Origin of the sequence: Glaesserella parasuis (assembly GCF_017352235.1) — a bacterium.
Lineage (GTDB): Bacteria > Pseudomonadota > Gammaproteobacteria > Enterobacterales > Pasteurellaceae > Glaesserella > Glaesserella parasuis.
The window spans coordinates 1,905,001-2,020,343 of record NZ_CP071487.1; the positions used below are offsets into that span (position 1 = coordinate 1,905,001).

98 protein-coding genes, 8 tRNA genes, 2 rRNA genes and 7 pseudogenes (2 of these 115 only partly in view) are annotated in these 115,343 nt (G+C 38.6%); 54 read left to right on the forward strand and 61 right to left on the reverse strand.

Translation table 11 applies throughout. The features are described 5' to 3' along the window. The 3 genes and pseudogenes from J1G47_RS09650 to J1G47_RS09660 all read left to right on the forward strand — a co-directional run. A 23S ribosomal RNA gene (locus tag J1G47_RS09650) occupies positions 1 to 1,879 on the forward strand; it begins 1,138 nt to the left of the window's first position. A gap of 302 nt (positions 1,880 to 2,181) precedes the next feature. Beyond that, a 5S ribosomal RNA gene (gene rrf, locus J1G47_RS09655) occupies positions 2,182 to 2,297 on the forward strand. Between the two features lie 105 nt (positions 2,298 to 2,402). Continuing rightward, positions 2,403 to 3,372: pseudogene (locus J1G47_RS09660) on the forward strand (transposase). A 78-nt stretch (positions 3,373 to 3,450) separates the two neighbouring features. Here J1G47_RS09660 and J1G47_RS09665 read toward each other — a convergent pair. Both J1G47_RS09665 and J1G47_RS09670 read right to left on the reverse strand, forming a co-directional pair. Then, positions 3,451 to 3,795 (reverse strand): RidA family protein, encoded by a 345-nt coding sequence (locus J1G47_RS09665; RefSeq protein ID WP_005710362.1) that lies wholly within the window; start codon positions 3,793 to 3,795, stop codon positions 3,451 to 3,453. A gap of 68 nt (positions 3,796 to 3,863) precedes the next feature. Continuing rightward, on the reverse strand, positions 3,864 to 4,883 hold the full coding sequence (locus J1G47_RS09670; RefSeq protein ID WP_035497241.1) for a branched-chain amino acid aminotransferase: 1,020 nt from the start codon (positions 4,881 to 4,883) through the stop codon (positions 3,864 to 3,866). Between the two features lie 440 nt (positions 4,884 to 5,323). Here J1G47_RS09670 and J1G47_RS09675 point away from each other — a divergent pair, with 440 nt between their 5' ends. The 5 genes and pseudogenes from J1G47_RS09675 (at position 5,324) to cpdA (ending at position 9,591) form a co-directional block, all read left to right on the forward strand. Next, positions 5,324 to 6,220 carry a transcriptional regulator GcvA gene (locus tag J1G47_RS09675; RefSeq protein WP_015940068.1) on the forward strand — a complete coding sequence of 299 codons (897 nt, stop codon included), beginning with the start codon at positions 5,324 to 5,326 and terminating at the stop codon, positions 6,218 to 6,220. Positions 6,221 to 6,241: 21 nt separating this feature from the next. Beyond that, on the forward strand, positions 6,242 to 6,916 hold the full coding sequence (yjjG, locus tag J1G47_RS09680) for a pyrimidine 5'-nucleotidase (RefSeq protein ID WP_010786074.1): 675 nt from the start codon (positions 6,242 to 6,244) through the stop codon (positions 6,914 to 6,916). Between the two features lie 17 nt (positions 6,917 to 6,933). Next, complete coding sequence (cysB, locus tag J1G47_RS09685; RefSeq protein WP_075592125.1) at positions 6,934 to 7,917, forward strand: HTH-type transcriptional regulator CysB; 984 nt, start codon at positions 6,934 to 6,936, stop codon at positions 7,915 to 7,917. A 7-nt stretch (positions 7,918 to 7,924) separates the two neighbouring features. Further along, a pseudogene (locus tag J1G47_RS09690) lies at positions 7,925 to 8,558 on the forward strand (hypothetical protein). A 202-nt stretch (positions 8,559 to 8,760) separates the two neighbouring features. Continuing rightward, positions 8,761 to 9,591: a 3',5'-cyclic-AMP phosphodiesterase gene (cpdA, locus tag J1G47_RS09695; protein ID WP_207326606.1), complete on the forward strand. Its 831-nt coding sequence runs from the start codon at positions 8,761 to 8,763 to the stop codon at positions 9,589 to 9,591. A 94-nt stretch (positions 9,592 to 9,685) separates the two neighbouring features. Here the strand turns inward: cpdA and J1G47_RS09700 are convergent, their stop codons facing one another. The 6 genes from J1G47_RS09700 to sppA form a co-directional block, all read right to left on the reverse strand. Next, complete coding sequence (locus J1G47_RS09700; protein ID WP_112063083.1) at positions 9,686 to 10,675, reverse strand: 2-hydroxyacid dehydrogenase; 990 nt, start codon at positions 10,673 to 10,675, stop codon at positions 9,686 to 9,688. A 9-nt stretch (positions 10,676 to 10,684) separates the two neighbouring features. Further along, the gene (locus tag J1G47_RS09705; protein WP_005710371.1) at positions 10,685 to 11,752 is read right to left on the reverse strand and encodes a hypothetical protein; all 1,068 of its coding nucleotides are present in this window, start codon (positions 11,750 to 11,752) and stop codon (positions 10,685 to 10,687) included. Continuing rightward, positions 11,749 to 12,711, reverse strand: coding sequence for a DNA cytosine methyltransferase (locus tag J1G47_RS09710; protein WP_005710372.1), 963 nt, complete (start codon positions 12,709 to 12,711; stop codon positions 11,749 to 11,751). The genes J1G47_RS09705 and J1G47_RS09710 overlap by 4 nt, the downstream gene beginning before the upstream one ends. Before the next feature lie 7 nt (positions 12,712 to 12,718). Beyond that, positions 12,719 to 13,828, reverse strand: a complete 1,110-nt coding sequence (ispG, locus tag J1G47_RS09715) for a flavodoxin-dependent (E)-4-hydroxy-3-methylbut-2-enyl-diphosphate synthase (RefSeq protein ID WP_005710374.1) — start codon at positions 13,826 to 13,828, stop codon at positions 12,719 to 12,721. Position 13,829: 1 nt separating this feature from the next. Continuing rightward, a complete protein-coding gene (locus tag J1G47_RS09720; protein ID WP_015940071.1) occupies positions 13,830 to 14,912 on the reverse strand; it encodes a RodZ domain-containing protein in 1,083 nt (360 codons plus the stop codon). Between the two features lie 134 nt (positions 14,913 to 15,046). Next, positions 15,047 to 16,912 (reverse strand): signal peptide peptidase SppA, encoded by a 1,866-nt coding sequence (sppA, locus tag J1G47_RS09725; RefSeq protein ID WP_207326607.1) that lies wholly within the window; start codon positions 16,910 to 16,912, stop codon positions 15,047 to 15,049. 218 nt (positions 16,913 to 17,130) lie between these two features. Between sppA and msbA the strand changes: the two genes are divergently transcribed. From msbA to J1G47_RS09790, 13 genes are all read left to right on the forward strand, one after another. After that, positions 17,131 to 18,912 carry a lipid A ABC transporter ATP-binding protein/permease MsbA gene (gene msbA, locus J1G47_RS09730; RefSeq protein ID WP_207326608.1) on the forward strand — a complete coding sequence of 594 codons (1,782 nt, stop codon included), beginning with the start codon at positions 17,131 to 17,133 and terminating at the stop codon, positions 18,910 to 18,912. Positions 18,913 to 19,051: 139 nt separating this feature from the next. Then, complete coding sequence (pnuC, locus tag J1G47_RS09735) at positions 19,052 to 19,735, forward strand: nicotinamide riboside transporter PnuC (protein ID WP_005710383.1); 684 nt, start codon at positions 19,052 to 19,054, stop codon at positions 19,733 to 19,735. Between the two features lie 92 nt (positions 19,736 to 19,827). Next, positions 19,828 to 20,538, forward strand: coding sequence for a DnaA regulatory inactivator Hda (gene hda / locus J1G47_RS09740; protein WP_005710385.1), 711 nt, complete (start codon positions 19,828 to 19,830; stop codon positions 20,536 to 20,538). Further along, the gene (gene ccmA / locus J1G47_RS09745) at positions 20,539 to 21,165 is read left to right on the forward strand and encodes a cytochrome c biogenesis heme-transporting ATPase CcmA (RefSeq protein ID WP_005710387.1); all 627 of its coding nucleotides are present in this window, start codon (positions 20,539 to 20,541) and stop codon (positions 21,163 to 21,165) included. It begins immediately after the preceding gene. 9 nt (positions 21,166 to 21,174) lie between these two features. Beyond that, entirely contained in the window at positions 21,175 to 21,837 is a 663-nt protein-coding gene (ccmB, locus tag J1G47_RS09750) for a heme exporter protein CcmB (protein ID WP_005710389.1), read from the forward strand. 46 nt (positions 21,838 to 21,883) lie between these two features. Further along, positions 21,884 to 22,624: a heme ABC transporter permease gene (locus tag J1G47_RS09755; protein ID WP_010786066.1), complete on the forward strand. Its 741-nt coding sequence runs from the start codon at positions 21,884 to 21,886 to the stop codon at positions 22,622 to 22,624. Between the two features lie 8 nt (positions 22,625 to 22,632). Next, positions 22,633 to 22,827: a heme exporter protein CcmD gene (ccmD, locus tag J1G47_RS09760; RefSeq protein ID WP_005710392.1), complete on the forward strand. Its 195-nt coding sequence runs from the start codon at positions 22,633 to 22,635 to the stop codon at positions 22,825 to 22,827. A 164-nt stretch (positions 22,828 to 22,991) separates the two neighbouring features. Then, positions 22,992 to 24,380, forward strand: a complete 1,389-nt coding sequence (locus tag J1G47_RS09765) for a DASS family sodium-coupled anion symporter (protein WP_015940076.1) — start codon at positions 22,992 to 22,994, stop codon at positions 24,378 to 24,380. 238 nt (positions 24,381 to 24,618) lie between these two features. Further along, positions 24,619 to 25,794 carry a phosphoglycerate kinase gene (locus tag J1G47_RS09770; protein WP_021115583.1) on the forward strand — a complete coding sequence of 392 codons (1,176 nt, stop codon included), beginning with the start codon at positions 24,619 to 24,621 and terminating at the stop codon, positions 25,792 to 25,794. Between the two features lie 135 nt (positions 25,795 to 25,929). Continuing rightward, positions 25,930 to 27,009: a class II fructose-bisphosphate aldolase gene (gene fbaA / locus J1G47_RS09775; protein ID WP_005710395.1), complete on the forward strand. Its 1,080-nt coding sequence runs from the start codon at positions 25,930 to 25,932 to the stop codon at positions 27,007 to 27,009. A gap of 172 nt (positions 27,010 to 27,181) precedes the next feature. Next, positions 27,182 to 27,982 (forward strand): peptide ABC transporter ATP-binding protein, encoded by an 801-nt coding sequence (locus J1G47_RS09780; RefSeq protein WP_005710396.1) that lies wholly within the window; start codon positions 27,182 to 27,184, stop codon positions 27,980 to 27,982. Between the two features lie 12 nt (positions 27,983 to 27,994). Then, the gene (locus J1G47_RS09785) at positions 27,995 to 28,633 is read left to right on the forward strand and encodes a nitroreductase family protein (protein WP_038514499.1); all 639 of its coding nucleotides are present in this window, start codon (positions 27,995 to 27,997) and stop codon (positions 28,631 to 28,633) included. 88 nt (positions 28,634 to 28,721) lie between these two features. Then, the gene (locus tag J1G47_RS09790; protein WP_015940082.1) at positions 28,722 to 29,255 is read left to right on the forward strand and encodes a TIGR00645 family protein; all 534 of its coding nucleotides are present in this window, start codon (positions 28,722 to 28,724) and stop codon (positions 29,253 to 29,255) included. Positions 29,256 to 29,339: 84 nt separating this feature from the next. On the opposite strand, the gene J1G47_RS09795 is transcribed toward J1G47_RS09790, so the two are convergent. The 15 genes from J1G47_RS09795 to J1G47_RS09865 all read right to left on the reverse strand — a co-directional run bounded on the left by J1G47_RS09795 (position 29,340) and on the right by J1G47_RS09865 (position 37,073). Beyond that, positions 29,340 to 30,638, reverse strand: coding sequence for an NAD(P)/FAD-dependent oxidoreductase (locus J1G47_RS09795; RefSeq protein ID WP_015940083.1), 1,299 nt, complete (start codon positions 30,636 to 30,638; stop codon positions 29,340 to 29,342). Between the two features lie 48 nt (positions 30,639 to 30,686). After that, positions 30,687 to 30,763, reverse strand: a tRNA-Arg gene (locus J1G47_RS09800). 68 nt (positions 30,764 to 30,831) lie between these two features. Further along, positions 30,832 to 30,908, reverse strand: a tRNA-Arg gene (locus tag J1G47_RS09805). A 13-nt stretch (positions 30,909 to 30,921) separates the two neighbouring features. Continuing rightward, positions 30,922 to 31,016, reverse strand: a tRNA-Ser gene (locus tag J1G47_RS09810). Positions 31,017 to 31,171: 155 nt separating this feature from the next. Then, on the reverse strand, positions 31,172 to 31,651 hold the full coding sequence (gene greB / locus J1G47_RS09815) for a transcription elongation factor GreB (protein ID WP_010786058.1): 480 nt from the start codon (positions 31,649 to 31,651) through the stop codon (positions 31,172 to 31,174). Further along, the gene (locus J1G47_RS09820) at positions 31,651 to 32,586 is read right to left on the reverse strand and encodes a KpsF/GutQ family sugar-phosphate isomerase (RefSeq protein ID WP_026916781.1); all 936 of its coding nucleotides are present in this window, start codon (positions 32,584 to 32,586) and stop codon (positions 31,651 to 31,653) included. Before J1G47_RS09820 ends, greB begins: the two co-directional genes overlap by 1 nt. A 60-nt stretch (positions 32,587 to 32,646) precedes the next feature. Next, positions 32,647 to 33,228, reverse strand: coding sequence for a type IV pilus biogenesis/stability protein PilW (pilW, locus tag J1G47_RS09825; protein WP_021110392.1), 582 nt, complete (start codon positions 33,226 to 33,228; stop codon positions 32,647 to 32,649). 47 nt (positions 33,229 to 33,275) lie between these two features. Next, positions 33,276 to 34,247: an IS110 family transposase gene (locus J1G47_RS09830; RefSeq protein WP_012621529.1), complete on the reverse strand. Its 972-nt coding sequence runs from the start codon at positions 34,245 to 34,247 to the stop codon at positions 33,276 to 33,278. 242 nt (positions 34,248 to 34,489) lie between these two features. Then, the gene (locus tag J1G47_RS09835; protein WP_035520425.1) at positions 34,490 to 35,650 is read right to left on the reverse strand and encodes a bifunctional tRNA (adenosine(37)-C2)-methyltransferase TrmG/ribosomal RNA large subunit methyltransferase RlmN; all 1,161 of its coding nucleotides are present in this window, start codon (positions 35,648 to 35,650) and stop codon (positions 34,490 to 34,492) included. A 200-nt stretch (positions 35,651 to 35,850) separates the two neighbouring features. Beyond that, positions 35,851 to 36,078 (reverse strand): helix-turn-helix domain-containing protein, encoded by a 228-nt coding sequence (locus J1G47_RS09840; RefSeq protein ID WP_016528332.1) that lies wholly within the window; start codon positions 36,076 to 36,078, stop codon positions 35,851 to 35,853. A gap of 105 nt (positions 36,079 to 36,183) precedes the next feature. Then, entirely contained in the window at positions 36,184 to 36,420 is a 237-nt protein-coding gene (locus J1G47_RS09845) for a hypothetical protein (RefSeq protein ID WP_015940086.1), read from the reverse strand. A gap of 204 nt (positions 36,421 to 36,624) precedes the next feature. Beyond that, positions 36,625 to 36,700: transfer RNA gene (locus J1G47_RS09850), tRNA-Val, on the reverse strand. Between the two features lie 42 nt (positions 36,701 to 36,742). Beyond that, positions 36,743 to 36,818 (reverse strand) — tRNA-Val (locus J1G47_RS09855). Positions 36,819 to 36,875: 57 nt separating this feature from the next. Continuing rightward, a tRNA-Val gene (locus J1G47_RS09860) sits at positions 36,876 to 36,951 on the reverse strand. A 46-nt stretch (positions 36,952 to 36,997) separates the two neighbouring features. Further along, positions 36,998 to 37,073: transfer RNA gene (locus tag J1G47_RS09865), tRNA-Val, on the reverse strand. Between the two features lie 180 nt (positions 37,074 to 37,253). Here J1G47_RS09865 and gltX point away from each other — a divergent pair. Both gltX and J1G47_RS09875 read left to right on the forward strand, forming a co-directional pair. Continuing rightward, a complete protein-coding gene (gltX, locus tag J1G47_RS09870; protein ID WP_021110394.1) occupies positions 37,254 to 38,693 on the forward strand; it encodes a glutamate--tRNA ligase in 1,440 nt (479 codons plus the stop codon). 82 nt (positions 38,694 to 38,775) lie between these two features. Then, positions 38,776 to 38,851, forward strand: a tRNA-Ala gene (locus J1G47_RS09875). Between the two features lie 324 nt (positions 38,852 to 39,175). Here the strand turns inward: J1G47_RS09875 and J1G47_RS09880 are convergent. The 10 genes from J1G47_RS09880 to hflK form a co-directional block, all read right to left on the reverse strand. Beyond that, positions 39,176 to 41,269 (reverse strand): heavy metal translocating P-type ATPase, encoded by a 2,094-nt coding sequence (locus tag J1G47_RS09880; protein WP_234924193.1) that lies wholly within the window; start codon positions 41,267 to 41,269, stop codon positions 39,176 to 39,178. Positions 41,270 to 41,379: 110 nt separating this feature from the next. Continuing rightward, positions 41,380 to 41,754 (reverse strand): cytochrome b562, encoded by a 375-nt coding sequence (locus J1G47_RS09885; RefSeq protein WP_010786049.1) that lies wholly within the window; start codon positions 41,752 to 41,754, stop codon positions 41,380 to 41,382. A gap of 76 nt (positions 41,755 to 41,830) precedes the next feature. Beyond that, the gene (gene fabB / locus J1G47_RS09890; protein WP_005710425.1) at positions 41,831 to 43,048 is read right to left on the reverse strand and encodes a beta-ketoacyl-ACP synthase I; all 1,218 of its coding nucleotides are present in this window, start codon (positions 43,046 to 43,048) and stop codon (positions 41,831 to 41,833) included. 157 nt (positions 43,049 to 43,205) lie between these two features. After that, a complete protein-coding gene (locus J1G47_RS09895; RefSeq protein ID WP_075592110.1) occupies positions 43,206 to 46,352 on the reverse strand; it encodes a type III restriction-modification system endonuclease in 3,147 nt (1,048 codons plus the stop codon). A gap of 12 nt (positions 46,353 to 46,364) precedes the next feature. Next, positions 46,365 to 46,676: a hypothetical protein gene (locus J1G47_RS12150; RefSeq protein WP_202113946.1), complete on the reverse strand. Its 312-nt coding sequence runs from the start codon at positions 46,674 to 46,676 to the stop codon at positions 46,365 to 46,367. Positions 46,677 to 46,755: 79 nt separating this feature from the next. Continuing rightward, on the reverse strand, positions 46,756 to 48,333 hold the full coding sequence (locus J1G47_RS11925) for a site-specific DNA-methyltransferase (RefSeq protein ID WP_328598926.1): 1,578 nt from the start codon (positions 48,331 to 48,333) through the stop codon (positions 46,756 to 46,758). A gap of 40 nt (positions 48,334 to 48,373) precedes the next feature. Then, a complete protein-coding gene (locus tag J1G47_RS09910; protein WP_160402849.1) occupies positions 48,374 to 48,676 on the reverse strand; it encodes a DUF4391 domain-containing protein in 303 nt (100 codons plus the stop codon). Positions 48,677 to 49,115: 439 nt separating this feature from the next. Next, positions 49,116 to 50,414 carry an adenylosuccinate synthase gene (gene purA / locus J1G47_RS09915; RefSeq protein WP_160402847.1) on the reverse strand — a complete coding sequence of 433 codons (1,299 nt, stop codon included), beginning with the start codon at positions 50,412 to 50,414 and terminating at the stop codon, positions 49,116 to 49,118. 283 nt (positions 50,415 to 50,697) lie between these two features. Then, positions 50,698 to 51,585: a protease modulator HflC gene (gene hflC / locus J1G47_RS09920; protein WP_010786045.1), complete on the reverse strand. Its 888-nt coding sequence runs from the start codon at positions 51,583 to 51,585 to the stop codon at positions 50,698 to 50,700. A 2-nt stretch (positions 51,586 to 51,587) separates the two neighbouring features. Further along, entirely contained in the window at positions 51,588 to 52,802 is a 1,215-nt protein-coding gene (gene hflK, locus J1G47_RS09925; protein ID WP_207326609.1) for an FtsH protease activity modulator HflK, read from the reverse strand. 245 nt (positions 52,803 to 53,047) lie between these two features. Here hflK and rffC point away from each other — a divergent pair, with 245 nt between their 5' ends. Both rffC and rffA read left to right on the forward strand, forming a co-directional pair. Further along, on the forward strand, positions 53,048 to 53,719 hold the full coding sequence (rffC, locus tag J1G47_RS09930) for a dTDP-4-amino-4,6-dideoxy-D-galactose acyltransferase (protein ID WP_005710432.1): 672 nt from the start codon (positions 53,048 to 53,050) through the stop codon (positions 53,717 to 53,719). Beyond that, positions 53,716 to 54,855 carry a dTDP-4-amino-4,6-dideoxygalactose transaminase gene (gene rffA / locus J1G47_RS09935; RefSeq protein ID WP_407926560.1) on the forward strand — a complete coding sequence of 380 codons (1,140 nt, stop codon included), beginning with the start codon at positions 53,716 to 53,718 and terminating at the stop codon, positions 54,853 to 54,855. The genes rffC and rffA overlap by 4 nt, the downstream gene beginning before the upstream one ends. A 121-nt stretch (positions 54,856 to 54,976) precedes the next feature. On the opposite strand, the pseudogene J1G47_RS09940 reads toward rffA, so the two are convergent. The 4 genes and pseudogenes from J1G47_RS09940 to J1G47_RS11935 form a co-directional block, all read right to left on the reverse strand. Then, positions 54,977 to 55,488: pseudogene (locus tag J1G47_RS09940) on the reverse strand (class I SAM-dependent methyltransferase). 1 nt (position 55,489) lies between these two features. After that, a complete protein-coding gene (locus tag J1G47_RS12060) occupies positions 55,490 to 55,624 on the reverse strand; it encodes a hypothetical protein (RefSeq protein WP_268895775.1) in 135 nt (44 codons plus the stop codon). Positions 55,625 to 55,628: 4 nt separating this feature from the next. Then, positions 55,629 to 55,928 (reverse strand): ATP-binding cassette domain-containing protein, encoded by a 300-nt coding sequence (locus J1G47_RS11930; RefSeq protein WP_234886087.1) that lies wholly within the window; start codon positions 55,926 to 55,928, stop codon positions 55,629 to 55,631. Further along, positions 55,923 to 56,330: pseudogene (locus J1G47_RS11935) on the reverse strand (FecCD family ABC transporter permease); the annotation flags it as partial. The pseudogene J1G47_RS11935 and the gene J1G47_RS11930, both read right to left, overlap by 6 nt. Before the next feature lie 336 nt (positions 56,331 to 56,666). On the opposite strand from J1G47_RS11935, the gene tdeA reads away from it, so the two are divergent. Next, positions 56,667 to 58,055 (forward strand): toxin/drug exporter TdeA, encoded by a 1,389-nt coding sequence (tdeA, locus tag J1G47_RS09955; protein WP_075605387.1) that lies wholly within the window; start codon positions 56,667 to 56,669, stop codon positions 58,053 to 58,055. A 59-nt stretch (positions 58,056 to 58,114) separates the two neighbouring features. Here tdeA and rnt read toward each other — a convergent pair whose 3' ends face one another. Then, a complete protein-coding gene (gene rnt / locus J1G47_RS09960; protein WP_005710445.1) occupies positions 58,115 to 58,765 on the reverse strand; it encodes a ribonuclease T in 651 nt (216 codons plus the stop codon). Then, on the reverse strand, positions 58,765 to 59,169 hold the full coding sequence (gloA, locus tag J1G47_RS09965) for a lactoylglutathione lyase (RefSeq protein ID WP_005710446.1): 405 nt from the start codon (positions 59,167 to 59,169) through the stop codon (positions 58,765 to 58,767). Before gloA ends, rnt begins: the two co-directional genes overlap by 1 nt. A gap of 80 nt (positions 59,170 to 59,249) precedes the next feature. Between gloA and J1G47_RS09970 the strand changes: the two genes are divergently transcribed. Both J1G47_RS09970 and J1G47_RS09975 read left to right on the forward strand, forming a co-directional pair. Next, positions 59,250 to 60,074: a hypothetical protein gene (locus J1G47_RS09970; RefSeq protein ID WP_160405040.1), complete on the forward strand. Its 825-nt coding sequence runs from the start codon at positions 59,250 to 59,252 to the stop codon at positions 60,072 to 60,074. Next, positions 60,075 to 62,792, forward strand: coding sequence for a YdbH family protein (locus J1G47_RS09975; protein WP_207326610.1), 2,718 nt, complete (start codon positions 60,075 to 60,077; stop codon positions 62,790 to 62,792). Positions 62,793 to 62,842: 50 nt separating this feature from the next. Here J1G47_RS09975 and J1G47_RS09980 read toward each other — a convergent pair whose 3' ends face one another. Further along, entirely contained in the window at positions 62,843 to 63,673 is an 831-nt protein-coding gene (locus J1G47_RS09980; RefSeq protein ID WP_234924159.1) for a surface lipoprotein assembly modifier, read from the reverse strand. A gap of 125 nt (positions 63,674 to 63,798) precedes the next feature. Between J1G47_RS09980 and J1G47_RS09985 the strand changes: the two genes are divergently transcribed. Both J1G47_RS09985 and J1G47_RS09990 read left to right on the forward strand, forming a co-directional pair. Continuing rightward, positions 63,799 to 64,113, forward strand: a complete 315-nt coding sequence (locus tag J1G47_RS09985; RefSeq protein ID WP_015940098.1) for a helix-turn-helix domain-containing protein — start codon at positions 63,799 to 63,801, stop codon at positions 64,111 to 64,113. A gap of 197 nt (positions 64,114 to 64,310) precedes the next feature. Beyond that, complete coding sequence (locus J1G47_RS09990; RefSeq protein ID WP_016528315.1) at positions 64,311 to 64,493, forward strand: YnbE family lipoprotein; 183 nt, start codon at positions 64,311 to 64,313, stop codon at positions 64,491 to 64,493. Positions 64,494 to 64,572: 79 nt separating this feature from the next. Here the strand turns inward: J1G47_RS09990 and J1G47_RS09995 are convergent, their stop codons facing one another. The 4 genes from J1G47_RS09995 to J1G47_RS10010 form a co-directional block, all read right to left on the reverse strand. Further along, positions 64,573 to 66,840, reverse strand: a complete 2,268-nt coding sequence (locus J1G47_RS09995; RefSeq protein WP_075620598.1) for an NADP-dependent malic enzyme — start codon at positions 66,838 to 66,840, stop codon at positions 64,573 to 64,575. 289 nt (positions 66,841 to 67,129) lie between these two features. After that, the gene (gene grxD, locus J1G47_RS10000; RefSeq protein WP_010786031.1) at positions 67,130 to 67,456 is read right to left on the reverse strand and encodes a Grx4 family monothiol glutaredoxin; all 327 of its coding nucleotides are present in this window, start codon (positions 67,454 to 67,456) and stop codon (positions 67,130 to 67,132) included. 120 nt (positions 67,457 to 67,576) lie between these two features. Continuing rightward, entirely contained in the window at positions 67,577 to 69,538 is a 1,962-nt protein-coding gene (recD, locus tag J1G47_RS10005) for an exodeoxyribonuclease V subunit alpha (RefSeq protein ID WP_207326612.1), read from the reverse strand. Positions 69,539 to 69,627: 89 nt separating this feature from the next. After that, complete coding sequence (locus J1G47_RS10010) at positions 69,628 to 71,754, reverse strand: TonB-dependent hemoglobin/transferrin/lactoferrin family receptor (protein WP_160405049.1); 2,127 nt, start codon at positions 71,752 to 71,754, stop codon at positions 69,628 to 69,630. A gap of 146 nt (positions 71,755 to 71,900) precedes the next feature. Here J1G47_RS10010 and J1G47_RS10015 point away from each other — a divergent pair, with 146 nt between their 5' ends. Both J1G47_RS10015 and J1G47_RS10020 read left to right on the forward strand, forming a co-directional pair. Continuing rightward, positions 71,901 to 73,595 (forward strand): ShlB/FhaC/HecB family hemolysin secretion/activation protein, encoded by a 1,695-nt coding sequence (locus J1G47_RS10015; RefSeq protein ID WP_207326613.1) that lies wholly within the window; start codon positions 71,901 to 71,903, stop codon positions 73,593 to 73,595. A 15-nt stretch (positions 73,596 to 73,610) separates the two neighbouring features. Then, a complete protein-coding gene (locus J1G47_RS10020) occupies positions 73,611 to 76,526 on the forward strand; it encodes a two-partner secretion domain-containing protein (RefSeq protein ID WP_207326614.1) in 2,916 nt (971 codons plus the stop codon). A gap of 85 nt (positions 76,527 to 76,611) precedes the next feature. Here J1G47_RS10020 and pyk read toward each other — a convergent pair whose 3' ends face one another. Further along, positions 76,612 to 78,051, reverse strand: a complete 1,440-nt coding sequence (gene pyk / locus J1G47_RS10025) for a pyruvate kinase (RefSeq protein ID WP_021110436.1) — start codon at positions 78,049 to 78,051, stop codon at positions 76,612 to 76,614. 127 nt (positions 78,052 to 78,178) lie between these two features. Here pyk and sixA point away from each other — a divergent pair, with 127 nt between their 5' ends. The 5 genes and pseudogenes from sixA to J1G47_RS12155 form a co-directional block, all read left to right on the forward strand. Continuing rightward, the gene (sixA, locus tag J1G47_RS10030) at positions 78,179 to 78,670 is read left to right on the forward strand and encodes a phosphohistidine phosphatase SixA (RefSeq protein ID WP_015940104.1); all 492 of its coding nucleotides are present in this window, start codon (positions 78,179 to 78,181) and stop codon (positions 78,668 to 78,670) included. 147 nt (positions 78,671 to 78,817) lie between these two features. Then, positions 78,818 to 80,182 (forward strand): hexose-6-phosphate:phosphate antiporter, encoded by a 1,365-nt coding sequence (gene uhpT / locus J1G47_RS10035; protein ID WP_015940105.1) that lies wholly within the window; start codon positions 78,818 to 78,820, stop codon positions 80,180 to 80,182. Positions 80,183 to 80,264: 82 nt separating this feature from the next. Then, a complete protein-coding gene (locus J1G47_RS10040; protein ID WP_010786023.1) occupies positions 80,265 to 80,639 on the forward strand; it encodes a response regulator in 375 nt (124 codons plus the stop codon). Between the two features lie 58 nt (positions 80,640 to 80,697). Next, the gene (gene uhpB, locus J1G47_RS10045) at positions 80,698 to 82,143 is read left to right on the forward strand and encodes a signal transduction histidine-protein kinase/phosphatase UhpB (RefSeq protein WP_159179825.1); all 1,446 of its coding nucleotides are present in this window, start codon (positions 80,698 to 80,700) and stop codon (positions 82,141 to 82,143) included. Then, positions 82,119 to 82,619 (forward strand): annotated as a pseudogene (locus tag J1G47_RS12155) (MFS transporter); the annotation flags it as partial. The gene uhpB and the pseudogene J1G47_RS12155, both read left to right, overlap by 25 nt. 122 nt (positions 82,620 to 82,741) lie before the next feature. Here the strand turns inward: J1G47_RS12155 and pfkA are convergent. From pfkA to J1G47_RS10065, 3 genes are all read right to left on the reverse strand, one after another. Next, entirely contained in the window at positions 82,742 to 83,707 is a 966-nt protein-coding gene (gene pfkA, locus J1G47_RS10055) for a 6-phosphofructokinase (RefSeq protein WP_010786020.1), read from the reverse strand. A gap of 121 nt (positions 83,708 to 83,828) precedes the next feature. After that, complete coding sequence (locus J1G47_RS10060; protein WP_207326615.1) at positions 83,829 to 85,025, reverse strand: aminotransferase class V-fold PLP-dependent enzyme; 1,197 nt, start codon at positions 85,023 to 85,025, stop codon at positions 83,829 to 83,831. Further along, on the reverse strand, positions 85,022 to 85,711 hold the full coding sequence (locus J1G47_RS10065; protein WP_207326616.1) for a thermonuclease family protein: 690 nt from the start codon (positions 85,709 to 85,711) through the stop codon (positions 85,022 to 85,024). The genes J1G47_RS10060 and J1G47_RS10065 overlap by 4 nt, the downstream gene beginning before the upstream one ends. A 188-nt stretch (positions 85,712 to 85,899) precedes the next feature. Here J1G47_RS10065 and J1G47_RS10070 point away from each other — a divergent pair, with 188 nt between their 5' ends. After that, complete coding sequence (locus J1G47_RS10070) at positions 85,900 to 86,826, forward strand: LysR family transcriptional regulator (RefSeq protein WP_160416529.1); 927 nt, start codon at positions 85,900 to 85,902, stop codon at positions 86,824 to 86,826. 70 nt (positions 86,827 to 86,896) lie between these two features. On the opposite strand, the gene pepQ is transcribed toward J1G47_RS10070, so the two are convergent. Continuing rightward, entirely contained in the window at positions 86,897 to 88,219 is a 1,323-nt protein-coding gene (gene pepQ, locus J1G47_RS10075) for a Xaa-Pro dipeptidase (protein WP_207326617.1), read from the reverse strand. Positions 88,220 to 88,254: 35 nt separating this feature from the next. On the opposite strand from pepQ, the gene tusA reads away from it, so the two are divergent. Continuing rightward, positions 88,255 to 88,503: a sulfurtransferase TusA gene (gene tusA / locus J1G47_RS10080; RefSeq protein WP_005710491.1), complete on the forward strand. Its 249-nt coding sequence runs from the start codon at positions 88,255 to 88,257 to the stop codon at positions 88,501 to 88,503. Here tusA and J1G47_RS10085 read toward each other — a convergent pair. From J1G47_RS10085 to J1G47_RS10110, 6 genes are all read right to left on the reverse strand, one after another. Beyond that, positions 88,489 to 90,021: a class I SAM-dependent methyltransferase gene (locus tag J1G47_RS10085; protein WP_005710493.1), complete on the reverse strand. Its 1,533-nt coding sequence runs from the start codon at positions 90,019 to 90,021 to the stop codon at positions 88,489 to 88,491. The two genes, tusA and J1G47_RS10085, sit on opposite strands and share 15 nt — an antisense overlap. An 80-nt stretch (positions 90,022 to 90,101) precedes the next feature. Further along, complete coding sequence (gene rraB / locus J1G47_RS10090) at positions 90,102 to 90,527, reverse strand: ribonuclease E inhibitor RraB (RefSeq protein WP_005710495.1); 426 nt, start codon at positions 90,525 to 90,527, stop codon at positions 90,102 to 90,104. Positions 90,528 to 90,531: 4 nt separating this feature from the next. Continuing rightward, a complete protein-coding gene (gene yihA / locus J1G47_RS10095) occupies positions 90,532 to 91,161 on the reverse strand; it encodes a ribosome biogenesis GTP-binding protein YihA/YsxC (RefSeq protein ID WP_021110443.1) in 630 nt (209 codons plus the stop codon). 153 nt (positions 91,162 to 91,314) lie between these two features. Further along, positions 91,315 to 91,731: a DUF805 domain-containing protein gene (locus J1G47_RS10100; RefSeq protein WP_010786013.1), complete on the reverse strand. Its 417-nt coding sequence runs from the start codon at positions 91,729 to 91,731 to the stop codon at positions 91,315 to 91,317. Continuing rightward, the gene (pepN, locus tag J1G47_RS10105; protein ID WP_160428496.1) at positions 91,731 to 94,340 is read right to left on the reverse strand and encodes an aminopeptidase N; all 2,610 of its coding nucleotides are present in this window, start codon (positions 94,338 to 94,340) and stop codon (positions 91,731 to 91,733) included. The genes J1G47_RS10100 and pepN overlap by 1 nt, the downstream gene beginning before the upstream one ends. Positions 94,341 to 94,406: 66 nt before the next feature. Beyond that, complete coding sequence (locus J1G47_RS10110; protein ID WP_026916808.1) at positions 94,407 to 95,090, reverse strand: YggS family pyridoxal phosphate-dependent enzyme; 684 nt, start codon at positions 95,088 to 95,090, stop codon at positions 94,407 to 94,409. 67 nt (positions 95,091 to 95,157) lie between these two features. Here J1G47_RS10110 and J1G47_RS10115 point away from each other — a divergent pair, with 67 nt between their 5' ends. The 5 genes from J1G47_RS10115 to J1G47_RS10135 all read left to right on the forward strand — a co-directional run bounded on the left by J1G47_RS10115 (position 95,158) and on the right by J1G47_RS10135 (position 98,684). After that, positions 95,158 to 95,697 (forward strand): KdsC family phosphatase, encoded by a 540-nt coding sequence (locus tag J1G47_RS10115; protein WP_005710504.1) that lies wholly within the window; start codon positions 95,158 to 95,160, stop codon positions 95,695 to 95,697. A 39-nt stretch (positions 95,698 to 95,736) separates the two neighbouring features. Beyond that, entirely contained in the window at positions 95,737 to 96,288 is a 552-nt protein-coding gene (gene orn, locus J1G47_RS10120; protein ID WP_010786010.1) for an oligoribonuclease, read from the forward strand. A 5-nt stretch (positions 96,289 to 96,293) separates the two neighbouring features. After that, positions 96,294 to 96,782, forward strand: coding sequence for a tRNA (adenosine(37)-N6)-threonylcarbamoyltransferase complex ATPase subunit type 1 TsaE (tsaE, locus tag J1G47_RS10125; RefSeq protein ID WP_005710509.1), 489 nt, complete (start codon positions 96,294 to 96,296; stop codon positions 96,780 to 96,782). A 9-nt stretch (positions 96,783 to 96,791) separates the two neighbouring features. Continuing rightward, on the forward strand, positions 96,792 to 97,904 hold the full coding sequence (locus tag J1G47_RS10130; protein WP_160404643.1) for an N-acetylmuramoyl-L-alanine amidase: 1,113 nt from the start codon (positions 96,792 to 96,794) through the stop codon (positions 97,902 to 97,904). Positions 97,905 to 97,976: 72 nt separating this feature from the next. Beyond that, the gene (locus J1G47_RS10135; protein WP_160404663.1) at positions 97,977 to 98,684 is read left to right on the forward strand and encodes a YwiC-like family protein; all 708 of its coding nucleotides are present in this window, start codon (positions 97,977 to 97,979) and stop codon (positions 98,682 to 98,684) included. 23 nt (positions 98,685 to 98,707) lie between these two features. Here the strand turns inward: J1G47_RS10135 and J1G47_RS10140 are convergent, their stop codons facing one another. Next, positions 98,708 to 99,451 (reverse strand): YdcF family protein, encoded by a 744-nt coding sequence (locus J1G47_RS10140; RefSeq protein WP_005710515.1) that lies wholly within the window; start codon positions 99,449 to 99,451, stop codon positions 98,708 to 98,710. 135 nt (positions 99,452 to 99,586) lie between these two features. On the opposite strand from J1G47_RS10140, the gene J1G47_RS10145 reads away from it, so the two are divergent. The 4 genes and pseudogenes from J1G47_RS10145 to J1G47_RS10160 all read left to right on the forward strand — a co-directional run bounded on the left by J1G47_RS10145 (position 99,587) and on the right by J1G47_RS10160 (position 102,580). After that, entirely contained in the window at positions 99,587 to 100,264 is a 678-nt protein-coding gene (locus tag J1G47_RS10145) for an acylneuraminate cytidylyltransferase family protein (RefSeq protein ID WP_207326618.1), read from the forward strand. 127 nt (positions 100,265 to 100,391) lie between these two features. After that, positions 100,392 to 100,901: pseudogene (locus J1G47_RS10150) on the forward strand (hypothetical protein); the annotation flags it as partial. Beyond that, a complete protein-coding gene (locus J1G47_RS10155; protein ID WP_207326619.1) occupies positions 100,894 to 101,778 on the forward strand; it encodes a glycosyltransferase family 2 protein in 885 nt (294 codons plus the stop codon). The pseudogene J1G47_RS10150 and the gene J1G47_RS10155, both read left to right, overlap by 8 nt. Further along, positions 101,778 to 102,580, forward strand: a pseudogene (locus J1G47_RS10160) (glycosyltransferase family 2 protein). The gene J1G47_RS10155 and the pseudogene J1G47_RS10160 overlap by 1 nt, the downstream one beginning before the upstream one ends. Before the next feature lie 128 nt (positions 102,581 to 102,708). On the opposite strand, the gene J1G47_RS10165 reads toward J1G47_RS10160, so the two are convergent. The 4 genes from J1G47_RS10165 to pntA all read right to left on the reverse strand — a co-directional run bounded on the left by J1G47_RS10165 (position 102,709) and on the right by pntA (position 108,443). Further along, a complete protein-coding gene (locus J1G47_RS10165) occupies positions 102,709 to 104,649 on the reverse strand; it encodes a heme lyase CcmF/NrfE family subunit (protein WP_026916814.1) in 1,941 nt (646 codons plus the stop codon). Continuing rightward, on the reverse strand, positions 104,646 to 105,179 hold the full coding sequence (gene ccmE, locus J1G47_RS10170) for a cytochrome c maturation protein CcmE (protein ID WP_160414774.1): 534 nt from the start codon (positions 105,177 to 105,179) through the stop codon (positions 104,646 to 104,648). The genes J1G47_RS10165 and ccmE overlap by 4 nt, the downstream gene beginning before the upstream one ends. 346 nt (positions 105,180 to 105,525) lie before the next feature. Beyond that, positions 105,526 to 106,899, reverse strand: coding sequence for a Re/Si-specific NAD(P)(+) transhydrogenase subunit beta (gene pntB, locus J1G47_RS10175; protein WP_015940120.1), 1,374 nt, complete (start codon positions 106,897 to 106,899; stop codon positions 105,526 to 105,528). Positions 106,900 to 106,910: 11 nt separating this feature from the next. Next, positions 106,911 to 108,443 carry a Re/Si-specific NAD(P)(+) transhydrogenase subunit alpha gene (gene pntA / locus J1G47_RS10180; protein ID WP_021114578.1) on the reverse strand — a complete coding sequence of 511 codons (1,533 nt, stop codon included), beginning with the start codon at positions 108,441 to 108,443 and terminating at the stop codon, positions 106,911 to 106,913. A gap of 276 nt (positions 108,444 to 108,719) precedes the next feature. Between pntA and J1G47_RS10185 the strand changes: the two genes are divergently transcribed. From J1G47_RS10185 to J1G47_RS10200, 4 genes are all read left to right on the forward strand, one after another. Continuing rightward, positions 108,720 to 109,772 (forward strand): rod shape-determining protein, encoded by a 1,053-nt coding sequence (locus tag J1G47_RS10185; RefSeq protein WP_005710531.1) that lies wholly within the window; start codon positions 108,720 to 108,722, stop codon positions 109,770 to 109,772. Between the two features lie 91 nt (positions 109,773 to 109,863). Further along, positions 109,864 to 110,913, forward strand: coding sequence for a rod shape-determining protein MreC (mreC, locus tag J1G47_RS10190; protein WP_005710533.1), 1,050 nt, complete (start codon positions 109,864 to 109,866; stop codon positions 110,911 to 110,913). Next, on the forward strand, positions 110,913 to 111,401 hold the full coding sequence (gene mreD / locus J1G47_RS10195) for a rod shape-determining protein MreD (protein ID WP_005710534.1): 489 nt from the start codon (positions 110,913 to 110,915) through the stop codon (positions 111,399 to 111,401). Before mreC ends, mreD begins: the two co-directional genes overlap by 1 nt. Continuing rightward, on the forward strand, positions 111,401 to 112,744 hold the full coding sequence (locus tag J1G47_RS10200; protein WP_207326620.1) for a replication-associated recombination protein A: 1,344 nt from the start codon (positions 111,401 to 111,403) through the stop codon (positions 112,742 to 112,744). Before mreD ends, J1G47_RS10200 begins: the two co-directional genes overlap by 1 nt. 2 nt (positions 112,745 to 112,746) lie before the next feature. Here J1G47_RS10200 and J1G47_RS10205 read toward each other — a convergent pair whose 3' ends face one another. Then, positions 112,747 to 114,207, reverse strand: coding sequence for a surface lipoprotein assembly modifier (locus J1G47_RS10205; RefSeq protein ID WP_038514427.1), 1,461 nt, complete (start codon positions 114,205 to 114,207; stop codon positions 112,747 to 112,749). A gap of 172 nt (positions 114,208 to 114,379) precedes the next feature. On the opposite strand from J1G47_RS10205, the gene J1G47_RS10210 reads away from it, so the two are divergent. Together J1G47_RS10210 and J1G47_RS10215 are read left to right on the forward strand one after the other, a co-directional pair. Continuing rightward, positions 114,380 to 115,147, forward strand: coding sequence for an energy transducer TonB (locus tag J1G47_RS10210; protein WP_160428058.1), 768 nt, complete (start codon positions 114,380 to 114,382; stop codon positions 115,145 to 115,147). 17 nt (positions 115,148 to 115,164) lie between these two features. Further along, positions 115,165 to 115,343: the 5' portion of a MotA/TolQ/ExbB proton channel family protein gene (locus J1G47_RS10215; RefSeq protein ID WP_010785999.1), read on the forward strand. It continues 490 nt past the right edge of the window; the window shows 179 of its 669 coding nt (coding positions 1–179); it begins with the start codon at positions 115,165 to 115,167; the stop codon falls past the right edge of the window.

Consider the following 115,343-nt stretch of genomic DNA (forward strand, 5'->3'; position numbering starts at 1 on the left):
AAAATATAGCACCGAAGCTGCGGCATCAGGCGTATCACAAATACGCCTTCGATTAACAACATCGAATGAAGTGAAACGGAATAAGATGTTGGTCAAGCACCCAACACGTTGAGTTGGCATAAAGTGCGGATAGAAATCAGAGGAATATTTGTGATACGCCTGTTGGGTAGGGGAGCGTTGTGTAAGTCGATGAAGGTGTATTGAGAAGTATGCTGGAGATATCACAAGTGCGAATGCTGACATAAGTAACGATAAAACGAGTGAAAAACTCGTTCGCCGGAAGACCAAGGGTTCCTGTCCAACGTTAATCGGGGCAGGGTGAGTCGGCCCCTAAGGCGAGGCTGAAAAGCGTAGTCGATGGGAAACGGGTTAATATTCCCGTACTTGGTAAAGCTGCGATGTGGGGACGGAGAAGGTTAGGTTAGCAGACTGTTGGATGTCTGTTTAAGTTGGTAGGTGGGAAGTTTAGGCAAATCCGGACTTCCATAACACTGAGAGATGATGACGAGTTTCTACGGAAATGAAGTAACTGATACCACGCTTCCAGGAAAAGCCACTAAGCGAAAGGCTTTACTAAACCGTACTGAAAACCGACACAGGTGGTCAGGTAGAGAATACTCAGGCGCTTGAGAGAACTCGGGTGAAGGAACTAGGCAAAATAGCACCGTAACTTCGGGAGAAGGTGCGCTGGCGTAGGTTGTAAGAGTATACCTCCGAAGGCTGAACCAGTCGAAGATACCAGCTGGCTGCAACTGTTTATTAAAAACACAGCACTCTGCAAACACGAAAGTGGACGTATAGGGTGTGATGCCTGCCCGGTGCTGGAAGGTTAATTGATGGTGTTATCGAAAGAGAAGCTCCTGATCGAAGCCCCAGTAAACGGCGGCCGTAACTATAACGGTCCTAAGGTAGCGAAATTCCTTGTCGGGTAAGTTCCGACCTGCACGAATGGCATAATGATGGCCAGGCTGTCTCCACCCGAGACTCAGTGAAATTGAAATCGCCGTGAAGATGCGGTGTACCCGCGGCTAGACGGAAAGACCCCGTGAACCTTTACTATAGCTTGACACTGAACATTGAATTTTGATGTGTAGGATAGGTGGGAGACTTAGAAGCAGGCACGCCAGTGCTTGTGGAGTCGTCCTTGAAATACCACCCTTTAACGTTTGATGTTCTAACGAAGATTACGAAACGTGGTCTCGGACAGTGTCTGGTGGGTAGTTTGACTGGGGCGGTCTCCTCCCAAAGCGTAACGGAGGAGCACGAAGGTTTGCTAATCACGGTCGGACATCGTGAGGTTAGTGCAATGGTATAAGCAAGCTTAACTGCGAGACAGACAAGTCGAGCAGGTGCGAAAGCAGGTCATAGTGATCCGGTGGTTCTGAATGGAAGGGCCATCGCTCAACGGATAAAAGGTACTCCGGGGATAACAGGCTGATACCGCCCAAGAGTTCATATCGACGGCGGTGTTTGGCACCTCGATGTCGGCTCATCACATCCTGGGGCTGAAGTAGGTCCCAAGGGTATGGCTGTTCGCCATTTAAAGTGGTACGCGAGCTGGGTTTAGAACGTCGTGAGACAGTTCGGTCCCTATCTGCCGTGGGCGTTGGAGAATTGAGAGGGGCTGCTCCTAGTACGAGAGGACCGGAGTGGACGCATCACTGGTGTACCAGTTGTCTCGCCAGAGGCATTGCTGGGTAGCTAAATGCGGAAGAGATAAGTGCTGAAAGCATCTAAGCACGAAACTCGCCTTAAGATGAGTTCTCCCTAGCTATAAGCTAGTAAGGGTTGTTGAAGACTACGACGTAGATAGGTCTGGTGTGTAAGCGGTGTGAGCCGTTGAGCTAACAGATACTAATTGCCCGAGAGGCTTAACTATACAACCTCAAGCGTTTTTGAAGTAGACGTGAGAGAGCTGAATAAAAGCAACAAACTAACTAAACAAAATAAAACAAAGAGACTCAGAACAGCTTGTTTCGAAATTAGAATAGTGTAGGGGCAAATTACATTTGCCCTTAAAGAACAGAAAGATGTAGGGGCAAATTACATTTGCCCTTAAAGAACAGAAAGATGTAGGGGCAAATTACATTTGCCCTTAAAGAACAGAAAGATGTAGGGGCAAATTATATTTGCCCTTAAAGAACAGAAAAAAGAAGATAGAGAGAATCATCAAAAGATTTTCCCGACGACAATAGTGCAGTTGTCCCACCTGATTCCATACCGAACTCAGAAGTGAAAAGCTGTAACGTCGATGGTAGTGTGGGGATTCCCCATGTGAGAGTAGAGCATCGTCGGGGGGTTATTAAAGAGAAGAACCGCAGGTTAGAGATAGTCGAGCCTCTCCCACAATTTGTGTAAATACCTGTTTCTGAGATAATACATTCAGACACAGGTATTTTATTATGAACGAAAAACAACTTCACGCCTTGGAAGCGGAATTTGCCAAAAATCTAAAAACACCGGAAGACCTCAATCAATTTTCACGGATGCTCAAGAAAATCACCGTCGAGGCTGCGTTAAATGGTGAACTGACCGACCATCTTGGTTATGAAAAACATCAGCCTAAAAAAGGTAAAAATGCACGTAACGGTTACACATCTAAGACCGTCATTTGTGATGAAGGTGAGATAGAAATTGAGACGCCTCGTGACCGTGACGGCACCTTTGAACCGCAACTTATCAAGAAAAATCAAACCCGCATCACAGGAATGGATGAGCAGATTATTGCCTTATATTCCAAAGGGTTAAGTAATCAGGAAATCGTTGAAATGTTCAAAGAACTCTATGATGCGGATGTGTCAAGCAGCCTGATTTCTCGCGTTACCGACGCCGTGAAAGAACGCGTAATGGAATGGCAAAATCGCCCACTTGATGCGGTTTATCCAATTGTTTACCTAGATTGTATCGTAGTTTCAGCTTTGCATTGTGCATTTAGTGCGTAACAGCTTGAAATTCGTTTCGTGGAAAGATTACAAAGCCGTCACCGCAGATTTAAAGCAGGTTTATCAGGCCCCGACGGAAGCACAGGCTCGCGAAAATCTGACCGCACTTTCGCAAAAATGGCAGGCAAAATACCCGCTTGTGGCGAAAGGCTGGGAAGATAACTGGGCAAATATTGCCACATTTTTTGATTATCCGGCTGATATTCGTAAAGCGATTTATACCACGAATGCCGTGGAATCGCTTAATAGCGTGATTCGTCGCGTGATTAAAAAACGAAATGTATTCCCGACGGATGATTCAGTTTTCAAAGTGATTTGGCTTGCGATTAAAGATGCATCAAAAAAATGGACAATGCCGATTCAGAACTGGAAACTGGCGATGAATCGATTTATGATTGATTTTGGTGATCGCCTAGACGATCACCGTTAAGTTGAAATGGGTGTTTACACAGAATTTGGGATAGGGTCGTTTAATACTGGTTTTATTATGTTGTACTTCCACGACTAATTAAATGGTAGCAGTTACCACAATTTCCACTTTCCAATTGGGGTTAGCCAATTTTGCTTCAACAGCAGCTCTTGGCGGTGCATTACCTTCAGCAACCCATTCGTCCCAAGCTCGGTTCATTTCATCAAATTCAATCATATTGCTTACAAAAACTTGAGCCATCAAAATTCGACTTTTATTTGTGCCTGCTTGGGCTAACCATTTATCAATTTCGGCTAACACTTGCTTTGTTTGACCGTACATATCTTGCGAATCATCTTCAGGGACTTGTCCTGCAAGATAGGCTACACCGTTATAAATTGCCATTTCAGATAGGCGTTTACCGACTTGAAATCGTTGGATCATTGTTTCTCCTAATGAAAGCGGTGAGTAGATAGCAAATTTTTGCTATTCTCTCACTGCTTGAAAATGAATTACTCGACTTTGACAATCCAGCCTTCAGGTGCCTCTACATCGCCAAATTGAATTCTGGTTAATTCAGCGTATAAACGTTTAGTGATAGGGCCAACTTCTGTTTCAGAATAGAATACGTGGAAGTTATCCCCATTTTGAATACCACCGATAGGGGTAATTACGGCTGCGGTACCACAAGCACCAGCCTCTGCAAACTGATCTAGTTGATCGATATAAACATCGCCTTCAATCGTTTCCATACCTAAACGCTCTTTAGCGAGATGAAGTAACGAGTATTTTGTGATACTTGGTAAAATAGACGATGAAGCAGGGGTAATAAATTTGTTATCTTTTGTAATACCAAAGAAATTTGCCGCACCGACTTCTTCAATTTTAGTATGTGTTTTTGGATCAAGGTAAATTGCATCTGCGAATTTACGCTCAACGGCTAATTCGTGAGGCAACAGGCTTGCTGCATAGTTTCCGCCCACTTTTACACCGCCGGTACCGTTTGGTGCAGCACGGTCATAATCAGACACAAGGAAATTCGCTGGAGCTAAGCCACCTTTGAAGTAAGCACCAACAGGCACACAAAAGACAGAGAAAATATATTCCGGTGCAGCACGAATGCCAATATTTTCACCCACACCAATCACAAATGGACGTAAGTAAAGCGTTGCTCCTGTTCCATAAGGTGCTAACCATTCTTGGTTTGCTTTGACAACCTCTTTACAAGAACGGATAAACATTTCCACTGGCACCTGTGGCATTAAAAGGCGATCACAGGTAGTTTGCATACGTTTGGCGTTTTGATCTGGACGGAAAAGATTAATCGAACCGTCTTTGCAACGATAGGCTTTCAAGCCCTCAAAACATTGCTGACCATAGTGCAATGCAGTAGAACCTTCGTGAATATGTAAAGTGCTGTCGGTAGTTAATTCCCCCTCATTCCATTTACCCTCTTTCCAATGTGCAATAAAACGATAATCTGTTTTGATATAAGAAAATCCGAGGTTTGCCCAGTCAATATTTTTAGTCATTGTTGTGTCCTTTATTTTTTTATATGAGATATGAGAAATTTACAACGTTTCTAAAGAAAAATGAATGTTTTCAATGAAAAAAATAGGATTTTTTATCGAAAGTGCGGCTTTGGGTGGCAATTTTTGTATATTCTGGTAGAATAGTAGGAAATTCTGCTATAAAAAAACCGCCCAACATGGGCGGTAGCTAAACCAAAAGGTTCAAAATATACAGGAAGTGAAACGAGTAACTTTTTTGTTACTCTAGTCTAGTTTCCTAGACCAATATGCAAACACAACATCATACTTAAAATTCAAAAATAGCTAAAAGACAGCTATCACTATCCATCTAAGCATGGTGCTGAATTTTAGAGATGTTTGACCAGTTATACAAACGAGATTTTTTAATTTTATTTATCAAAAAAAGTAATCTAAAAAACTCACTTTTTCTAGTAAAAATTATGAACAATAAAAAGTTACCGCCACTCAATGCTCTCAAGGCATTTGAATCTGCTGCTCGTCATCTTAATTTTACGAAAGCAGCAGATGAACTATTTGTTACCCAGGCCGCAGTTAGCCATCAGATTAAATTACTTGAAGATTTTTTAAATATTCAACTTTTTCATCGGAAAAATAGGGTGTTAGAATTAACGGAACTTGGTTTGCAATATTTTGATGAAATTCGTCCGCTATTAGAGCAAATTGCTAAAGCAACGGATAAAATTCGTTCTAAAAATAATAGACAAATTCTTACAATTAGTGTGCCTCAAACTTTTGGTATGCATTGGCTTGTTCCTCGGTTGAGTAAGTTTCATGAGCGGTTCCCCCATATTGAGGTCAGGATTAAAGGTGTAGATCAAGATGAGGCTCAGCTTGGAAAAGAAATTGATGTTGCTATTTATTATGGTTCAGGTAAATGGGAGAATGTGGAATCTATTCGCTTAACAGAAGCTCCATTAGTAATTTTAGCTTCTCCTAAGTTCTTAGAGGAAAATCCGTTAAAATCACCAAAAGATCTGATTGGAAAAACATTATTGCATGTATTTAGCCGTAATAAATGGAAGCGAACGATTGAATATTTTGGTTTAAGTGAACAAATTGATGTTGAGGAAATTGGTCCAATTTTTAGTCATACATTTATGGCATTACAAGCAGCTTTGTATCAGCAAGGTATTGCTATTGCCAACAAGACTATTGCTCAGCATGAATTAGAACAAGGAAATTTAATTGAGCCTTTTTCTACAGGATTAAATGATGAAAAATCATTTTATGTTGTTTATCCATCTCAAATATCAGACAATCCTAAAGTACAGCATTTTGTTGATTGGATTACGAAAGAAATTAATATATCTGAGTAGTATAATAACTCAAGAGGAAATATGAAGTATCAGTGGATTTTATTTGATGCGGATGAAACGTTATTTTCATTTAATTCATATTTAGGTTTACAAGCAGTTTTAGCTTGTTATGGTATAGAGTTTTCCCAAGATGATTATGAAGCTTTTCAAGCTGTGAATAAGCCCTTGTGGCTTGCATATCAAAATCAAGAAATCACAATTGAACAGCTTCAAATATGTCGATTCTCTAACATTGCAAAAAAAATTGGAAAAGACGAATTAGCTTTAAATAATGAATTAATGTTAAAAATGGCTGTAATAAGTAAACCATTATCTGGAACTATAGAGGTATTAGAAAAATTGTTTGGAATAATTAGAATGGGAATTATTACAAATGGTTTAGAAATCTTGCAAAAGAAGCGTCTGGAAAATACTAATACAGAAAAGTATTTTGATATTGTGATTAGTTCGGAGGTTGCAGGGGTGCCAAAGCCAGATGAAAGAATTTTTAAGTTTGCTTTTCAACAAATGGGAGATATAAATAAGTCTAGAATATTGATGGTAGGAGATACTCTTTCTTCTGATATTTTAGGTGCAAATCAAATAGGTATTGATTCTTGCTGGTTTAACCCTTGCAAGGAAGTTAATCATACAGAAATTAAGCCAACTTATGAAATTACTGATTTAAAGCAATTACTTAATATTGTACTAAGTTAGAAATAAAGGATATATACGTGAAATTACAGCAGTTACGCTATATTGTTGAAATCGTTAATCAAAATATGAATATTACAGAAGCTGCTGAGGTACTTTATACATCTCAGCCTGGAATTAGTAAGCAAGTCCGTTTGTTAGAAGATGAATTAGGTATACATATTTTTGAACGATGTGGAAAACATATTAAAGCGCTTACTCCGGCAGGGGAACGTATTATTACAATTGCTCGGGAGATGTTGGCACAAGCCCAAGGGATTAAATCTATTGCAGAAGAGCAAACAAGTCCGCATAAGGGAATACTCAGAATTGCAACTACAAATACCCAAGCTCGTTACGTATTACCAAAGATAATTGAAAAATTTAAGAATAAATACCCCTCCGTAAGTTTACATCTTCATCAAGGATCTCCAACACAAATATATGATGCATTAATGGCAGGAGAGGTTGATTTAGCTATTATTACAGAGGCTCAATATCTTTTTGAAAATGTTATTCTGTTACCTTGTTACATGTGGAATCGTTCAGTGATTGTAAAACCAGATCATCCTTTGGCCAAGCTAAATAAGCGAAATAATAAATTAACTATTGAAGAGTTGGGACAATATGATTTAATCACTTATACATTTGGTTTTACGGGGCGCTCAGATCTGGATAAGGCTTTTAATAAACATGGTATTCTACCTAGAATAGTATTTACAGCTACTGATGCTGATGTTATTAAGACCTATGTTCGTTCTGGCTTAGGTATTGGAATTATGGCAACTATGGCATATACGAAGGAAGACAAAGATTTAGTTGCTATTGATGCAAGCCATCTTTTTCAATCTAGTATGACACAAATAGCTTTTAAGCGAGGTGTTTTTTTACGTAATTATATGTATGATTTTATCAATTATTTTTCTGCTCATTTAACTAAAATAAAAGTTGAAGAAGCTGAGCAACTTCGTGATAATAATGCGATTGCTAGGCTTTTTGAGTACGTTAGTTTAGAGGAAATTTAATGAATGCATTAAAAAATTAGAAGTATTAATTATTTCTTTTATTTGTATTGTTCAATCTATAAGGGCAGAAGAGTTTCATATCAAGTATAAGTCTAATTATATAATGCCAACATATATCCATTTTAAAAAGAGTGATGAATATTATTCAATAATATCTAAAATTAACATTCCTTTATATAATATAGTATTTAATACAGGTGGTAAAATACAAGGTAAACAATTTAATATGTTGAATTACCAAGATATAAGAAATGGGAAAACTTATGCTAAGGCAGAGGTTAAGGGAACAGTAATTCAATACGGGAAAGTAGTAGAACCACTTAAACAGGAGATCTTAACTTTACCAACGTTTGATTTATTTTCTATTGCATTTCAACTCAGCTATTATGGAGTATTACCGTATAATTTTCAAACGACAAATGGTAAAAAACTTTATCCACATAAGGATACGATTGTAAATGAATCTAGAGCTATTCTTAGAATAGGAGAAATAGACGTTGAGGAAATAACTTACAGATTCAAAACGGGTGCTAAACAGATTATAGTGAAGAAATTTTCAGGTGAAAAAATTTCCTCGTTATATTTCTTATAATAGGGATGGGGATAATTATGAGTTAATTTTTGATAGTTTTTTGAACTAATTTTAACTAACACTAGTTCTGATTAATCATTATTGACATATATGTAATATATTAGAGTTGCAAAAAATTATTAAGCAATGTAAATTTTTGTGAAAAGTGTAGGAGATGTCACATTTTTCTATTTTTCTTGATGACAACGTTTGGGAAATCAGTAGAGTAGTTGCTTATCCATCTTATGGCTTTTCTTTGAACCTTTAGTATTATGGACGATAGTTATATATTTCCCTTAAGCTCTCCAATAATTCGGATTTTACAAATTACCGATTCACATTTATTTGCATCAGATACTTGTGAACTATTAGGGGTTAATACCACTCAAAGTTTTCAAGCTGTGCTTAATATGATCATGAAAGAATCATTTGAGTATGACTTGATTCTTGCAACAGGCGATCTTGTTCAAGACCATAATCGAGAGGCATATCATCGTTTTGCAAAAATGGTTAAACCGTTGGTTAAACCACTCTTCTGGGTAGCTGGAAATCATGATTTACAACCACAGATGCGTAATGCTTTGTCTATTTATTCTCAAATTAAACCTGAAAAGCATATTTTAGTTGGTGATCATTGGCAGATAATTCTTCTTGATAGCCATATTCAAGATAGCCCTAAAGGTAGATTAGAGTCTTCTGAGCTTGCTTTTTTAAAAAGAAAGTTGGAAGTCCATCCTGAACGATATTCTTTAATTGTTTTACACCATAATATTCTGCCAACAAATTCAGCATGGCTTGATCAGCATAGCCTTTCTAATGTAAATGATCTACTTGCTACATTAAAAGCTTTTCCGAAAGTGAAGGCTATTGTACATGGGCATATTCATCAAGAGGTTGATGCTCAATGGAATGGGTATCGTATATTATCAACGCCTTCAACGTGTATACAATTCAAACCACATTGTAATGATTTCACATTAGATGCGATTCCTCAAGGGTGGTGGCGTGAGCTTTGTTTAAATATTGATGGCTCTATTGATACTGTGGTAAAGCGTTTAGATAACAACAATTTTTTACCCAATTTTAAAGCATTGGGATACTAGAGAAATTTATCCTTTTTAAGCAGCCATTAAGATTAGGAGTAATAGACAAACAGTTGTTAGAAATATTTATTCTCAATTATTTTGTATTCTATTTCTATTCAATTTGATTTTCGCAGTGTCCCCCTTTTTGTAAACAGCAGATATTATACAGTGTCACATCTGAGATATTCATCAATGCTTCTTCTGTTAAAAATGCTTGATGCCCTGTTAAAAGCACGTTATGGCAAGAAGACAAACGGCGGAAAACATCATCTAAAATCACTTCATTTGATTTATCTTCAAAGAAAAGATCACGTTCGTTTTCATAAACGTCCATACCTAACGCACCGATTTTACGACGTTTTAATGCTTCAATCGCTTCAGGAGTATCAATTAATGAACCACGGCTGGTATTGATGATCATCACGCCGTCTTTCATTTTGTCAAAAGCCTCTTTATTCAACAGATGATAGTTCTCTGGCGTAGCTGGGCAATGTAGGGTTATCACATCGGACTTAGCATAAAGTTCATCAAGTGTGACATATTTTGCCCCAATTTCTTCCACAATAGGATTTTTAAATGGGTCAAAGGCAAGAATATTCATTCCAAAGCCTTTTAAAATTCGCGTTGTTGCAATACCAATTTTCCCTGTGCCAATCACTCCAACGGTACGTTTGTACATATTAAATCCGATTAGCCCTTCAAGAGAGAAGTTTGCTTCACGGGTACGTTGGTAAGCACGATGAATACGGCGGTTTAATGTCATCATTAAGCCAACGGTATGTTCAGCCACAGCTTCAGGGGAATACGCAGGTACGCAAACAACTTGAATACCAAGTTCTTTGGCTGCTTGTAAGTCTACATTATTAAAGCCTGCACAACGCAAAGCGATCATTTTCACGCCCACTTTTGCCAGTTTCTCAAGCACTGCTCGGCTACCATCGTCATTTACAAAAATACAAACAACATCGCAACCTTCCGCCATTTTAGCTGTACGCTCATTGAGCATAAAATCAAAAAATTCAAACTCAAAATGGTATTGTTGATTAGCTATTTCGAGGTATTTTCGATCATAATTTTTGGTACTAAAAACGGCGACTTTCATTGTGCTTTCCTAAATAAGTTTATCATTCACTAATTCAAATGCATTAGATAGTTTTATTGAGAATTCTTGAGGAGTATATTTATCTATTTTTTCTTTCCATATTCTAATCATCTCATATCTATTTGTTAAGCTAGTGTCCCAACATTCAGAAACTAAAGATAAATCAATACAATTCAATATATGTTTAATACGAGCCACATACTTAAACAAAAAATTATAGTGTAGTTTAGATAATTCATGAGTACCTAAAACTTTAAAAATAAATTTTAGATCTTCATCAATATCCTCTATTCTCTTTTTTCCTCCTGCAGAATATTGATCTCTCATATTTGGACAAATAATAGAATAGTAAGAAACCCAAAATGCACATAGTCTCGAATAATTTGAATTAAAAACTTCAGGGTAAAGGATAAATCCCTCAGCAATAAGATCTCGTTTTTGCTCTTTTTCTAAGTTTGTAAAATCAATAATTTCAAAATTTCTACTAAAAGTACTTTCCTCATCAATCCACCATAGTGAATTATCTTTTCCTAACTTAGATTTATAATATTTCTTAATAGATTTAACTGGTTGTTCCTGATTTCTTAATTCATCATATGATATATTCATTAAGTCAAAAATAGATTCACCTTTCGGTAAATTCATATCTATTTCATATCTAGGATAATGAGTAACAGAAATTCCAAATAAACAATCCTCATAAGTTCTGTACTTAATATCGGGTATTCCTCCACACTTACCAAAGAACATATAAATTTTCTTTACACACTCAATTCTAGACGATTCAAGTACACTATTGCCTATGGACTTCCATTTATCATCCTTAGTAAATTTAACCTCAACTCCCCAGTAATTATTTATAACAATATCAGGGAAATCTCTGTCTGCTGTACGATATAAATTCCCTTTAAATAAAGTACCATCAGCACAAACTTGCATACAGTTAAAAACCAAACTTTCAAATTTGTTCCCTGAATTTATTGATGGATCTAAATTTTTTAGTACCAGATCACGAGTTTTATCTAATAACTCTTCAAATTTCTGTTTTTCATTTATATCCGCTGTAGTATAAATCATTTCAGGGTTTCCTTTACAGATTGAGCAAGATGCCATGCAAATACAGGGGCTACTGCATTGCCTACCTGCCTATAAGCATCAGTCGTCGAATTTAAAAACTCAAAGTTATCTGGGAACGACTGAATACGAGCTGCCTCTCTAGCAGAGAGCCTCCTCGGCAAGCTATAGTGAAATTCAATATTTCCATGATGCTCAGCCCTCATTGTTGGACCTGGGCGATCCGCTTTTGTTTTGGTGTTTCCTTGAGTTCCTTGAAATAACTTAGCTTTAGAATAGCCACTATTTGGTAGAGAAAAATGTTTTTCATCATTTTCTAAATCACCGATTGCCCTTTTTAAATCAACCCATTTTTCTGTAGATTGAAATAAATCCTCGCTATCTGAATGAGTTTCTCGGGGAAAGAAAAATTCTGATGTCAAATCATTGCGAACACCGACAATTATTACCCTTTCTCGAGTTTGAGGAACACCATAATTAGCTGTATTCAATAGTTGGTATTTAATTTTATAGCCAATCTTTCCAAAATCTTCGACAATAGTATTTATAGCTAAACCATTTTGCCATGTAAGCAATCCTTTCACATTTTCAGCTAAAAATAGTTTAGGCTTTACCTTATCTACAACATCAACCATACTGAGATAAAGATTTCCACGTTCAACCGCTAATCCTTGTCGCTTTCCAGCTAAGCTAAAATCTTGACAAGGAAACCCACCTAGAACAACATCAGCTTCAGGCAATGTACTTTTATCAACTAGTGTAATATCTCCACATACTACGGGAGTTTCAGGGAAATTATGTTTTAAAGTCTTACAAGCTTTTTCATTAATATCGTTCGCCCAAACCACTTCGAAGGGATTTTCATCGTATCTTTTATTTAAAAAGTCAAACCCACCTTTAAATCCTAAATCCAACCCTCCAGCTCCAGAGAATAACGAAATAACTCGGAATTTCTTACTCATATATCCCTTACACTTGAACAATATCAATGCGATTATGCTGTTCTGCCACTCTTGCTCGAATTTTCGCTTCGAGTTGGTCGATCAATTTATCATTGTCAAAACGCTCTTTTTGACGAACGCCATCAAGATAAAAACCGCTCATTTTATTTGAGCCGGTCACGCCAAGATCAGACACTAACGCTTCACCCGGACCATTCACCACACAGCCGATAATGGATACGTCCATCGGTGTAATAATATCTTCCAAACGTTGTTCAAGGGCATTGACCGTGCCGATCACATCAAATTCTTGACGAGAGCAAGTTGGGCAAGCGATAAAGTTGATCCCACGAGAACGGATACGCAATGATTTTAGAATATCAAAGCCCACTTTGATCTCTTCAACAGGATCTGCGGCTAATGAAACACGAAGCGTATCACCGATCCCCTCTGAAAGTAATAAACCTAAACCGATTGCTGATTTCACAGCCCCTGCTCTTGCACCGCCTGCTTCCGTAATGCCTAAATGGATCGGTTGTTTGATCGCTTTAGCTAACAAGCGGTAAGATTCGACGGCTAAAAAGACATCGGACGCTTTCACACTCACTTTAAATTGATCGAAGTTAAGACGATCTAAGATCTCAACGTGGCGAAGTGCTGACTCTAACAGGGCTTCTGGCGTTGGCTCACCGAATTTCTCTTGAATATCTTTTTCAAGAGAGCCTGCATTTACCCCGATACGAATAGGAATATTTTTATCTCTCGCACAGTCCACCACCGCACGAATACGCTCTTCCTTGCCGATATTACCTGGATTGATACGCAAGCAATCCACACCATATTCCGCCACTTTCAACGCAATACGGTAGTCAAAGTGAATATCTGCGACAAGCGGTACTTTTACCTGCTGTTTTATCAATTTAAAGGCTTCTGCTGCGTCCATTGTTGGCACAGACACTCGCACAATATCCGCCCCGACACGCTCAAGAGCTTTGATTTGTGCTACAGTCGCTTCCACATCTGTGGTTCGTGTGTTCGTCATTGATTGAACAGCAATCGGTGCATCGCCCCCCACAGGCACATTACCGACATAAATTTTGGTCGATTGACGACGCTTAATAGGTGGTTCTTTTAACATATTATTCCGCTAAAGGTAATTTGAAACGTGCAACTCGTCCATCTACTTTCAGTGGAACAACTTGCCCTTTGTAATAAATTTTGACGTTAGCAGGCGCCCCCACAGTTAAACGATATTGTTCGTTATCGTTAAAACTTAATACTTCACCTGCCTTATAAAGTCTTTCTGCTAAGCGTTTGTTTTGTGCAGTACGCACAGTAATCCAACTTTCAGCCCCCGTAATCTCAATCCGCAGTTCTTCCTCTACTGCCGTTTGTGTAGGTTCTTCCGCTTGATTGCTTGCTTCTGTTTGCATTGCTTGTAAAACATTAACCGCCTGCTCAGTTTCTGTTAGAGCAGCTACCTCTGTCGGAACCTGTGCTGCAACACTTCCTGAATTAGGCGAAATAACCATTGAAATTCTTGAGCTACCTGTTTGAACGGGAGGTGTGACTTCTGTTTGTGTAAGCACAGGCTCAGTTTGCACAGATTGAACTAGCTCAGCTTGCTCTACAGCAACAGGCGTGCGGCTTTCTGCTACTGTTGCAGGTGTTGCAGGTTCTGCATTTTTAGCAGGCAATGTTACCGCTTGCGGAACTTCTGCTGGGGTTGGTTGCGGTTCAACCGGTGTCACTTGAGGCTCTTCGACAACTTTAGCCGTTGCTTCTGTGGTATTCACAATCAACTGCTCACGGTTAGCCTGATCTTTCTGATGCTCTTGCCACCACCAAGCCAACGTCATACCAACGGCACTTAACAACACAATCCACGTCAGCCCTTTTACCCAACGCATTTGCGACTTATGGTTTTTAACCGCAATCGGTGCAGCTTTTCGGACTTCTTTTGGAATTGTCACTTCACCGTAATTCACTGAATTTACAAGGGTTTCAGGCAAACGCAGAAAACGCACATAATTACGCACATAACCACGCACGAAAGCTGGTGGCACGCTTGGCAAAATAAAAATATCATTCTCTATCGCTTCGAGGTGGCTTTTTTTCAGATTTGTTTTTCGAGCCACGTCCTCAATCGTCAAATTTAATGCTTCACGAGCATTTTTTAGCTGTTGTCCTAAAGAAAGTGTCATTGTTTCCGTCATTGTCATTGCTTTTTCTATATAAAAATTAGGTGAGAAGTTTAAAGAGGTATAGCTTGTTTTGCAATCCTCAATTCATTAATCAAAGTGAATTTCCCTAAATTAGCTAGAGTATACGAACGCTATTTGTCTCGTTCATTCAACTACTTCACACTACCACAATTTAAACAGTAGAGATAACTCTGCTTAGGATCATTAAATTTTGCCAACATACCAAGCTGTTGCTGAGTTTGTTGAGGCAAAGGCAAATTCAACCATTCAACAGCTTTTAATTGTAATTGCAATTTGAAATCACGCATTACTTGGCTTATCAAATCATCACTTTCATCAATTAGCCACTGTGTGCTAAAGCGTTCGATTTCTGTTTCCCCTTTCGCTTTACGTTTTTCATTGATTAAGATTGTTAAAGCGTGATAGGCATCATCAAAATCGCCCAACTCATCAACCAACCCTTTTTCAAATGCACTTTCCCCAAGCCAAACTTGCCCTTGAGCCACTTTATCTACATCACCTTTCGACATTTTTCGCCCCTTGCTGACTAATTCAAGGAAACGGTCGTAGCCATTTTCAATGCTAATTTGAATTAACTCACTTTGCTCTTTTGATAGCGGTTTTAATGCTGTTTGTTGTGCAAAAGGCGATGTACTAACACCATCTTCATTCACACCTAGTTTTTTCGCCGTTTTCTCAAAACTGACAGCTAAACCAAAAATACCGATAGAGCCTGTCAAAGTAGTTGGGCTTGCAATGATTTTATCACTTGTTGCCGCAATCCAGTAACCACCTGAGGCAGCCATTCCGCCCATCGATGCCACAACAGGTTTGCCCGCTTGTTGCAAATCCTCAACCTCTTGGCGAATTAATTCCGATGCCATTGCACTCCCACCTGGGCTATTAATCCGCAATACTACGCCTCGCACGTCATCATCTTCACGAGCTTTTCTCAGCAATTTTACAATCGTATCACTGCCAGCAACTTCATCATCGCTTTCCCCTAACACAATCGCCCCTTCAACATTCACAATAGCTATTTTATCCTTGCCTACCACATTAAAGCGGTCAGATAACGACAAAGAATAGTCAAAAAAGTCGATATGGTTATAGTTTCCGTCTTGATCTTCACCAAATTGCTCAATCAAGTCGAGACGAATTTGACGATGTGTTGCCACGTTCGTTACCCATTTTTGCGTTAAGGCATATTGAGCATCATCACCTTTCACAGCTTTATATTGAGCGATTAAACGGTTTGCTTCTGGCACTATTGTGTTTGCATCAATCTGGCGGTTTTTAGCAATCGCATTGCTGAAATTTGCCCATAACTGAGATAGCCATAATTGAGCATTTTGACGAGCTTCTGCCGACATATCATCACGCAGAAACGGCTCAACGGCAGACTTATAGGTTCCAACACGGAAAATATGCGGCACGGCTTCAATCTTGTCTAATAACGATTTGAAATAGAGTGTGGAATAATTTAAACCGTGTAAATCCACAAACCCAGCTTTGTTCAGATAAATTTTATCCGCATAACTCGCAAGGTAATACTGTTGTTGGCTATATCCTTCACCGATTGCAATCACAGGTTTATTTGATTGTTTAAAACGTTCAATCTCTTTGCCTACATAGGTTAAAGAAGGAATATCGCCCCCTTCAAAATAACTTAAATCAAGCACTAATCCTGTAATTTTTTCATCATACTGTGCTTTCTTTATTGCACGCACTACATCAAAGGTTGATATTTTAATCGGTTCATTTCTACCGCCTAATTCAGAACGTAAAAAGCGGTTAAAATCACTAAATTCATCGTGATTATCCGCTAAATAACCATCTAAATTGAGCAATAAAGCCCCTTTACTAAATTCGACAGGTGTTTTGCTGTTAGCAGCATCACTTGACCATAACGCCATAAAAGCAAACCCTAACATCACAAATAAAATAAATACCAGACTTATCACAAATTCTCGAATACAACGAAATAGACGATAAGCCCCTTTGAGTAGATGTAGCATAAAAAATCCTTAGAAGTGAAGAGGGCTATTAAGCCATCATAAAATAGTAAGGAAATATAATCCTTTCAAAAACTAGATTTGATTGTGCTTTTGTAAGCATAGATAGAAATATGTCTCTTTAATAATTCTATCTGATTTTTTCTTTGAAATGAATATTTGGCAGAATGAACATTTAGTTTTAGAATGGGGAAACTATGATTGATCAGAAAGTATAAAAAATGGCAAATAAAAATCCTTTTTCTCTTGATGATATAACTCAAGACCACTCTACTTGGCAGACATTTAAACGCCTATGGCCTATGATTTCCCTTTTTAAAATAGGGATTATTGTGGCAATGGTGGCAATGATATTTAACGCTGCTGCCGATGCATACTTGATCACAATGCTTAAACCTTTGATTGATGAAGGCTTTGGCGTTGACTCTGATCGTAACTTTTTAAAAGTGATGGCATTTATTGTCGTAGGCTTAATTTTTGCTCGTGGTATCACCAGCTTTATTTCTGCCTACTGTTTGGCGTGGGTGTCTGGTAAAGTTGTGATGACAATGCGTCAAAAAGTATTTAAGCATTTAATGTTTATGCCTGTAACATTTTTTGACCAAAACTCTTCAGGAAGATTACTTTCCCGTATTACCTATGATTCTGAGCAAGTAGCAAGTTCTTCGGCAAATGCGTTGCAAAGCGTGGTCCGAGAAGGGATCTACATTGTCTTTCTCGTCATAACAATGTTTTATTATAGCTGGCGTTTATCCCTTGTTCTTTTCATCATTGGTCCTGTGATTGCGGTATTAATCCGAGTTGTGTCAAAACGCTTTCGTAAACTCAGCCGTAATATGCAAGAATCTATGGGAAGCATGACCGAAAGTGCCGAACAGATGTTGCGTGGACATAAAGTGGTGTTATCGTTTGGCGGACAGAAAGTCGAAGAAGAACGCTTCAACCATACCAGTAACGATATGCGTCGCAAAGGAATGAAAATGATGGCAGCAAGTACGATTGCCGATCCAATTATTCAAGTGATCGCTTCTCTAGCCTTAGCGGTGGTGCTTTTTGTCGCAGGTTCGCCTGAAATTATTGGTGATGATTTAACGGCAGGGGAATTTGCTGCGGTTATCGGGGCGTTGATGGGAATTCTACGTCCATTGAAAACCTTAACCAACGTTAATGCCCAGTTCCAACGAGGAATGGCGGCAAGCCAAACGCTCTTTACCTTATTTGATTTACCAACAGAAAAAAATGAAGGCACTTATCAAATTGAACGAGCCAAAGGCGACATTCGTTTTGAAAACGTTACCTTTACTTATTTTGGTAAAGAACAACCCGCTTTAAAAAATATCTCGTTTAATTTACCTGCAGGGAAAACCTTAGCGTTAGTTGGGCGTTCAGGCTCAGGGAAATCGACCATTGCGAATTTGATTACCCGTTTTTATGAAATTGATTCGGGCAATATTTATCTTGATGATCATAAAATTCAAGAGTACACCTTAAACAATTTGCGTGAACAGTGTGCAATTGTTTCTCAACAGGTTCATCTATTTAACGACACCATTGCGAATAACATTGCCTATGCAGCTAAAGACAAATACAGTCGTGAGCAGATCGAAGCTGCAGCTAAAGCCGCTTATGCGATGGAATTTATCGAAAAAATGCCACAAGGCTTGGATACAGTAATTGGTGAAAACGGGGTAAGTCTATCTGGTGGACAGCGTCAGCGTTTGGCGATTGCCCGTGCCTTATTAAGAAATTCGCCTGTTTTAGTCTTAGATGAAGCTACTTCAGCGTTAGATACCGAATCAGAGCGTGCAATTCAAGCAGCCCTTGATGAACTACAAAAAGATCGCACTGTTTTAGTGATTGCTCACCGTTTGTCTACCATTGAAAACGCCGATGAGATTTTAGTGGTGGATCAGGGAGATATTATCGAACGAGGATCACACAAAGTCTTGCTGGAAAAAGGTGGTGCTTATAAACAGCTATATCAAATGCAATTTAGTGAATAATATACATTCTAATAATTTAGAGAGATTAGGTTGAATAGTAAATTTTGTGAGCTAGTTCTCAGAAATATAATTTATGTTATACATTTCTTACAAAATTTAGGTAGAATACAAGAAATCAGACTATATTCTAGGAGTTATTATGAATTATCCAATACTTATAAACCAATTAAAAGAAGAATTTTTTAGTGGCTGGAAACCCTTTGAGGTAGCTTGGCTTTTCTTATTTATTGCAGCTCAAATTGGCGTATATATTTACTACCCCGATTCTATCATTGGAATGGTGGCAGGTATTTCAGGTATTATCTGTAATGTTTTTGTTGGTAAAGGAAAAATCAGTAATTATTTCTTTGGTTTAATTTTTGCATACAGCTATTTCTACGTTGCATGGGGGGCAAATTTCCTTGGTGAAATGAATACAACGCTCTATGTTTATATCCCTGCGCAATTTATAGGCTATTTCCTTTGGAAACAAAATATGCAAAAAGCCGAAGGAAGTGAGGCGGTGATCACAAAAGCATTAACTATTAAGGGATGGACTGGATTATTAACTTTTATGGTTATTGGAACATTATTATTGGTTCAAGCCTTGAAGGCCGCTGGTGGCAGTTCGACAGGTTTAGATGGTTTAACTACAATTATTGTGGTTGCGGCTCAAGCATTAATGTTACTACGTTATCGTGAACAGTGGCTATTATGGATTGCCTTAAATATTCTCTCTATCGTTCTTTGGGCTGAAAATCCATCAATGTACATAATGTATTCTGCATATTTATTAAATTCCCTTTATGGGTATTATAACTGGACAAAACTACAAAAAGCCTAATAAATAAAATCTCTTATAAATCAAAGGTTGAGACTTCTCAACCTTTCGTTTTTCCGCTATCCTTGGCAAAAATTTTTTTCTTAGATAACACATTGCAACTGACATTACCGATCCATCAAATTGATGATGATACTTTTGACAACTTTTACGCCGAAAACAGTTTATTGCTGTTGGGGTCGCTACGCCAAAATTTTGTGGATGTTCAGCAACCTTTTTTCTATATCTGGGGCGGTAAGAGCAGTGGCAAGAGCCATTTACTCAAGGCAGTAAGCAATCATTATTTGCTTAATCAACAATCAGCAACCTATATTCCGTTGGATAAATCCCATTACTTCGCCCCTACGGTATTGGATAATGGGGATCAACTTGATGTGGTTTGTCTTGATGATATACAAGCGGTGGCAGGTGATGAAGAGTGGGAATTGGCTATTTTCGATCTGTTTAATCAGATTCGTGAACAGCAAGGGTTGTTTAATCAAGGTAAGAAAACATTATTGTTAATCAGTGCCGATTGTCCGCCACATCAATTAGCTATTCACTTGCCTGACCTGCGTTCTCGCTTAACTTGGGGCGAGGTATATCGTTTGGCGGATCTTGATGATGAACAGAAACGCATTATTTTGCAACGTAATGCACGCAATAAGGGGCTAGAGCTTTCAGATGAAGTGGCGAACTTTTTACTCAAGCGGTTAGATCGTGATTTACAAGCCCTAATGCATAAATTAATGTTGTTAGATCACGCCTCGTTACAGGCTCAACGTAAGCTCACACTTCCTTTTGTCAAAGAAATTTTAGGACTATAAATGGATCAACTTTCGCTCATTAATATTGCTTGTGAACGTGGTGAAACTCGCTTGTTTGAAGGCTGTTCATTGACTATTTCAAGTGGTCAATGGTGGCAAATCGAAGGGCATAATGGCATTGGAAAAACCAGTCTATTGCGGATTTTAGCTGGGCTTGCAGTGGCGGTAGAAGGCGAGGTGCAGTGGAATGGTGTTAAAATTCAGCAACAACGAGATCAATACTACACTAATCTCTTTTATTTAGGGCATCACGCAGGGGTTAAGCCTGAACTGACCGCTTGGGAAAATCTGCGTTTTTTCCAAAAAATTCAAGGGTTGCCTTTAGATGATGAAGCCCTTTGGAATGCCTTAGGAAAAGTGTCGTTGATTGGGCGAGAAGATTTGCCTTGCTCGCATTTGTCGGCTGGGCAACAACGTCGAGTGGCTCTGGCAAAATTATGGCTGACCAAAGCGACGTTATGGATTTTAGATGAGCCTTTTACTGCGATTGATAAAAAAGGGGTTGCGGAACTGATCGCCCATATTGAACAGCATTGTGAGCAAGGGGGAATGGTGATTTTTACCAGCCATCAAACCGCAGAAAGTGACAAAGTTCAAGTGTTATCGTTAGATCCATTTAGAGTATAAAATAACCCTATGATTTTACTGACTATTATCCAACGAGAATTAACCATCGCCTTTCGTAAACCTGCGGAAATTTTAAACCCTTTATGGTTTTTCTTGATTATTATCACAATGTTTCCGCTTTTAATGGGGCCTAATCCTGAATTACTCGCTAAAATAGCGTCTGGAACTGCGTGGGTTGCGGCGGTGCTTTCAGCCTTGCTCTCTTTTGAGCGACTATTTCGTGATGATTATTTAGATGGTTCACTAGAGCAGTTGATGTTGCTACCCGTCGGTTTGCCACAAGTGGCGTTAGCAAAAGTGATCGCACATTGGCTATTAACTGGCTTGCCTTTAATTCTGCTTTCGCCGATTACGGCGATTTTACTTTCTCTTGAAACAGAAGTCTGGTGGGCATTGGTTTTAACCCTATTGTTAGGTACGCCGATTTTAAGTTGCCTTGGGGCAATCGGGGTTGGATTAACTGTCGGGTTGAGAAAAGGTGGTACGCTACTCAGTTTATTGATCTTACCGCTCTTTCTACCTGTGTTGATCTTCGCTGCCGCTGTGTTAGAAGCCTCAACCTTAAATATGGGATATACAGGGCAATTGGCTATTTTAGGGGCAATGTTAGCCCTCGCATTAACCTTTTCACCTTTTGCAATCGCAGGGGCGTTAAGGGTTAGCTTACAGTAACAAGCGGTAATTTGAACCCTATTTTTTGTAATAACTTGGAGTTTTTATGTGGAAATGGTTACACCCTTACGCAAAGTCTGAAACACAGTACCACTTGCTAGGGAAGGTGCAGCCTTGGCTTGCAGTCTTAAGTTTTTTATTGCTGTCAGCAGCATTTATTATTGGCTTGGCATTCGCCCCAAAAGATTATCAACAAGGCGATAGCTATCGCATTATTTTCATTCACGTTCCAGCCGCAATTTGGTCGATGGGTGTTTATGGCTCAATGGCAGTTGCTGCACTTATTGCAGCGGTATGGCAAATTCGCCAAGCACATCTAGCAATGATCTCAATGGCACCAATTGGAATGGTTTTTGCCTTTCTTTCTCTGGTAACTGGGGCAATCTGGGGCAAGCCTATGTGGGGAACTTGGTGGGTATGGGACGCACGTTTAACTTCAGCCTTAGTATTATTTTTCCTCTATCTTGGCGTAATGGCTCTTTATTCTGCTTTCCAAGATAAAAATACAGGGGCAAAAGCGGCTGGGGTACTTTCAATGGTTGGCGTAATTAACTTACCGATTATCCACTTCTCAGTAGAGTGGTGGAACACGCTACATCAAGGGGCAACTATCACTAAATTTGATAAGCCTTCAATGGCAACCGAAATGTTAATCCCATTATTATTAGCGATTTTTGGCTCAATGATCTTTATGATTTGGTTAAGCATTGTGCGTTATCGCAGTGCATTACTTCAAGATGAACGCAAACGCCCTTGGGTGCGTGAACTTGCAAAATTAAGTAACTAGGAGAGAATATGACCTTTCAATTTGCATCACTTAGTGATTTTTTCTCAATGGGCGGTTACGGCTTCTATGTATGGCTCTCTTATGGAATTACTTTTCTTTCTGTCGGTCTGTTAGTTTGGCAAAGTAAACGTGAAATTCGTCAGACGTTGCAGTTGGTGAAGAAAGAGCAGGCAAGAGAAACTCAACTTAGCAACAAGCGGTAGGATATTGGATAATATTTTCGAAGGTAGGCAAGAGCCTACCTTTCTTTTTGTTAAAAATTTGTGATATAACTCACAAATCCAACATTTGCTTATTTTAATAAATTACTGTTTTGCTAAACTAATTTGGTTTATTGATCTACATCATTTTATTTTGTGGGGGCTTTATGTCGGTATCACATCAATCATCAAACCCAATAACAAGGAATGGACTTATTCTGTTATTTGATATTGTTTTATTCTTTGTCTTATTAAATACATTACCTTTTGAACCCGCTGTAAGTAAAGGTTTAGCCTTATTAGTATTTGTTGCGGTTTTATGGCTTACGGAAGCTCTACACGTTACAGTAACGGCTCTACTTGTGCCTATTCTGGCGATTGGTCTAGGGTTAGTAAAATCTAAAGAAGCCTTAAGTGCTTTTGCCGATCCAACAATCTTCCTTTTCTTTGGTGGTTTTGCTTTAGCTACAGCATTACACATTCAACAGCTTGATCGCCTGATTGCAAATAAAATTATGGCAATGGCAAAAGGGAAATTATCCATTGCAGTGATTTACCTATTCTCTGTTACTGCATTTCTTTCAATGTGGATGAGTAATACAGCAACCGCAGCAATGATGTTACCGCTTGCAATGGGGATTTTAAGTAAATTAGATAAAGAAACTCACCACAACACCTATCTCTTTGTATTATTAGGGATTGCTTATAGTGCAAGTATTGGTGGAATGGGGACGCTGGTTGGTAGTCCACCAAATGCGATTGTGGCATCACAGCTGAATTTAACTTTTGCAGATTGGTTAAAATATGGCTTGCCGATTATGTTTATCTTGATGCCATTAATGATCGCAACGCTATATGTAGTATTTAAACCGAAATTTGATGTTACTTTTGAGCATAGTTTTGAAAAAATTGAGTTAAATCGCGAGCGTATTATTACCCTTTCTATCTTTGGCGTTATCGCAATTTGTTGGGTATTTGGCGATAAAATTAACCCACTAATTTCTGGCTTATTAGGGCTACAAGGTAAAATTGGTAGTTTCGACAGTATCGTTGCTCTTTTTGCTGCAGTCTTAATTTGTATCACTAGAGTTGCTTCGTGGGACGATATTCAGAAAAATACCGAATGGGGCGTATTAATGCTTTTCGGTGGCGGTTTAACCTTAAGCTCAGTGCTAGGTCAAACAGGGGCTAGTAAAGTAATGGCAGATGGTATCGTATTCTTAATTGAAGACGGATACTTCTACCTTATCGGATTACTGGTTGCAGCATTTATTATTTTCTTAACAGAATTTACCTCTAATACAGCAAGTGCTGCATTATTAGTACCAATCTTTATTTCTATTGCTCAAGCCTTAAATATGCCGCCAGTAGGGCTTGCATTAATTATCGGCTTAGGTGCGTCTTGTGCCTTTATGTTACCAGTTGCAACACCGCCAAATGCGATTGTATTTGGTACAGGGCAAATTAAACAGAGTGAGATGGTGAAAGCTGGTTTCTGGCTTAACATTATCTGTATTTTTGTCATTGCAACGGCAGGGTATTTGTTCTGGTTGTAATCCGTATCTTTATGCAAAAAGCGGTCACTTCGTGGCCGCTTTTTGCATCTTAAGGAAGATAGGATATTGGCTCGATTTGAATGTTTTTGAGAAGATTGTGTCAAAGAACATAATTACTTTATTTTATGAAGAAATTCATAAGATCAACGAATAATTTGATCTACATTACCCAAAATATAATTGAAACTGTTATAATCGCCCCGTTTTTTATTTTTGAAAATCAAAAGAGGAACTAACTATGTCCGTAAAAAAAATGGCAGATCTTGACCTAGCAGGCAAACGCCTTTTCATTCGTGCAGACCTTAACGTGCCTATTAAAGATGGCAAAGTTACATCAGACGCTCGTATCCGTGCAACAATCCCAACATTAAAATTAGCCTTACAAAAAGGGGCTAAAGTAATGGTGACGTCGCACTTAGGTCGTCCGACTGAAGGGGTATTTGAAGAAGCAAACTCTTTACAACCTGTGGTTGATTATTTAAATGCTTCAGATTTAGGTGTTCCTGTTCGTTTAGTGCGTGATTACTTAGATGGCGTTGATGTAAAAGAAAACGAAATCGTGGTGCTTGAAAACGTGCGTATTAACAAAGGTGAGAAGAAAAACGATCCTGAGTTAGCGAAAAAATATGCGGCACTTTGTGATGTATTTGTAATGGACGCATTCGGTACCGCGCATCGTGCAGAAGGTTCAACTTACGGCGTGGCAGAATACGCACCAGTTGCTTGTGCAGGTCCATTACTTGCAGCAGAATTAGATGCTTTAGGTAAAGCATTAAAAGAGCCACAACGCCCAATGCTTGCAATTGTAGGTGGTTCAAAAGTATCTACTAAATTAACTGTATTAGACAGTCTTTCAAAAATCGCTGACCAATTAATCGTAGGTGGCGGTATCGCAAATACATTCATTGCGGCAGAAGGTCACAATGTAGGTAAATCATTATACGAAGCGGATTTAATTCCTGAAGCACAACTCTTATCTAAAGCAACAAACATTCCTGTGCCAGTTGATGTGCGTGTTGGTTTAGAGTTCTCTGACGCTGCTGCGGCAACGCACAAAGCAGTAAACGAAGTAGCTGCAGAAGAATCAATCTTCGACATTGGCGATAAATCAGCGGAAGAGTTAGCAGAAATTATCCGTAATGCGAAAACAATCCTTTGGAATGGTCCAGTTGGTGTATTTGAGTTCCCTAACTTCCGTAAAGGTACTGAAGTGGTTGCTCAAGCTATCGTTGATGCGACAGCAAACGGTGCATTCTCAATCGCAGGTGGCGGTGACACATTAGCAGCAATTGATATGTTTGGTATCGCAGATAAAATCTCTTACATCTCAACAGGTGGCGGTGCGTTCTTAGAGTTCGTAGAAGGCAAAATCTTACCAGCGGTTGAAATTTTAGAGAAACGTGCGAATAGTTAATTTTATTCACTTTCCCCCTTTGAAAAAAGGGGGATTTAAAGATCTAAATGTTCGTGTAATCGAGTAAAAATCCCCCCTAGCCCCCCTTTTTCAAAGGGGGGAAGATAAAAATCCCAAACTAGAAGGAAACAAAAAATGGCAAAATTATTAGACATCGTAAAACCAGGTGTTGTAACAGGTGATGACGTACAAAAAATCTTTGCTTATGCAAAAGAACACAACTTCGCACTTCCTGCGGTAAACTGCGTAGGTTCAGACTCAGTAAACGCAGTATTAGAGACTGCAGCACGCGTTAAAGCACCAGTTATCGTGCAATTCTCAAATGGTGGTGCTCAATTCTACGCTGGTAAAGGTATCAAACCAGCAAGTGGTGCTCGTGCAGATGTATTAGGTGCAGTTGCAGGTGCAAAACACGTTCACGAATTAGCGAAAGAGTACGGTGTGCCCGTTATTCTTCACACAGACCACGCTGCGAAAAAATTACTTCCGTGGATTGACGGTATGTTAGACGCAGGTGAAAAACACTTCGCTGAAACAGGTCGTCCATTATTCTCTTCACATATGATTGACCTTTCAGAAGAGCCAATCGAAGAAAATATGGAAATTTGCAAAAAATACTTAGAGCGTATGAGCAAAATCGGTATGACCCTTGAAATCGAAATCGGTATCACTGGTGGTGAAGAAGATGGCGTAGATAACAGCGATGTTGATGAGTCACGTTTATATACACAACCAGAAGATGTGTTATTCGTTTACGATTCATTAAACCCAGTAAGTCCACGTTTCACTGTTGCAGCAGCGTTCGGTAACGTACACGGTGTTTACAAACCAGGTAACGTAAAATTAAAACCATCTATCTTAGGTGCATCACAAGAGTTCGTATCTAAAGAGCGTGGCTTACCTGCGAAATCAATCGACTTCGTATTCCACGGCGGTTCAGGTTCTTCACAAGAAGAGATCCGTGAAGCAATTGGCTACGGTGCAATCAAAATGAATATCGACACAGATACACAATGGGCATCTTGGGCGGGTATTTTAGATTACTACAATACAAACAAAGATTACTTGCAAGGTCAATTAGGTAACCCAGAAGGCCCTGATTCACCAAACAAAAAATACTACGATCCACGCGTTTGGTTACGCAAAATGGAAGAGTCTATGTCTAAACGCTTAGAGCAATCTTTCATTGACTTAAATTGTGTAGATGTATTGTAATTTTTAAATATCGCTTTTCGTTTCCCTTCCCCCGTTTACGGGGGAAGGTGCCGAAGGCGGAAGGGGGCAATTAATTTAAACGAAAATTTTGTAACATCGTTGTAATTCCCCCCACCCTAACCTTACCCCGTAAACGGGGGAAGGGATTATTTCTTAGCCTTTCAAAATAACTATGGCACTTCCACTTCTTGATATTCAGTCCGTCAGTAAACGCTTTACTGATCGCATTGGCATTTTCCGTAAGCAAGATTTTTATGCGGTAAAAAATGTTTCCTTTAGCTTATATCACCAAGAAACCCTTGCGATTATCGGGGCGAACGGAGCGGGGAAATCCACCTTAGCCAAAATGCTCGTAGGTATTACTGAACCAACGTCGGGCAAAATGTTTTTCAAAGATCACGAATTGACCTACGGTGACTACGCTTTTCGAGCGAAGAAGATCAGAATGATTTTCCAAGATCCAAATGATGCCTTTGATCCCAATTATAATATCGGGCAGATTTTGGATTCGCCACTGAAACTTGCTACCCATCTTTCTGAAGAAAAACGTAACGAACGGATATTTAAAACCTTAAAATTAGTTGGTTTGTATCCTGAACACGCCTTGATTCATATAAAAGAGGCATCAAGTAGCCAAAAACAGCGGATTGCATTAGCAAGAGCGTTGATTCTCAATCCTGAAATTATCATCATTGACGACACACTCAGTGCCTTAGACTTTTCGGTGAAAACACAATTAACTAACCTAATGTTAAATTTACAGGAACGTTTAGGATTATCCTATATCTATGTTGGACAGAATCTCGGTATGATTAAGCATATCGCAGATAAATTGATGGTAATGGATCAAGGTGAAGTGGTCGAATATGGCAGTACCAAAGAAGTGCTATTGAACCCTCAACACCCAATCACAATACGTTTAATCGAAAGCCATTTTGGCAAACGCCTCACCCCAGAGGCTTGGGCAAATTAAAAAGGAGATGTTATGCAACTTATTGATGTCATCAAACAACGCAAAACAATAAAAATGTTCAATAATCAAGTTCAGATTAGCCGTGAAGAACTCACCGAAATGATCAAACTTGCCCAGCTTGCTCCATCAAAAGCCAATCTTCAACCGTGGCGGTTTGTGATATTGGATCAGGCAGAACAAAAACAGAAACTGTTGGATAAAGTCGCCTTTAACGCACCGCCTTGCGAAAGTGCTTCAGCGGTAGTCGTCATTTTGGCGGATCTTCATTATGAAAAGTTACTTGGCGATGTGTTAGATCACTCCATTGCAAGCGGCTGTTTACACCAAAATTTTCGCGAAAATTCCTTTAATTTCTTAATGGGCGTACACAATACACTCAGCCCACAGGATATTCGAGATCAAGTGTTGATTGATACGAGTTTAGCGGCAATGCAGCTAATGTTAGTTGTCAAAGAGAAAGGTTACGATAGCCACGCTATTGGTATTTTTGATCGTAAGGCAGTGTTAGAAGTCCTAGAAATTGACAGCGAACGTTATGCCCCAGTGATGTTATTAGCGATTGGCAAAGCGGCTGTGCCAGCCTTACCAAGCGTCCGTTTACCGACAGAATATACGGTTTCGTGGAATGATGGAAAACAATTCCGTAAATAATTTACCCTGATTCAAGCAGTCAGATTTGTTAATTCTTTTACAAAAAATTGTTAAAATCTCACCGCTTTTATTTTATTGAGAAACAACTATGAATACATTAAAAAACATTCAGTTAAAACAAAGTATTTTTAGCAAAATTATCTTTGCAAGCCGTTGGTTACAACTTCCTATTTATTTAGGTTTAATTGTGGTACAAGGGATTTATGCCTATAAATTCTTAAAATCCTTATGGAATTTAGTGGTTAATCTCGGTGTGATGGACGAAAACACTATTATGCTAGCAGTGTTAAATCTTATTGACGTGGTAATGATTGCAAACCTATTAATTATGGTGATTGTCGGGGGATATGAAACCTTTGTATCACGCTTAAATGTTGATAACCACCCAGACCAGCCGGAATGGCTCGATCACGTGAATGCTTCTGTGCTAAAAGTGAAGCTCTCAATGGCGATTATCAGTATTTCATCTATTCACTTACTGCAAACATTTATCAACGCTGCAAAGTTAAGCCCTGAAACAATGATGTGGCAATTATTAATCCATATCGGCTTTATTTTATCGGCGATTGGCGTGGCTTATACGGATAAATTATTAAATAGTGTCGCACACGCGAAACATTAGTTAGATGTTTTTAAGTATACTTGATATAACTTGGCTAGGCATAGTATTGACAGTATTCCTGAAGTTTGTCTACTATGCTCTATCCTATCTATACCGATCTAAAAAACGATAATAATTCACCCCAATTTTAAGTGCCATTTGTTTGACAAGTTTTCCGCCAAATAAACTTGGCACTTTCAGGGCTTCAAAAATACGCAAACGCTCGTCATTGCCCTCAATGGCTTCGGCGATAATACGACCTGCAAGCCCTGTTAGTGCAACGCCGTGACCTGAAAAGCCGTGAGCAAAATAAACATTAGATTTCACTCGACCAAAGTGAGGAGAGGCATTTAATGTCATATCAATCGGACCACCCCAACCATAATCAATTTTGACATCTTCAAGCTGAGGGAACACATCAAGCATATTGCGACGCATTTTTGCCATCATATCAACATTAGAACTGGAGTCACTACCAAAGAGTAAGCGATTATCCGCACTCAAGCGGTAATAATCGAGCAAAATATTGTTATCGCAGACAGACATACCATTATTGATAACACTATCCGCCATTGCTTGAGTTAATGGCTCAGTCGCAATGATAAAACTTTCCACAGGAAGAATTTTTCGAGCAAGTTTGAAACCAATTTTTTTATTAGATTTAGCGTCAATGTAGGCATTTGTTGCTAATACAACATTATCTGCGGTAATAGTGCCTTGTGGAGTAATAACTTTAACTTGTTTACCTGAAAATTGCAGATCAAGGGCTGGGGTGTGTTCGTAAATTGTGCCCCCTTGCTCTAAACAGGCTGCGGCTAAACCGAGACAATAATTTAGTGGATGTAAATGTCCTGATTGACTATCGTACAATGCACCACAATAAATTTTACTGCCTAAATGTTGCTCTAACTTTGCCTTATCCCATAGTTGCATATGTTGATAGCCAAATCGTTCACGGCTCTCTTTTTCAATTGCAACTAAATCGTCCATTCGACGATGATTTAACGCAAGCGTTGCATATCCTTTCTTCCAGTCACATTGAATGTTGTAGGTTTTGACACGCTCGTCAATAATGTTGATCGCCTCAAGGGACATATTCCAAAGTTTACGAGCATTTTCTTCGCCAACTTGTTCAATATACTCATCAATCCCTTCTTCAAAACCGTTGATTGCTTGTCCACCATTACGTCCCGATGCACCATACCCAACCCTTGCACCCTCAACAACAATCACATTCTTACCTTTTTCTGCTAGCTCCAATGCGGTTGAAAGCCCTAAAAAGCCTGCACCAATTACGCAAACGTCCGTAGATTGATTGCTTGAAAGATGAGGTAATTGAAAATGAATATTACGAGTATCGGAATAGTATGTGCGAATATGTTCTTGATGTGCAAAAGTCAGCATAAAAACCGTTTTAATGACACTAAATGAAATTAGGAAGTTAATTTGAAATGGCGCACCCGAGAGGATTCGAACCTCTGACCGCTCGGTTCGTAGCCGAGTACTCTATCCAGCTGAGCTACGGGTGCGTATTTGAAAAGAAACGGTGTTATTTATTTTATCAGCGACCATTTTATCCTGATAGATAAAAATAAAATGGCGCACCCGAGAGGATTCGAACCTCTGACCGCTCGGTTCGTAGCCGAGTACTCTATCCAGCTGAGCTACGGGTGCGTGATAAAGTAAATGGCGGTGAGAGAGGGATTCGAACCCTCGATGGAGCTTTTTAACCCCATACTCCCTTAGCAGGGGAGCGCCTTCAGCCTGCTCGGCCATCTCACCACTCACTGTGTCTGTGGGCGTGCATATTACTAGGTTCTGGAAATATGTCAAATTATTTTTGCAAAAAAATTAAAATTACAGACCGCTTGCCTAGTTACTAATCAAAACGGTGAATTTATAACATTTCTTACATAAAGGCTAAACTTTTCATAGGGTTAGTTTTTTTCATACCAAATTTTATTGATATAGAGCGTCACTTTTCCAACAGGAGTTTCAACTTGAATTTCATCATCAATTTGTTTGCCAATTAATGCTCTTGCAACGGGGGAATCAATCGAAATCCATTGTTTTGCAGGATCAAATTCATCACAGCCCACAATCCGATACTGCTTGATTTCACCCTCTTCATTTTCTAGTTCAACCCAAGCACCGAAAAAGACTTTGCCTTCTTGAGTAGGGTGGTAATCGACAATTTGTAGCACTTCTAAACGTTTTGATAAAAAACGTACACGGCGATCAATTTCACGCAAACGGCGTTTACCATAAATATATTCCGCATTTTCACTACGATCACCTAATGCCGCAGCCTCAGATACCGCTTGTGTGACCTTTGGTCGTTCATCTTTCCAAAGATATTTCAACTCTTGGTCTAATACTTGCCAACCAGAACGAGTTATGTAATTTGATTTTGCCATTAGCTTGCAAACTCCACAATGCCCGTAACTTTTCCTGCTTCATTTACCGCTATTAACGAGTGAATGTGTTTCTCTTTCATATACTCTTCTGCGTGAGCAAGGAAAGTGCTATCTAAAATCGTTTTTGGATTACGGCTCATAATCTCTTGAGCAGTTTTATTTAGGCTTTCTGCACCAAATTTAGCAAGTGTACGACGAATATCACCATCGGTAATAATACCCTGCAATTGCTCATTTTCCATAACAATAGCTACCCCCATTCGTCCTTCATTCATTACATTCAAGCAATCGCTAAAACTGCAAAGCGGACAGATAATAGGCAATTTTTTCTGCATAACATCACGCACACGACAAAGCAACTTTCTACCAAGGCTGCCACCAGGGTGGAAACGAGCAAAGTCTTCCGCTTTAAAATCTCGAGCTTTAATCAGAGCAATCGCTAAGACATCGCCCAATGCCATAGTCACTAAACTTGAGGTCGTCGGGGCAAGATTATTTGGACAGGCCTCACGCTCAATACTAATATCAAGGGTTATATCTGCGTGACGAGCCAATGTTGATTGCAGATTTCCCGTCATTGCAATAATCTTATTCCCAAAATTTTTCAAACTTGGAATCAGTTTATTTACATCATCAGTTTCACCGCTGTAAGAGATTAAAATCACTACATCAATCGGTTTCAACATACCTAAATCGCCGTGAAAGGCTTCCGTTGGGTGTAAAAAGAAACTTGGTGTGCCTGTTGAAGCAAAGGTTGCAACCATTTTCTTACCAACTAATCCTGACTTACCAATACCTGCAACTACAACTCGTCCTTCGCAGTTTAATATCATATCAACGGCTTGATTAAAGGCTTCAGATAAGTGTTGATTGAGGCGAGAAATAGCTTGTGTATAAAGATGTAGAGCTTCATTTGCAATTGGAAGATGGTTCATAACATATCCTAGCTAAAATAAAATATTGAGCGAATTATACGCTAGTTTAAGAAAATAAGCCTATCTAATCTCCATGAAATTATATAGTCGTTCTGCTCTTGATTTATCTATTTTCTCAAGTTGAGATAGTGCTGTTTTTTGCTTCTCAATATCCTTCTTCATATTGGCACATAAGGCGATATTTTCTAGTGTATCTGCTTGATTGTAATAGGCTTCTTGACTGGTTAATGCCGTTTCAAATTGCTGATAGGCTTTGTCGAACTGTTTTTGTTTGCACAGAAAGGTACCGTAGTTATTCAATACATCAGGGCGAACTTGATTGTTTTTGCTCTGTGTTTTACTTAACTTCAAGGCTTGCTGGTAGGCTTCTTCTGCTTTTTGGTTATCGCCAGTTTGTTGGTAATAATAGGCAAGCACAGAGTGCGGTAGGTAGTCTTTTACATCGTGTTCAAGCGCTTTGTCAATGTTCTCTTTCGCTTTTGGAAAATCAGATTGTTCAAGGTAAGCAAGGGCCAAATTAATGCGAGCTTTGACGGCTTCCGAGCGGTTAAAATCCACCTGAGTAGTTTGGTTCGCACAAGCAACAAGCCATAATGCCACGCTACAAGCGGTCAAATTACGGAAAAATTTTGCAAAGGTCATTTGACTTCCCTCTATGTAGCAACTGTGTTTACACACAAAAAAGTTATTCAATTTTGACCCACAGATTCTGTGGATAAGTAGCGTGTAGCATCCCATTTTTCATTGCGTCTAACCAACGCATTCATAATGGTTAGCAGTTTACGCATACACGCCATAATAGCGACTTTCTTCGCTTTGCCTTTTGCAACCAATCGGGTGTAAAAGGCTTTAAAAACAGGTTCAAAGCGAATTGCCGATAGTGCTGCCATATATAAGGCATTACGAACAATCGCTCGACCACCATAGCAAAAGGATTTTCCTTTCCATTGACCGCTTTCCTGTGGATGCGGAATAACGCCAACGAGTGAGGCAATTCTTTTGCTGCTTAGCTTGCCTAATTCCGGCAGGCTTGACATCATCACGGCGACGCAATTTTTGCCAACGCCTTTGATGTCTGAGATAAGGTCAGCTTTATCACTAAAATGCTTACTTTGGTCGTCGATATCTTTATCAAGTTCGGCGATTAATTTATCAAGCATTTCAATGTGTTGTTGGATATTGTCCAACTGGGTTTCGTGGCTTTGTTGCAAACGATTTAGCTCTGCTACTCGCATATCGACAAGCTGACGACGGCGAACCACAAGGGCTTCCAGCTGTTCTTCTTGCTCAGAAAGCGGAACATACAACTGATGCTCTACTTCGCCTTTAAGCTCACAAGTGAGCCCATAGAAAGCGAGATTAACCGCATCTTTTGCATCGGTTTTGGCTCTCGTTTGAGATTTTGCAAACTCACTGGCTTTCAGTGGATTAGCAATAAATACACGATAACCTGCTCGAGCAAGGGCTTTTGCCACGGGGATTTCTAATCCACCCGTTGCTTCAAGCGTTATCAGAGCCACATTAAACTGGCTTAAATAGTCCAAGGTATGTTGAATACCTTTGGCGTTATTGGTTTCGGTTTTGGTCTTTTTCTGATGGGAAAAACCAATCACGAAATTGCGTTTAGCAACATCAATACCACAATAAATCGGAGCGTTCATCGGTAACCTGCCTTGTATTCGGGTTTATATTTCAACTGTTCGGTTTTGCTGATGAAGTTATCCACGCCTACGCTACAGAACGAGTTTTAGCTCTAGGGACACCCAAGCTGTGGATAACGTTATGGTTTATGTTGCTAGTTTACTATAATTTTAATATACAAGGGACACACCGCGTGTGTCCGCCGATACGAATTACGATTGTTGGAACGGACACACGCAGTGTGTCTCTACCTTGAAATATACTACTGATTTTGAACCGCAATCCCTTCGCCGAATTTACGTTTTTCAAAGGTGCGTTTAGTGCGGTCAATCACATCACCTGCAAGTTGCCCACAGGCAGCATCAATATCATCACCACGAGTTTTACGCACTGTCACCGTAAAGCCATATTCCATCAAGGTTTTTTGGAAGCGATCAATACGCGTATTTGAACTCTTCGCATAAGGTGCTTCTGGGAACGGGTTCCACGGGATCAAGTTGATTTTACTTGGGGTATTTTTCAATACATCTGCCAACTGATGAGCGTGTTCCACATCATCATTGACGTGGCTTAGCATCACATATTCAATCGTCACTTTACCGTGATTAGCGTTTGATACTTCTAAGTATTTATTCACTGAATCAATTAACGTTTTAATGTTGTATTTTTTATTCAGTGGAATTAATTCATTACGCAGTTCATCGTTTGGTGCGTGCAATGAAATCGCTAATGCAACATCAATCTGCTCACGCATTTTATCTAACGCTGGTACAACCCCTGATGTTGAAAGAGTCACACGGCGTTTAGATAGACCATAAGCAAAATCATCTAACATAATTTCCATTGCTGGAATAACGTTATTCATATTCAACAATGGTTCACCCATTCCCATCATCACCACATTGGTAATCGGACGAATGCCCGTTACACCAAAGTTACCGATAATTTTTGATGCACGCCACACCTGCCCGATAATTTCAGATACGCTTAAATTACGGTTAAAGCCTTGCTGTGCCGTTGAACAGAAAGTACAAGCCAAGGCACAACCCACCTGCGAAGAAACACACAAGGTGGCACGATCATCTTCTGGGATATATACCGTTTCAATTTGCTGATCGCCAACCCACATCGCCCATTTGATTGTGCCGTCGGCAGAACGTTGTTCTACGGCAACTTCAGGTGCTTTAATCTCAGCGATCCGTTTTAATTTTTCACGCAACACCTTATTGATGTTGGTCATATTATCAAAATTATCTTCACCAAAATGATAAATCCATTTCATCAGCTGATCAGCACGAAATGGTTTCTCGCCCATTTCCGCAAACAGTTCACGCATCTGCTGACGGTTTAAGTTTAATAAGTTAATTTTTTCAGTTTTGGTTGAATTGCAACTTGCATCGGTTGCTTGAATTTGTTCAGACATTGTTTGAAAGCCTCGTTGTTACACGGTTTGTGGCAAAAGGTTAGTTTTGCTGGAATTTAGTTAAATTAAAGGTGGCAATTCTACTGTTGTCTGCTCATTTAGGCTAGTGATTTTTACAAGATTTGAAAAGTTGAAATAATGAATTTTTCGACGGGGATCACAAAAATAGTTCGGCTTGCGATAAACAAGCCGATATTCACTTAAATGCTCGCAATTTGCTCAAATGTTTTTGGTGATTTCTCAACCATTTTTAATAATAAAACCGCTTGTGAAAGATTTAATTTTTGGCGAATGGCTTTCACTTCTTCAGGGGTAATTACTATCGGATCGGGAACTTCTACGACAGTGGTTTTTAGTGTGATTTTGCCTTTTAAATGCAACTCTAATGCTTGCATCCCTTCCATTAGTTCATTAAATAATTTTCCCATATATTACCTCACTAAAGATTTTAAATAGCTTAATGTATTCGCCAAAACCACACGTTCTTCATTAGATAAATCGTCTTGTTGGTTTTTATTGTAGGCGTGGAACAACTAAACTTGTTTCCCTTGCACATAATAGTAATAGATTACCCTAGCTCCGCCTCTTTTTCCTTTTTGTCTAATAATATCTACAATACGCAATTTTCTTAGTCCCCCAGTACCTTGAATAAGCTCTCCCTTATCGGGAAATTTTAATAACTCATTTTGTAATAATCTAAATGTGTCATCGTCAAGATACTTTTTTCTATATTCCTCAAAAGGCGGTAATTCCACAAAAGTGACATTCATTATTCTACTCCTATTTTTAAGTTAAATATACGTTTAAAACGTATAGTTTATGGAAAAACAGAAAAAGCCTAATCGAAATACAAAAAAGGGAAAGAACAAGAGATAAATTTTTCGACAGAGATCGAAAAAATAGTAATAAAGTTAAAAACAAGCGGCTAGATAAGACAAAAAGTTTGTAAAATAAAGTGATTGATGAAAAGTAAGTGGTGGGCGATACCGGTCTCGAACCAGTGACCCCCTCCTTGTAAGGGAGGTGCTCTCCCAACTGAGCTAATCGCCCGAATACCTTGCGGTTTCGACTAGTTTAAACACTTGGATTAAGTGGTGGGCGATACCGGTCTCGAACCAGTGACCCCCTCCTTGTAAGGGAGGTGCTCTCCCAACTGAGCTAATCGCCCACTTAAGATAAGCATTTAAACTAATGGGAAGTTTGAAAGGTTGGTACTTTAAAAAAGTGGTGGGCGATACTGGTCTCGAACCAGTGACCCCCTCCTTGTAAGGGAGGTGCTCTCCCAACTGAGCTAATCGCCCTTTTCAAACTAAATTAGATTGTAACAACGGACTTCAAAAGTTGAAGTGGTGGGCGATACCGGTCTCGAACCAGTGACCCCCTCCTTGTAAGGGAGGTGCTCTCCCAACTGAGCTAATCGCCCGTCGTTGTGGGGTCGCATTATAGAGTTCAAAAATTTTCAGTCAATCCATTTTTGCTATTTTTTACTTGTTCGTTGAATTTTTCGCCCAAATTGCTGATTTTCTACTAGGATTTCCGCTCAAGAGGGGTAAAATACCGAAATCTTTTTGTTTATCAAAATCAAAAAAATATAGGCGATAATATGAAAATTGAAACCCTTTTCCCTTTAGATCCGAATGTAAAAGTGCGTACTCGTTTCGCACCAAGCCCGACAGGCTATTTACACGTTGGTGGCGCAAGAACCGCACTTTATTCTTGGTTGTATACTAAACATAACAACGGCGAATTTGTATTACGCATTGAAGATACTGACCTTGAGCGTTCTACCCCCGAAGCAACCGCTGCGATCATTGAAGGAATGGAATGGCTTAACTTGGCGTGGGAACACGGTCCTTATTTCCAAACAAAACGTTTTGATCGTTATAACCAAGTGATCGATCAAATGATTGAAGAAGGCACAGCATACCGCTGCTATTGTTCCAAAGAGCGTTTAGACGAATTACGTGCAAACCAAGAAGCAAATAAAGAGAAACCTCGTTATGACCGCCATTGCTTAGGCGATCATTCACACGATCCAAGCGAACCGCACGTTGTTCGTTTTAAAAATCCAACAGAAGGCTCAGTGGTCTTTGATGATGCCGTGCGTGGACGCATTGAAATCAGCAACAGCGAATTAGACGACTTAATTATCCGCCGTACCGATGGTGCACCGACCTACAACTTCTGTGTGGTTGTAGATGACTGGGATATGGGCATTACCCATGTTGTCCGTGGCGAAGATCATATCAACAACACACCACGCCAAATCAACATCTTAAAAGCGTTAGGAGCAGAAATTCCAACTTACGCGCACGTTTCGATGATTAACGGCGATGATGGTCAGAAACTCTCTAAACGTCACGGTGCAGTCAGCGTAATGCAATATCGTGATGATGGCTATTTACCGGAAGCCTTAATTAACTATCTTGTGCGTTTAGGCTGGGGACACGGCGACCAAGAGATCTTTACTCGTGAAGAGATGATCGAATTATTCGATATTCATTCTGTAAGCAAATCGGCAAGTGCCTTTAACACTGAAAAATTGCAGTGGTTAAATCAACATTATATGCGTAGTTTGCCTGCAGACTATGTCGCAAAATACCTTGAATGGCATATGAATGCTCAGGGGATTGATTTCTCTCAAGGAGCTGCATTAGCAGAGATCATTCCAGTCTTAAGCGAACGTGCAAAAACCTTAAAAGAATTAGCAAGCCAAAGCCGTTATTTCTATCAAGAATTTGATAGCTATGATGAAAAAGCGGTAGCGAAAAACTTCAAAGCAGAAGCAGTTGCACCACTTGCGAAATTATTGGAAAAACTGACCGCTTGTGATGATTGGAGTGTTGAAAATATCCACGATGCAATGAACCAAACTGCCGCAGAGCTTGACATCGGTATGGGTAAAGTGGGTATGCCATTCCGCCTTGCAGTAACAGGCTCAGGGCAGTCGCCATCTATGGATATTACTGCGAAGTTAGTTGGTAAAGAGAGAACGCTTGCGCGTATTCAAAAAGCGATTGCGTTTATTGAAGCGCAGAACTAGTTAGTTTTTAATCAATTAATCTATTTCCATTGTTTTCAGATTGACAGAAAAAAAGCGAGAGCATATCATTTCTCGCAATTTTGGGGATATAGCTCAGTTGGGAGAGCGCTTGAATGGCATTCAAGAGGTCGTCGGTTCGATCCCGATTATCTCCACCAAATTGATTTCAGCAGATCTAGACAAACATAATATAAAGCCTTGAAATGTAAAAACTTCAAGGCTTTTTTATTTCTCTTTTTTGTTGGATGTGAACAAAAAGGTATAGTAGACAAAAATAGCGGAGTTTTACGGCACGGAGCTGTAAGCAATAAAATAAGATTGTTATGCTTCAGCATAATAACATTACTCACAAATACTGAAATAGATGAATCTAACAGTAACGCAGACACCCAAATAGTGATCCTCTATCACTCCTTGAATGGTTGGGGCTGGTAATAACACGATGGTAAATAGAATTCTTTTTTGCTCTCTATTTTGTACTTTTATCTTAACAACCTCTGACTATTTAACACAACAGTCACAGACGACAAAGCCATAGCAACTGCCGCAATCATCGGGTTTAATAACCAGCCAGTAAAAGGATAAAGTACACCGCAAGCAATCGGAATGGCAATGATATTGTAAATAAAGGCACCGACTAGGCTCTGTTTCATATTCTGTACAACCTGTTTTGAGAAGGGCAAAATTGCTGCTAGTGGTTGTAATCCCGATTGCATTAATGAGAGATCCGCAGTTTCTATCGCAATTTCACTACCATTGTACATTGCAACACCGACATTCGCTTGAGCTAATGCGGGAGAATCATTGATCCCATCACCGATCATTGCCACCTTCCGCCCTTGCTGCTGTAACTTCGTTATTTGTTCAGCTTTCTGCTCCGGCAACACTTCTGCAATCACTTCATCTAAACCCAATGTTTCGGCATAATAGTTTGCTGTAGCTTGGCGGTCGCCTGTGAGCATTATGCAGCGATAGCCCTGCTGTTTAAATTGTGTAATAACCGCTTGGCTTTCAGGGCGAAGTTGATCTTGCAAATAGATCACGCCAATGAGCTGTTCATTGAGTGAAACGAAAACTTGCGTAGTCAAATCTTGCTCTTCACAAAAGTCAGAAGCAACAAATTGCCGATTGCCTACTTTTACATTGTTTTCTCCCACTTGAGCTGAAATCCCTAAACCTTTGGCAACTTTTATGTTACTCGCAGGATAAGCGGTCAGATCAGGGTGATATTTTACAATCGCTTTAGCAATCGGGTGAGCCGTTTGCTGTTCAAGGCTTTTGGCTAAACGTAGTACTTCGTCAGCAGATACATTGCCTAAAGTGTTAATCTGTGTAACCTGCATTTCGCCAGTGGTAAGGGTTCCTGTTTTGTCAAACACCAAAGTATCAATTTCACTACTCGCTTGTAGTGCTTCAATATTTCTTACTAATACACCCAATTCAGCCGAACGAGCGACCCCTGCAATGGTGGAAAGTGGAATAGCCAATCCTAAGGCACAAGGGCAAGCGATGATTAAAACTGTTGTGAAAATAGATAATGCAAAGGCAAAATCCTGACCTAATGCCAACCAAACTAATGCACTGAACAAGGCAATACTCACCACAATAGGCACAAACACCGTCGCAACCTTATCGACCCATTGTGCTAATGGTGGTTTAGAGGATTGTGCATGACGGACTGCGGAAATAATCCGAGCTAGTGCAGTTTGCGAACCCACTTGCTCGGCAAGATAAATACCAGCACCATCTTGAACAATGGTTCCAGCTCGCACTTTATCGCCTACTCGTTTCTCAACAGGTAACGCTTCGCCTGTGAGCATTGATTCATCTACCCATAATGAACCGCTCTGCAACACGCCGTCCACGGCAAATCTGTCTCCTGTCAGAGCCTGAATCCGCATCTGTGGTTTGATACCTTTAGTTGAAATGGTTTTTGTAATTTCTCCGTCAAAAACAACCGCTTGCTGCGGTGCTAAATCCAGCAATTTTTCTAAGGCAAGCGATGAACGCTGTTTTACTTTTAACTCAAGATATTTTCCTAGATTGAGAAAGCCGATGATCATCACACTGGCTTCATAGTACAAATGGGAATGGGATTGAGGAAATAGCGTTAAATACAGCGAATAAAGAAAGGCAACGCCTGTGCTAATTGCAATTAAGGTGTCCATCGTGGCTGCACGATGTTTTAGACTTGTCCATGCCCCTGTAAAAAAGTGTTTGCCGCTAAAAAACATAGTGCTGGCGGTGATGACCGCCCAAGCAAACCAAAGCGGACGATTTTCTACAGTTGGCGACGTACCGAACCACATTCCGTATGCCATTAACATTACCCCAACCGCTAATGCAACAGTAAATTGACGACGCTTCTGGGTTAAGGCTGCTGCAGTTTGGGCTTGCTGCTTTGCCCGACGAATTTCTTCGCTTTCTAGCAATTCTGCACCGAAACCGATTTTTGTCACCGCTTGTACTACCGCATCAGCCGTGACCTTACCTTGTACAAAGGCAGTTTGATCAGCTAAATTGACTGACGAGCCTCTCCAACAATTTGTGTAAATACCTGTGTCTGAATGTATTATCTCAGAAACAGGTATTTACACAAATTGTGGGAGAGACTTTTTTAAGCTGCTTTTTTGCAACAAATTTGTCTATTACACCATTTTCGTCCATTTAACTTTAGGCTAGATGTTTATTTATATACCGAATGATACAGTTTTCTTAAACTATCTAAACGTGCAATAACTGTTTTTGCTTCCGTTAAATTACCTTGACTTGCTAAGTTTTTTGCTTGAGCAACCACATCGATGACTTCTTGCATACCTTGTTGATAGCCTTTGAATTTCTCTTGATCGCCATCTAAGCTATTTGGCATAGTTGCTTGGGCTTTTTTAGACACTTCAATAAATTTATCGGCATTTTGCGTAAATTCTTCAGCTGTTTGGGCATTCGTTAATAGGTTAATTTGGCGTTTCATTTGAAACATTTCCATTGATACACCGCTTGCCACGACATTTGCTGAAACTGCCAATACTAAAATAGATAATAAATGTTTAAACTTTAACATTATTCACTCCAAATAAATAAAAAAGACGTGGGAAAATTCCCACTCCCTTATATCAGATTTCAAAAATTAAGCAAGATTAGCCTCGATATTTTTGGAAAACTAAGCAAGCGTTTGTACCGCCAAAGCCGAAGCTGTTAGACATTACGGTTGTTAATGCTTTGTCTTGGCGTTCTGTCACGACATTCACACCTTGTGCTTGTTCATCAAGTTCTTCAATGTTGATACTTGGTGCAATGAAATCGTTATCTAACATTAATAGCGAGTAGATCGCTTCGTGAGCACCTGCTGCACCTAATGAGTGACCAGTCATTGATTTAGTTGATGAAATCGCTGGGGTTTTATCGCCAAAGACATTTTTGATTGCACCTAATTCTTTCACATCACCCACTGGTGTTGATGTACCGTGTACGTTGATGTATTCGATTTCGCCTTTAACTGTTGCCATCGCTTGTTTCATACAACGTTCCGCACCTTCACCACTTGGGGCAACCATATCGTAACCGTCTGATGTTACACCATAGCCTACGATTTCCGCATAAATTTTTGCACCACGAGCAAGGGCGTGTTCAAGCTCTTCAACCACAACAACAGCACCACCACCTGCGATGACGAAGCCGTCACGGTTGGCATCGTAAGCACGAGAAGCTTTAGTTGGGGTTTCGTTGTATTTAGTTGAAACTGCACCCATTGCATCAAATTCCGTTGCACATTCCCAAGATAGCTCTTCAGCACCACCCGCGAAAACCACATCTTGTTTGCCTAATTGGATTAACTCCATTGCGTGACCGATACAGTGTGCAGAGGTTGCACAAGCAGAGCTGATAGAGTAGTTTACACCACGAATTTTATAAGGGGTTGCTAAGCAAGCAGATACACTTGAAGCCATTGTCTTAGTTACGGCATAAGGACCAACTGCTTTTACGCCACGAGGACCACGCACTGCATCACAAGCCACTAATTGACTATGTGCAGAGCCTGTGCCTGCACCGATAACTAAACCGGTACGGTCGTTAGACACTTGCTCTTCGGTTAAACCTGAATCTTCAATCGCTTCTTTCATTGAAAGGTAAGCATAAGCTGCAGCATCGCCCATAAAACGGTATACTTTACGGTCAATTAATTCTGCCGGGTTTAATTTAATCGTCCCTGCAATTTGGCTACGCATACCCACTTCAGCAAATTTAGGTACAAATTCAATGCCTGATTTACCTTCTTTTAATGAAGCTAATACTTCTTCTTTGTTATTACCGATACTCGAAATAATGCCGATACCTGTGATGACTACTCTTTTCATTCTTTTTCCTCTATGAATATAAATCACGAAAACTTGGCTATTTTACACTACTTTGCCACTAAGTTCGCAATATAAATGTAAACGAGCGGTCAGATCCGATCTGTTTTATACAAAAAAAGCAGGAACCTGGGAGCTTATACTCTTCATTGAAGTCTAATTATTTAACAATTTGCATCAATTCATCAAAATTACTCACTACATCATAGCGGATTTTTTGTTCGGTAGTATTTTGGTTAAGTATGTCAAAGAAACGTTTAGCACTTTTGATCCTATTGTATTCATTAAAACGGAGTTCGCCTTCTTCACTTGTGCCTTTTGTTTCAGCGATAAAATAAATCTGACGAGTTTGTTGTTGCTCAAACACAATTGCCCAGTCAGGATTGTAATTGCCGAAAGGTGTTGGAATATGGAAACTGTCTGGTAATTTCGCATAAACTATGACTTCACTAGCATTATCCAAAGCTTCAGCAAACGTAGTTTCAATGACAGAATCTGTCGGAACATATTCCCAAATATGTCGTGTAGCTTTAAATGCCTCTTTTTTTATCTCATTGCTAATAAAAATCTCGCTGTCAGGATAACCTTGCTGCAACGGATGATAGGTCAGATTTTGAATGACCATATTGGCTTGTTGCTCATTAATAATTCGGCTGACTTCACGAATAAAGGCCTCAGGGTTATATTTATACTGTGCAAAAATTGCATTATTGATACCTTTTAAAATTTCAACAATAGTACGGCGAGTCAGATTCGTTTTATTGGCAACTTCCCCAATTAAATCATAAGTAACTTGCGAGTTTGCCGACATTGCTGTTTTTTCTGTTTGAGTACGATATTCCCCAAAACTCTCTTTTACTTTTAAGTCATTATAGTCAATTTGTTCTTTTTGTGTTGTTGTACCCAATTTATAACTAATTGATTCAACAAAACGATTATCCCGTTCACAAGCGATTCGGGTAATTTGAGATATACTATCAGCAATTAATTTTTCACTATCTAACTGAATTTCAAATACAGCTTTATGATTGATTCGTTGCCATAATGCTTGAAATTCTTTTCGTTGTAGATTTGTTTTATTAATAGGATTCATTATTTTTTGACTACTGTTTTCAACCATACCTTCAAGGGCTTTTGGATCGAACACTCCATCAATCAATGTAAATATATGTGTTTGGTACGCGGTTAAATTATCTGGTAATTTTGCAAAATTTTGCTCCTGCTTAGCTTGATGATAGTTATCGGTAATCTGATCGTTATCATCAATATAATCATTTTTTAATAGATAGCGATAAATCTGTTTTGCTTCTTGTTCACTAATTTGATGTTTTTTGCCATCGTTGAGAATAATAACCTTGCCTGTAAAATAAGCTTCATCCGCTTTGCTCGGACGGCTTGAAATTGCTTCTAGCATTTCTGCTTCTAAATTTTTCACAAAGGTTTTATAGCTTTCATTCGTGACAACAGTTAAGTTATTGATTTGATGTATTTCTCGGCTATTTTCTCCCAAATATTTAGCATCCATTCGTTCCCCTTTATTATTCACTGCTAAACGTAATCCTCGTCCGACTTCTTGACGGCGGGAAATATCATTATCAGAATATTTTAAAATACAAATGGTAAATACGTTGGGGTTATCCCACCCTTCACGCAAAGCGGAGTGAGAGAAGATAAAACGAGTAGGTTCTTCAAAGGAAAGTAATCGTTCTTTGTCCTTCAAAATCAAATCATAAGCATCGCTATCATTAGAAATCTGTGCCTCTTCAGCTTTCTTATCTAAGCTTGGATCAACCATTCTTTTTGATTTTTTATCAATAGAAAAATAGCCATTATGGGTTTTATTCACATCAATATTTTGCAAATAGTTCCAATATCCGTATCCATCTAAATCCAATTCAGAAAACTCATTGATAACTTGCTTATATTGCTCTTTAAAAATACGAACATATTCACCATCAATAGGGTTATTGTCTTCATCATATTGACGATATTTGGCAACTTCATCAATAAAGAATAGACTTAGTACCTTAATGCCACGATCGAATAATTGGCGTTCTTTTATTAAATGTGAGCGAATAGTTTCACGAATCTGAATGGTTCGCACAGCTGTCTCATTGACATCTCCCAACGCTTCACCGATATGAATTTTAACGCCATTAGTAAAATACACGGTGCTTTCTCGAAAATTAATATCCTCTACCACATAGCGGTGATATTGTTGTGCTTTGGTAATTTCAAATAAATTATCGCCTTTACTGATTTTACGAATTTCTCGTTTAAAACCATTTTTAGTTGCTATTTCTAATTCTAAGCGGGCAATTGGTAAAGATTTCGAAATTTCAATATTTTCTAAATATAAATAACCGCTTGTACCAGAAAGATTTTGGACTTCAATTCCCTTTACAGTAATTTTTTTAACTAATTTTTGGTTATAAGCATTAAGAGCATCAAGACGATAAACTAAGTTATAGTTACGTTTATGTGTTGCAGAATAACGTAAAATAAATAGCGGATTAAAATTTGCTAATGATTGCAACGTTTTATCCGCTTGCATTTTCTGTGGTTCATCTAAAATTAAAATTGGACGATTTTTGCGAATAACATCAATCGGACGGCGAGATTGAAATTCGTCCAATTCTTCATAAATTCGGCGTTGATCCTTACCTGTTGCATTAAAAGCTTGGACATTAATAATCATTACATTAATGCCACTATCAGCACTGAAATTTTCCAAATGATGTAATGATTTTGAATCATAAATGAAACAGCGAGCTTTTTTGCCATATTCCTGCTGGAAATGTTCTTCCATCAGTTTAAAGCTTTTATCTACACCTTCACGAATCGCAATGCTTGGTACGACAATAATAAATTTTGACCACCCATAGTGTTTGTTTAGTTCAAACATTGTACGGATATAACAATAAGTTTTCCCGGTTCCTGTTTCCATTTCAATATCAATATTGAGCTGGCTAGAAGTTAAATTTTTGCCTTTACCATTATCGTCAGTGATAAGTTTATCGGAAGGGGTTAAACCACTTTCACCTTGTACTTTTTGAATATTACTCAGTACATTGTTTAAATGAGTGATAGGAGCATTACGAAATCCGATATCACCATTTACGATATCCTCGTCAAAACTTCCCGCTTGTGATGGCATATTTAAGCTAAGTTGAATTTTAGAGCCTTTATTTAAGCCTTTATCTCGTTGATAGCGATGACCTGTTGATTTAGGTTGACCTGTAAAACAATCTACCACTGCTTTGGCTGCTGCAAGTTGATAACCTAGGGTTCTAAATTGAAGTTTCATTTTATTCCCCCTTTATAAAAAACGTACTTCTGTATCTGGTGATAGTTGTTTAAACCGTTCTTTAATATTGGTTTTATCGTGATCGGCAATAATAGCAGATTCGCAGGAGACTACTCGTAAAGGCATCGCTTGAGCAATCACATTGATTATCTCAGGAGTAAGCGGATCAAAACAGGCAACAAGGCTATTTTCTCCTACAAAGTAGATCGTTGCGTTATCAATAGTTTTACGCGTAATGGATAGGGAAAGCTCAATGCCCCAGTCAAGCATCACTTGAAATAAGAGATCTTCTGCCGAACGATCTTCTTTAATATGAGAAGTCATTTGATCAAGCAGAGATTGGGAAAGTTTATCAGGTGTGTAATACACATCCTTCATATTAGTAGAGTCAATTTTTAAGACTCTAAAGCCAATATCTAGTTGTGGAGTTGAATTTATTAAAGCATAATCTTGGCGATCCGATCCGATCCGTCTGCTCTGCGATAATTCTATTTCCTGCACGGCGAATGCGTTCTTTGGAAATCTCCGATACTAATGGTTTTAGATTGTTATCTATACAGAATTTATAACTTTCTTTTTGTGAATCTACTTTTTCACTAAGTTTTTCAGGTAATTGTACTAGAATATATTTTCTGTTTCCACCATCAATAGAGTTCTGTAAATTTACAGCATGGGCTGTTGTTCCAGAACCAGCGAAAAAATCCAGAATAATTGAATTTTGAGTATTAATACTTTGTAAAATTCTTTTTAAAAGAGCTAATGGTTTTTGACCATTTTCAAATGGTATAGATTCATTTTCTTTATTTAGATTTATTGTGGATATATCTAGCCATATGTCTCCTATATATTCTTCTATGTACTTTTCAAGGAATAACATTTCTTTATTTTCCCATTTATATACTTCTTTTCCATCATCATTAATGATTTTACATATTTTAGGACTGTTTGGGTTTTCTTTTAAATACTTATCGATAGTTTTACTATTAGTTCTATATATAACTCTATAAGCATTCTCTATTTTCCAATCATTAAATTCTTTTTCACTTTTTCTAGATACATCTATATGTTTAGATATAGGGGTTATTATCCAGTCTTCACATCTATCTTGAATATTTTCAATAAAATATGAATAGTATTTCAGATAGTTTTCTAGAGTTTCTTTATTCTTTTGTCTTTTTTCAATTATTAATTCTGATATGTTAGAATCTTTAGCATATATTAATAGAAATTCCTTGATTTTAGGATATTTTTTCATATGCTTCATTTTTACGCCAGATAGTTCACTCATTTTAATTGAGATATTGTTTATGAGATTATTTTCTCCAAAAACCTCATCACAAATTCTTTTTAAATTTGCTTGTTCATTATCATCTATAGAAATAAAAATAACACCATCATCACTCAGTAAATTTCGAGCTAATTTAAGGCGACTGTACATCATAGATAGCCAATCGGAGTGAAAACGTCCATTGCTTTCTGTATTAGCAGTTAGACGATTACCTTCTTCATCAATTTGGTTAGATCTTTCCAAAAAATCATTATAATTTTCTGTAAAATCATCGTTATAGATGAAATCATTTCCAGTGTTGTAAGGCGGATCAATATAAATCATTTTTATTTTGCCAAGATAGGTTTCTTGTAGTAGTTTTAAAGCATCTAAATTGTCACCTTCAATAAATAAATTTTGTGTGGTATCAAAATTAACACTTTCTTCTCTGCAAGGGCGAAGAGTTTTTGCAATAGGTTCGTTGGCAGCCAAAATAGCCTGTTTTTTTCCAACCCAGTCTAAGCGATAACGCTCTTGATTTCCTTCGACTAAGACTTCAGAAAGTTCTTGTCGAAGTAAGTCAAAATCTACACCTTTTATTATTTCTCCTTGCTCATTACGCATTTCAGTAATGCAATTTGGAAAAAGAGCGGTCAGTTTTTCAATATTTTTTGCAACCAAATTCTCGGTGTGCATTTTGAGTTCAGTGGACATAAATACTCCATATTCTTTTAGTCTAAACAATATTATTTAATCAAAAATAAGAAAGCTGTTTTTCAAGTTCTTTTAATTTTAAATTAATCTCTACTTTACGATTGAACTGCTTTTCAGCTTTAAGTTTCTTTTTAAGTTGATTTATTTCTTGATGTATATGTTCCAATTTTTTATTTAATGCTAATTTCTCTTCAATAGATGATAATGTATCTGTATTAATTGGTAATAATTCAGAAATGATATGCTCATATAAATCAACTAAATGTAAAAACAGTGGCAGGTTAGAACGTTCATTTTCTTCAAACCATTTTGAACGATAATAACTGCCTATGACTGTTTTCAATTTATTTGTTGGATTTCCTTTATCACAATATCAACTGTTGACGCATATCTCTACCGTCTTTTGTTCGCTTATTAAAAGCTTCATAAGCTTCAGCAATGGGCGTTGAATTTGCGGGCAATATCTAACAGGTGTTTAGCTTTAGTGTAATCATAAACTACTTTACCGTTTTTTTGAATATAAACAATATAATAAGGGTAAAGGCGATTTGGATTGTTATGTTGGTTGTCTGTATGGCGAGATTTTAGAGTAAAAATAACTCCTGTAATTATTTATTTGAGAACGAATATCTTCACCAAGAATAGAGTTAATATTATCAATAATTTTCATAGGACAAGATCAATAAGAAGAAATCATGCCTTATTTTAAACAAAACAAGTTGCTTTGTCTTATATATAAAACTTAGCAACTTGTTCTTTGGGCAAGAATTTTTAGGTATTAATTACGCCGCAAACGGATCACGCAAAATCATGGTTTCAACACGGTCTGGGCCTGTTGAAAGAATATCGACTGGTACACCTAACACTTCTTCAATGCGTTTGATGTAGTTGATCGCATTTTGCGGTAAATCTTCTAATTTAGTTACACGGAAAGTATTCTCTTTCCAACCTGGTAAGGTTTCATAAATCGGTTCAACCCCTTCCCAGTTTGCCGCCGCAAGCGGTGAGTATTCTACGATTTCGCCATTTTGTAATTTGTATGCGACACAGATTTTTAATTCCTCAAAGCCATCAAGTACATCTAATTTAGTCATGCAGAAGCCTGAGATTGAGTTAATTTGAATTGCACGGCGAACAGCAACGGCATCAAACCAACCACAACGACGTGGGCGACCTGTGACCGCACCAAATTCGTTACCTTTACGAGCAATTTCTGCACCGACTTCATCGAACAGTTCGGTCGTAAATGGACCAGATCCCACACGGGTACAGTAAGCTTTAATGATACCTAATACATAATCTAAATTACGAGGCCCGAAGCCAGAACCTGTTGCAATACCACCAGCGGTGGTATTTGAACTGGTTACAAATGGATAAGTACCGTGGTCAATGTCTAACATTGTGCCTTGCGCACCTTCAAATAGGATATTGTCGCCGTTGGCACGAGCTTTGTGTAATAGGGTTGTAATATCTGCAACCATACCTGTGATGATGTCTGCTACCGCAAAAACATCATCTAAGGTTTTTTGGTAATCGACTGGCTCAACTTTGTAGTAGTGAACCAGTTGGAAGTTGTAGTATTCCAAAATAGTTTTTAATTTTTCCGCAAAGGCTTCACGGTTGAATAGATCGCTGACACGCAGACCACGACGAGCGACTTTGTCTTCGTAAGCAGGGCCGATACCACGGCCCGTTGTGCCGATTTTGTTTTTACCTAACGCCGCTTCACGAGCGTGATCCATTGCAACGTGATATGGCAAAATTAGTGGGCAAGCCTCAGAGATTTTTAAGCGGTCACGCACATTAATACCACGGGACTCTAATTCGCCCATTTCTTGCATTAATGCTGAAGGGGAAAGAACTACGCCGTTGCCGATTAAGCAGGTCACGTTTTCACGCAAAATACCTGATGGAATAAGGCGAAGTACGGTTTTTTCGCCGTTGATAATTAAGGTGTGACCTGCATTGTGTCCACCTTGGTAACGAACCACATATTTCACACGATCCGTTAATAAATCTACGATTTTGCCTTTACCTTCATCGCCCCATTGAGCCCCAAGGATTGCAACACTTTTACCCATAATAAATTGCCTCTTTTAGTTAGGTTTAGTGAATGTCAAAAGCATACAAGCGATTAGATTTTTTTGGTTGTTACAGTTACGCTAAACCTCAATCTTTCAGGCATACTGTAGGGACACACTGAGTGTGTCCTCAATATGATCTTTTATGAGCGGACACACTCAGTGTGTCCCTACATTTTGGTTAATATAAACTGTTATATAACAACCTAAAATTTTACAACCTCGTTGTAGCTTTCTATTTTAAAGATAAAAAAGACCCGCTTTATCGGGTCTTTGGATACAACTATTTTGTAGGTGCTTTCATAAAGCGGAAAAATTCGCTGTCTGGTTTAAGCAACATCATATTGTTTGAGCCTGCGGCAAAACTTTCTTCGTAAGCCTTCAAACTACGCACAAAACTGTAAAACTCAGGTTCTTGTTTAAATGCTTCAGCATAGATTTTAGCCGCTTCTGCATCACCTTGACCTTTCAGCTCTTCGGCGGTTTTATTTGCATTGGCTAAAATCAGCACCACTTTTTTATCAACATCAGCACGAATAAATTCTGCTTTTTCTTCACCTTGTGAACGGTGTTCACGAGCAACGGCAGCACGTTCAGCTTGCATACGTTGATAAATTGACGCAGATACTTCATTTGGTAAGTTGATCTGTTTTACACGCACATCAACCACTTCAATCCCTAAACGTTCTGCACCATCTTCGCCGTCATTTAAGGCTTTTTGAGCGCCAGCCATCAGCTCGCCACGAGAGCCTGAAACGATGTCCTTGATTGTACGAGAACCGATTTCTGAACGTAAACGGTCATTGACTTTACGTTGTAATAAGGTTGAAGCTTTTTGTGTATCGCCACCAGTTGAAGTATAAAATTGACCAAAATCGCTGATTTTCCATTTCACATAAGAGTCCACCAGCAAGTCTTTTTTCTCGACGGTGACAAAGCGGTCTTCTTGTCCATCAAGGGTTTGAATACGAGCATCTAAGGTTTTTAGCTGATCGATAACAGGCACTTTAAAGTGTAAACCTGGTTCATACACAATCACTTTATTATCGGCATCACGATGCACTTTGTTGAAACGCAACATAATGCCTCGCTGACCTTCTTGTACTACGACAACCGATTGGAAAAGGATAAATGCAACAACGGATAGCACAGGTAAAAGTAATTTACGCATTCTTAAAATCTCCCTTTACGCACAGGCTCACTCTGTTCCACCGCTGGCAATTGTGCCAGGCTGACAGGTTGAGCAAGTTGCGGCTGTTGTTGAATAACAGGTTGTGATGATGGCGTTTTTACTGCTTCATTTACTGTCGGTTTAGCCATTAATTTATCAATAGGTAACACCGTTAGATTATTGCCGTTTGAGCTATCTACCATTAACTTCGGTGTATTTTTCATCACTTTTTCCATTGTTTGAATATATAAGCGGTCACGAGTAACTTCTGGTGCGGCTTTATATTCAGGCAATAATTGAATAAAGCGTTGTACTTCACCTTGAGCATTTAACACAACTTGCTCTTTGTAGGCATTTGCTTGCTCTAAAATACGTTGTGCTTGACCACGAGCAATTGGCTCTTGCCCTCTTGCGTAGGCTTCGGCTTCACGAATTAAACGCTGTTCATCTTCTTGAGCTTTGATTGCATCATCAAATGCCGCTTTTACTTCTTCTGGTGGACGTGCGTATTGGAAGTTCACGTCAGTGATCAATAATCCCATATCATAATTTTTGATAATATCACGCAAGGCATTCCACGTTTTTTCACGCACAATCGCACGCCCTGTGGTTAAAATATCGTCCATTGTCATATGTCCGATCACATAACGCAATGCACTGTCGGTCGCTTGTTTCAAGCTATCATCAGGCTTAGTTACGCTAAAGAGATATTTCGCAGGATCTTCAATACGGTATTGAACAGTCATTTCTACCAACACCATATTTTCATCTTGGGTCAGCATAGAGCCGTTAGTTCTCAGTTCTAACACACGTTCAATATTCACTGGCGTTACATTATCAATAAAAGTCGGTTTCCAGTTTAGACCCGGTAAAACAATTTCGTGTAATTTGCCAAAACGGGTAACTACGCCACGTTCTGCTTCTTGAACAGTATAGAACCCCGAAGCTCCCCATACCACTAAGCCTAAGCCGAGTAAGACAGGCAAGAATTTCCCTGCAGAAACAGGCGGACGGTTATTTTGGTTTGAACCATTGCCTTTACCGCCACCCATTTTTCTCAATAAGCTATTAAAAACTTCCTCTAAATCAGGTGGTTGCTGTTCATTTGATTGCTTATTCGGCTCTTTTTCTTGACCCGATGGTTGTTTTTGTTCAGGCTTTTTTTGCCCTGGTTTACCCCAAGGATCTTGCTGATTGCCTGATTCGTTCCACGACATAACGTTCTCCAAAGTTAAATTTTTCTTCGCAAATGTTAATAAAATGCAAGCGTTTGATTGTACCTATTTACAAAACTTTTGGCTAGATTGAATGTGTAAATTATTTTATCGTCACTTAGCAATATATAACGTACAATAAAAAATATCGGATATATGTTTGCTCCTATTCAATATAATGAAAAAACATGACTAAAATCAGCCTAGTTTAAATATGTGAAAGATAATTAATGAATAAGAGAGGAAAAATGTATAAGCACCTTTGGCTTTCTAATTTTTTTGGTCGAAATATCGCTGATCTGGATCTTATTAGTAAAGGGAGCAACTCGGATTTAGTTCTCGCTGATTTCTCTCTCATTCAAACAAAATTGCCAAGCTGGGCAATAACGGAAATAGCTTGGGTGCAGCAGCAAGATTTTCAGTTTGTAGAAGGTGAGATTGTTTTTGAATATGATCTTGCACATTTTTCACCTGAACTGACCGCTTGTCGTGTGGCAACGGAACAGGATTTGGTTCAACTTGAACCCTTTTCGCATTTGTTTTCACAAACGCGTTTTCGTTCGCCTTGGTTTTCATTGTTAGAAAATCGTCGATTTTATTGGCAATGGATTAAAAATGCAGTTAAGGGAGAATTTGACGATATTTGTTTACTCAGTGAAGCCACAAGCGGTGAAATACAAGGGATGATTACCCTTCGAGTAAAAGAGACTACGGCACATATTGGCTTGTTGGCGGTCGCAGAAAAATGGCGAAAGCAGGGGGTTAGCTATCGCTTATTAATGAATGCGATCGCTTGGGCGAAACGTCAGCAAGCGACGAAAATGGTGATTACCACCCAGCTGAGCAATTTAGCTGCAATTCGGCTTTATCAACGCTTAAACGGAAAAATCAGCGGCACTTATTATTGGTTTTATCGATGATGCAAAACATTCCTTTTAACCGACCGCCTGTATTAGGTACAGAGCTAAATTATATCCAGCAAGCGATCTGTTCAGATAAGCTATCTGGAGATGGTCACTTTACCCGTCTATGTGAGCAATGGCTTGAACAACGGTTTCACGCACATAAAGTGTTACTGACACCTTCTTGTACGGCGGCGCTAGAAATGGCAGCGATTTTACTTGATATTCAATCGGGTGATGAAGTGATTATGCCAAGCTATACCTTTGTTTCTACGGCAAATGCCTTTGCACTGCGTGGGGCGAAAATCGTGTTTGTAGATGTTCGACCGGATACGATGAATATCGATGAAGCCTTGATAGAACAAGCGATTACCCCCAAAACGAAGGTAATTGTCCCTGTACATTATGCGGGTGTGGCGTGTGAAATGGATAGCATTATGGCATTGGCACAGAAATATCGCTTATGGGTGGTAGAAGATGCGGCTCAAGGGATTAATGCGTTTTATAAAGGGAAAGCACTTGGCACGATTGGGCATATTGGCTGTTACAGTTTCCACGAAACGAAAAATATCACCGCAGGGGGAGAAGGCGGGGCGATTGTCATTAATCAGCCTGAACTGACCGCTCGTGCTGAAATTATTCGAGAAAAAGGCACAGATCGTCAGCAATTTTTTCGTGGCGAAGTAGATAAGTATAGTTGGCGAGATCTCGGCTCAAGTTTTTTAATGTCAGAAATACAAGCGGCTTACCTTTATGCTCAGTTACAAGGGTTAGAACAAATCCAACAAAAACGGCAGATGATTTGGCAATGTTATTTTGACGCATTACAGCCTTTGGCAGAGAAAGGGATTGTGGAATTGCCCTACATTCCCCAAGAGTGCCAAGCAAATGCCCATCTGTTTTATATAAAATGGCAAAATCTCAAGGTGCGAACGGATTTTATTAATGCAATGAAATCAAAAGGAATTTTGACGGTCTTCCATTATGTGCCATTATATTCAAGCCCTGCAGGGCAGCAGTTTGGCCGATTTTGTGGAGAAGACAAATGGACGACTAAAGAGAGCGAGCGGTTAGTGAGATTGCCACTGTTTTTTAATATGCAAAATGAAAGTATTGAACATGTAATTAGGGCAATATTGTTTTGGAAATCCTGATATATTCTCTTAAAGGAATGTCTCAGGATTTGAGCTAAGGTGAAGACTTTTTCTTTATACCATCGCAATTAGGTTATATAGAAAATTCTGCAGAATCACACCGCTTATATTTGTCGATATTCTACACCTGCCACGAAATAAACGCCCAACGGGCTTGATCGTGGCTGATTTTTTGTTGAGATTGCTGTTTTTGCTGATAGAAGGCCTGTAATTTTTGTCGTTCTAGTTCGGTTAATGTCCCTAGCGAAAACTCTACGGCATTTTGCAGATCTTGGTATGTTTCCCCTTGAAAGCCCCCTGTTTCTCCCTGTAAAAAGTCAGTTCTGCCTGAATACCACGCTGATAAAGACGGTTTAACAGATAGATATAAAAGGCGTAAACTTGTTTGCATAAACGGGCTAGGGGAATGGCAAGCGTTCCCGGCCCTGAGCCAATATCCAATACGCTATCTGTTGGTTCAATCTTCATTTTATCTAGAAATTGACGGGTATAACTGTTCTCTTTTTCAACAAAAGTTTCGGCAAATCTAACCGCTTTCTTATCCTATTTCTCAGCGGTAACATCATGATAACGACATGCAATCAGATGTTGTTTATAAAGTTGAGCAAAATCAATGTCGTAGAATGAATTCATGTTATTCCTTAAAAGGTAAATGTTGAGCCAAACTCGCCATATCAATACGATAGGTTTTGGCTAATTGATGAAGAGTAAGCATATCGGCTTTTTTCCCTTGTTGAAAGGCTGGCTGATGTTGCTTATCTAAAATCACAACGCTATCTGCAAGGTAATCGGCGTGCTGTAAAGGGAAATAAACTTTGATGCGCTTGCGGCACATAGGCAATTTGTTGGGCTAACTGTTGTGGTGAATAGGTAACAAGCGGTTGGTTTGCAAAGAAAATTTCCCTATGCAATTTTGCTTGAGTACCCAATAACGTGCGTAAAAAGGTACTTTTCCCTGCCCCATTTGCCCCTAACACACAGCAGATGTCATTTGTTCCCAGACGAAAATCGATCCCTGAGATCAAAGGCTGACCGGCATAGCCAATCGTTAGGTTTTTTGTTTCCAGTATCACAGTTACCAACAATACCGCACTAATACCGCCGACAAATGCAAAAAGTTGCACATACCACATCGGCAAATTGCAAAAAATCGCCAACGAAGCCCCCAAACCAGCCCCTGCCGATACACCTAAAATATCGGGAGAAACCAACGGGTTTTTAAACATCCCCTGATAGATTGCCCCTGCACAAGCTAGTGCAGCCCCGACTAAGCAAGCAACAATAATCCGTGGTACTCGAATATGCCATAACACCGTTTGAATTTGGTTGGTTTCACATTCAACAGAGAAAGCACAGACGACCGCTTGCCACACTGCTGTTGGCGAAATCGGATACTTTCCGAGATTAAGCGAAAACAAAATAGCCAGTAATAAGAGCAAACTCAATATCAGTAAATTGCGTAAAAATGATGTCAGGGTTCCATTGCAAAAGCTGTTCCATTTAATTTTTTGTACATGCTCAGCTTTGGGTAAATTGCCAAAATGGGTACTGATCGGCTGCTCATTGGCAGACACACCACTTGTCACAAACGCCAATAAAGCGAATGCAGAAAGAAATTTTTTCATAATCTAGCTTCTGTGATTAAGACAAAATCATTATATTTAAAATTATATAACGATAGAAATTGATCAACAAGTCAATACATTATGTAAATTTTTGCAAAAAATGAATGATCGTTCAGTTTAGAGCTAGTCGAAATGGGGCGTTTTCTTTAAAATACGCCCCATCATTTTTTAATCAAGGAATTTCTAATGAAAGTGTCAAAACTTACTTTTACATTACTTTCTGCACTGGTACTTTCAGCTTGTACCAATATGAGCAACGATGGCTCTCTACAAAAAGCACAGCAAGATTATCAACAATATCAAGACATTACGAAACAATATCAAATCAATGAGCAATGGTGGCTTGGCTATAATGATACCCAGCTTAACCGCTTAGTTGAAACGGCACTTGCCAATAATATCAATTTGGCAAAAACGGCAATTTCCGTGAATAAAGCCTTATATAATGCAAACTTAGTGGGGGCAAATTTAGTCCCAACTTTCACTGCTTCGGAAAAATCTTCTGCTTCAAAAGGTGTTGGTTCTAGCAGTAACCTAAACTCGACTGGCACATCAAGTATTGGACATCAAATTAGCTTAAACCTAAGTTATACCCTTGATTTATGGGGGCGTTTAAGAGATACCGCAAGTGCGGCAGAATGGGAACACAAAGCTACCCAAAAAGATTTACAAGCGGCGAGATTATCTTTAATTAATGCCGTTGTGAGTAGCTATTACAATCTTGCCTATTATCAAGACGCAATCCGCATTACTCAACAAAGCATAAAAAGCTATGAGCAGATCAACCGCATTTTAAGCAATAAATTCAAACAGGGATTAATCGACCAGCTTAGCGTAGATCAATCAATGCAAGCGGTACTTTCTGCACAAAATACCTTAATCAACTTACAATCGGCTCAAAAATCCAGTGAGCAAGTTTTGCGTAATTTGCTAAATTTAAAACCGAACGAACCGCTTGTAGTCAATTATCCGAGTATTCTTAAGGTCAAATTACAAGATGTTGATGTGAATGTTCCTGTTTCAACCATTGCTAATCGTCCAGATGTACTGGCAAGCCTAAAACGTTTACAAGGGGCATTTAAAAACCTTACTGCAACTGAAAATAGCTGGTTCCCAACGGTCACGTTAGGGGGAAGCCTAACAGGAAGTTCAACGAAGTTTAACAATACGTCAGATAACCCTGTCGCTGGTGGCGTGGTGTCTTTTGATTTGCCGTTCTTAGATTGGAACAGAGTACAAAATAACATTAAGATTTCAGAAGAGGGTTATAAGCTGGCTAAATTGAACTATGAACAGACAGTAACAACCGCATTAAATGAAATCGACACCTACTATTCCACTTACCAACTGTCAAAAAGTGGCTATGCGAATTTACAGAAAAAATATGAGTACGATAGAAAAATCAGCGGATATTATAAAAACCGCTACGATCAAGGTATCTCTGAATTGCGTGAATGGCTAAGTGCAATGAACACCGAACGTAGCTCAGAACTTTCATTGCTTGAAAATAAATACACCCTGCTCAAAAATGAGAATGCCATTTATCAGGCAATGGCTGGGAAATATCGCAAATAGTATATTTAAGTATAATAGCAGTGAGAAATTAAGCTGCGCCTCTAATTTCTCACCTTTTACTACATTCTAGCCTTTAAATCAGGAAACCCACCCAAATCCTTCAACTTATTCACCATTGCACAAAACAGCTCTGCAGTGCGTTCCGTATCGTACAAGGCAGAATGGGCTTGTTTGCCGTCAAAAGGAATTTGTGCCATTTGGCAGGCTTTGACTAAGACCGTTTGTCCATACATAAAACCAGCCAAGGTTGCAGTATCAAACATTGCAAAAGGGTGGAACGGATCTCGTTTGGTATTAATGCGTTTTACCGCCGCTTGTAAAAATGCCTGATCAAAAGTCGCATTATGTGCCACAATCACAGCACGTTGGCAGCCGTTGTCTTTTACCGCTTTGCGTACCATTTTAAACATCTCGGTAATGGCAATATCTTCTGGCACAGCACCACGCTCGGCGTTATCTACATCAATTCCATTTACTTTTAATGCCTCTGGATTGATATTGGCATTTTCAAAAGGTTTAACGTGGCGATGAAATTTTTCATCTAAATGCAAATAGCCGTCGTCGTCCATTTTTAGCGTAATTGCCGCAATTTCTAACAATGCGTCCGTTTGAGCATTTAATCCCCCCGTTTCGACATCAACCACAACAGGAAGATAGCCACGAAAGCGATTTTTCAATAGATTGTAATTGGTTGCTTCTGTTTCAGCCATTAACCTAACGCCTTTTGTGCATCTTTGTTAGCGATAAATTCGATTTTGTAACCATCAGGATCTTCTACGAACGCAATCACAGTTTTGCCACCTAACACAGGACCAGCCTCACGAGTGACCTTTCCACCTGCTTGACGAACCGCTTCAACGGTTGCGTAAATATCATCCACCCCAATCGCAATATGACCATAAGCAGTACCTAACTCATAGCTCTCAACTCCCCAGTTATAAGTCAGCTCAAGCACGGCACTTTCACTTTCATCTGCATAACCTAAAAATGCAAGGGTATATTTATATTGCTCATTTTCGCTGGTGCGTAATAAACGCATACCAAGCACTTCTGTGTAAAATTTGATAGAACGTTCTAGGTTTCCTACTCGCAACATTGTATGTAAAATTCGCATCGTAAAATCCTCTTAAAAATAGAAAAAAGTGGCGATATTATGGCATAATCTCGCCCTAAAATCATTTTTGAATTGAAACTATGGCTCACGATCACGATACTCCTTCTAAATTAGAAATCGCCACGCACGCTATTTTGCCGTTGGTGACGATGTTATTGATTGAGATGTCGCTCAATCACTATTTTGCACCGCAAAATGCAATCTTTGTTTCGCCTTATCTGCTCACCTTTTTTACTGTTTGCTTGATTAGCTTCGTGGTGCTGTGGAAAGGGCAAATTTGCCCAGGGCAAAAAGGGCGTTTAACGGCTATTTTGCCGTGGCTTTTAGTCTTTGCGGTAGGAAATTTTCTCTATTCCCTTGCCTTTACCCCGAAACATTCCCCTGCTTTAGTCGCTGGATTTGCTTCTGTTATTCTGCCGTTTATCTATTGGAAATTACCCAAAGATGAAGATATTTATCGCACGGTGATTTATTGTGGCTTAGGCATCACCGCCATTGGTATGGTGCAATATTTGCTGATTTATTGGTATGAAGTACCGTCGCTGTTTAACTGGATTAGAGCCAATAATTTTGCCCAGATTTTACTCGGTATTTTATTAAGTGGCTGGTATTTAATGCTAGCGAAAAGCCGTTTGGAAGGCTTTTTAAAACTGTTGGTATTGTTAGCGCTTATGGTATTAATCATCAACTATGTTTGGGTGATTTTCGTGTTATATCAACAACTTGCTATTATGCCTGAGATGGTGATTTATCCTTACTTTATCTTCTTTGGGGTTCAGTTTGTGATTTTGATGATGTTAGCTTGGTTACTACTCGGCAAACAGGGAAAAAACATCAAAAATCCAACCGCTTGGACGGTCGCTACCTTCCTTGCAATGCTTTATCCTTTGACAAATATTCTCTAAATGTTACGCAGAAGTTTATTGATTATCGGTGCAGTACTTGCCATTTTAATGGCTGGTGGTGCATCATTGCTTTCAGGCTCTCAATTAGCTTCTGCGATTAATTTGTCATTGCCAACGGGCTGGAAAATAGAAACACCCGACGGCATTGAGCCACATTTAGAAAAAGCCATCTTGCCACAATTTACCCTTTACTATCAAAATTGTCCGATTGTTTCGGCAGATCGCCTTGCGGTGCAATGGATTGATGAACGGAGTATTCGTCTTAATCAAGCAACCATTGATTATGCCTGCTTAACGCTTTTTCCTAAATCGGAAAAAAGCCAAACCGATCCCATAGAAACTATTAAAACGATCTTTGCGTTATTGCCAGAAGGTAGCCTAGAAATCCAATCTTTAGCGTGGAAAAATCTTCCCGATGAAATGCACGAACGTTTGAAAGGGTTACTGCAATCACCTAGTGAAATCAAATTTGCATTTTTTCAGCAAAAACTGACCGCTTACATTAAGCAACAAGCGGTCACATTAGATGCGAATTTTGCAAATCAGCAACTCAGTGCACAACTTAGCTATCAGCCGAATAAGGATGAGCAACATCTTGCAACACTTTCTGCACAGCTAGATGAACATTTTTTAGCGTTGCCCCAACAACTGAGTTTAAATTATCAATGGAATTTGCCTAAAACCTTGATCGCTGAACCAAGTTTGCAACAAGGTCATTCAACGCTCAGCTGGCATAAACAAGATCAGCAACTTCACGGAAATTGGCAGTTAAATTCCGCCATAACACCTGAAAATCAGTTCAACTTGCCGTTTCGTTTTGATACGCAAAGCCTGACGATTGATAAAGGAAAAATTGACTGGCAACTCTCAAATGATTTTCCGCTCAATGCGTATCTGACCACCACCATTACCCCAAACCGTTTTTCTTTAGATGCGCTTTATCCGATAAAAACGGCGGTTCGTATCAGTCTGCTTACTCAAAATGCCAAAGGGAAAGGCAATGTGGTGATCAGTAGTCCACAAGGGGAAATTCAACAAGATAGCTTACTATTTCCGCTACAAATCACGGGCAATATTAAGCAAGGCGACTATATTTTATATAGCTCAGTGCCCCTTGATTTACGGGGAAAATTTGATGATCTCACCTTACGCTTTTTACAAGGTGCGTTGCTACGTCTAACGGGGACTGAACGTTTTCTCACCATCAACGATTTACGTTTTCCCCTGGCGGGCGTGCGGGTCGATAAACAAGGTATTCACGGGCGTTTGCAAGCGATTTTCCGTGGTGAAAGCCCAGACTTTAAAAATATCGAAATGCGGTTGGACGGTTACGCCAACAATTTCAAAGCAGGGGCGTTACACTTTTTCCAAGATCCGACCGATAAAAAAGCGGTGAAAGATCAATGGAATTGGCGTTTTTGGGGCAGTTCGCAAATAAAAGCCTTAAACCGACCGCTTGCAGTGTCGGGACGTGGTTTGTGGCATAAAGATTTAGTGCAACTGTCTGAATTTAAGGGCAGTTTGGATCATATTCGGAAAAATGGGGTATTTATTCCAAAATTAGAGCTGGTATTAAATGAACCAATAAAATTTGATTATGAGAAATTTCATCTTACAGGTGGCGTAAAGCTTTCAGCCTCACAAATGGATTTCGCCTATGGTGGATTATTAGAAAAACCAACAGCTAACTTAAAATTTTACGGCGAAGTAGAAAATCTTAACTTTAGGGGCGATGTGACGGCGAATAAACTCGGCCCGATTAAGCTCTTTGCTCGCCGAAAATTAACCAATAATGCCAGTGACTTAATCGGCAAATTGTATTGGTCGGAGCAACCTGCAAATGTATTCCAAAGCCTTTTTCCCTTTAGAAATCAATGGGTCATCACAAACGGAACCATTAAAGGCGAAACGGCATTTAGTGCGAATGCGGCTCGTGGGCTGATGGCTGGCGGGCATTTTGCTATTCGCAACGGTGCAGTTTCTCTACCAAACGGTGAGATCAAGGGCATTGATTTCTCACTCCCTTATCAATACAAACAGGGCGAAGTAGATATTGGTGTGAAAAAAGCCCTTGATGTGAATATTGATGAAGTGAATATGGGCATTCCGATAACCAATGTCAAAGTAAAAATTCAAGGACACTTACCTTACACTAAACGTAAGCCTCTGTTTTTACGAGAGTTAAGTTTAAATTTGCTTGATGGACGTTTAAATATCGAACACTTTGCCCTGCCACAAACGAAAATCGCTTATTTAAAGCTGTTTGATATTCGTTTTGAACGCATTTTAGAATTGGCACAGTATCACCAGCTGGATTTAACTGGCAAATTCAACGGTATCTTTCCGTTTTGGCTGTCGGGTAAACCTTGCTACATCTGCAATGGAACATTGACACAAGCGGATAGATCTTACCTAAAATTTACCCCTGAATTGCTTGAAGCGATTAAACAAGGGGGCTATACGGAACAGATTTTGGCTTATATGGTCAATAAAAGTGAGATTGACGATTTCACCGCAACGGTGAATTTAGACAGTAAAGGCGATATGGATTTATCAGCTAAAATCCATTCTAGATTGACTGAGCATAAACAAGCGAAAGTCAATTTGAATTATAACCATAAAGAGAATATGTTCGACCTGTGGAAATTGATTAACTACGGTTCTCAGTTTGAGCAGAATATTGAGCACTCAATCTATAAACAATTAGATAAACAATAACCGCACTCAGTACATGCTAAGGGCTCAGAATTATCTAAGCCACTTATTTACTAGAAACTTTTCTCAAAACTCAAATAAACTCGATTTCGTTTATACGAATAAAGATCCACTAAATTTGAGTTCACTCGCTGATGTTGGTAGCCAAGGCTTGAGCGGTTTTGCTGATCGTCAAATTGATGGTTATTCCAATAGGATTTCCCGCTAAATTGGTTCTCAAAATGCAGATAATGGGAGCCACTGATATTCCAATTTTTAGCTAAATTGAGATGATAACTTAGCCCGTTTGCCGATTGCGGTAACGACTCTTCCGTTTTCTTAAATGGTACATTCCCCACTCGAACATAAGGCGAGCTTGAAGCATTATTGACATTGCTTTCGTGCAAATAATTAATGCCAAAGTCGAAAGACCAATCCGAACGTTTTTGAATGGCAGCAATATATTGTTCAACCCCATTTGCAATTTGTGGTGGCAATCCGTCCGCTTGTAGCTTACGAAATTGTGCAAGTGCGGCTTCATTTTGCCGATCTTCAAATAGCATTTGTGCCAAACGAAAACGCACAGGCTGAAAATTAGGGTGCTTCGCAATAATGCCACGATAGAGATCGATTGCCGTTTTATAATCCCCCTGACTTGCCAAAATAATGCCGTTGGCATAATCAATCAGCACCAAATCGGGATTAGGTGTTTGTTGATAAATCTGCACCAGTTCAGGCAATAAATGAAATTGTCGGCTATCAATCGCCCGATTTAACATTTGACGAGTAAGTTCAGGCTTACTAATAAGCTCTTTAGTTAAAGTGACTTCCTCACTATTTGCGGATTTTTCTGAAAAAATAACCGCTTGTTTTGGTAATGTAGGCTCGGCGGATTTGATTTCCAATTCGGGGTTTGCGTTTGCTACTAGGGGGATAAAAAGGGTAAGGGGTAAGTGTTTTTTCATAAGGCGATATATTGATATTTTGAACTTATTTTTTTATGATGGTCTCAAAATTATTTGAGGTTTAAATGAGCCAATACAACAGCCCAGCAAATGCAGCGATCCACGAATTGATGAGTGATTTACACGACATTGGTTTAGTTGATAAAACAACAATGCAGAGTTTTGACAAACGTTGTTTAACGCCAGTTAAAACGCTCACTCCCAATGAGATTCGAGAAATCCGAGAGAAAGAAAATTTTTCTCAATCTGTCTTTGCTCACTACTTAAATGTAAGTAGCAATCTAGTTTCAGAATGGGAGCGAGGTGTCAAAAAACCAAGCGGTGCCGCACTGAAACTGCTTTCTTTAGTACAACATAAAGGCATTTCTGCAATAGCTTAGATTTTAGGCGGGGATACCCCGCCTACGATGAAAATCTCACCGCCGAAATCGAAAAATTAAAACTCACTATTGCCCATAAAGACGAGATGTTGGCTCAGAAAAATGAAGAAATCATTGCTTTGAAAGAGATTATTTCATTGTTAAAGAAAAAAGATGATTAAATAAGATAAACCTAATAAATCAAATCCCTTCTAAGAATGAAAGCTATATACTCACTTTTTACAATTTTTTGCTTAAATTTGACCGCTTGTACTCCCAAAGTACAACTTGAAACACCACCTGAAGGTATTACGATTAATATGAATGTGGTTGTAGATCATAAAATTGAAGTTATCATGGATAAAGAATCCAAAGCGATTATAAAAACAAGGCAGCCGTAATCATCAAAAACAATTTTAGAAAAACACTTGAGGAATAAGAAGCAAATGAGCGTGAAAAATCACGCTCATTTCATTTTTACTAGGCTTTCACTGCCGCGAACGCCACCATATTGATGATACGGCGAACAGAGGATACAGGGTTAAGAATATGTGCAGACTTATTCATACCTAATAAAATAGGTCCTACAGTAATTGCTGTTGTCGTTGCTCTTAATAGGTTATAGCTGATACGAGCTGCTTCCATATTTGGCATTACAAGTAAATTTGCTGAACCTTTTAATGGACTATCTGGCATATAATCACGGCGTAATTTTTCCGATAAGGCTAAATCGCCGTGCATTTCACCATCAATCATCAAGGCAGGATCTCGCTCTCTCACAATTTCTAACACTTTACGCATTTTTGGTGCACCTAGTTGATTTGATGAACCAAAATTAGAGTGTGAAAGCAATGCCACCGCAGGTTCAATACCAAAACGACGAATTTCTCTTGCTGCCATTAAGGTAATTTCAGCGAGTTCTTCTGCTGTTGGATCAGCATTAACATAGGTATCAGTAATAAAAACGTTTCCTGTTGGTAAAACTAAACTGTTTAGTGCAGCGGGTACTTTCACACTTTCTTTTACGCCAATGATGTCACGGATAGCTTCTAAATGGCGACTATATGTACCAAATAAACCACACACTAATCCATCAGCATAGCCCATTTCAACGAGTAGTGAAGCAATCACCGTTGTATTTGAGGTCACAACACGCTTAGCTATCGCTTCGGTAATCCCTTTGCGTTTCATTATGCTGTAATAACGTTTCCATAACTCATCGTGTTGGCTGTTATGTTCATTATCAACAACATCAAAATCTTGCCCAGCAACAATGTGTAGCCCTAATTTTTTAATTTTAGCTTTGATAATTTCCGTGCGTCCAATTAAGACTGGATATGCCAAGCCCATAGAAACCACTTCTTGTGTCGCGTGTAATACTTTGTCCTCTTCCCCTTCTGCAAGCACGATACGTTTTTTCTCTGCTTTTGCTTGGCTGAAAATCGGCTTCATAAAGAGGTTGGTTTTATAGACGAACTGAGTTAGTTTCTCGTGATAAGCCTCCCAATCCGTAATCGGACGAGTAGCAACACCGGAGTCCATCGCAGCTTTTGCAACTGCTGGGGCAATGCGTACAATTAAACGAGGGTCAAATGGACGTGGGATAATATAATCCGCACCAAAGGTTGTCCCCTCGCCACCATAGGCAGAAGTGACCACCTCATTTTGCTCTGCAAGAGCTAAATCTGCAATCGCATAAACCGCCGCACGCTTCATTTCCTCATTGATTGTTGTTGCGCCTACATCTAATGCACCACGGAAAATGAATGGGAAGCAAAGTACATTATTCACCTGGTTTGGATAGTCTGAGCGTCCTGTACAGACAATCGCATCTGGACGAGCAGCTTTCGCTTCTGGCGGTGTAATTTCTGGATTTGGGTTAGCTAATGCTAAGATAATCGGGTGAGCCGCCATTGTTCTAACCATATCCTGCGTTAAAGCACCCGCCGCAGAACAGCCTAAGAAAATATCTGCATTTGGCATCGCATCACCTAATGTCCGCCAGCCATTATCATCAATCGCATAATGTTTCTTGGTGTCGTCCATACGATCATCACGATCTTTATAGATCACCCCTTTTGAGTCGCAGACAACGATATTTTCACGCTTCATACCTAAGGATATAAGCAAGTTCAAGCAAGCAATAGAAGCCGCCCCTGCACCTGATGCAACTAAACGCACCTCTTCAATTTTTTTATCCACAATACGCAACGCATTAATCACCGCAGCAGCACTGATAATTGCCGTACCGTGCTGATCATCGTGGAATACAGGAATGTTCAATCGTTCACGCAATTTTTGTTCGATATAAAAACATTCTGGTGCTTTAATATCTTCAAGATTGATACCACCAAAGGTAGGTTCAAGAGAAGCGATAATTTCAACTAATTTTTCAGGATCTTTCTCATTAATTTCGATGTCAAATACATCAATTCCTGCAAATTTCTTAAACAGAACGCCCTTCCCTTCCATCACAGGCTTACCTGCTAATGCACCGATATTGCCTAAACCTAACACGGCAGTTCCGTTTGAAATCACGGCAACTAAGTTACCTTTTGAAGTATAACGATAGGCAGCCGCTGGGTCTTTTTCAATTTCTAAACAAGGCTCAGCAACCCCTGGCGAATAAGCTAATGCAAGATCACGTTGCGTTGCGAGGGATTTAGTCGGGGTAACTTCAATTTTACCAGGGATAGGAAATTCGTGGAAATCAAGTGCTGCTTGGCGTAATTGAGATTTGTCATCCATAGTTGTGTCCTTTATACAATTGAATAAATGAAATCATCAGTATTCTACCTAAATTTTGGGAGGAATATTGTGATATAGCTCTAATTTTTTAACAAATAATTAAAAAGTATAGAAAGGAATAATCTCTAATTAAATGAGACGTTTAATCATGATGCCAAAATTAAGTATTATTTGAAATAAGTATTATAGAGCGATACTATGATCAGTAATTGAAAGAAAATCAAGAAGTTAATTGAGGGCAGAGCTGTTTTATACAACAAGCTCTGCAAAATAATGTGATTGTTAGACGCTATAGAGAATATTTTTTTGCAGTATCTTTCAACAAGGTCTGCAATTCACCTTTTTGGAACATTTCGAGAACAATATCACAACCACCAATTAATTCTCCATCTACCCATAATTGAGGAAATGTTGGCCAATTTGCGTATTTTGGTAATTCAGCTCGAATATCTGGATTCGATAAAACATCAACATACCCAAATGGAACTTGGCAATTTACAATAGCTTCTGAAGCACGAGCAGAAAAGCCACAGGATGGGAATTTAGGAGAGCCTTTCATATAAAGAAGAATAGGATTCTCGCTGATTTGTTTTTGGATTTTTTCTATAGTTTCCATGTTTTTCCTCATTGATCAATAAGAATATGTACCCTATTCTAATGTGAAACAGAATTTTCTGCAATTTGCCATTAACATCTTCTAAAGTATTTCTGTGGATTATAGTCCACTTATTCCAAATCATTTCATTAAAATATCTGCCAATATTTGTTCTTTTAATCCACTTTGTCGTTGAATTTCTGCTTTTACTGCTTGTTTCCAAATTTTTTCTTCACTAAACAAGGTAAACTGTTTTTTAGCACGGGTAATCGCCGTATAAATCAGTTCTTTTGTTAATACTGGCGAATGAGAAAGTGGCATTACCAATAAAGTATGATCAAATTCAGAACCTTGTGATTTATGCACGGTCATTACATAGGCGGGTTCATAACTTGGCAAACGACTAAGGGAAATGTCTAAATGTTTTCCATTTTGTTCTGTTTCAAAATATACTCTCAATCTTCCTGCTTCATCTGGAAGAATTAAGCCAATATCACCACTAAAGATATGAAGTTGAGGGGCATTTTCGGTAATCAAAATTGGCTTGCCAATGTAGCTGTCTCGGCTATGTTTAAAATGTAATAAACGTGCTTGTAATAAGGCTTCTGCAATGGTTTGATTTAATCGTTCTACGCCCAATTCACTGACGCGTAAGGCTGACAAAAAGCGTACTTGTTGGAATGCTTTAAATATCTCACCGATAGACACGGCTTCTGGGGAAAGTACTCGAGCTTTCACTTTGTTCAAGTAATCGGAATATAACTCCACCGCTTTTTCTACCACGCTATTTACACAGTATTGTATCCATTGTGATTTTTCAGGAAAATCCGTGACTTTAGGGTAACACGCTAATGTTAAATCATCATAAGCCCTATTCGTTAAAATCTGCCACGATTTCACCGCTTGTTGAACATTCACTTGTGCTGCCAATTGCCCAATCCCTGAATTTTCGTCAAAACGAAAACTTCGACGAAGATGACATAATGAATTACAAATTGCGGGGACATTTTCCACTGTAGGATAAATTTGATGTTCTGTTACCTCAGTTAGATAGTCACTATGCTCATTGCTATAACCAAATCTGATCAAACTACCCAACTCCCCCATTAAATTTCCAGCTTCTACAGAAGCAAGTTGATCTTTATCCCCAAGCATAATCAAACGAGTATCTGGTTTTAAGGCATTCAGCAGTTTTTCCAGTATGAAGAGATCGATCATTGACGCTTCGTCCACGACTAACAGATCTAAATGCAGTGGATTTTGAGCGTGATGACGAGGCAGATCACTATGGGGATTAATACCGATTAACGAATGGATTGTTGAGGCTCTGGTTGGTACTTCAGCTTTCAAACTGTCAGGAATATCAAGGCTAGCGAGATTATTTGAAATAGATTCTTTTAAACGAGCCGCAGCTTTTCCTGTCGGAGCAGCAAGGGCAATCTTTAAAAGCGGTTGGTTCTGTTCTAATTGTTTAAGCTGTAATGCTGCAAGTAAAATAGCAACTGTTCGGGTTTTGCCTGTGCCAGGCCCGCCTGAAATCAGACAGAATCGTTTAGTTAATGCCGTTGCAACCGCAATTTTTTGCCAATCCGTATCAGCTTGTTTTGGAAAAAAGCGTTGTAAAATTTGACGATGAAGATCGATATCTGCTTTTTTTAAATCCGAACTTACCGCTTGTTGTAAATAACGTGCTACACGATACTCTGCCTGCCAATAACGATAAAAATATAGGCGATCCTGTTGAAATAATAAAGGTGCAACCTGTGTAGGATCTTGGCTAAAAGCAATATGGTTATGTAGCAACGACTGCCACTCTAGCGGTGAAATCCCCTCAATTTTTTGCAAAATCTCCGTATGAAAATCACGGCTGAAATGCTTTTTTTGCAAGTCAAAAAAGTGGGTTGTTAAATCAGAATTTAAACGAACACAACTATGTCCTTGCATAACATTAAAAGAAACTAATGCACTTAGAAAGATTGCTACATTCTGTTGTTGAACCGTATAGTTATAAGCCTGCTGTTTCTGATCGATCATTTTTGCAAATTGATAGTTTAATTCAGAAATCACATTCTCCGTTTTTAAGGCATAAAGTAGAGGTAACATAAGCAAAAATTTGATAGGAATTGATGGAAGCAGTATATAAAAAAATCCACGCATTTGCGTGGATTTTTTAAGATAATATTTGTTAAAAATCAGAACTGATAAGACGCGTTCAATTTAATATTGCGCCCAGCCCCTTCCATTAAGCTAAATGCAGGTTGGAACTTTTTGTCAAAGACATTCTCGATCATCATATCTAAACGTAAATTACGCCATTCGCCAGAAGGTGTGTAACTTGCTTTTAAATCTGTGAGAGTATAACTTGGATAAGTCATTGCATGTGTTTTAGGTACACGTTTCTGACTTGCATAGTGAGTGATATTAGCTCCAATCATAAATGTTTGAGGTACTAGTGCATAATCAATAGTAAAGCCTAATTTATTCGCTGGAATATTGGATAAGGCTTCCTGTGTTTGGCGGTTTTTACCTTTTGTTTGAGCATAATTCAATCCCAATGCTAAACGTTCTTGCTGATAAGCTAATTCTAGTTCATACCCTGTTAAGCGAGCATTTTCTACATTTCGATACTGCGAGAGAGATGGAATCATATCTCTTTGTGAAGCTCGGAAAATATCAAGATGAATAAAATCTTTTACATCATTTTGGAAATAAGCGGCATTGAATATGAATTTATCTTGATGTACAAAGAGATTATCAAAATGAACTTTCGCCGCAATTTCTTTATTTTTCGCGGTTTCTGGGCGTAAGTTTGGATTACTTACAAAGGTATTATTAAATGATCGTCCCATTAAATTTGTGCCAAAGTGAGACCCGCTGACAAAGCGTTCTTGCATTGATGGTGTACGGAATGCTTTATTATAACGAGTACTAAGATCTAGCCAATTTGTTGCTTTCCAAGTTGCAGCGATGGATGGAGACCAACGGCTTGCACTATATTTGGCTTCGTCACTTTGTGTTTTAAAGTGATCGTAGCGAACACTTGGCGAGACAATAATGCGTTCATTCCATAATGGAATATGTGTTAAAAGATAAAATGCACTGTTTTTAGATTTAGCGTCATAATTATTAGGGCGGAATGGGGTAGTGGCATTTTTCTCACGCTGTGTTACTACTCGGTCTGAAATAAAATCTACACCATAGTTTAGGGCTAACCAATTTAGATCCGTCGAATTTCGTATGCTTAAACCCATAGTGCTGAGTTTAGTTTGATCTTGCAAACCGCTTGCAATACGCTGCTCTTTTTCTTTTGTACTGTTACGGTATAGCGTCAATTGACTATTGATATAATCATTGTCTTTAGGGTTAAAGTAATAGTGTAAGGCACTACTTTGGTCTGTGATTTTTTGTTTAGCTCGATAACTTACACTTCCTAGTACTGATGTGAGCCCTTTATAGAAACGAGTCATTTCAGCAAAAGAAGCTGTTGGATTATTTCTATGCCAGTTTCTAATAAGGTTTCTCACATCTTGGTTGGTAAATTCTTCAGCAACTTCATTGTTGGTTGGGGCAATTTGTTCAAAATGACTTAAACGATGAGAAAGCTCAAGGCGATTTTCATCATTAATTTGCCAACCAAATTTAAAAAGTCCGCCTTTTTGAGTATAGCGACTGTCTACTAATTTTTTACTGTCCGCTAAACGTAAATCATCAGCGTGGTTATAAAAGCCACTCACTAATCCATCAAACTTGTCATTTGCGGCAAAGACACTGACATCTGTTTCAGAGAGAGAATTAGCAGATTGGTATCCTTGATGAATTTTTGCTCCAATTTGCTGATTATCTTTCAATAAATCAAGGGCATTTGGCGTTCTGATCGCAACAATTCCCCCTAATGCACCGCTACCCCATAAAGTACTTGTAGGGCCTTTAATCACCTCTATTTCTTGGGTTAGTGCCATAGGTAGAAAATATGAACCACGGTGAGATAAGTCAAAATTCTGGCGAACGCCATCAATCACTTGAACAACACGATTACCACTTAAGCCCCGAATAATCGGCTTTTGTGCAATTCCCCTTGATCCGCCAGCAATATCCACGTTTGTAATCCTTTTAATCGCATCCGCTGTACTTATGGGTTGTTGAGTTAATAATTGGTTTTTATTTAGGGTTGCTTTCTCACTTGTGTGATTTGCCCAATGAAATGCATCCCTACTTGCAATCACAGAGATTTCAGCGAGCTCAGCTGAAACATTGCTATCTGCAAGGGATACGGTAGGCAAAGAGAGAAAGAGTGCTGTATAAATTTTTGATAGTCTCATTTTAGTTGCTCCTTTAGTCTGACTAATAAATATCCTACAAAAGATAATGTAAATTATCAATAATGATATTGATAATTCTTATCATTTAGTTAAAAATAAATAGAAAAAGCGTTCTAATACATTATTAATAAAGGAGACCTATCAAAATGAAACATTTTCGTAGAAAAAATGTAATTACTGGAATCATTCTTTCATGTGTATCTGGCTTTACTTATGCAAATCCAATACCAGATTCAGGAACATTGAACAAACAGTTGGAACAGACACGCCAGATACAAGTAGCAAAAGTAAAACCATCTGGAGAACTGTTCAAAACACCAACACAGGAAGAGAATCTTCCCGCCAACAAAGAAAGTCTTAAATTCCGTTTAGATTCAATCAAATTACTGGAGTTGGACGGAAACGAAATTCAAGATAATCTGACATCTATTACCTCTCCTTATCTTCATCAAGAAATCACCTTAGATGACTTAAATCGGTTATCGCAACAAATTACTAACTACTATCGTGACAACAATTATCTTGTTGCTAAAGCCTTTATTCCACCACAAGAAATTAATAATGGTGAATTGCAAATTTTCGTGATAAAGGGATCGCTTGATCAGGTAGTTGTTAGAAATGGAAGCCGTTTAAAAGAAGACTTGGTTATGCGGATGGTGAATACTACTGTGAAAAGCCATTCGTATTTGGTTAAAAATGAACTAGAAAAGTTAGCTCTATTACTTAATGACATTAAAGGAATTACCTCAGCGTTATCTTTGAAAGCAGGACAAAATACGGGTAAAACAGATCTTACTGTTAATCTTAAAGATAATAAACGTTGGAATGGATATATTTCCATTGATAATCAAGGAAATGATAATACTGGAAAATATAGAACAACATTGGGAAATAAAATTTATAACTTAGTTGGGCTTGGTGATGAATTACATTTTGATGTGCTTGCTTCTAACACCTTCGATTTATATAACTTAAGAGCGGACTATTCTTTTATTATTGATGGATATGGCACAAGAGTTGGCGTGAATTCAAACTATTTAAAATATAAATTAGGTGCGAATTTTAAAGATCTTAATGCTCAAGGGAGTACTTATAATTTAGGTGGTTATATTACTCACCCTACTATTAGAACTGCAAGTTTAAGATTAGATAGTAAATTAGCATTTAATCATCAGAAATTGTCAGATGAACAAAAATCTGTTGATTTACAACAAAAACGGAAAGTAAATACGACTAGCATAGGAGTGAGTGGTTCTTGGAATAGTATAAAAGAAGGTGTTACCTATTTTTCTTTCAATACTATTTTTGGGAAAGAAAGTCATTCGACCAATGAGAAAAAACACTATTTATCAGAGAATTACCAGCCTAAACGTACATTTACGACATTTAATTATTCATTATCTCACGAGCAGTTTTTACCTAAATCCTTCAGTATTACATTTGCCGCCAGTGGGCAATTTGCTGATAAAAATCTGGATAGTGGAAATAAATTCCTACTAGGTGGATTATCAGGGGTAAAAGGATATCAAGCAGGTACTGTTTCTGTTGATGAAGGGCATATTATCCAAGCGGAACTAAAACACTACTTACCTGTTTTTTCAAAAAGTATGCTAGTAAGCTCACTCTTTTATGATGAGGGTTTTGGAAAACAATATAAAAATACTGAGAAATTATCCGAATCTGTTGAAAATAAAGTTCGTTTAAAAAGTATCGGTGTTGGTTTGAATTTAATTGAACCTAATCATTATTCTATTAATTTTGCTTATGCAAAACCTATCGGTAAGAAATATAACAATGTAGATAAAAATCAATTTTGGTTATCTGCAATTAAAACATTTTAATTAAGGAGTACATAAATGCGTAAACAAACTTTACTTTCCGTAGCTATTTCAACAGCACTTAGCACAACAAATCTTTATGCTGCAGACTTACCTCAAAACCATAAAATTACAGACGGCAATGCAAAAATTAATACCTTAAATAAGGCAATGACCATTACTCAAGAATCACCTAGAGTGAGTATTGAGTGGGAAAGTTTTGATATTGGAAAACAAAATAGTGTTGAATTTAAGCAGCCTGATTCAACCGCTATTGCTTATAATCGTGTTATGGGCGGAAATGCAAGTCAAATACAAGGTAAATTGCAAGCAAATGGGCGAGTGTTTCTCGCTAACCCTAACGGAGTTATTATAACCAAAGGTGCTGAAATCAATGTGGGTAGCTTACTTGCAACAACTAAAGATCTTGAAAAAATTAGTAATAGTAATAATTTCAATTTTACTCCACGTAAAAATCATAAAACTGCCGAAGGAAAAATTATTAATGAGGGTAAAATTGTTGCAAATGGAGAAAATGCATTTGTTGTTTTAGTTGGAAATGAAGTAGAAAATAAAGGCACTATTGACGCAAAATACTTTAAACAGGAGAAAAAGGTTAAGGAACGCGTTTGTAATGGATGGAGTATATATGATTGCTATGAGGGTAATCCTCGAGGATTTAAGTGGATTGAGTATGAAAGTACTAAAACTATTGAAAGCCCAGGACAAGTTATTTTAGGAGCGGGTGGTGAATTTACCTTAGAATTAGATACAACATCCATTAGTGTAAATGTTGACGACAATACAGTAAACAGCATTGTAAAAAATTCAGGCTTGATTATTACTAAAGATGGTTATATTGAGCTAACTGCTAAGGGAAAAAATGAATTAATCAATAATCTGGTGAATAATGATGGTTTATTACAGGCTGATAATATTGCAATGTCCAATTCTGGAAAAATAACCTTATTTTCTGACGATATTCAATTTGGCAAAAATAGTAATATTCAAGCCGAAAATTTAGAAATAAAAGCAGGTAAAAATGAAATTAACTTAAATGCTGAAAAAGGTGCAAAACTCACTGTAAAAGAAGAAATTAAATTTGCACCTAAGGGGTATTTTGATAGATCTGTCAATAAAGTTAATCTTAGTGGTGATTTAATTCGAGAGGATGAGAATTATTACGATGATGGTTCTAAGAAATTAAAAACAAAGGTCAATCTAGATCTTGCTGATAATCTCGATATTGGTAATCAGAAAGTCGGAGAAAACTCTTTTATTAGTAGCAATCTATTAGGATCATTACTTGGTATATCAGGTGAAGTGAATCTAACTGCACATAATTTTGATATTTCAGGTGATATAAATATAGACTCATATAAAGATACTGATTCAGTTTTATTATTAAATACACAATTAAATTATACTAATCCTAGCTATATTCGTTTTAATAAAGCAAATATAGATACTAAAAATGGGCGTTTATTTATTGCAACAGATCTAATGGATAAAAATTTTGCGGATAAAGGCATTTCAGATATTCAGATTATAGATAGTAAATTTAATTTCAATAATGGCGCTATTGTATTGGGCAGAAATGGTTTAAGAAGAAATTTAGAAGATTCTAGAACTTGTATTAATCTTGCCTATTGTTTAGAAGATACTCAAAGATCGCCTTTTAGCGTAAATATTAGTAATTTGCAGCTTGATAAAGTTGATGATTTTGTCATTGTTGGTGGCTTTAATAATGTTGATATTGATCGTCTTACTCATATAGGAAGAGGTAATTTCTATATTTATGGGGGATATTCCTATAATAAAGAAAAACCAAGCTATGACTATGCGATTTTCAATACCAAAGATAGGGCGTTGCGTACAGAACGAAATCATACTCAAAGACGATGGAAATTCAATAATAATTTACGTCAATGGATTAATAATGAGTTCCTATATGCATTTGATTGGTGGACTGCCACAAATAATAGTTATGACAAAATTAAACAAGAAGTTATTAAAACACCTAAAAGTCATTTAGAAACGACAATTAATATTCGTAATAGTAATATAAAAACGCATGATGGTTTTATTAATCTTATGGCAAAAAATATTAATTTAACCGATAGTCAATTTAATGTTACGTTTGACCGAAATATGTCTTTTGAATCTGATTACGATCGTATCCATAAAATTGGGTTAAGTGCAGATAAAACGATTTTAGATCACACGTCATTAAATATTCAGGGGGCTGAAAAACTGAATGTTTCACCAAGTTCAAAAATGAAAGCGGCAACAATGTATGTCGTTGGTGATTTAGAAGGGCGAAATAAAAGTTCAATTAACCTGAAAAGCCATCAAGGTTATACGTTGATGACAGATAAAAATGCAACATTACGCGGTGAAAAATCAAAAAATGATTTAACTATTACCTTGTTAAATACTGGTCCTAAACCTTCACCTGAAATTGGTATTACAGGTTCTGCGGATAATGATGCAAATGCAGCTAACTTTGCTTTAGCCCTTGGCGATGCTACAAAGACTACAATTGAGAATGCCACGGTTATTGCACTAGCTCCAAATGGTGCTAAAGCCTATTACAGCCATAAAGATATGCCTATCGTGCTAAAAAATACTGATTTTACATTTTATGAGCAACCGAGAGGAACAAACTACGGTGATGATGAGCTAGCCGGAGAAGGAAATATCAAAAGACTTAATGAGCGTCAATTAAATACGATATTAGATAAACTTAACGGACTCAAGCCAACTTATCTATCTCGCGAACAGAGTAATTTAGTTGAAAATAATAAGTTCGGAGTTAAATCTCTACAATCTGAAACACTAGAAGATGAGAAGAGCGTTGTTGTCTCTATTTGTGATGAAAACAATAAATGTGAAGATCGAATTATTGGCAATAAACATACCGATGCTAAAGTTTCGGTAGGTGAAATTCGTTAGACTAAATCGAGAAGACACAGGTATTGGTTTGTTGAATACATAAAAAAATCCACGCATTTGCGTGGATTTTTTATCAGAGAGCAAATTATTCTACTCTTAAAATACGGCAAGTATTTGTGCCACCTTCTTTTAACTCATCACCATGAGTTAATAGCACTAAATCACCAGACATTAAATAGCCTTGTGCTTTTAATAAAGATAATGCTTTTTTCGCACCTTCAATAGTACGGCTGTCATGTTCATAATGAACTGGCGTAACACCACGGTATAATGCACAACGATTTAACGCTTGTTCGTTACGAGAAAGTGCATAGATCGGTAAACCAGAGCTAATACGACTCATTAATTTTGCGGTTTCACCTGAATGGGTTAATGCAATGATTGCAGAAACACCTTCAAGGTGGTTTGCGGTGTACATTGCTGACATCGCCGTTGCTTCATCAATGCTTGCAAATTTAGCTTCCATACGGTGACGTGAAACATTGATGCTTGGCATTGTTTCTGCACCTAAGCAGACTTCTGCCATTGATTTTACCGTTTCAACTGGATAATCACCGTTTGCCGTTTCACCTGAAAGCATTACCGCATCAGTACCATCTAATACTGCGTTTGCTACGTCCATCACTTCCGCACGGGTTGGCATAGGCTTTTTGATCATTGATTCCATCATTTGTGTTGCGGTAATTACAACACGGTTCAATTTGCGTGAACGACGGATAAGTTTTTTCTGAACACCTACTAACGCAGCATCACCGATTTCCACACCTAAGTCACCACGAGCCACCATAATAACGTCTGCACCTAAAATGATGTCGTTCATTGCTTCTTCAGTTGCAACGGTTTCAGCACGCTCTACTTTAGCGACAATTTTAGTGTCTAATCCCGCTTCTTTTGCTAATTGACGAGCATAGTTTAAATCTGCACTTGATTGTGGGAAAGATACCGCTAGGTAATCCACGCCAATTTTCGCTGCAAGTTTAATATCTTCTTTATCTTTGTCCGTTAATGCTGGAGCAGATAAACCGCCACCTAATTTGTTGATACCTTTGTTGTTTGATAATGGACCGCCCACGATAACTTCAGTAAATACTTTAGCACCGTCAATAGAAAGCACTTTTAATTGAACGTTACCATCATCTAATAAAAGAATATCGCCTGGAACGACATCGTTTGGTAGGTTTTTATAGTCTAAACCAACCGCTTCTTGATGACCTTCGCCTTTTGGTAATTCTGCATCTAAGGTAAATTTATCACCGATGTTTAAGAAAATTTTGCCTTCTTTGAAGGTTGAAACACGGATTTTAGGGCCTTGTAAGTCACCTAAAATCGCAACGTGTTTGCCTAAACGTTTTGCAATTTCACGCACTTTTTCTGCACGAGCGATATGATCTTCAGGCACACCGTGAGAAAAGTTCATACGAACCATATTTGCACCAGCAGCAATGATTTTTTCTAACGTATTGCCACGATCTGTAGCTGGACCCATTGTACAAACGATTTTAGTTCTTCTGAGTTTACGAGACATTATTCAATTACTCCATTGTTTAAATTGTGAAAAATAGAAATCTTTTATCTGTTGCTTGCAACAACAAAAAACGCCGTGCATTATACGCCTAAAAGCGTTCTGTTTAAACCACGAAGAGGATAAACCGATGAATATTTGGATAATGCGACACGGCGAAGCAGGTTTCAGTGCCCCAACTGATGCACAGAGAAACTTAACTGAACAGGGTAAATTGATGGCATATCAACAAGGGCAATGGCTTGCAAAAAGGCTTGAAAATCAACAAATTAAATTAGATAAAGTGATTATTAGCCCCTACCTTCGCACGCAGCAAACGGCACAAGCCGTAGAACAAGGTATGCAAGCGGTCAACACTATGCAAAGTTTTGCAAATCTTGCGGAAACATGGGAAGAGATTACCCCTGACGGAAATCCCGACACAGTGATTGATTATCTTGCATTCCTACGAGAAGAGGGAGCAAAGCATGTGCTGATTATCTCTCACTTGCCCCTTGTCTTTGACTTAGTCTATCAACTAACACAGCAGAGAGTACATTTTTCTCCTGCGGTTATAGCAGAAATATCCAAGGTTGAAGGAAAAAGCCATCTGTCCGTTATTGTTCCTAGAAATTCACAATAAACCCTAAAATGTGATCTTAGTCACAAAATACAGTTAACGGTATCTAAACTAGGAAATTTTCTTATTCTATTTAGGGGATTCTCTCAAGGAGCAATGAAATAATTTTCTTAAAATTTAAATATCTTTTTAAAAATATCAGAGGAAATTATGTTTTCATTTTTAGCTGAAGTTAGACGCCCAGTCTTAGATCTACCCCTAGAAGAAAGACGGAAAATGTGGTTCAAACCTTTTATGCAATCTTATTTAGTTGTATTTATCGGTTATATGGCAATGTACTTGATTCGTAAGAATTTCAACATCGCACAAAATGATATGATCGAAACTTACGGTTTAACTAAAACAGATTTAGGACTTATTGGCTTAGGTTTTTCAATTACTTATGGTATTGGGAAAACAGTAGTCTCTTATTATGCTGATGGTAAAAATACAAAACAATTTGTACCATTTATGCTTATTCTTTCAGCCATCTGTATGCTTGGCTTTAGTGCTAGTATGGGAGGAGGGAGCATTGCACTGTTCTTAATGATTTCATTCTATGCACTTAGTGGCTTTTTCCAAAGTACAGGGGGATCATCTAGCTACTCCACAATTACTAAATGGACGCCTAGAAAGAAACGAGGAACATTTTTGGGTTTCTGGAATTTATCACACAATGTAGGTGGTGCGGCAGCTGCTGGAGTTGCGTTATTCGGAGCTAATGTCTTCTTTAATGGACATGTCATTGGAATGTTTGTATTTCCATCAATTATTGCATTAATTATTGGATTTATAGGATTACGCTATGGTTCTGATTCTCCTGAGGCATATGGTTTAGGTAAAGCGGAAGAATTATTTGGGGAGGAAATTAGTGAGGAAGATCGTAATACTGAAGAAAATCAACTGACCAAATGGCAGATATTTGTTCAATATGTATTAAGAAATAAAGTTATTTGGCTACTATGCTTTGCTAACATTTTTCTATATATTGTTCGTATTGGTATTGATCAGTGGTCCCCAGTATATGCCTATCAAGAATTAGGATTTTCAAAAGATGCTGCTATTTCCGGTTTTGCTCTATTTGAAGTCGGGGCATTAGTGGGTACATTCTTATGGGGATATTTATCTGATTTAGCAAATGGTCGTCGTGCCTTAACCGCTTGTATTGCCCTAGGTCTGATTGTTTTTACTCTTGAGTTCTATCAGTTTGCAACTAATGAATTTATGTATTTAACGGCATTGTTTGCTTTAGGCTTTTTAGTATTTGGCCCTCAATTACTGATTGGCGTGGCTGCTGTTGGGTTTGTCCCTAAAAAAGCAATTGCTGTTGCTGATGGTGTAAAAGGTACCTTTGCTTACTTAATTGGAGATAGTTTTGCAAAACTAGGATTAGGAATGATTGCTGACGGTACTCCAATTTTTGGTCTAACTGGATGGAGTGGTACTTTTGCAGCACTTCATGCATCAGCAATTACTTGTATTGGATTGTTAGCCTTCGTTGCAATCGCAGAAGAGAAAAAAATTCGTAAAAGATAGAATATGCTAAGTAACAAGAATACGGTGGACTTTTCCACCGTATTTTTTATAGAAATACGCTATTATTAATTGGAAGGATTTTATGATTCATGTTGTTCTTATTGATGATCATGTCATTGTACGCTCTGGTTTTTCTCAACTCCTTTCTTTAGAGAGTGACGTTACTGTTATTGGAGAATTTTCTTCTGCTAAAGAAGCTCGTCAACATTTACCTTATTTAAAACCTCATGTATGTATTATTGATATTTCAATGCCAGATGAAAGTGGCTTAGATTTATTAAAAGATATACCGTCAGGTATCCACTGTATTATGCTAAGTGTAAATGACTCAGATTTAATTATAAAAAAAGCGTTAGAATTAGGAGCAAAAGGGTATTTAAGCAAACGATGTAATCCTGATGAGTTAATTCAAGCGGTGAAAACAGTATACTCAGGAGGTGTATATCTAATGCAATAAATAAACTCAATGTCAAAAATAATGTTGAATTAGCGAATTTATTAAATTCACAACTAAAATGATATTTACTATATTATACTCTTGGTTTTTGATAACTTGTTCTTATTTCTGCTTATGGATAATCTCAGATTATTTACTTTCAGATATTGTTTTGGCCTGTCTATTTTTGCCGTTTGCCTTACGTAGTGGTATTATATTGCATATTCAACCTAAATTCTGGCCTATTGTATATTGTTCTGAAATTAGTATATTGATTTTATTAAACTATTTATTTCCAGAAATATATCAATATTCTATTTTTATTTTAAGTATATGTAGTATCCCAATTATTTACTTATCATATTTATACTATAGTGGAAATCAATGGAAAAAATTATCAATTCAACTTAGCACTATAGTTTCAATTAGTATGATCAATGCTGTAGCCATTTCCTCATCAGAATTTTACTTCACATTTCTTGTAAGTTTTACTGGTGGGGTATTGATTGTTCCTGCTTGCTATTTAATCAATGAGTTTTTATTTAAGACTGAATGGCTTCCTCTTACTTCTTCTCTAATAAAGAAGCCGGTAACTTTAAGAATAAAGCACATTTTTATTTATATTTTACTATTTGTTTTAAATATCTATATTCAAATGAAATTGCCAGATACCTTCTATAGGTTTGCTTTATTCTACCTTGCAATCCCTATTATATTATTAGCTTTTCAGTATGGTTGGCAAGGTGCATTTTTAGGAGTCCTTCTTAATAGTATAGCACTTATTGGTACTACACATAGTTTTTCTAATCTCACTATAGCTGATTTATTACTATCTATTTCAACCCAAACTATCACAGGAATATTTCTAGGGCTTGCGATTCAAGATCAGCGTAACTTGAACCAAAGTTTATCAATAGAATTAAATAAAAATAGATTACTAACTCGGCAGCTGATTAATACTGAAGAAACTATTCGTCAAGAAATCTCTAGAGAATTACACGATGAGGTCGGGCAAAATATTACAGCCATTAGAACTCAAGCAAACATTTTAAAAAGGATTGCACCTAATTATGAAAAAATATCAACCACAATAGAGCAATTATCTCTTAATATTTATGATACAACAAAAGTACTACTAAATCGAATTCGACCTCGTCTACTTGATGATTTAGATTTACCCCAAGCTATTGAGAATCTATTTATTGAACTAAATTTTCAAGATAATCAAATTGATACTGAATTAATATGGAAAAATGATCAAAATTTAAAATTAGAACATATTCTTGAAATTACTATATATAGATTATGTCAAGAAAGTTTGAATAATATTATAAAATATGCTAAAGCAAATAAGGTAAAAATAGAAATTGAAATAAAAAATAATATACATATTATTATTACAGATAACGGGGTTGGATTTGATACATATCAGATATTAACAGGATTTGGAATTCGTGGAATGCAAGAGAGAGTGAATATTTTATGTGGTACATTTGAAATAACGATTGGGGAAATATCTATTTAACTGAAAAATATCACTATGATCTTGTTTCTGCTAATAGCGCACTTTCACTCTTTGAAGTAGGAGGATTTATAGGATCTCTAGTTGCTGGTTGGGGATCAGATAAATTATTCGCTAGCAATCGTGGTCCAATGGCATTGTTATTTGCTATTGGTATTTTTTTCTCCATTATTGCAATGTGGCTTATGCCAAAAGAAAATTTCATATTACAAGCAGGAATTTTCTTTTCAGTAGGTTTTTTCGTATTTGGTCCTCAAATGCTTATTGGTATGGCAGCTGCTGAATGTTCCCATAAAAAAACTCCAGCTTCAGCAACAGGATTTGTGGGATTATTTGCATATTTAGGTGCTGCTATAGCTGGTTATCCTTTAGCATTAGTGATGGAATCACACCACTGGTCCGGATTTTTTGTCGTGATTGCTTGTGCAGCCTCTGGCATCGCATTATTGCTATTGCCTTTCCTTAAAGCACAAAATTGACAAATTACCTATGAGTAAATAAAGCAATTAGTATTTTGGGATAAAGCCGAATAGAACACCGACTCATTCAGTGATTTGGTTAAAGATACGGATAATAAAAAGTGGCTTAGCGCCACTTTTTATTAGAATAATTTTCTAGAGGTATTAAAGATTTCTTCTTTAAACGGACGACGCATATTAGTGATTGCATCAATAATATCGTGGTGAACTAATTTTTCATTTTGAATACCCACACAACGACCACCGTAGCCTTGCATCAAGAGTTCTACTGCATAAACGCCCATACGAGAAGCTAAAATACGGTCAAATGCACAAGGCGCACCACCACGTTGGGTATGGCCTAACACAGCAGCACGGGTTTCGTGGCCAAAGCGTTCTTCAATCTCTCTCGCTAATTGGTGTACATCTGTCATTAATTCTGTAATCGCAATAATTGCGTGACGTTTTCCTTTATTGAAACCATCTTCGATGTTGCGTATTAGTGACTCTTTATCAAAACCTTTTTCTGGAATGATAATGTATTCACAACCGCCTGCTAATGCCGCACTTAAGGTTAAATCACCACAGTGGCGCCCCATAATTTCAACGATAGAAATGCGTTGGTGAGAAGTTGAAGTATCACGCAAGCGGTCAATTGCTTCTAATGCGGTTTCAAGTGCTGTTTGGAAACCGATAGTGTAATCCGTGCCTGCAACGTCATTATCAATAGTGCCAGGTAGACCGATACACGCAATGCCGTGTTCTTCGGTCAATAGTTTTGCCCCCATATAAGAGCCGTCACCGCCGATAACTACTAACGCATCAATTTCATATTTTTTCAAGGTTTCTACACATTTTGCACGCACTTCTGGATTTTTAAATTCAGGGAAACGTGCAGAACCTAAGAATGTACCACCACGGTTGATCACCTCAGACACTGAACGGCGTTCAAGTTTGATAACACGGTCGTGATATAAACCGTAATAACCGTCTTGAATACCATATACTTCTAAACCTTCACTTAAACCCGCACGCACAACACCACGGATCGCTGCATTCATACCAGGAGCATCACCGCCACTGGTTAATACTGCAATTTTTTTTACCATATCAATACCTATAAATTTAATTTTAAAAAATAAATCAAAAAACTTGCAAAGATTACCCTATAACGCCCTTTCGTTCTAGCAGAAAATCGGGAAATTTACGATTTTTTGATCTAAGTTGAGATTAATTTTCTAAAATGTCGAGAGCAAAATCTAATGCGGTAAAAAAGCGGTCAAGATCCGCTTGCACATTGTAATGAGCAAGAGATATTCTCAAGGTGCCATTTTGTGCTAAATAACGTAAGTAGGGTTTGGCACAATGTTCGCCACTACGCAATGCGATCTGTTGCTCGGCTAAAATCGCCGCAATATCTGCGTGATGTTGATGATGAAAGACAAAGCTAATCGTTGGGCTTAAACTTCCTTCCGCTAAAATGCGTATATTTGGATAAGCTGCTAACCGTTGGCGAGCCTCTTTAGCAAGCTGATAAAGCGGTGAGTTTAAGGCTGAAAAATCCCATTTTTCCAACCACTCCAGCACCTCACCAAAAGCGATAATTCCTGCGATATTTGGTGTACCTGCTTCTAAACGATAAGGCAATGTTGCCATCGTGAGCTTTTGCTCAGTAATCTCTTGTAACATTTTTCCGCCAAATAAAAGAGGGCGGAGTTGCTCAAGGCTACTCAATTTCCCTGTTAATACGCCAACCCCAGTTGGTCCGTACATCTTATGTGCAGAGAACGCATAGAAATCGGCATCAAGTGCTTGTACATCAATTTGTTCACAACAGACCGCTTGTGCAACATCAAGCACAATTTTGGCTGAACATTGCTGACGAATAAGCGGTATCAATTGCTCTGCAGGCTGCCTAACCCCTGTTACATTTGACACCAAATTAAACGCAACGATTTTAGTGCGTTCTGATAAGGCTGTTTGTAGCATTTCAGGGGCAATCTGGTAGTTGCTATTAAGTGGCAGCACAATCAACCTCGCTTGTTTACGCTCAGCAAGTTGTTGCCACGGAATAAAATTAGCGTGATGTTCTGCCACAGAAATCACAATTTCATCACCAGCTTCAATACTGTCAGCTAAACCATTTGCGACTAAATTAAGTGAATGGGTTGTGCCACTTGTCCAGATAACCGCATCTCGTGTTGCAACATTGAAACGTTTTGCCACTAAATCCCTTGCTAATTCATAACGTTGCGTTTGAGGAAAATCATATTGACTACGGTGAACCGAACCAGATGAACGATAAAAATTGAGCGTTGCGTCTATCAACACTTTCGGTTTGAGTGTTGTTGCGGCAGTGTCTAAATATACCGCATCGGGACTATCTTGAAAAAAAGGGAAATGGGAACGAAAAGTATGATTAATCATTGTCGCTGAGCCTTTCTATAAAGTTTATTACAAGGGATACCATCATTATTGCCGTCTAGCTCTCGCCAACGGCATTGTTTAAAGTAGCGTTTCGCCGTGTCATAATCGGGAAGATCGTTACAACTTTTCCTCACATTACAATCTATAGTGGCAAGCGGTGCCTTAGGCGAAAAACCTTGCCAAAATGAATGTTCATCTGACCGCTTACTTGCACGCCAGTCCGCAGGATTGATCGGATTTTTATCTTGCCATAAACCTATTCTTTGCTGTTGAGCAAGTTGTTGAGCTTGCAGATACACAGGTTGTGTTTGGCGATACGCCCACGCCATTCCTCGTTGCACCTGAATTAAGTTAAGATTTTCACCCCTCTGATCATAAACCACTGCCAACAGCCGTTGATATTTATCATACCCCGTAATCTCAAGTTCAACCTCTTTTTTAAATGCCAGTTGAGTTAACGATTGCTTCGCCTTATTACCAAAAGGCTGGGCAAATTCTGGGGCATCAATATATTGCAGGCGTACTTTAAGTTGTGTCCGATTGTGCAAGCAGGTTAAAGTATCGCCATCATAAATACCTACAACTATGCATATTTTCTGTGCTATATGTTTAGCAACAATCGGTTCATTTGAAAAAAATAGAGAAAGTAATATTGCTAATTTATGGAAGTAAATAGTTTTTTTCATATTTTAAGTAATATTTAAATAGAAGGCTATTTGCCATTTATAAAATGATATAGATAATAGAAACTATGTATTTAACCCAGCATGCTAATAAAAAATAAAGTAATGCTGATTAGGAAAACGATTTTCTAATATAGTAAATACATGCTATTCTAGGTCAATTGTAGTTGTTACATTCAAAATTCAGACTAATGAAACCAATTTTCTTAGAGCTTCGTCATTTACGAACTATTATTGCTTTAAAAGAAAGCGGCAGTGTTTCAGCTGCCGCCAAATGTATTCATTTAACACAATCAGCATTATCTCATCAAATTAAATTGTTAGAAAATCAATATGATCTAACTCTATTTGAACGTAAAACTCAGCCAATCCATTTTACTCCAGCTGGAGAACGTTTAGTACAGCTCGCTTATGAAATTTTACCTAAAATAATAGAAGCTGAATCAGATATAACCCGAATTAAACAAGGAGAAGTTGGAGAATTACGGATTGCTGTTGAATGCCACACTTGTTTTGATTGGTTAATGCCAGCAATGGATATTTTTAGACAAAATTGGGGGGGAATAGAATTAGATATTGTGTCTGGTTTTCATACTGATACTGTTGGTCTATTGCTTGCTCACCGAGCAGACTGGGCTGTTGTATCAGAAATAGAAGAGTCCATTGGTATTATTTATAAACCTTTGTTTTCTTATGAAATGGTTGCTATTTGTGCCAAAGATCACCCTTTGGCTCAAAAAGAAATTTGGGAAGCTGAAGATTTTCGTCACGAAACACTAATTCATTATCCTGTTCCCGACAATATGTTAGATTTATTGAAAAAAATCTTACAACCAGTAGGAATAAACCCAACAAGACGCACTAGTGAATTAACTATCGCAATCATTCAGCTTGTTGCCAGTAAAAGAGGTATTGCAGCCTTACCTTATTGGGCTGTAAAACCATATTTAGAAAAAGGCTATGTTGTTGCAAGAAAAATCACTTCTAATGGCTTATATAGCAATTTATACGCAGCAATCAGGGAAACAGATCTAGATAAAGTTTACATTGAAGAGTTTCACAATATAGTGAAATCGCAAAGCTTTGCCACATTATTAGATCTATTTTCTTTAGATTAGAAATATTATTTATGAGTACACCAATTTCCCATTTAGATATTTTAAGCTAAATGGGATCTGTAATAATTACTTATCTGCTACTGATACTTTCAGCTTTTGCCGTTAAGTTTTCTGCACCCGTCGCTCTCATCACAATGTTATCTTCCGTCCGAATACCGCCGTAGCGTTTAAATTCGTCGATTTTCTGCCAGTTAAAGAAAGGTGCAAGCGGGTGGTTTTTCCATTGATTTAGCAACATCTCAATAAAATAGAACCCAGGTTCAATGGTAAGCACCATACCTTCGGCTAAATCACGAGTGCAACGCAAACTTGGATAAATCTCAGGCGGAGCTTTGCGTGTGCCACGGTGATTTTGTTGGAAACCTGCAACATCGTGGACTTGCAAACCAAGCTGATGCCCTAAACCGTGTGGGAAGAAAGTACGGCTAATACCCTCTTCAAAAATTTGATCGGCAGGTAATTTCACAAACTCAAACTGGTGAAGCATTTGCGAGATCCAACCGTGCATTTGGGTATGGTAACTTAGATAATTCATCCCCACTTGCATATCAGCAATCGTATCCAGTTTAAACTGCTCCATTTGAGCAATCATTGCTGCAAATTCACTTTGTGGATCAAAGGCATAAGTTCGAGTAAGATCGGAGGCATAACCAAGATAGCTTGTGCCAGCATCAAGTAAAAAACTGTGGCGTTCGCAAGGTGGCGTGAAATCCAATTTCGTGTAATGTAAAATCGCACTATGCTGATTGATCGCAACAATATTGCCGTAAGGCACATTGTTATCCGATTGCTTGGTCGCTTGAAGATAGGCTAAATTAATTTCAAACTCACTTTTACCAGCAAAGAAAGCCTCTTTTGCCGCTTGGTGTCCAGCTAAAGCAGTGAGTTGAGCTTGATAAATGCACTCAATTTCAAATTCGCTTTTGATCGAACGCTCAAAATGCAGTACATTTAGCACTTTCTGTGGATTGATATGCTCAAAACCTAGTGATTTTGCCAACTCCGTTTGTTCACCTATAAAGGCACAATGGGTCGGATTAAGGATATATTGTCGAATTTGTTGGCTATCCGTGAGCATTTGCCATTCAAACTCATCAGCAAAAAATGCCGATGTCGGCGGATTTGGCGTACAATGCCAATAATCTTGCGGTGCATAAAAATAGAGTTTCGGTTTATTTTTACCGTCTAAAAAAAGCCAACTTTGTTCTGCGGTGGGATCAGGGAAAATATAATTAAAATGCGGATTGATTTTAAATGGCGATGTTTGGTCGTCTAAAAAATGATATTTTGCCTGCCCTGCATAAATCCAAAGCCCGTCAAGACGAGCCAGCTCTAAGGCGTGCTGTACGATTTGTTGAATACGTGCGATGTGTTGAGAGAAAAGCTGTTGCATATATATCCTGTAATTTTTAATTTTGAATAATAACGATGACCGAACTAACCATTAACCACACTTTAGATACCCTAGGGCTACGTTGTCCTGAACCCGTAATGCTTACTCGCAAAACCATTCGCAATATGGCAGATGGTGAAGTGTTGCTAATTATTGCTGACGATCCTGCAACTACTCGTGATATTCCGAGTTTTTGTCAATTTATGGATCATCAGCTATTAAAAAGTCAAACAGATACTAAGCCGTATCAATATTGGGTGAAAAAGGGGCTAGACCACCTTTAAACTTTTTGTAATTTCAAATCTATCATCTAAAAATTCTTTCTTCAGACGAGATATTTCTCCAAGTATCTCTTCTTCAGAAGATAGAATATTATCATCTTTACGTAATAGTTGATTATGTGCTGTTAAAATAGTACGTACATATTTTTCCCACTGTTTCTCTGGAATTTTCTGTACATATGCAGATAAAAAGAGTAATTCAATATTAGAATAATAAATCCCACCACCTGACACAGGACTTGCCAGATAGTTAACGTTATTAAAAGCAAAAGGATTATCCAATATAGCTCGGTTAAATTTCTGGCAGGAATTTGTAGCTGCTTCTATTGTTTCAGCCGATTGAGTAATGACAACTTCTTTTCGAGCTACTAATAGGGCAATTATTCTAAATAATGCATTTGGAGGCATATCCCCTTTTAAGGCTTCACACAAAGATTCTAACGAGTGAATCTTATAATCAGATAATTTTTCAATAATAGGTTTTAATAATTCTTCTTTAAATTCCGTTTGTCGGTAGTTTTTAATCGTGGTCGAAATTTTTGTTGTAGATGAAACAAGTAATATATTTAATTTCTTCCATTCTTTCTCTCCTTGTTGATTAGTAAGTTGAGATTTTCCTTTAACCCAATAATCACGGCGGAATTGTTTATTTAAAATAAAGTCTTTTGCTGTTTGAAATAAAGAAGGATCTTGAATGCTAGATAATAATTTTTGTTGCTCTTCATCAAATAAAACCTCATCAAAATCATCTAAATAAGAAACGGAGCATGCGTAACTTAATTTAGCTTGTTTCAAGCAGGATTCAATTTCTGAAAAATACATTGGATACCAATTCTGATTAGTAAATTCATGAATGACGTAATTAGAATTTTGTTCTTTGATCTGTTCAACTTGTTCCAACAAATAAGGTGAGAGAGAAAGGAGACTATTACTCACTGAAAGCATATTCTTTGTATGTTCTAATGCTGATTTAATCGCTTGATCTTTTGATTCTAGAGTAGCAGATAATTTACTATAGTATTGATTTAATAAATATCTAATTGGTGATTTTCCTGCCCATCCTGGTAATGTGTTATAGCTAATATAGACTACACCACCTACTTTTAATTTACGTTGAATAAAATCAACGATAGTTTCTCTATTTTGTGGTGAAATCCAAGACCAAATACCATGTAGAGCAATAAAATCAAAATCAGGTAAGTCATCTCGATGACAAAATTCGGCAAAAGATTGATCTGCAATAACGACTTTATCTGGATTGCCTTGGTTTGCTAATTGTTGAGCAAAGAACGCATGAGAAGGATTAAAATCAGTCCCGTACCATTTTACTGTTCCTGCTACTGCATGAATATTAAGCGATACACCAAACCCAAAACCTAACTCACACGCATTAATGACTTTTGGCGGCTGTAAATTTGCTATTAAGAATGGACAAATTAATTGGTGGCTATTTAATCCATCGTAATAACCTGTCGTATAATTAATATCATTAACATAACCTTCTGACCAATTTGTTAGCATTGCTCCTCCTTATTACTTGATTCTTACATGGTAAATATTCTACATAGGGTTATCATTTATTTTCATAATTCTGCTAATGGTTAACGTCTTTCATCATCAAAATCATCATCTTCGTCATCGAAAAATTCGCCGTCATCACCATATTCATCTTCATCACTGTTCGGATCTTCAAAATAAGTTCCCCAGCCTTCGTAGACCGCACCCGATTTTTCGATTAACGGCAGTAGCTCTTTTTGTTGAGCGGTAATAAGTTCCGCATCTAGTTTAATTTCGCTGACAATATCGCACACAAACACAAGATCGCCATTCTCTTCTTCCACTTCTTCCGCTTCAGAAATCTCATAGCCCAACTTATAAGCATCTACCACTAATTTTTCGAGTTTATCGAAATCGTGGTGAGCAACGTGGTGTTCGATAATATAAAGGGCTTCAGGATCGCTGCCATCGTCTAATAAAGATTTGATGATTTCATCGGTTTCTTGGCGTAATTCGGTTAAGTTGTACATAAGATTAGCCCTCTTGGGTTTGTGTAAAAATTTCGGCGAACCAACTATCTAATTTAGTCGCAAGTTTATCAATACCAATACGATTTAACGCAGAATAGGCTTCAACTTGCACATCGCCTTGAAACGGTAAAATTGCTTCACGCACCATTTTGACGGTTTTGCTTCTCGCACTTTGGCTAAGTTTATCCGCTTTGGTAAGTAGCAATAATACAGGCAACTTCGCAGATACCGCCCACTCGATCATCTGCTGATCGAGATCTTTCAACGGGTGGCGAATATCCATTAAAATCACTACGCCCCGTAAACATTCACGTTTCTGCAAGTATTCACCTAAAGAACGTTGCCACTGAAGTTTCATCTGCTCAGGCACCGCCGCATAACCATAGCCTGGTAAATCGACTAATTTACAATTTGGTTCTACTTCAAATAAGTTAATTAACTGCGTACGCCCTGGGGTTTTAGAGGTACGAGCCAAGTTTTTTTGATTAGTTAAGGCATTTAATGCCGTCGATTTCCCTGCATTTGAACGCCCTGCAAAGGCAATTTCCACGCCACTGTCTTCTGGTAAATGGTGAATATCAGGTGCAGAGGTTAAAAAATGGGTTTTGTGGTAGTTAAGTTTTATTTCGGTCATTTTGTATTTGTTTGTTATTAAAATTTGTAAACGCCCCTCTTTGAAAAAGAGGGGCTGGGGGAGATTTAAAAAACAGTTTTGTAGGGTGGGTTTTAACCCACCAATAAATTCAAGAGATTACAACGGAATGGTGGGTCAAGACCCACCCTACAATTATTTAAATCTCACACTCAATCCTTTCTCACCATATTGATTAGCTTCAGGATTTCCTGCAAAAACACCCCATTCCATCACTAAAATCGTTCCGATAAACATCGGCATCATAATGCCTAGCACAAATGCCATTGTTCCTTGCGATCCCAATGAACTGAGATAACACAATATCGGCACCGCAACCATAAACAAGGCTTTCGCCGAACGATTACGGTCGTGTAGGCGTTTAACGATCACTGCAGATAAACTGTAAAGTGAAAGGGTCAAGGGTAGAACGCTAATCCAACTGAAAGCGGTCGGATTTAAGATAAAATTTGCAAAAATAAACAAAAATGCAAAATTAATCCCAAAGCCGATCCAAAAGCCTTTGCGGTTTAACCTTCCGTGAAAAGAAAATAATGCTTTATGCCAAATCATTACTGCAATGCCTTTTCAATTTTTTCAAACAAATCACGAGCAAGATTATCTAAACCTTTCAAACGCTCTAAGCCGCGACGCATCAGGGTTTGACGTTGAGTGTCATAGCGAGAAAGTTTAATTAACGGCTCAATTAAGCGTGCCGCCACTTGCGGATTGCTTTCGTTCATCTTAATCAACATATCGACTAAGAAACGGTAGCCAGAGCCGTCAATAGCGTGGAATGCACTTGGGTTTTGGCTTGCAAATGCCCCAACTAATGAACGTACACGGTTTGGATTTTTGAAGTTAAAACTTGGGTGCGTTAATAAATCTTGCACAATTTCAAGTACATTTTCATCTGGGCGTGTTGCCTGTAAAACAAACCATTTATCCATCACTAAGCCATCGTGTTGCCATTTTTGTTCAAAATCGGCAAGAAGCTGATCTCGGCAAGCAAGTTGTGCTTTGGTCGAAGCTGAGAGTGCCGCCAAAGTATCCGTCATATTGTTTGCTTGATGATAATGTTTGTGTACCAAGGTATTCCCTACTTCAGTAAAGGCAAGGTAAGACAAGCAGACATTGCGTAATGCACGTTTTGCCAAATCCTCGGCAACCACACGGTATTCCGTTAATTTATTTTGGTTGTAAACGACTAAGAAGTGATCTTTTAGTTCATCAGCAATCGCTTGTTGCATAAAGTGACGTACAGCTGCAATACCCGTAGGGTCGATCACTTTAAACAACTCCGCAAATTCCGTTTCTTTTGGCAAGGTTAAGGTTAAAGCGGCAAGTTCTGGGTCTTTATTTGCATTGTCGATCACAAAGGTGAGCGCTTCTAACAGACCTTGTGAGAATGCCATTGCTTCGCCCTGTTGGTAACGACTTAGATTTTCACGCAGCTCATTGTTAAACAACATTTGTGCCACGTCCCAACGCACAAAATCATTCTCAGCAAATTTCAAGAGCGTTAAAAGCTGTTCTGTTGAATAGTCATAATCTAAACGCACAGGGGCTGAGAAATCACACAACAGTGCAGGCACAGGGCGTTGTTGCACATTGTGGAACTCAAAGGTTTGATGTTCGTGGACCACATCTAACACATCACTGACAGTTAATAATTCGTGTTGTAACTTGATTTTCTTACCATCTTGACCATATAACGCTACTTTCAACGGAATGTGTAAATTCACTTTCTCTAGCTGATCAGCGGTTGGTGGTGTGTTTTGAGAAACGTGCAAGCGGTAAGTATGACGTTTTTCATCATATTCATCAGCAATCGTTAATTCAGGCGTACCCGATTGACTATACCAACGGCGGAACAGATCTAAATCAACTCCCGAAGCACGTTCCATTGCAGACACAAAATCTTCACAGGTTGCCGCCGTGCCATCATTTTCTGCCACATAGAGTTTCATTCCTTTTTGGAAACGCTCTTCGCCAAGTAAGGTATGGATCATACGAATAACTTCCGCCCCTTTTTCATAGACGGTAACTGTATAGAAGTTATTCATTTCAATCACTTTTTCAGGGCGAATAGGGTGAGCCATCGGGCTTGCATCTTCAGCAAATTGTACCGCACGCAACAAACGCACATCTTCAATCCGTTTTGCCGATCTTGACCATAAATCTGAAGTAAACTCTTGGTCACGGAAAACCGTCAAACCTTCTTTTAAACTGAGTTGGAACCAGTCACGGCAAGTAATACGGTTGCCCGTCCAGTTATGGAAATACTCGTGAGCAATCACCGCTTCAACATTCAAATAATCATCGTCCGTTGCAGTTTGCGGATTAGCCAGCACAAATTTCGAGTTAAAAATGTTTAACCCCTTATTTTCCATTGCCCCCATATTAAAGAAATCGACCGCCACGATCATATAAATATCTAAATCGTACTCTAACCCAAAACGCTCTTCGTCCCATTTCATCGAACGTTTTAAACTCTCCATCGCCCAAGTTGCACGATCAAGATTTCCACGATCCACATAGATTTCAAGGGCGACTTCACGTCCGCTCATCGTGATAAACTTATCTTGCAACAGGTCAAAATCCCCTGCGACTAAGGCAAATAAATAGCTTGGTTTGAAGAACGGATCTTCCCACTCCACCCAGTGACGACCATCGTCCAGCTCCCCTTGAGCAATACGGTTGCCGTTAGAAAGCAGGTATGGATATTTACTTTTACAAGCGGTGATTTTGGTGCGATATTTTGCAAGCACATCAGGGCGATCAAGCATATAAGTAATCTGACGGAAACCTTCCGCTTCACATTGCGTGCAGATCCCTTCGCCTGATTGATATAACCCTTGTAGTGACGTATTTGTTGATGGATTGAGTTTTGTCTGAATTTCCAGCTCGAATTGATCCGCAGGGAAATCGGCTAAATTTAAAGTCAAAGCCTCATCATCTTTTTGATATTCTTTGAATGGCTCGCCATTAAATTTAATCGATAAAAATTCAAAGCTATGCCCATCTAAACGTAACGTAGTCGCTTCTGCATTTTTACGCATGACCGACAACGTCGATGTGACAATCGTCTGCTCAGGATCAAGCTGAACATCAAGATAAATTTGATGAATCGTAAAATCAGGCTGACGGTAATCTTTTCTAAATTTTGCTTTAGGTTGCATAGCTTTTCCCTTAGGTTTTTTGAATATGGAAAGGATAAGAGTATTTGTCTTTAAGTGCAATCAAATTTAAGATCTTGCCCCAAAAATCGCCGTACCAATACGCACCATTGTCGAACCGCATTCAATTGCACTTGGCATATCATCAGACATTCCCATTGATAGCGTATCAATCCCTTCAAATTGAGATTGTAATTGAAGAAACAGTTCATTCATTTGAGCTAAGGCGATTTTCTGTTGCTCAGGCTCACTTTCAGGCTTCGGAATTGCCATTAAACCACGCAATTTCAAACGTGGCAGTTGGCTAATTTGAGTGGCTAATTCTAGCATTTCTTTCGCAGAAATACCCGATTTAGATGCTTCATCACTGATATTAATTTGAATTAAAACATTCAGTACAGGCAGGTGTTCAGGACGTTGCTCGCTTAAACGTTGTGCAATTTTGAGCCTATCTATCGTTTGTACCCAGTCAAAATGCTCCGCCACTACACGCGTTTTATTCGATTGTAATAAACCGATAAAGTGCCATTCTAATGTGTCGTTCTCCGCAAAATGCTGAATTTTTTCAATACCTTCTTGCACATAATTTTCGCCAAAGGCACGTTGCCCTGCTTCAATGGCTTCGGCAATGGCTGAAATGGGTTTAGTTTTGCTCACCGCAAGCAGTTTAACACTCTGTTCAGGGCGATTAGCTTGCTGACAACATTGTTGAATTTGTTGAGAAATTATCGCTAAATTTTGAGAAATCGACATTGGCTACTCCAAAAGGCTATAATGGGCAAGATCATAAAACTCCACTTAACTGAAATCAAGGATACTTATGCAAAGACTAACAAAAATTAAACTTGTGATTACCGATGTGGACGGTGTTCTTACTGATGGTAGCCTTTATTACACCGAAAATGGCGAAGCATTAAAATACTTCAATGTGAAAGACGGTTTAGGGATTAAAATGCTCCTTGCTTGTGGTATTCAAGTTGCCGTGCTATCGGGCGGTGACACCCCGATTTTACGCCGTCGCATCAAAGATTTAGGCATTCCCCTTTTCCAACTTGGCAAAATGTCTAAGCGAGATGCTTGTTTTGAATTAATGCAACAAGCGGGGGTTTCAGCCGAAGAAACTGCATTTTTAGGCGACGATACGTTGGACTTGCCTGCATTTGAAGTCTGTGGACTAGCGGTTGCCGTGGGCGATGCCTTTGATTATGTCAAAAATCAGGCAGATTTAGTCTTAACACGTAAAGGCGGACATTCCGCATTCCGTGAGCTTTCCGATATGATTTTAAAAGCTCAAGGCAAAGAAGAAGTTTATGCTACTGCTGATGGGTTTATGAAAGTGGTGCATGAAATGCTACAATAAATAATATCCTGTGGAATTTTAGATAATTAATTGAAAAAGATGAGCCAACAAGACAAACAAAATTTAATTTGGATCGATCTCGAAATGACAGGGCTTGATCCTGAAAAAGAGCGAATTATTGAGATTGCTACCATTATCACCGATAAAGATCTGAACATTTTGGCAGAAGGCCCTGTGCTTGCCGTATATCAACCCGATGAATTATTAAATAAAATGAGCGAATGGTGTGTGAAAACCCATACTGCAAATGGGTTGGTTGAGCGTGTGAAGCAGAGTAAATTAACCGAACGTGCTGCCGAATTACAGACATTAGATTTCCTGAAGAAATGGGTGCCGAAAGGGGCTTCGCCGATTTGTGGTAATAGCATTGCACAAGATAAGCGTTTCCTTTATAAATATATGCCGAATTTGGCGGATTACTTCCACTATCGCCATTTAGATGTGAGTACATTAAAAGAGCTTGCGAGCCGTTGGAAGCCTGAAATGCTTAAACAATTTAGTAAGAAAAACAGTCACTTAGCTTTAGATGATATTAAAGAGTCCATCGAAGAGTTGAAGTTTTATCGTCACCATTTTATTAATTTAGATTAACAATAATGCAATCATTTTATTTTGCGACCGAAGAAGAAATGCTTAATTTTGGTCAGCGTTTTGCCCAGCAACTTCAACGCTATTTAGACAATCATAATGAAAAATCCGTTGTGATTTATCTAAACGGAGAATTAGGGGCTGGAAAAACGACACTGACACGTAGCATTGTGAGGGCTTTTGGGCATAATGGGAATGTAAAAAGTCCAACTTATACTTTAGTTGAAGAGTATCAGCTTCCCCCTTATGCTTTATATCATTTTGATTTATATCGTTTGAGTGATCCTGAAGAGTTGGAGTTTATGGGAATTAGGGACTACTTCCGTCCACAAACGGTTTGCTTACTAGAATGGGCAAGTCGGGGGGAAGGAATGATCCCATCTGCGGACTTTATTATTCAAATTGACTATGCAGAAACAGGGCGAAATCTAGCTCTTATGCCTCAAAACAACTCAGCAAAACAGATTGTAGATTATTTAGAACATCAGACCGCTTAGGGTAATACTATGCAGAAATTACGACATTATGTTTGTTTTACGGTAATGAGTTTATTTCTTGCTCTTTCCGCACAAGCAAAATTAACCATTGCCATTGATGCTGGACACGGGGGCAAAGATCCAGGGGCTATCGGTAAAAATTTAGGGGTTAAAGAAAAAGAAGTGACTTTAGCGATTGCCAGAGAACTAAAGGCGTTGTTAGATGCAGATCCAAATTTCAAGGCAGTAATGACACGCAATGGCGACTATTTTATCCAGTTACCTAATCGAACTGAAATTGCTCGTAAAAATAAGGCACATTATCTAGTGTCAATTCACGCTGATTCTTCACCAAGTTCAGATAATCTAAAAGGGGCTTCGGTTTGGGTTTTATCTAATCGCCGTGCAAATGATGAATTAGGAAAATGGTTGGAAGATCACGAAAAGCAATCGGAATTATTAGGTGGGGCAGGTTCGGTTTTAGCAAATAATAATGAACGTTACTTGAACCAGACAGTGCTTGATCTGCAGTTTTCTCACGCACAGCGTTCAGGTTATGAGTTAGGTAAAACAGTCTTAGACAAACTGCGAAATGTTACGCAATTAGCAAAAAGTTCGCCACAACACGCCAGCCTTAGCGTATTGCGTTCCCCTGATATTCCTTCAATTCTAGTGGAAACAGGCTTTTTATCTAATGCAACGGAAGAACAACGTTTAGCTACAAAGGCTTATCGCCGTCAGATTGCAAAGGCGATTTATCAAGGATTAATTGCATATAAAAATAGATTACCAAAACAGCCAAATCAAATAGCAGTTAATGATGAAAAATCAACCAAGAAATCGAAAGCTAAAAAAAAGGTAGAGAATCGCTCTAAAGAAGATAAAAAAGCTAAAGCAGCGGTGACTTCGCCTAAGGAAAAAACTAAAGAGAAAGCAAAAATAACGACGAAAACTAAGCAAGAACAATCGTCTAAAGCGTCAGAAAAAACGGTTAATCTCAATGCGAAATATCATGTTGTCCAGAAAGATGAAACACTTTATTCCATTGCTCGCATGTATAAAACAACACCTGAAAAATTGAGGCAGCTAAATGGTTTAAAACAAAATAAAATCTTTGTAGGGAAGAAGCTGCAAGTAAAGTAAATCAATATAGTAGAGTATAAAATTTAAAACTGGATATGGGAACCTAGACAAAATAGTAGATAAATAAGCATGATATTTAAAGAAAAGCCGATTATTTCTAATCAGCACGGAGCATTAGTGATGGCATTTGTACCATTTATTTATGGTATTTCTGCTAGCCATTTTGTAATGAATCATTTTTGGCTTGGGCTTAGCTGGCTTTTTACTTATCTCTTTTCCCATCCTTTTTTCTCCGTCGTTAGCAAAAAACAAAATGAAAAATATAAACGCTGGATGATTATTTATGCCGTATTTAGCGGCATATTTATATTTCCCGTACTCTTAAGTCATTTTTCTATTTTGCAATTTATAATCCTAATCCTGCCGCTTGCAGGGGTCCAAATTTACTATGCAAAACAAAAAGATGAACGAAACTTAATCAATGATATTGCAGGTATTTTAACCTTCGGCATAATTGGAATGGCAAGTTTCTATTTAGCAACAAACCAATATAATTTTGAGATTTTACTCCACCCTACGTTATTTTTTATTGGGACAACAATTTATGTAAAAAGCGTTGCTCGAGAGCGGAAAAATCCTCTTTACTGTAAGTTCAGTATAGGACTTCATTGTATATTTATCTTTGTTTATCTCGCCTTAGGCGATTATGGCATTAGCTTTGCCTATTTCATTGGGTTAATTAGAGCGGTTATTGTGCCAAAAAGAAACTGGAAAATTAAACAAGTCGGCCTATTTGAATTTTTAGTGATATTTGTTTTTACACTAGGGCTGATCTACTAAATGTATTAACCTAATAATATCTGTTATTTCTCTTTCCAATATCCAATCCATTCTTTCAGGGCGTGCATATTGCTATGTAATGCTCCTGATTGTGGGATAAAGTAAAATACATTTAATCCATAGGTTTCAGGCATTTTTCCTGCTCCAACACTTGCAGGTAATATCTTAAAACCTTCTCGCTCAAATAGCATTCTTGCTCGTTGCATATGCCACTGGTTTGTCACTAGCACAATCTTATTAATACCTTCTTTTTCTAAAATCGGTTTAGAAAACTTCGCATTTTCAGCCGTCGTTTTGGCTTTTTCTTCCAACCATTGTGTTGGAATATGGAAAAATTGTTCGAGCTCTTTTTTCATGACGGCAGCTTCTGAAGTCCCTTTTGGGCTACTTCCCGTAATTAATAAAGGTAAGCCCGTTTCTTTTTGTAAAAAAGCAGCATAACGTACCCGCTCTAATGCTATTTCGCTGATCGCTAATTTGCCAAATAACTCTTTACTATCACGCAAGCCACCACTAAGTAAAACGATAGCTTGAGCCGATTTATAATCTTCAATACTAAGGTTATCTTCCGTTACCAGAGAATCATGCAATTTTTGCGAAGTATAGGGAATACTGAAAATATAGAGCATTGCTACACCTAAAAAAGTTGAGAGATAACCTAATTTTTTCCATTTTAAGCGGAAACAAATTAAAGAAAACAACCATAAAATCAGAATGTTAAATGGTGGAAGAATGACCGCAGTAATAAATTTTGTGATAGCAAACATAATGAGTAGGCAATTTTGTCAAGTAAGTAAAAGAGATTTATTATTCCTCATTCCTTTTCCGTTGTCTATTGTTTAACTCGCTCTTTAAAATTAAAATGGCAAGTCTTATTAACCATATTACTAGCGGTTAGATTTATGAAAAAAATTGCAATTATTCCAGCCAGAGCAGGCTCGAAAGGGATTAAAGATAAAAACTTACAATTAGTCGGTGGAATTTCGCTCGTAGGCCGTGCAGTTCTAGCGGCAAAAGAGTCTGGAATGTTTGACTTAATCGTTGTCACTTCAGACGGCGAACGTATTTTACAGGAAGGTGAAAAATATGGTGCAACACCACTACTTCGCCTTGCTGAATTGGCTCAAAGTGATACTCGTTCTATTGATGTTATTTTGCACTGTTTAGAAACCTTAAACATTCGTGAAGGCATTGTCGCTCATTTCCAACCAACTAGCCCACTTCGCAATGCGTTAGATATTCGCAATGCGATGGAAATCTTTTTAGGTGGAAAAAGTAAGTCTGTGGTATCCGCTTGTGAATGTGAACACCACCCGTATAAATCATTTGTTTTAAATGGAGATGATATTCTCCCGATGAATGAAATCAAAGATTTTGAAGCACCACGTCAGCAATTACCAAAAGCATACCGTGCGAATGGGGCGATTTATATCAACGATATCGCCAGCCTACTTCAAGAAAAATACTTTTTTATTCCACCTGTGCGTTTCTATTTAATGCCAACCTATCGCTCAGTCGATATTGATACCACATTAGATTTGCAACTGGCGGATAGCTTGATTGAGAAAGAGATGCAATGAGAGCCATCAAAAACAGTGCAGTTTATTTAATCGGTGAACTGACTTCACGGGAAATGCCATTTTCCAAGCCTTATTAGGTGTTCAGCTGAGCATTCGACAGTGTCAAAAACAGGCGATTTCCTATGCCATTTTGCTCTTTGGAGCTATCTGTTTATTTTTAGCCTTTAATTTTGCAGAAAATAAATATGTACAACACGCTTTAGAGCCTTTAATCAATGTTATTTACGGCTATGGTTTAGTTAGTTCATCTACGGATAATCTCGTTCAAAATCATCTTTATATCCCTGAATTAAAACAGATTTTAATTGGTGATGGGCATTATTTCTATCCACAAGGTGGCTACTACGGCAAAACAGACTCTGGTTTTTTACGCCAAACATTATATGGCGGATTTATTTATCTCTCTGTTTGCTTCTTATTTATGTGTTACTTCGTACGAAAAGTGGCAATAAATTGGTTTGACGGTAGTTGGATTTTTATCTTATCTACCTTACTTATTCTCTCAATTTTAAATGTAAAAGCCGATGCCTATGCTTTCCCTGGCATTATGTTAGTGTTATTAATGTTTTTATCTTTATTTGGCAATGAAGGTAAAAATAAAATTCTATTTTTAAATAACAAGACAGAAAATGTTTAGTATTATTATTCCTTCTTATAATCGAAAAAATGAAATTCCTGCATTATTAACAAGTTTGGAATATCAAACGGAATATAATTTTGAAGTGATTATTGTCGATGATCACTCTGTTGAGCCAGTAGAAATTAAACATCTCTACCCATTTCCTGTCAATGTGATTAGGAATGAACAGAATTTAGGAGCAGCAGAAAGTCGTAATGTAGGAGCAAGATTTGCTGAAAACGAGTGGCTACTCTTTTTAGATGATGATGATCGTTTTGCTCATCCAAAATGTGAAATACTGGCAAAAACAATTAATGAAAACCCGACGATTAATTTTATTTATCACCCTGCTGAATGTGTGATGGTAAATGAAGGGTTTAGTTATATCACTCGCCCCTATGAAAATGAACAAGCGGTCACTTTAGAGAATATTTTACTGGCAAATAAAGTAGGTGGAATGCCGATGATTGCGATTAAAAAATCATTTTTCTTTGCAGTCAATGGATTATCAACGGATTTAAAATCTCTAGAAGACTATGATTTTATTTTGAAAGTGATTTCTCATAACCAGTTTAAACCAAAACATGTTTCTCAAGCCTTAACAACCTGTACTTTCCATACTAAACGAGCAAGTGTATCGACAAATACACAAAATACTGAATTAGCGATTGAAGCTATTAAACAAAAATATGTAAAAACAGATATTCAACAAAAAAACTTTGCTTTTAATTCATTATATATGCTTTCTTACCCACATATAATGAATTTATCTCGTAAAGCGGCTTGTTATTATTGGCAGATGTTCTTACAAAGTAAAAATATTAAACATTTGGTGATTGCTACTCTAATATTTATTTCACCAAAACTTGCAATCAATATGAAAAGGTTTATTTAATGAAATTTTCCGTATTAATGTCCTTATATTTTAAGGAAAAACCAGAATATTTAACCGAATGCTTTGAAAGTTTAAAAAATCAAACGGTTCAAGCGGACGAAATTGTTATTGTATTTGACGGAGCTATTACCCCCGAATTAGAACAAGTTATGCAAAATTTTGCGGAGATCTTACCGCTTAATATCGTTAGACTTGAGCAAAATCAAGGGTTAGGAAAAGCACTCAATCATGGCTTAATCCACTGCATAAATGAATGGGTATTCCGTATGGATACGGACGATATTTGTATTCCAGAACGTTTTGAAAAACAGATTGCGTTTATTGAACAAAATCCCGATACCATTATTTTTGGCGGACAAATTGCTGAATTTGGCTCAGATATTAATGATATTGTCAGCTATCGTCGTGTGCCAACAGAAACCAAAGCCATCGTAGAGTTTACACAGAAACGTTGCCCATTTATAATCATATGACGGTCGCCTACCAAAAAAGTGCCGTGCTTGAATGTGGTGGCTATCAAGACCTACAAGAAGATTACTATCTCTGGATTAAATTGGTTGCATTAGGCAAAAAAGTGGCGAATTTACCCGAAATTTTGGTTTATGCCCGTGTTGGAAATGGTATGGTCGGTCGCCGTTGTGGTATCGCTCAGGCTAAGGCAGAATGGCGTTTATTTAAATTAAAACACCAAGTGGGTATGCAGAATATCGTTTCAGGTTTTATCACTTTTACTATGCGAGTGATACCGAGATTGTTGCCAACAGTCTTACTTACTCAGTTTTATAAATTACTTCGTAAATAAAAGGTGTAATATGTTGTCTATACAAGATTTTTCAAATAAAAATAGTTGCTAATATTTAGAGAAAATAAATATTAGCAACTATTTTGTCTACCATGCCGATTATTCCTTATGAAGAGCGATAAACATAGTTAATTATTCTGTTTTAAGCGATAACGTCTATCCATCATACAAAGTATGCCACCTATCGCCATAAACAATCCACCGAACCAAATCCAACGGATAAACGGTTTGTAGTATAAACGTACGCCCCAAGAGCCATCTTCTAAACGTTCACCTAAGGCTGCATAGAGATCTCGACTAAATCCCCAGTCAATCGCAGCTTCAGTCATACCCATTTTACTGACATTGTAAAAGCGTTTTTCTGCGTGTAGTGTGGCTTCATATTTACCATTTCGATGAATTTCAATATCCGCTGTGCCACCAATATAGTTTGCCCCATTTGAGTCACGAATACCCTTGAAGGTAAAGTTGTAATCTAAAATTTCAACTTTGTCGCCTACATTCATTCGTACATCTTTTTCGATACTGTAATTTTGGCTAAAGGCAATACCAAACACAGTCATTGCAACCCCTAAATGAGCCAACACCATCCCCCAATGGGAACGAGAAAGTTTCAAAATGCCTTGCAAGAAACTATGACGATGCGTTGCTCGTTGATGTAGTTCATACAAACTCAATGCCACGATAATGATGGACATCATTGTCCCTAATACCACGCTGACAGTAATTTTGCTGGCAAAAAGATAAGGTAAGCCAAAGCCAAGCAATACCATTACGGCTAATGAAATGAGGACTGGCTTACGGATAGCAGAAACCTGATCTCGACGCCATTTTACAAGCGGTCCAATTCCCAATAAAAATGCAAAAGGCACCATTAAGATCATAAACATCTGATCGAAGAAAGGCGCTCCGATAGAAATTGTCCCTAAACCAATTTGTTTATGAATTAACGGTAAAATCGTGCCTAAAAAGACCACCGATAAGAACGCCATTAATAGTACATTATTGAGTAATAACATTGACTCTCGTGAGTAACGTTCGGAATTGTCTAAGCTCTTGATTTTACTGCCTTGATAAGCGTAAAGCAGTAGCGAACCGCCAATAACCACCACGAGATAAGCCAAAATATATAAGCCCCGAGTTGGATCAGAAGCAAAAGCGTGAACCGATACCAAAATCCCTGAACGCACTAAGAATGTGCCGAGTAAGCAGAGTGAAAAAGCAAGAATAGCTAGCAAGACCGTCCATGCTTTGAAAGTACTACGTTTTTCCGTGACCGCTAAAGAGTGAATTAATGCAGTACCTGCAATCCACGGCATTAACGAGGCATTTTCCACAGGATCCCAGAACCACCAACCGCCCCAGCCAAGCTCGTAATATGCCCACCAAGAGCCAAGTACGATACCTAATGTTAAAAATACCCACGCTGCCATAGTCCAAGGACGTGACCATCTTGCCCAAGCAGTGTCAAGACGACCTGTCATCAACGACGCAATAGCAAAAGCAAAGGCAACAGAAAAGCCCACATAGCCCATATACAGTAACGGAGGGTGGAAGATTAAGCCAACATCTTGCAACATCGGATTAAGCTCTCGACCATCAACAGGAAAATCAGGGAAAGTTCGGTTAAACGGGTTAGAAGTAAACAGAATAAAGACTAAAAAGCCAATGCTAACCAAGCCCATTACCCCCAATACACGAGCGATGGCTTCTTCAGGCATTTGTCGGCTGAATGTCGCAACGGCAACGCTCCAAAGGGAAAGTAGCCAAATCCAAAGCAACAAAGATCCTTCGTGAGAACCCCAAACAGCGGAAAGGCGATACTCTAACGGTAACGTACTGTTTGAGTTATTCACCACATACTGCACAGTAAAATCATTGACCGCAAACAGATAAAAAAGCGAGCCAAACGAGATTGATAATGCTAAAAAAACCGCCCACGTCATCGGACGAGCCAATGCCATCAGACTAGCATTTTGTTTATGAGCGCCAACAAGCGGTAAGATCGCCAATAAAATTGCCAATGCGAGAGCAAGAGCAAGGGTATAGTTACCTAATTCAGCAATCATTTATTTTCTCCAAACGGCTGAGAGATCTGCGTTGCATCACGTTCTGATTTTCCTTTGAGATCTGCTTCTGAAATCCCCATCGGCTGATGTTGCTTTTTCATCTGTTCGCCTAATTCAGGTGGCATATAGTTTTCATCGTGTTTAGCTAACACTTCGGTTGCTTTCAGTTTTGTCGGCTCAACTAAAGTACCTTGTGCCACAATCCCTTGCCCTTCACGGAATAAGTCAGGCAAAATCCCTTCATATTCCACCTGAATTGCAGGCCCAATATCATTGAGATCAAAGGTCACTTTAAGGGTCTTGTCATCACGTTTTACCGACCCATCAACCACCATACCCCCTACACGAATACGTTGCCCAACTTCAGGCTTGGTTTCCGGGTCATTATTTTTACCATAGATAATCTCTGATGGCGTATAGAATAAGTCAATGTTTTGGCTTAACGCATATAAGGTTAAACCAACAGCAACAGCAAGCCCACTTAACACTGCCATCACCACTTTCAATCTAGATTTGCGTCTTGGGTTCATAAAAATCCCTTAGTAATCACTCAAAAAGAAATAAAAAATTCAGGTGCTATCCTAACAAAAAATCTGATAAGAATCGTTAAATATTCGATTATTTTATTCTTTAGTATATAAAAATCATGTCTACCCTAAGACAGGAAATGGTCGAACATTCTCTAATTGAGAATGTATTTGATTAGGTACGGTTGATCCTAAAGTCCAAGAAATTATACTGCCTCTTTCGATGTTACTTGTGTACTTTAGGGGATGCCAAACATAGAGAGAAGCAAGAATTGCTTGTTTTTGAACATAAATATAGGTAGAAATAACCGCACCTTATTGTTATAAGTTGCGGTTATTTTTTTGCTACTTATAAGGCTTTTAAAATGTCGTCCACACGTTCTTTTGCATCACCAAATAACATTTGGGTATTTTCTTTAAAGAATAGTGGATTTTGTACGCCGGCATAACCTACTGCCATTGAGCGTTTGAACACGATAACATTTTGTGCTTTCCAAACTTCAAGTACTGGCATACCTGCAATCGGGCTGTTTGGATCGTCCATTGCCGCTGGGTTTACTGTGTCGTTTGCACCGATAACCAAGACTACGTCAGTATCTGCAAAATCATCATTGATTTCGTCCATTTCTAATACTACATCGTAAGGCACTTTCGCTTCAGCAAGCAATACGTTCATATGACCTGGTAAACGTCCTGCAACCGGGTGAATACCAAAGCGAACATTGACGCCACGGTCGCGTAATTTCTGTGTGATTTCAGCAACAGGATATTGTGCTTGTGCCACTGCCATACCGTATCCTGGCGTGATGATCACAGAGCTTGCATTTTTAAGTAATTCTGCCACTTCTTCTGCGGTAGTTTCACGGTGTTCACCTTGTTCTTCATCTGAGCTGACTTGAACATCGTTACCAAAGCCACCTGCGATAACGCTGATGAATGAGCGGTTCATTGCTTTACACATAATGTAAGAAAGGATTGCACCTGAAGAACCTACTAATGCACCGGTTACGATTAGCAAGTCATTGCTTAACATAAAGCCTGCTGCTGCGGCTGCCCAACCTGAATAAGAGTTAAGCATAGAAACAACCACTGGCATATCCGCACCGCCGATAGAAGCCACTAAGTGCCAACCGAAGGCTAGAGCAATTGCAGTCATCACTAACACAGGGAAAATATTTTCTGGGTTATTTAAGAAAGCAACCATTAATAATGCAGAAACTACAAGTGCCGCAAGGTTTAATTTGTGGCGGTGTGGCAACATTAATGCTTTTGAATTGATAATGCCGCGTAATTTACCGAAAGCAACCACAGAACCTGTGAAAGTGACCGCACCGATGAAGATACCAAGGAATACCTCAACATTGTGGATATTTTGTAGCACTGGATCTGTTTCGTGTGCAAGACCGTAGCTGTTAAAGCCGACTAATACCGCCGCTAAACCTACGAAGCTGTGAAGAATTGCCACAAGCTCAGGCATTTCGGTCATTTCCACTTTTAATGCTTGACGAATACCGATAGCACCACCGATTGCCATTGCGATTAAAATCCAAATGGTTCCTTGTGATTGTGGTCCAAAAATGGTTGCGATAAGGGCAATGGTCATACCCACAATGCCGTACCAACAACCTGCTTTTGCCGTTTCGTGTTTAGAAAGCCCTGCAAGGCTCATAATAAAGAGAACGGCTGCGACAATATATGCCGCTTGTACTAAACCTAAAGACATACTCTTTCTCCTTAACCTTTTCTAAACATTGCTAGCATTCTTTGGGTAACTTTGAAGCCACCGAAGATGTTGATGCTTGCCACTAAAATCGCAATAAAGGCAAGTACGCTGATAAAGAAGCTGCCTTGAGAGATTTGTAGTAACGCACCGACAATGATAATACCTGAAATCGCATTGGTTACTGCCATTAATGGCGTATGTAATGCGTGGCTGACGTTCCAAACTACATAGTAACCCACTACGCAAGAGAGAACGAAGACGGTGAAGTGAGATAAGAATGCTGCAGGTGCAACAGAAGCTAACCACAAGAATGCGATCACCGCTAAGGCTAACAAGCCATATTTAATGCGTGGATCTGCCGGTTTTTCTTCTTTTTTCTCCGCAGGTTTTGCTGCCGCTTTTTGTTGTGGCTGTGCAGATACTTGAATTGGTGGTGCTGGCCAAGTGACTTCGCCATCACGGATTACGGTAACGCCACGCAATACTACATCTTCAAAGTCGATATTGATGTTGCCATCTTTCTCTTTGCAGAGTAATTTCAAGAGATTGACTAAGTTGGTGCCGTAAAGTTGAGATGATTGAGTTGGTAAACGACCTGGTAAATCAGTATAACCGATAATTTTTACTTGGTTTTCTGTGGTAACCACTTTACCTGCTTGGGTTAATTCGCAGTTACCGCCCGTTGCAGCCGCTAAATCCACAATCACCGAACCTGGTTTCATTGTGGCAACCATCTCTTTGGTAATTAAGCGTGGGGCTGGTTTGCCTGGGATAAGTGCGGTGGTAATAATAATATCCACTTCTTTTGCTTGTTCAGCATAGAGTGCTAATGCACGGCGGTTAAATTCTTCCGACATCACTTTTGCATAGCCATCACCGCTGCCACCTTCCTCTTTAAAATCAATTTCAAGGAAACTTGCACCCATTGATTGTACTTGTTCTTTTACTTCAGGACGAGAGTCGAACGCACGCACGATGGCACCAAGGCTGTTTGCTGCACCAATTGCGGCTAAACCTGCAACGCCTGCACCGATCACAAGTACTTTCGCAGGTGGCACTTTACCTGCGGCGGTAATTTGACCTGTAAAGAAGCTACCAAATTCGTGAGCGGCTTCAACAACGGCACGATAACCAGCAATGTTCGCCATAGAACTTAAAGCATCTAGGGCTTGCGCACGAGAAATACGCGGCACTGCGTCCATCGCTAACACATTGATTTTCTTTGCAGAAAGTTTTTGCATTAATTCAGGATTTTGAGCAGGCCAAATAAAGCTCACAAGCGTTGCCCCTTCCTTGATTAATGCAATTTCAGCATCGGTTGGTGCATTGACTTTAAAAATAATGTCTGCATTCCAAACGGCTTGTGCGTTGCCGATAGTCGCACCTGCTTGAGCGAAAGCATCGTCTTCAAAACTTGCTTTAAAGCCAGCATTTTCTTCAATGATGACTTCAAAACCAAGTTTCTTAATCTGTTCTACGGTTTTTGGCGTTGCTGCCACACGAGTTTCACCGTCTAACAGCTCTCTTGGTACACCAATAAGCATAAAGACTCCTGTAGGTTGGTTAAAATAATAATGAATTAAAACGTTGCAAATGTACCATTTATTTAACTTTTTGGGGGATTTTTTTCACGTTTATTTTGAAGAAATCTTAAAATCATTTAACCGATTTTTTACAAGCGGAGGATTTCGTAATAAAACTTGCAAAAGATAAATTATTCGTTGGAGTTATTAGGACTTTTTTGCTATATTTATGCCCAATTTTTTGCCCTAAGTCTATGGGCTTATTTCGCTTTTAACTAAATTTAATGGATCCCTTTTATGTTTAAGAAATTTCTAGGATTATTTTCAAACGACCTTTCAATTGACCTTGGTACTGCAAACACGTTAATTTATGTAAAAGGGCAGGGTATCGTGCTTGATGAGCCGTCAGTAGTTGCGGTACGTCAAGATCGTGCTGGTTCATCAAAAAGTATTGCAGCAGTAGGTAGTAATGCAAAATCAATGCTAGGTCGTACACCAAAAAGCATTTTGGCTATTCGTCCGATGAAAGACGGGGTGATTGCTGATTTCTATGTGACAGAAAAAATGTTACAGCATTTTATCAAACAAGTGCATAGCAATAACTTTATGCGTCCAAGTCCTCGAGTGTTAGTGTGTGTACCAGCAGGGGCAACTCAAGTAGAGCGTAAGGCAATTAAAGAGTCGGCGATTGGTGCTGGTGCTCGTGAAGTTTATTTAATTGAAGAGCCTATGGCTGCTGCGATTGGTGCAGGCTTACCTGTAGCAGAAGCTGCTGGTTCAATGGTAATTGATATTGGCGGTGGTACAACAGAAGTTGCGGTACTTTCATTAAACGGTATCGTTCATTCTGCTTCGGTGCGTATTGGTGGTGATAAATTAGATGAAGCAATCATCGCTTACGTTCGCCGTCACTATGGTTCTGCGATTGGTGAAACAACTGCAGAGCGTATCAAAAAAGAGATAGCAACAGCTTATATTCAAAATCAAGATGAAATTCGCACAATGGAAGTTCACGGTCACAATCTTGCAGAAGGTGCGCCTCGTACATTCGTGTTAAGCTCAAAAGAAGTGTTAGAAGCGATTGAACAACCTTTAACAGGCATTGTTGATGCAGTAAAAGGGGTTCTAGAGCAATGTCCACCAGAGTTGGCTGCCGATATTTTTGAACGTGGAATGGTATTAACAGGTGGCGGTGCTTTATTACAAAATCTTGATGTATTACTTTCAGAAGCAACGGGCGTGCCTGTTATCGTTGCCGAAGATCCATTAACTTGTGTAGCTCGTGGTGGCGGTAAAGCACTTGAGATGATCGATATGCACGGTGGCGATCTCTTTAGTGACGACAACTAATTCAACCTTGAGTTATTAGCATAAAAATGGACAATATCAACGGCTATTGTCCATTTTGCATTTAACAAGATCCATTAAATATAACTGAAATATGAAACCAATTTTTGCGAAAGCACCACCTATAGGCGTAAGACTATTCTTTGCAATTGCGATCTCTATCAGCCTGATTTTACTTGATGGTAGAAGCAGTGCAATGATCCAAATGCGTAATGTCCTCGAAACAGCGGTCAGCGGCTTGTATTATTTTGCAAATACCCCTCGCACCGTATTAGACGGTGTAAGTAACAACTTTATCGACAGTCAAAAACTGCAAGTTGAAAACCGAGTATTAAAAGAACAACTGCGTGAAAAGAACGCAGACTTATTGCTACTCGATCAACTCAAAGTGGAAAACCAACGTTTACGTTTACTACTTAGTTCCCCTTTACGCCAAGATGAATATAAAAAAGTAGCTGAAGTGCTGACCGCAGAAATGGACGCTTACCGCCAACAAGTAGTAATAAATCAGGGACAAAGTGACGGTGCTTTTGTTGGTCAGCCCGTAATTGATGAACGAGGCGTTGTGGGGCAAGTGATTTCTGTCGGGAAAAACAGTAGTCGAGTATTACTTTTAACCGATGTCACTCACGCCATTCCCGTACAAATTTTGCGTAACGATGTTCGAGCAATAGCCAATGGCAACGGACACAGCAATGAATTGATTTTGGATAACTTACCAAGAACCGTGGATATTGGCAAAGGTGATGTGCTTGTCACCTCTGGCTTAGGCGGACGTTTCCCTGAAGGCTATCCCGTTGCCGTAATTGAAACCGTACAAAATGATGGTTCAAACCATTTTGCCAGAGCAACGGCTAGACCGCTCGCCTCACTTGATCGCCTGCGTTATTTATTACTGTTATGGCCAACAAGCGAAGAAATCCGCAATGCATCAAGCCTTTCACCGCAAGATGTGCGTGATGCTGTGGAAGAAAGACGTAAAAGTCTAAACCCATTAGACCGCTTGAAAAATAGTAAAAAAGAACAAGTAAGTAGTGATGAACAAAAAGAAGAAACTGTCGAACCTGAAGAAACTGTAAATCCAGCAACACAGCCAGAAGTCGATAACGGTATTAATCACAGCACAGAGCAAGGGGCAGAATAATGCGTGAAAATATGATCTTCCAAATGTTAGTGCTGACCTTCATTTTCGTCATCGCTTTTGTCCTAGAGATTATGCCTTGGCCTGTGGATTTACAAGGATTACGCCCAACTTGGGTTGTATTAGTACTTATCTACTGGGTATTAGCTCTGCCTGATAAAGTTAGTGTCGGCACTGCTTTTTTAGCAGGAATTGTTTGGGATCTGATCTTAGGCTCAATTTTAGGCATTCACGCGTTAGTATTGTCAATTGCGATCTATTTTGTTGCCAAATATCATCTTATCTTGCGTAATCTCTCGTTATGGTTACAGAGCTTACTTGTGATGGCATATATCGCACTTATTCGTTTCTTTATCTTCTTTATCGAACTAGTGCTACATAGTGCAGAATTTAACACCCAAGAAATCATCGGGGCGATCATAAGCGGCATCTTATGGCCGTGGATTTTCTTACTGATGCGACATATACGCCGAGGGCTACATTTACGCTAATGAACAGCTTATCTTTCGATTTTTCTGCGGATTTTCGTCCCCTTTCCGCTCGAATGCGACCACGCACTCTAGCTGAATATGTCGGACAATCACACCTGATCGGCGAAGGCAAACCCCTTCGCCGAGCCATTGAAGCAGGACATAGCCACTCAATGATTTTCTGGGGTCCCCCAGGAACAGGCAAAACCACTCTTGCTGAAATTATCGCAAATGAACTTGATGCCGAAGTTGAACGTCTATCAGCTGTTACTAGCGGTATCAAAGAGATCCGAGAAGCCATCGAAAAAGCCAAACTCAACCGACAATCTGGCAGACGCACGTTACTTTTTGTTGATGAAGTTCACCGTTTTAACAAAAGCCAACAAGATGCCTTTTTACCCCATATTGAAGACGGCACCATTATTTTTATCGGTGCAACCACTGAAAATCCGTCCTTTGAACTGAATAACGCCTTGCTATCAAGGGCAAGGATTTACATTCTCAAGCCACTACAAGCGGTCGATATTCTAAAAATTTTGCAAAATGCCATTGCAGACAAAGAACGTGGATTAGGCAATGAAAAGCTCATCATTCAAGATGATGTGCTTCAACTGCTGGCGGACTACGTCAATGGCGACGGACGTTTTTCTCTCAACTGCCTTGAATTAATGTGCGATATGGCAGAACAATTACCACAAGGAAAATTGCTGGATAAAGCCTTGCTCACCGAAGTGTTGGGCGAACGCCAAGCCCGTTTTGACAAAGGTGGCGACCGCTATTACGACCTGATTTCCGCCTTACATAAATCCATTCGAGGCTCTTCCCCTGACGGTGCATTGTACTGGTATGCTCGTATTTTAACCGCTGGAGGCGATCCACTGTATGTTGCTCGCCGACTACTTGCGATAGCCTCAGAAGATATAGGCAATGCCGATCCAAGGGCAATGCAATTCGCCCTTGCTGCGTGGGATTGTTATACCAGAGTAGGGGCTTACGAAGGCGAACGGGCTATCGCTCAAGCGGTGATTTACCTTGCCGTTGCCCCAAAAAGTAATGCCGTTTACACCGCATTCAAACAAGCCAAACGCCTAGCTCAAGAAGGCAAGGATTACGATGTTCCCGAACATCTGCGAAACGCACCGACTAGCTTAATGAAATCCTTAGGCTACGGCGAAGAATACCGCTACGCCCACGACGAACCTAACGCCTACGCCGCAGGGGAAAACTACTTCCCCCCTGAACTGAAAGACACCCAATTCTACTTCCCAACCGAACGTGGAATGGAAAAGCAGATCAAAGAAAAAATGGCGTGGTTGAAAGGATTAGATTTGCAGAGTGAGGTGCAGAGGTATAACAAACAATAAGTTTAAATTTGTTTGCTCAACTCAATAAACACCCTATGTTTATCATAGCTATAAAGAACGTGGTTACTTTGCGTTTTAGTAAAATTGTAGGTTAAACGAGGTGTGATCCCCCATAAATGCACGGCACGATGCCAAATTGATGCATTGAAGCCATATTCTTTATTACGTTGAATAATGCGGAAAATCGCCTCTTTTTTATAGCGTTTTTGAGCTACACTTACGGAAAGGCGAGTAGAAAACCCTTTGCCCCATTCTTGTCCCCAACCTAAACTAATTCCCCGACGGAAAAAGCTATCATCTTTATCACGAGTAGCGGTGCGATTGTAGTTTAAATTTGCAAACCAATATTGGTTTGCATTGGCTAAATAAACTAACCCACCAGAGATAAAGTGATAATTGCCATTGAGGTGCAAGCGACTTGCATAGCGTTGTTCGGCATATTCATAGTTAGTGTTGAGTTGCCATTTAGGTGATAACCAATAGTTTGTTTCAAGGGTTAAACCGCCTGATTTAGAAAAACGTCTTAATGTATCACTTTGATTAGAGCCACCTGCATAAAGTGTTTGTTCCATAAATGGCAACAGCCTCAGGTTATATTTTGCATTTTGAAAACCTAGCCCCACACTGCCTCGTAAGCTCATTTCGTTGTATTTTTTATTATCCCAGTAGTATTTGCCGTTGGTAGCAAGACGTAGTTCATTAAAGAAACCATTTCCCCACGACCATTTTTTACCGAGATCGAAATTAAAACCGACACCTTCTGCCGATTCTCGTTTTGGTGCGTGCCAGTTGCCGTAGGTTGTTCCTGCTTTCGGTGCATTATTGATATTAGGATCGTTAAGATAAGTAAGCCCACCTGAAAACGTCCAACGATCTCGCCGATTTATCGCATTAATGTATTGATCGATAAGTTGGGTAATTTCAGGGATAAGCGGTTCTGAACGCAGTTTTTTAAACTGATCTTCCGAAGCCTCCAATTCGTTATTTTCAAATAAAGCTACTGCAAGTTGTAAGCGAACAGGCTGAATATCTGCTTGTTCGGCAAGGATCTGACGATATAACTTGATCGCTTCCGTATGTTGCTGATTTTTCTTTGCCACAATTGCCGATGCCCATTTGGTAAGAATTGGGTCGTGAAATTGTGCAGGAAGCTGTTGGTAAATGGGATAAAGCAATTCGACATTGTCAATATTACCTTGCATTACCGCAGGCAATAATGCTCTTATCACTAAATCTGGATATTTTACCAACTCTTTTGAAGTCATTGTAATACTACTCTTATCCGTTTCCTCCTTAGCGATTTGATGAACCTTAAATTGATGGCTGTGAATGAGGATATCGGCTTTTTCTGCTTGGACTCTATTATCATTTAGATGTTCAGTAATACTATCCTGAGATAGTTTTGCTATAGAGTAGTTAGCTAAGACTAATAAAAGTGTTGCGCTAATAAACGAGTGATTCATAACGTTCCTATAAAAGCATGAAGCAATGTCAAGACTGTTGATTTTTATTAACAATAACTTAACTGGCGCTTACATTGTTTGAATTAATGTTGTAATTGTCAAACTTATCAGATATCATATTGATAATGATTTTTATTTGATTACTGGATTTATTCTAATATACTCATATATTATGTTGCAATGGTTTTATAACAGGTTTTATAACATTTCGATTTTTTTATCTGTAACTCTTGTTCATATCGGGTTGGCATATACGATTTCACAACTATCTTGGGATAGAGATCTCAATCATTTTGGGGACTTAGAAAATTTACAAATGGTTGAAGTAAATTTAGGAAGCGAAGAACCCATTGAAGTGAAAAGTGAAAGTGAGCCAGAGGTGACACAAGAGCCAGAGCAAATACTCAGTACAGAAGTAGCAGATGTTTCACAAGCAGATCTCGTTAAAAAAGGGGAGAAATCTGAAGTAAAAGTGAAAAAAGAGATAAAAAAATCCCCAGAAAAGCTCACCAAAAAAGTAGAGAAAAAGAAAGTGTTATCGCCTAAAGCACACTCAGATGAAAAAACAAACACAAGCCAAGTTGCCCAAAATCATCAACAAGGAAATCAAAATGGTGTTGAAGGGAGTAAGTCTGTCACTGGAAACGCCAAAGTAGATGCTTCTCTTGGTGCGGGTTATGGCAATGCAATGCGAGGGCGTTGTTCAGATATTTCTGATGAATCTGATGATGTAGGCAGTGTGAAATTAAAGGTAACAATAGGAACGAATGGTAAAGCGACAAATGTAGAGATTTTATCTTCTTCAGGTATTAAACGTTTGGATAATCAAGCAAGCAGAATGGCATCGGGACACACCTATCAACCAGCCAAAATAAATAATAGTGCAGTGGTAGGCAGTGTGATTTTTAGTATTCATTTTAAATGTGGGGCAGCAGCCTAAATTATTTGAGGTAATTTATGAATTTAATTCAACTTCTTCAACAACAAGATATTGTACTTTCCATTTCCTTTGGAATTTTAGTTGTAATGAGTATTTTATCTTGGACTATTATTTTAATTCGTTTAATTAAAATGATTGGTGTAAGAAAAAATAACCAACAAAGTTTTCAATTAGTCAAATCTGCTGAAAATCTTAC

Excerpts from the sequence above, each read along its gene's own strand:
- J1G47_RS09665 (WP_005710362.1), bottom strand. The coding sequence starts at position 3,795 with ATGATCCAACGATTTCAAGTCGGTAAACGCCTATCTGAAATGGCAATT.
- J1G47_RS09670 (WP_035497241.1), bottom strand. The coding sequence starts at position 4,883 with ATGACTAAAAATATTGACTGGGCAAACCTCGGATTTTCTTATATCAAA.
- J1G47_RS09675 (WP_015940068.1), top strand. The coding sequence starts at position 5,324 with ATGAACAATAAAAAGTTACCGCCACTCAATGCTCTCAAGGCATTTGAA.
- yjjG (WP_010786074.1), top strand. The coding sequence starts at position 6,242 with ATGAAGTATCAGTGGATTTTATTTGATGCGGATGAAACGTTATTTTCA.
- cpdA (WP_207326606.1), top strand. The coding sequence starts at position 8,761 with ATGGACGATAGTTATATATTTCCCTTAAGCTCTCCAATAATTCGGATT.
- J1G47_RS09700 (WP_112063083.1), bottom strand. The coding sequence starts at position 10,675 with ATGAAAGTCGCCGTTTTTAGTACCAAAAATTATGATCGAAAATACCTC.
- J1G47_RS09705 (WP_005710371.1), bottom strand. The coding sequence starts at position 11,752 with ATGATTTATACTACAGCGGATATAAATGAAAAACAGAAATTTGAAGAG.
- J1G47_RS09710 (WP_005710372.1), bottom strand. The coding sequence starts at position 12,711 with ATGAGTAAGAAATTCCGAGTTATTTCGTTATTCTCTGGAGCTGGAGGG.
- ispG (WP_005710374.1), bottom strand. The coding sequence starts at position 13,828 with ATGTTAAAAGAACCACCTATTAAGCGTCGTCAATCGACCAAAATTTAT.
- J1G47_RS09720 (WP_015940071.1), bottom strand. The coding sequence starts at position 14,912 with ATGACAATGACGGAAACAATGACACTTTCTTTAGGACAACAGCTAAAA.
- sppA (WP_207326607.1), bottom strand. The coding sequence starts at position 16,912 with ATGCTACATCTACTCAAAGGGGCTTATCGTCTATTTCGTTGTATTCGA.
- msbA (WP_207326608.1), top strand. The coding sequence starts at position 17,131 with ATGGCAAATAAAAATCCTTTTTCTCTTGATGATATAACTCAAGACCAC.
- pnuC (WP_005710383.1), top strand. The coding sequence starts at position 19,052 with ATGAATTATCCAATACTTATAAACCAATTAAAAGAAGAATTTTTTAGT.
- ccmA (WP_005710387.1), top strand. The coding sequence starts at position 20,539 with ATGGATCAACTTTCGCTCATTAATATTGCTTGTGAACGTGGTGAAACT.
- ccmB (WP_005710389.1), top strand. The coding sequence starts at position 21,175 with ATGATTTTACTGACTATTATCCAACGAGAATTAACCATCGCCTTTCGT.
- J1G47_RS09755 (WP_010786066.1), top strand. The coding sequence starts at position 21,884 with ATGTGGAAATGGTTACACCCTTACGCAAAGTCTGAAACACAGTACCAC.
- ccmD (WP_005710392.1), top strand. The coding sequence starts at position 22,633 with ATGACCTTTCAATTTGCATCACTTAGTGATTTTTTCTCAATGGGCGGT.
- J1G47_RS09765 (WP_015940076.1), top strand. The coding sequence starts at position 22,992 with ATGTCGGTATCACATCAATCATCAAACCCAATAACAAGGAATGGACTT.
- J1G47_RS09770 (WP_021115583.1), top strand. The coding sequence starts at position 24,619 with ATGTCCGTAAAAAAAATGGCAGATCTTGACCTAGCAGGCAAACGCCTT.
- fbaA (WP_005710395.1), top strand. The coding sequence starts at position 25,930 with ATGGCAAAATTATTAGACATCGTAAAACCAGGTGTTGTAACAGGTGAT.
- J1G47_RS09780 (WP_005710396.1), top strand. The coding sequence starts at position 27,182 with ATGGCACTTCCACTTCTTGATATTCAGTCCGTCAGTAAACGCTTTACT.
- J1G47_RS09785 (WP_038514499.1), top strand. The coding sequence starts at position 27,995 with ATGCAACTTATTGATGTCATCAAACAACGCAAAACAATAAAAATGTTC.
- J1G47_RS09790 (WP_015940082.1), top strand. The coding sequence starts at position 28,722 with ATGAATACATTAAAAAACATTCAGTTAAAACAAAGTATTTTTAGCAAA.
- J1G47_RS09795 (WP_015940083.1), bottom strand. The coding sequence starts at position 30,638 with ATGCTGACTTTTGCACATCAAGAACATATTCGCACATACTATTCCGAT.
- greB (WP_010786058.1), bottom strand. The coding sequence starts at position 31,651 with ATGGCAAAATCAAATTACATAACTCGTTCTGGTTGGCAAGTATTAGAC.
- J1G47_RS09820 (WP_026916781.1), bottom strand. The coding sequence starts at position 32,586 with ATGAACCATCTTCCAATTGCAAATGAAGCTCTACATCTTTATACACAA.
- pilW (WP_021110392.1), bottom strand. The coding sequence starts at position 33,228 with ATGACCTTTGCAAAATTTTTCCGTAATTTGACCGCTTGTAGCGTGGCA.
- J1G47_RS09830 (WP_012621529.1), bottom strand. The coding sequence starts at position 34,247 with ATGAACGCTCCGATTTATTGTGGTATTGATGTTGCTAAACGCAATTTC.
- J1G47_RS09835 (WP_035520425.1), bottom strand. The coding sequence starts at position 35,650 with ATGTCTGAACAAATTCAAGCAACCGATGCAAGTTGCAATTCAACCAAA.
- J1G47_RS09840 (WP_016528332.1), bottom strand. The coding sequence starts at position 36,078 with ATGGGAAAATTATTTAATGAACTAATGGAAGGGATGCAAGCATTAGAG.
- J1G47_RS09845 (WP_015940086.1), bottom strand. The coding sequence starts at position 36,420 with ATGAATGTCACTTTTGTGGAATTACCGCCTTTTGAGGAATATAGAAAA.
- gltX (WP_021110394.1), top strand. The coding sequence starts at position 37,254 with ATGAAAATTGAAACCCTTTTCCCTTTAGATCCGAATGTAAAAGTGCGT.
- J1G47_RS09885 (WP_010786049.1), bottom strand. The coding sequence starts at position 41,754 with ATGTTAAAGTTTAAACATTTATTATCTATTTTAGTATTGGCAGTTTCA.
- fabB (WP_005710425.1), bottom strand. The coding sequence starts at position 43,048 with ATGAAAAGAGTAGTCATCACAGGTATCGGCATTATTTCGAGTATCGGT.
- J1G47_RS09895 (WP_075592110.1), bottom strand. The coding sequence starts at position 46,352 with ATGAAACTTCAATTTAGAACCCTAGGTTATCAACTTGCAGCAGCCAAA.
- J1G47_RS12150 (WP_202113946.1), bottom strand. The coding sequence starts at position 46,676 with ATGACTTCTCATATTAAAGAAGATCGTTCGGCAGAAGATCTCTTATTT.
- J1G47_RS11925 (WP_328598926.1), bottom strand. The coding sequence starts at position 48,333 with ATGTCCACTGAACTCAAAATGCACACCGAGAATTTGGTTGCAAAAAAT.
- purA (WP_160402847.1), bottom strand. The coding sequence starts at position 50,414 with ATGGGTAAAAGTGTTGCAATCCTTGGGGCTCAATGGGGCGATGAAGGT.
- hflC (WP_010786045.1), bottom strand. The coding sequence starts at position 51,585 with ATGCGTAAATTACTTTTACCTGTGCTATCCGTTGTTGCATTTATCCTT.
- hflK (WP_207326609.1), bottom strand. The coding sequence starts at position 52,802 with ATGTCGTGGAACGAATCAGGCAATCAGCAAGATCCTTGGGGTAAACCA.
- rffC (WP_005710432.1), top strand. The coding sequence starts at position 53,048 with ATGTATAAGCACCTTTGGCTTTCTAATTTTTTTGGTCGAAATATCGCT.
- rffA (WP_407926560.1), top strand. The coding sequence starts at position 53,716 with ATGATGCAAAACATTCCTTTTAACCGACCGCCTGTATTAGGTACAGAG.
- tdeA (WP_075605387.1), top strand. The coding sequence starts at position 56,667 with ATGAAAGTGTCAAAACTTACTTTTACATTACTTTCTGCACTGGTACTT.
- rnt (WP_005710445.1), bottom strand. The coding sequence starts at position 58,765 with ATGGCTGAAACAGAAGCAACCAATTACAATCTATTGAAAAATCGCTTT.
- gloA (WP_005710446.1), bottom strand. The coding sequence starts at position 59,169 with ATGCGAATTTTACATACAATGTTGCGAGTAGGAAACCTAGAACGTTCT.
- J1G47_RS09970 (WP_160405040.1), top strand. The coding sequence starts at position 59,250 with ATGGCTCACGATCACGATACTCCTTCTAAATTAGAAATCGCCACGCAC.
- J1G47_RS09975 (WP_207326610.1), top strand. The coding sequence starts at position 60,075 with ATGTTACGCAGAAGTTTATTGATTATCGGTGCAGTACTTGCCATTTTA.
- J1G47_RS09985 (WP_015940098.1), top strand. The coding sequence starts at position 63,799 with ATGAGCCAATACAACAGCCCAGCAAATGCAGCGATCCACGAATTGATG.
- J1G47_RS09990 (WP_016528315.1), top strand. The coding sequence starts at position 64,311 with ATGAAAGCTATATACTCACTTTTTACAATTTTTTGCTTAAATTTGACC.
- J1G47_RS09995 (WP_075620598.1), bottom strand. The coding sequence starts at position 66,840 with ATGGATGACAAATCTCAATTACGCCAAGCAGCACTTGATTTCCACGAA.
- grxD (WP_010786031.1), bottom strand. The coding sequence starts at position 67,456 with ATGGAAACTATAGAAAAAATCCAAAAACAAATCAGCGAGAATCCTATT.
- recD (WP_207326612.1), bottom strand. The coding sequence starts at position 69,538 with ATGTTACCTCTACTTTATGCCTTAAAAACGGAGAATGTGATTTCTGAA.
- J1G47_RS10010 (WP_160405049.1), bottom strand. The coding sequence starts at position 71,754 with ATGAGACTATCAAAAATTTATACAGCACTCTTTCTCTCTTTGCCTACC.
- J1G47_RS10015 (WP_207326613.1), top strand. The coding sequence starts at position 71,901 with ATGAAACATTTTCGTAGAAAAAATGTAATTACTGGAATCATTCTTTCA.
- J1G47_RS10020 (WP_207326614.1), top strand. The coding sequence starts at position 73,611 with ATGCGTAAACAAACTTTACTTTCCGTAGCTATTTCAACAGCACTTAGC.
- pyk (WP_021110436.1), bottom strand. The coding sequence starts at position 78,051 with ATGTCTCGTAAACTCAGAAGAACTAAAATCGTTTGTACAATGGGTCCA.
- sixA (WP_015940104.1), top strand. The coding sequence starts at position 78,179 with ATGAATATTTGGATAATGCGACACGGCGAAGCAGGTTTCAGTGCCCCA.
- uhpT (WP_015940105.1), top strand. The coding sequence starts at position 78,818 with ATGTTTTCATTTTTAGCTGAAGTTAGACGCCCAGTCTTAGATCTACCC.
- J1G47_RS10040 (WP_010786023.1), top strand. The coding sequence starts at position 80,265 with ATGATTCATGTTGTTCTTATTGATGATCATGTCATTGTACGCTCTGGT.
- uhpB (WP_159179825.1), top strand. The coding sequence starts at position 80,698 with ATGATATTTACTATATTATACTCTTGGTTTTTGATAACTTGTTCTTAT.
- pfkA (WP_010786020.1), bottom strand. The coding sequence starts at position 83,707 with ATGGTAAAAAAAATTGCAGTATTAACCAGTGGCGGTGATGCTCCTGGT.
- J1G47_RS10060 (WP_207326615.1), bottom strand. The coding sequence starts at position 85,025 with ATGATTAATCATACTTTTCGTTCCCATTTCCCTTTTTTTCAAGATAGT.
- J1G47_RS10065 (WP_207326616.1), bottom strand. The coding sequence starts at position 85,711 with ATGAAAAAAACTATTTACTTCCATAAATTAGCAATATTACTTTCTCTA.
- J1G47_RS10070 (WP_160416529.1), top strand. The coding sequence starts at position 85,900 with ATGAAACCAATTTTCTTAGAGCTTCGTCATTTACGAACTATTATTGCT.
- pepQ (WP_207326617.1), bottom strand. The coding sequence starts at position 88,219 with ATGCAACAGCTTTTCTCTCAACACATCGCACGTATTCAACAAATCGTA.
- tusA (WP_005710491.1), top strand. The coding sequence starts at position 88,255 with ATGACCGAACTAACCATTAACCACACTTTAGATACCCTAGGGCTACGT.
- J1G47_RS10085 (WP_005710493.1), bottom strand. The coding sequence starts at position 90,021 with ATGCTAACAAATTGGTCAGAAGGTTATGTTAATGATATTAATTATACG.
- rraB (WP_005710495.1), bottom strand. The coding sequence starts at position 90,527 with ATGTACAACTTAACCGAATTACGCCAAGAAACCGATGAAATCATCAAA.
- yihA (WP_021110443.1), bottom strand. The coding sequence starts at position 91,161 with ATGACCGAAATAAAACTTAACTACCACAAAACCCATTTTTTAACCTCT.
- J1G47_RS10100 (WP_010786013.1), bottom strand. The coding sequence starts at position 91,731 with ATGATTTGGCATAAAGCATTATTTTCTTTTCACGGAAGGTTAAACCGC.
- pepN (WP_160428496.1), bottom strand. The coding sequence starts at position 94,340 with ATGCAACCTAAAGCAAAATTTAGAAAAGATTACCGTCAGCCTGATTTT.
- J1G47_RS10110 (WP_026916808.1), bottom strand. The coding sequence starts at position 95,090 with ATGTCGATTTCTCAAAATTTAGCGATAATTTCTCAACAAATTCAACAA.
- J1G47_RS10115 (WP_005710504.1), top strand. The coding sequence starts at position 95,158 with ATGCAAAGACTAACAAAAATTAAACTTGTGATTACCGATGTGGACGGT.
- orn (WP_010786010.1), top strand. The coding sequence starts at position 95,737 with ATGAGCCAACAAGACAAACAAAATTTAATTTGGATCGATCTCGAAATG.
- tsaE (WP_005710509.1), top strand. The coding sequence starts at position 96,294 with ATGCAATCATTTTATTTTGCGACCGAAGAAGAAATGCTTAATTTTGGT.
- J1G47_RS10130 (WP_160404643.1), top strand. The coding sequence starts at position 96,792 with ATGCAGAAATTACGACATTATGTTTGTTTTACGGTAATGAGTTTATTT.
- J1G47_RS10140 (WP_005710515.1), bottom strand. The coding sequence starts at position 99,451 with ATGTTTGCTATCACAAAATTTATTACTGCGGTCATTCTTCCACCATTT.
- J1G47_RS10145 (WP_207326618.1), top strand. The coding sequence starts at position 99,587 with ATGAAAAAAATTGCAATTATTCCAGCCAGAGCAGGCTCGAAAGGGATT.
- J1G47_RS10155 (WP_207326619.1), top strand. The coding sequence starts at position 100,894 with ATGTTTAGTATTATTATTCCTTCTTATAATCGAAAAAATGAAATTCCT.
- J1G47_RS10165 (WP_026916814.1), bottom strand. The coding sequence starts at position 104,649 with ATGATTGCTGAATTAGGTAACTATACCCTTGCTCTTGCTCTCGCATTG.
- ccmE (WP_160414774.1), bottom strand. The coding sequence starts at position 105,179 with ATGAACCCAAGACGCAAATCTAGATTGAAAGTGGTGATGGCAGTGTTA.
- pntB (WP_015940120.1), bottom strand. The coding sequence starts at position 106,899 with ATGTCTTTAGGTTTAGTACAAGCGGCATATATTGTCGCAGCCGTTCTC.
- pntA (WP_021114578.1), bottom strand. The coding sequence starts at position 108,443 with ATGCTTATTGGTGTACCAAGAGAGCTGTTAGACGGTGAAACTCGTGTG.
- J1G47_RS10185 (WP_005710531.1), top strand. The coding sequence starts at position 108,720 with ATGTTTAAGAAATTTCTAGGATTATTTTCAAACGACCTTTCAATTGAC.
- mreC (WP_005710533.1), top strand. The coding sequence starts at position 109,864 with ATGAAACCAATTTTTGCGAAAGCACCACCTATAGGCGTAAGACTATTC.
- mreD (WP_005710534.1), top strand. The coding sequence starts at position 110,913 with ATGCGTGAAAATATGATCTTCCAAATGTTAGTGCTGACCTTCATTTTC.
- J1G47_RS10200 (WP_207326620.1), top strand. The coding sequence starts at position 111,401 with ATGAACAGCTTATCTTTCGATTTTTCTGCGGATTTTCGTCCCCTTTCC.
- J1G47_RS10205 (WP_038514427.1), bottom strand. The coding sequence starts at position 114,207 with ATGAATCACTCGTTTATTAGCGCAACACTTTTATTAGTCTTAGCTAAC.
- J1G47_RS10210 (WP_160428058.1), top strand. The coding sequence starts at position 114,380 with ATGTTGCAATGGTTTTATAACAGGTTTTATAACATTTCGATTTTTTTA.